This is a genomic window from Xaviernesmea rhizosphaerae (assembly GCF_001938945.1).
GTDB classification, from domain to species: Bacteria; Pseudomonadota; Alphaproteobacteria; order Rhizobiales; family Rhizobiaceae; genus Xaviernesmea; species Xaviernesmea rhizosphaerae.
Map to the genome: position 1 here is coordinate 26,137 of NZ_MKIO01000038.1, position 114,969 is coordinate 141,105.

Here is a 114,969-nt window from a genome sequence, read left to right on the forward strand (position 1 = left end):
GAGGTTCGCAGATCGATGCCACTGCATCGGTCAAGAGCCTCGACAACGCCAGAAGGCCCGGAAAGCCTGCCGAAGGTGGCTCAGCTCTGGTCTCTGGCGTCGTTGCGATGCTTGCTCGATGCGACAGCATCGCGCTGCCCATCGCGCCTAGCCAGAAACCAGAGCTGAGCCATCCTATAGGTTCCTATCATCGACACTTGGTATTAACCACGCGGCGCGACAACGAAAATCAAGTTGGAGGGACTCCCATGCAGCGGTCGTGTTTGGCCATCGTTCTGGCGGCGGGCGAAAGCACGCGCATGCGCTCCTCCGTGTCCAAGGTGCTGCATCCGATCGCCGGCCGGCCGATGATCGCCCATGTGATGGATTCGCTGGCCGCAGCCGGCGTGACCGACGCCGTGCTGGTGGTGGGGCGCGATGGCGCGGCGGTGGCCAAGGCGGCCCAGCGCACGGACATGCGCATCGAGACGGTGGAGCAGACCGAGCGGCTGGGAACGGGACATGCGGTTCTGGCCGCCGCCGATATCATCGCGCGCGGCTATGATGATCTCCTGGTCGTCTTCGGTGACACGCCGCTGGTCACGCCAGCGCCGCTCAAGGAAGCGCTGGCGGCGATCGCCTCCGGCAGCGATGTCGCGACCATCGGCTTCGAATCGGCCAATCCCGGCGGCTATGGCCGGCTGATCGTCGAAGGGGGCGAGCTGATCGCCATTCGCGAGGCCAAGGATGCGAGCGAAGCCGAGCGGGCCATCACCTTCTGCAATGGCGGTCTGATGGCGGTCGACGGGCGCAAGGCGCTCGATCTCCTGCGCCGAATCAGCAACAAGAATGCCAAGGGCGAATATTACCTCACCGATCTGGTCGAGCTTGCCCGCACGGCCGGTGGCCGGGCCGTGGCCGTGCGCGCCACCGAGGAGGAGCTCGGCGGCTGCAACACCCGGGCCGAACTCGCCTTTCTCGAATCGCTCTGGCAGGCGCGCCGGCGTCAGGCGCTGATGCTCTCGGGCGTGTCGATGGTGGCGCCGGAAACGGTGTTCCTCGCTTTCGATACCGAGATCGCGCCGGATGTTCTGATCGAGCCGAACGTCGTCTTCGGCCCGGGGGTGCGGATCGAGCGCGACGCCGTCATTCATGCCTTCAGCCATCTGGAAGGCGCGCATGTGGAAAGCGGCGCCAGCGTCGGCCCCTATACGCGGCTGCGCCCGGGCGCGCATCTGGCGGAGAATGCCAAGGTCGGCAATTTCTGCGAGATCAAGCAGGCCGAGATCGGCGCCGGCGCCAAGGTCAGCCATCTCTCCTATATCGGCGATGCTTTCGTCGGCGCCGAGACCAATATCGGCGCGGGAACGATCACCTGCAATTATGACGGCGTGAACAAGCACGTCACCCGCATCGGCGCTCATGCCTTCATCGGCTCCAACACGGCGCTGGTCGCGCCGGTCGCGGTCGGGGATGGCGCGCTGGTCGCCTCCGGCAGCGTGATTACTGAGGATGTGGCCGCCGATGCCGTGGCCTTCGGCCGCGCGCGCCAGGAGGTCAAGCCCGGCCGCGCGCCGATTCTGCGCGCGCGCTATCAGGCGATGAAGGCCGAGCGGCAGAAGAAGTAGAGGCGACCGACAGCGCCTGTTCCCGCCTTACCCGCTGACACCGAAAGTGAGGATGCGCCAGGTTTCCGCCTCTGGCGTGATCGGCTAGAGCTGACCCGCGCCCGCAGGGCACCAGCCGGGGCATATGCCGCGATGGCCATGCGGCCATGCGCGGGAATGTATGAAAGAGAAATTTCGGCCGGCGGCGGCGCAAGCCCGTCTTCCGGCCCGCTGCCTTCCGGCCTTGAACCCGGCCGTTGGCGCCTTGCAGGAGATGAAGCGACCATGTGCGGAATTGTCGGGATCGTCGGATCGGAGGCGGTGGCGGACCGTCTGGTGGACGCGCTGAAGCGCCTGGAATATCGCGGCTATGATTCCGCCGGTGTCGCCACGCTCGTCAATGGCAAGCTCGGCCGCCGCCGGGCCGAGGGCAAGCTCGTCAATCTGGAGCGGCGGCTCGCCGGCGAGCCCTTGGCCGGCACGATCGGCATCGCGCATACGCGCTGGGCCACCCATGGCGCGCCAACGGAAAACAATGCCCATCCGCATTTCGTCGACGGGATCGCCATCGTCCACAATGGCATCATCGAGAATTTCGCCGAGATCAAGCAGGAGCTGATCGCCGAAGGCGCGACCTTCCAGACGCAGACCGATACGGAAGTGGCCGGGCAATTGCTGGCCAGGCTGATCCGCGACGGCATGACGCCCAAGGAGGCGATGCAGGCCATGCTCAAGCGCGTCACCGGCGCCTATGCGCTGGCCGTGCTGTTCGAGAGCCTGCCGGATACGATCATGGCCGCGCGCAACGGCCCGCCGCTGGCCATCGGTCATGGAAATGGCGAAATGTATCTCGGCTCCGACGCCATCGCGCTCGCCCCCTTCACCAACGAGATCACCTATCTGACCGATGGCGACTGGGCGGTGCTGACGCGCGATGGCGTGGTGATCTTCGATGGCGAGGGACGCGCCGTGTCGCGGCCGCGCACCACCTCCATGGCCGCCGCCTTCCGCGTGGACAAGGGCAATCACCGCCACTTCATGGAGAAGGAGATCTACGAGCAGCCGGAGGTGATCTCGCATGCGCTCTCGGCCTATATCGACTTCATCGGCAACAAGGTCAGCCCGGCCGCCACTGCGATCGATTTTTCCGCCGTGCCGAGCCTTGCCATCTCCGCCTGCGGAACCGCCTATCTCGCCGGCCTGATCGGCAAATACTGGTTCGAGCGCTATGCGCGCCTGCCGGTCGAGGCCGATGTCGCCTCGGAATTCCGCTACCGTAACATTCCGCTGCCGAAGGAGGCCGCCGCCTTCTTCATCTCGCAATCGGGCGAGACGGCCGACACGCTGGCCTCGCTGCGCTATTGCCGGGAGCAGGGGCTGACGATCGGCGCCGTGGTCAACACACGCGAATCGACCATCGCGCGCGAATCCAACGCGATCTTCCCGATCCTCGCCGGCCCGGAAATCGGCGTGGCCTCGACCAAGGCCTTCACCTGCCAGCTGACGGTGCTGGCAGCCATGGCGATCGGCGCGGGGCGCATGCGCGGCGTGCTGTCTGAGGCGGAAGAGCAGGCGCTGGTGCGCCATCTGGCCGAAATGCCGCGGCTGATGGCCTCGGTGCTACGCAGCGTGCAGCCGCAGATGGAGGGGCTCGCCCGCGAGCTGTCGCGCTGCCGCGACGTGCTCTATCTCGGCCGCGGCACGAGCTATCCGCTGGCCATGGAAGGCGCGCTCAAGCTCAAGGAAATCTCCTATATCCATGCCGAAGGCTATGCGGCAGGTGAACTCAAGCACGGGCCGATCGCGTTGATCGACGAGAACATGCCGGTCATCGTCATCGCGCCCTATGACCGCTTCTTCGAGAAGACCGTGTCGAACATGCAGGAAGTCGCCGCGCGCGGCGGCAAGATCGTCTTCATCACCGACGAGAAGGGGGCATCCGCCTGCGATCTGGCGACGCTTGCCACCATCGTGCTGCCCTCGGTCGACGAACTGATCCAGCCGATGATCTTCTCCCTGCCGATCCAGCTTCTGGCCTACCACACAGCCGTCTTCATGGGCACGGATGTGGACCAGCCGCGCAACCTCGCCAAATCGGTCACGGTGGAGTGATAGACAGCCGCGCTGCAGCGTAATCTGGACACTGTCGCGGGTGCGCTGCAATGCTATAGAGGAAGGGCGGCAAGGCGGCCGGTCGGGCCGCGCCGGCGGAGTGAGAGCGAGATGGATCCTGTCGTCAGCGAGAAGCCGCCGCGCATCGCGATCGCCACCCGGCTGAGAAACAATTTTCTCGCCGGGCTGATCATCTGCGCGCCGGTTGCCATCACCATCTGGCTCACCTTCGCCTTCATCGACTGGGCCGACAGCTGGGTGACACCCTATCTGCCGCAGCGCTACAATCCCGAATATTATTTCAACATCGCCATTCCCGGCACCGGGCTGGTGGTGGCGGTGGTCTTGATCACCGTCATCGGCTTCCTCGGCAGGAACCTGATCGGCCGCTCGATCGTCAATCTCGGCGAATCGATCCTCAACCGCACGCCGCTGGTGCGCACGCTCTACAAGAGCATCAAGCAGATCTTCGAGACCGTGCTCAAGGATCAGTCGACCTCGTTCAAGAAGGTCGGGCTGGTCGAGTTTCCGCAAGCCGGAACCTGGGCGCTGGTCTTCGTGGCGGCGGAAGCGCAGGGCGAATTGCGCCAGCGCTTCGACGCGATGGGGCAGGAGATGGTGGCGGTCTTCCTGCCGCCGACGCCGGTGCCCACCGCCGGCTTCCTGCTGTTCGTGCCGAAGGACAAGCTGATCTTGCTCGACATGACGCCGGAGGAGGCGGCGCGCCTGTTGATCTCGGGTGGCCTGATCGTGCCGGAGCACCACATGAAGACCCTGCCGGTGCCGGCCGCCGAAAGGCGCGGCGGGCCTGCCTGATCACGCATCCGTGATGCGGCGTGTGCGTCACCGGACTGTCATCTCGGCATCAAGGTCGGGTCATAAAAGCGTCCTCGCGTGCGCTGGCCTTCGTGAGGGGGGCGGAGCGCTTTCAAGCACAAACAAGGATGGCCCCATTTCATGAACGACAGGTCTTTCTCGCTCGTCCGCCGGCTCGGCGCAGCACTTCTCCTCTCCGCCGCCATCGCCCTGCCGGTCTCAGGCCATGCGGCTGATGAGGTCTCCGTCGGTGGCAAGAACTTCGTCAATCACGGCTTGGTCGCCATCGGCCGCATTCCCGCCAGCCAGCGTGACGCGCTCGGCGAAACCTTCGGCTCGGGATCCGGCATGGCCATCGACCCGTCGAGCTGGACGCGCGACGGCGACAGCTACAAGGGCACCGTCTATCTGCTGCCCGACCGCGGCTACAATGTCGAGGGAACCACGGACTACAAGGCGCGGCTCAACAAGATCGCCATCGAGATGACCCCTGTCGCGCCCGGCGCCAAGCCGGCAGCCGGCCAGGAGCAGACGGGCGTCAAGTCCAAGCTCGAAGGGCTGATCCTGTTCACCGACGAGAAGGGTCAGAACATGACCGGTCTCGATCCGGTCGCCGTGCGTCCGGAGCAGGGCGCCATGCCGATCCTGCCGCAGGCGGAGAACGGCAAGATCTCGCTCGACGCCGAAGCCATCGTCCGCCTGCCCGACGGCTCCATGTTCGTCAGCGACGAATATGGCCCTTACATCTATCGCTTCGATGCCGAGGGCAAGCTTCTCTCGGCCACGCAGCCGCCCAAGGCGATCCTGCCGATGCGAAAGGGTCAGGTGAACTTCTCCTCCAACAATCCCGGCAAGGGCCAGACGGCGCCGGACCCGAAGGATCCCGACACCGGCCGCCAGAACAATCAGGGCCTCGAAGGCCTGTCGCTGACGCCGGATGGCAAGTACCTGATCGCGCTGCTGCAATCGGCCACCCGCCAGGACGGCGGCGATTCGTCCTCCACGCGCTTCACCACCCGCGCGCTGGTCTATGACGCTGCCGACCCGGCCAAGCTGAAGCTGGTGCATGAATATGCCGTGCTGCTGCCGACTTTCCAGAACAAGGACAAGACGGCCGTTGCTGCCCAGAGCGAAATCCTCGCGCTCTCCGACAAGCAGTTCCTGATGCTGGCGCGCGACAGCAACAACGGCCAGGGCGTGAAGGGCGATACCTCCAAATATCGCAAGATCGAGCTGGTCGACCTGAACGGCGCCACCGATATTGCCGGGACGGCTTTCGACGGCGAAAAGCCGCTGGCGCCCAAGGGCGTTCTCGACACCTCGGTGACGCCAGCCAAGTGGGCCGACTTCATCGACATCAACGACAACAGCCAGCTCAACCGCTTCGGCCTGCACAATGGCGCGCCGCAGGACAAGAACGACCTGTCGGAAAAGTGGGAATCGATGGCGGTCACCAGCGTTCTCGACCCCAAGGCGCCGGACGACTACTTCCTCTTCGTCGTCAATGACAACGACTTCCTGACGCAGGACGGTCACCAGGTCGGTGCGGACTACAAGGCCGAGGACGGTGCCGATGTCGACACCATGTTCCAGGTCTATCGCGTGACCCTGCCGGGTGTTCGCCAGAAGTAAACCGAGGTGCGGGCGGCGTTGCAGAGCGCCGCCCGCCGTCACCCGGCGCGCAAGTACCGCACAGCCTCGTCGCGCCGGTGCAGATAGAGCAGAACGCGCAGCGCCTGTCCGCGCTCGGAGGACAGCTCCGGGTCGCGCTCGATCAGATAGGCGGCATCCTTGCGGGCGATCTCAAGCAGATCGGCATGCGCCTCGAGGCTGGCGATGCGGAAGCCCGGCGTGCCGGACTGGCGGGTGCCGAGCAGCTCGCCTTCGCCGCGCAGCTTCAGATCCTCCTCGGCGATGCGGAAACCGTCCTCGGTCTCGCGCAGGATCGACAAGCGGGCATGGCCGTTCTCGCTCAAGGGGCCCTTGTAGAGCAGGATGCAGGTGGAGGCATCCGCCCCGCGCCCCACGCGGCCGCGCAGCTGGTGGAGCTGGGCCAGGCCGAAGCGTTCGGCATGTTCGATGACGATGATCGAGGCGTCGGGCACGTCGACGCCGACTTCCACCACGGTCGTCGCGACAAGCACCTTGATCTCCGACTGCTTGAAGGCCTGCATCACCGCATCCTTCTCCGTGCCGCTCATGCGCCCGTGCACCAGGCCGACATCGGGGCCGAGCACGCTCGTGAGCACCTGGAAGCGCTCCTCGGCCGACATCAGCTCGCTTTCCTCGGTTTCCTCCACCAGCGGGCAGATCCAATAGGCCTTGCGCCCCTCGGCCAGCGCGCGCTTCAGCCGGGCGACGACATCGCCGATCCGCTCCAGCGGGATGGTGGCAGTGGTGATCGGCTTGCGGCCGGCCGGTTTCTCCGTCAGCTTGGACACGTCCATGTCGCCGAAGGCGGCCAGCACCAGCGTGCGCGGGATCGGCGTGGCGGTCATGACAAGCATGTGCGGCGCCATGCCCTTGGCCGTCAGCGCCAGGCGCTGGTGCACGCCGAAGCGGTGCTGCTCGTCGATGACGGCGAGCAGGAGGTTGGCGTATTCGACCCCCTCTTGAAACAGGGCATGGGTGCCGACGACGATCGCGGTCTCGCCCGAAGCGATCCGCGCCAGGATGGCCTCGCGCTCGCGCCCCTTGGTGCGGCCGGTCAGCACATCGACGCGCACACCGGCCGGCTCCGCCATCCGCGCGATGGTGGCGGCATGCTGGCGGGCGAGGATCTCGGTCGGCGCCATCAGCACGCCCTGGCCACCCGCCTCCACCGCCGCCAGCATGGCCATCAGCGCCACCGCCGTCTTGCCCGAACCGACATCGCCCTGCAGCAGCCGGAGCATCCGGTCGGTGCCGCTGATGTCGGCCAGAATATCGGCAACCGCCGCCGTCTGGCTTGCGGTGAGCGAAAAGGGCAGGGCGGCCAGCACCTTCGCGCTCAGGACGCCGGTGGCCTTGACCGGAATACCGGGGACGACCCGCATGCGCCGGCGCACGAGCGACAGGGAGAGCTGGCCGGCCAACAGTTCGTCATAGGCGAGGCGCCGGCGGGCGGGCGCGCGCGGATCGATATCGGCGGCATCGCGCGGGGTATGCAGCGCCTCGAAGGCGGAGCGGGCGGGCAGAAAGCCCTGAGCGCGGATCAGGCTGTCATCGAGCCATTCGGGAAAATCCGGCACGCGCTCCACCGCCGCCTCGATCGCCTTGCGCAGGATGCGCGGCGACAGGCCCGCCGTCAGCGGATAGACCGGCTCGACCAGTGGCAGATTGGCCGCCTCCTCGGCGCGCACCATGTAGTCGGGATGGACCATCGAGGCCCGGCCGTTGAACCATTCCACCTTGCCGCTGACGATCACGGTCTCGCCCACCGGCAGTGCCTTTTCCAGCCAGCCGCCCTTGGCGCGGAAGAAGGTCAGCGCCAGTTCGCCGGTCTCGTCCTGCAGGAAGACGCGAGTCGGCTGGCTGGAGCGGCCGGGCGGCGGCGGCTGGTGGCGGTCGACGCGGGCGGAAATGGTGACGATCACGCCAGGCGGCGCATCCATGATCTTCGGCTGCTGGCGCCGATCGACGATGGAGGAGGGCGCATGGAAGACGAGATCCACCACGCGGCAGGCCTCCACGCTCTCTTCGCCCAAAAGACGGGCATAGAGCGGCCCCACCTTGGGCCCGATGCCGGGCAGGCTGGGAAGCGGCGCAAACAGGGGGTCGAGCAGGCTGGGGCGCATGGCGGCAAGGTGGTCCGTGGATGGCGGCAAGGCAAGGCTGACAAGCGGCAATTCAGCGTTTATAGAGCAGGCGAACCGGGCGGGAGTCCTTTTTGCGCGCGTCCACAAGCGTGAACAAAGATCGAACTTATCCGTTCCGCCCCGGCAGCCCCCTGCCGCGCCTGAAAGCCGGGCGCCGGGGGCGCTGCCAAGGCAAGACCAGACGACAAGGCACAAGCGGCCCGCTCCAGGCCCAGAGGGAAGAGTTCAGTTCATGACAGGCATTACCCAAAGCAGCGCCGATCTCGATGTCCGCCGCCGCAAGATCCTGTTTCGCGCCTGGCATCGCGGCATTCGCGAGATGGACCTGATCTTCGGCCAGTTCGCGGAAGCCGAGCTTGCCGGCCTGCCGGAGGATGTTCTGGACGAGCTGGAGAAGATCATGGCCGAGGAGGACAATGATCTGGTCAAGTGGATCACCGGCGAAAAGCCGATCCCGGCCGAATTCGACACGCCGCTCTTTGCCCGTATCGCCTCCTACAAGCCGGACTTCGAGGGTCCGGGGGCAGGGGCTGGCACTGCGGGTCCGCGCGCATGATTGCCGGCTTCAATGCAGGGCAGCTGGCGCGTGTCGCCACCGAATTGACCATCGGCCCGGTGCCTTCGGGGCTGGAGCCCTTCGCGCTGGCCGAGATTGCCCGGGCGCGCGGGCCGGTCGCCTATCTCCTCTCGGACGGCCAGCGGCTGTCGGATCTCGAGCAGATGCTGGGCTTCGCCGCGCCGGACATTCCCGTGCTCACCCTTCCGGGCTGGGACTGCCTGCCCTATGACCGTGTTTCGCCCTCGGCCGAAGTCTCGGCCCGGCGGCTGGCGGCGCTTTCGAGCCTCGTCACCCATGCGAAGAAGCCGCATCCGGCAATTGTGCTGGTGACCGTCAATGCCAGCCTGCAGAAGATGGCGCCGCGCAGCGTGATCGAAACCATGACCTTCTCCGCCCGGCCGGGCGGCGTGGTGCGCATGGACGACATTGCCCACCGTCTCGAGCGCAATGGCTTCGAGCGGGTGTCCACCGTGCGCGAGGTCGGCGAGTTCGCCGTGCGCGGCGGCATTCTCGATGTCTATGTTCCCGGTGCGGCCGAGCCGCTGCGCCTCGATTTCTTCGGCGATACGCTCGAATCGATCCGTTCCTTCGATCCCGCCAGCCAGCGCACCACCGGACAGGCGAAATCGCTCGACCTCAATCCGATGAGCGAAGTGATGCTGACGCCCGAGACGATCAGCCATTTCCGCAAGGAATATCTTTCCCTCTTCGGCGCGGCTACGCGCGACGATGCGCTCTACCAGGCCGTCTCCGAGGGGCGTCGTTACGCAGGGATGGAGCACTGGCTGCCGCTGTTTTATGACGGGCTGGAAACGGTCTTCGATTATCTCGACGGCTTCACGCTGGTGACCGACCACACCGCCCGCGAGGCGGCGGCCGAGCGCTTCCGCCTGGTGGAAGACTATCACGAGGCCCGCCGCGATGCTGGCGGCGGCAAGGGGCAGATGGCGCAGGCCGCGCCCTACAAGCCCGTGCCGCCGGACAGGCTCTATCTCACCCGCGACCAATTCGTCGCCGCCCTGATCTCGCGCCGCGCCATCCGCCTCTCGCCCTTCCTGGAGCATCAGGGCGAGGCGCGCGCGGTGATGGAGGTCGACGCGCGCATCGGCGTGCGCTGGGCCAAGAATGCCACGGAGGCGCAGGCCGAAGAGCGCGAGGCCGAACGCGTCAACGTCTTCGACCAGGCGGTCAAATATATCGCCGACCGAAGGGCCGCGGGCGCCAAAGTGCTGATCACGGCCTGGTCGGAAGGCTCGCTCGACCGTCTCCTCCAGGTGCTGACCGAGCATGGCCTCGGCAACATCAAGCCGGTGTCGAAGCTCTCCGAGGTCGAGAAGCTCAAGCCCGGTGAGGCGGGGTCCACCGTCCTGTCGCTGGAGGCGGGCTTCGAGACAGGCAAGCTCGTCGTCATCGGCGAGCAGGACATTCTCGGCGACCGCATGGTGCGCCGCAGCCGGCGGCGCAAGCGCTCCTCCGATTTAATCGCCGAGGTCACCGGCCTCGACGAGGGCTCGATCGTGGTGCATGCCGAGCACGGCATCGGCCGCTTCGTCGGCCTGCGCACCATCGAGGCCGCCGGCGCGCCGCATGCCTGTCTGGAGCTGGTCTATGCCGATGAGGCCAAGCTCTATCTGCCGGTCGAAAACATCGAACTGCTCTCGCGCTACGGGGCCGAAGGCTCGGACGCCATTCTCGACAAGCTCGGCGGCGTCGCCTGGCAGGCGCGCAAGGCCAAGCTGAAGAAGCGCCTGCTCGACATGGCCGGCGGCCTGATCCGCATCGCCGCCGAGCGACTGACCCGCCACGCCCCGGTGCTGACCGCGCCGGAGGGGCTCTATGACGAATTTGCCGCCCGCTTCCCCTATGACGAGACCGAGGATCAGCTGACCTCGATCGAATCGGTGCGCGAGGATCTGGGCGCCGGCCGGCCGATGGACCGGCTGGTCTGCGGCGATGTCGGCTTCGGCAAGACGGAAGTTGCGCTGCGCGCGGCCTTCCTCGCGGCGATGAACGGCGTTCAGGTGGCCGTCGTCGTGCCGACGACACTGCTTGCCCGCCAGCATTTCAAATCCTTCGCCGAGCGCTTCCGCGGCCTGCCGATCCGTGTCGCTCAGGCCTCCCGCCTGGTCGGCTCGAAGGAGCTGGCGCTGACCAAGCGCGAGGTGGCGGACGGCAAGGTCGATATCGTCGTCGGCACCCATGCCCTGCTCGGCAGCGGCATCACCTTTGCCAATCTCGGCCTGCTGATCATCGACGAGGAGCAGCATTTCGGCGTCAAGCACAAGGAACGGCTGAAGGAGCTGAAGAGCGACGTGCATGTGCTCACGCTCTCGGCCACGCCGATCCCGCGCACGTTGCAGCTGGCGCTGACCGGGGTGCGCGAGCTGTCGCTGATCACCACGCCACCAGTCGATCGCATGGCCGTGCGCACCTTCATCTCGCCCTTCGACAGCCTCGTGATCCGCGAGACGCTGATGCGCGAGCACTATCGCGGCGGCCAGAGCTTCTATGTCTGTCCGCGCCTGAGCGACCTCGCCGAAATCCACGACTTCCTCCAGGAGAACACGCCGGAGCTGAAGGTCGCCGTCGCCCACGGGCAGATGGCGGCCGGCGAGCTGGAGGACATCATGAACGCCTTCTATGAGGGGCGTTACGATGTGCTGCTTTCCACCACCATCGTCGAATCCGGTCTCGACGTGCCCTCGGCCAATACGCTGATCGTCCATCGTGCCGACATGTTCGGCCTGGCCCAGCTCTACCAGCTGCGCGGCCGTGTCGGCCGCTCCAAGGTGCGCGCCTTTGCGCTCTTCACTTTGCCGGTCAACAAGGTGCTGACGACGACGGCCGAGCGGCGGCTGAAGGTGCTGCAATCGCTCGACACGCTGGGCGCCGGCTTCCAGCTCGCCAGCCACGATCTCGACATTCGCGGCGCCGGCAATCTCTTGGGCGACGAGCAGTCCGGCCATATCAAGGAGGTCGGCTTCGAGCTCTACCAGCAGATGCTGGAGGAAGCCGTGGCGGAGCTCAAGGGTTCGCCGGAGGAGATCATCGACACCGGCTGGTCGCCGCAGATCGCCGTGGGCACGCCCGTGATGATCCCCGACGACTATGTGCCGGACCTTCATCTCCGCCTCAGCCTCTATCGCCGCCTCGGCGAAATCACGGAGCTCCAGGAGATCGACGCCTTCGGCGCCGAGCTGATCGACCGTTTCGGCCCGCTGCCGATCGAGGTGCAGCACCTCCTGAAGATCGTCTATGTCAAATCGCTCTGCCGCACCGCCAATGTCGAGAAGCTCGATGCCGGGCCGAAGGGCGTCGTGGTGCAGTTCCGCAACCGCGAATTCCCCAATCCGGCGGCGCTGGTTGGCTATATCGCCAAGCAGGGCCCCGGCGCCAAGATCCGCGCCGACCACAGCATCTTCTTCCAGCGCGACTTCCCGACACCGGAAAAGCGGCTGGCCGGCGCGGCGCTGCTGATGACGCAGCTGGCGGGGCTGGCGAAGGCGGGATGACGTTCAGAGGCGGCACCATCCGCGCGGGCCGTCATCCTCGGCCTTGTGCCGAGGATCTGCCGAGCGCGATGAAATCATCAGGTTGCAGCTTTCATAGGCAGGCCGGAGTGCGCCGGCCTGCTGCGACTGCGCTGCCATTCGGTAATGGCACGTCAATAAGGCTTCAGGCATATTTCGCCAGATTGCGCCTCACGCGCTCGATCGGCACCTCGGCCGGATCGGGCAGCACGAAGCTTTTGCCGGTGATGATCTCATAGGCGCGGATATAGACGGCGGCCGCCTCCAGCACGACGTCCTGGGGGATTTCCGGGATCGGGTCGCGATAGGGGTCGCAGCGCGCGACCACCCAGTTGCGCACGAAATCCTTGTCGAAGCTCTCGGGCGCCTGGCCGGACTCAAAGCGCTCGGCATAGGTCTCGGCGAACCAGTAGCGGCTGCTGTCGGGCGTGTGGATCTCGTCGGCCAGCACGATGCGTCCCTCGGGATCGAGACCGAATTCATATTTCGTATCCGCCAGGATCAGGCCGCGCTCGGCCGCCAGCGCCTGGCCCCGGGCAAACAGCGCCAGCGCCGTGTCGGAGACCGTCTTCCATTGCTCGGCCGAAAGCAGGCCCTGGTCGAGGATCATCGCCTCGGAGAGCGGCGCGTCATGGCCACCATCCATGGCCTTGGTCGTCGGCGTGATGATGGCTTCGGGCAGGACCTGGTTGGGGCGCATGCCGTCGGGCAGGGAATGGCCATACATCTCGCGCTCGCCGGCGCGATAGCGGGTGAGGATCGAGGTCGAGGTGGTGCCGGCGAGGTAGCCGCGCACGACGATTTCGACGGGCAGGATGTCGAGGCGACGGCCGATCACCACATTCGGATCGGGATAATCGAGCACATGATTGGCCGCGATATCGGCGGTCTGCTCAAACCAGTGACGCGCGATCTGCGTCAGAACCTGTCCTTTGAACGGGATGACGGCCAGCGCCTGATCGAAGGCGCTGATCCTGTCCGTGGTGATCAGGATGCGCCGCCCGTCGGGCAGGTCGTAATTGTCGCGCACCTTGCCGCGATAGCGGTTCGGCAGGCCGGGAACCTCGGCTTCGGGCAGGGTCTGGTGGGCGTGCTGGGCGAGAAGGGCGATATCCATCGAAACGGGGAACTCGTGACGGGGTTGATCGAAGGGCAGGAAATAGGTGGGTTCGGCGAGCGCCTGATCAGTTTGGCCGCTTCATCTGGGCGATGTCGCGCAGCGCCGCCGTCATCGCCTCCACCGTCTGGGCGCCCATGACGGCATATTGATTGTCGATGATGAAGCAGGGCACGCCTGAAACCCCCATCTCGCGGGCAAGCTCTATTTCTTCCATCACGGCCTCGCGGTCGGCGCCGGAATCGAGCAGGGACCGGATCACCGGCCCCTGCATGCCGGCCTCTTCGGCAATGGCCACCAGCTCGCCGCGGTCGCCGAGATTGCGGCCCTGCTCGAAATTCGCCTTGAACAAGGCTGTGACGACCGCATCCTGCATCGCGGCACCTTCCGTTCCAGCCCAGCGCACCAGACGGTGGGCGTCGAGCGTGTTCGGGCTGATGCGCACTGCGTCGAAATCGAAGGCGATGCCGTCGGCCCGGCCGAGATCGGTCAACCGCGCATGCGCCTGATCGACCGCCTCGGCTCCGCCGAGCTTGGCGGAGAGATGGGCCTTGTGATCCACGCCTTCGGCCGGCAAATCCGGGTTGAGCTGGTAGGGCCGCCAGTTGACGGTGAGGAGAACCTCTCCGGCCAGCGCCGAGATCGCCTGGTCCAGCCGGGCCTTGCCGAGATAGCACCAGGGGCAGACCACGTCGGAGACGACGTCGATGGACAGATGCTGCATGGCGGATTTCCTCTGATTTGGCGCGGCGCGGAAGCGACCACGCTGCGCGGTCCGCCTCCGGCCCATTCGATGCGCCGGATATGTCTGAACTGTGACCTGCTGCCGATGAGGCGGCCTATTTCTGCGCGTTTTCGTCCCACCAGGCCGGCAGCTGATAGCCGTAGAGGGGAACGACATCGGGGCGGCCGATATGTTTCTGCCGGGCGATCCACTGCGCATTCACATGGTAGAGCGGCACCAGATAGAAATTCGAGACCAGCAGCCGATCATGGGCACGAACCGCAGCGGTGAAATCCTCCTGCGCGCGGGCCTGCAGGATGTCGTTGACCAGCGTGTCGACATCCTTGTCCGCCACGCCGGCGAAATTGTCGCTGCCCTGACGGTCTCGGGACGCCGAGGTCCATCGGCCGACCTGCTCGATCCCCGGCGAGAGCGAGGAAGGGAAGGACTTGATGATGACGTCGTAATCGAAGGTCTGGCTGCGGGCCTGATATTGCGAATCGTCCACCGTGCGCACGCTGGCCTGGATGCCGAGCGGGGCGAGGAAGCGCTGATAGGCAAGCGCCAGCTTCTCCTGCCCTTCGTTCTGCGTCATGATCTCGAAGCTCAGCGGCACGCCCTGGGCATTGACCATGCGCCCGTCCTTGACGACATAGCCGGCCTCGCGCAGCAGCGTCACCGCTTCGCGCAGCACATTGCGGTCGCGGCCGGAGGCATCGGTGACAGGCAGGCGATAGGAGCCGTCGAGAACGGCGGGGATGATGCGGTTCTTGATGTCGCCAAGCAGCGACAACTCCCGATTGTCGGCCGGATTGCCGAGATAGGACAGGCTGGAATTCTGCCAGAAGCTCTGCGTGCGCGTATAGGCGCTGTCGAACAGGTTCTTGTTCACCCATTCAAAATCGAACACCAGCGCCAGACCCTGCCGGAGTTTGATATCCTGAAATTGCGGCCGGCGGGTGTTGAAGACGAAGCCCAGCATGCCCGAGGGCGTGCGGGGCGTGAAGGTGTCCTTGATCACCTGGCCACTGCTAACGGCGGGGAAACTGTAGCTGCGCGCCCATTTAGTCGGGCTGCCCTCGGGATAGACGTCGATCTCGCCTTTCTTGAAGGCCTCGAACAGCGTGTTGTCCTGCAGGAAATATTCGACCGAGATCTCGTCGTAATTGTCCTGCCCGACCTTCGACGGCAGATCCTTGGCCCAGTAATTCGGATCGCGGCGATAGACGATGCGCTCGCCAGGGCGCACATCCGCCACCTTGTAAGGGCCGGAGCCGATGGGGAATTTGAGCGTCGTCTGGTCGAAACTGTCCACATCGGTGGCATGCTTCGGCAGGATCGGCGTCAGCGCCACCAGGAGCGGAAATTCACGGTCGCTCTGCTCGTTGAAGGTGAAGCGCACGCTGCGCTCGCCGACCTTTTCGAGCTTGGCCACCTTCGCCATGCGGTTGGAGAAGGGCACGCGGCCCTTGTCGCGGAACAGCTCGAAGGTGAAGATCACATCCTCAGGCGTCACCGGCTGGCCATCCGACCAATGCGCTTTCGGGTTGAGATTGAACTGGATGAAGCTGCGGTTGTCGTCCCACTCCACGCTTTCGGCAAGCAGCGGATAAAGCGAGAAGGCCTCGTCGCGCGACCGCTGCATCAGCGAATCATAGACGAGATTGCCGTATTCCGGGTCCAGCATGCCCCGCGCCGTGGTGCGCATGCTCTTCAGGATGAAGGGATTGAGATTGTCGAAGGTGCCGACCACGCCATAGGCGATCCGGCCACCCTTTTTCACGTCCGGATTGACATAAGGAAAGGCCTTGAAATCGTCCGGCAGGGCCGGGGTGCCATGCATGGCGATCGAGCGGACCGGATCGGCCAGGGCAGGACCGGCCACGAACGATGCCAGCACCGCCAGCCCGAGAAAGATAGTCCGCACGCTCGTCTCCATTCCTTGCAAGCACGTTTCGGTCGGCCCGCTTCGCCCAACAATGCGGCAGCTATCCGCCTTGCCGCGCTCCGGGCTGAAGCAGCGGCAGGGTCATCATAATCGGCCTGGCTCGCAGCCGCGGCGAATCCGCCGCCAACCTAGCACGCCGCACGTCATTTCCAACCCGAAACGACAGGCGTCCTGCCGCAGCGGTTCCGTAAAAAGACGGGGAGGAGACTGGATATCGGCGCCTCAGCCATGTAACAGGGTTCGGGACAAGCGGGTCATGCAAATGCCTCATTCTGCCAACAGGAGAGCGGCACTCGACCTTGCCACCGGACAGGACGGCCCTGTTCCGGCCACACCCGATTCTCAGGAGACGGAACCTCGTTATGACCTTCAAGTCGACCCTTACCCAGAAGGCCGCTCTTGCCGCGATCGCCGGCGCCGTCGCGGCCGCGACGATGCCGGCTGCGGCCTTCGCGCAGGACGCCGGCGGACGTCCGCCTCAGGGCTGGTTCAAGGTCTGCACGAAGCAGGAAGACAATGACGTCTGCATCGTACAGAACCTGCTGACCGCCAATAACGGCCAGCTGATCACCGCCGCCGGTCTCATCACCGTCACGGGCAAGGTCAGCCGCAAGATCCTTCAGGTTTCCGTTCCGTCCGCCCGCATGATTCCGCCGGGCATCCAGGTTCAGATCGACGGCGGCAAGCCCGCCAAGCTCGACTATGCGATCTGCATGCCGGACAAGTGCGTAGCCGAAGCCCCGCTGACCGACCAGATGCTCGCCAGCCTGAAGAAGGGCACCGAGGTCGTCTTCACCTCGGTCAACTTCCAGCGCGCGCCGAACCCGATCAAGATGTCGCTTGAAGGCTTCACCGGCGTTTTCGACGGCGAGCCGATCGAACAGTCCAAGCTGCAGGAGCGTCAGCGCCTGCTGCAGGAAGAAATGCAGAAGAAGGCCGAAGACGCCCGCAAGAAGCTGGAAGACGCCCAGAAGGCCGCCAAGCAGAACTGATTTATTGCCATAACAGGCAAAAGGAAAAGCCCGGCATTGCCGGGCTTTTTTGTTGCTGTCCGATTGAATGTCCATCGCCAAGCACTTCAGTGCTGGACCACCGCCTTCGGGCGGTAATGACCGGCCGATTCGGGATCGAAGAACATCTCCACCTGGGAGTGGCGGAGCGGCACTGGATCATTATCCGACATCAGGTTCTGTTCGGACACATAGGCCACATATTCGGCCTCGTCATTTTCGGCAAGCAGATGGTAGAAAGGCTGATCCCGGTCTGGCCGGATTTCGGCGGGAATAGAATTCCACCACTCCTCGGTGTTGGAATATTCCGCATCCACGTCGAAAATCACGCCACGGAACGGGAAAACCTTGTGGCGAACCACCTGCCCGATTGCGAATTTCGCGTCTCTCTGTTTCATCGTACTGGCTTCCTTTCCCCCTTTATTTGGGTGGAGCCTTGCCGCAGATCAAGGGCTGGGAGGGCGGTGCCTGCGTCACGGCGTCTCGACGGGATCGTCGTGGTTAATCAACGCAGAAGCAACCGAAAAGCTCCCTTGCTCCACCGGTTTATGTCGCCTGTGTGACATAGATCGGGCCAGGCCATGCCCTGCCGGATGGACGAGGTTAAAGCACCGTCTGAGAACGAAAAAAAATTTGCTCGAACGAAAAAGGCCGGCTCCCCGTGAAAGCCGGCCCCTGGATCAGGCGATGGACGCGGTCGCGTCTTAGACCGAGTAGTACATGTCGAATTCGACCGGATGCGGCGTCATTTCGAAGCGCATGACTTCCGCCATCTTCAGCTCGATATAGGCGTCGATCTGGTCGTCGTCGAACACGCCGCCGGCGGTGAGGAACTTGCGGTCGCGGTCGAGGCTTTCGAGCGCTTCACGCAGGGATCCGCACACGGTCGGGATCTTCTTCAGTTCCTTCGGCGGCAGGTCGTAAAGATCCTTGTCCATGGCCTTGCCCGGATGGATCTTGTTCTTGATGCCGTCGAGGCCGGCCATCAGCATCGCCGCAAAGCCGAGATAGGGGTTCTGGGCCGGATCGGGGAAGCGGACTTCGACGCGCTTGGACTTCGGCGAGGAGCCGAAGGGAATGCGGCAGGAGGCCGAGCGGTTGCGCGCGGAATAGGCGAGCAGGACCGGGGCTTCATAACCGGGCACCAGACGCTTGTAGGAGTTGGTGGTCGGGTTGGTGAAGGCGTTGATCGCCTTGGCATGCTTGATGACGCCGCCGATGTAGTAGAGGCAGCTTTCCGACAGGCCGGCATATTCGTCGCCGGCAAAAGTCGGCTTGCCGTCCTTCCAGATCGACTGGTGCACATGCATGCCCGAGCCGTTGTCGCCGAAGATCGGCTTGGGCATGAAGGTCGCAGTCTTGCCATAGGCATTGGCGACCTGATGCACGACATATTTGTAGATCTGCATCTTGTCGGCATTGCGGACCAGCGTGTCGAACTTCACGCCAAGCTCGTGCTGGGCGGCCGCCACTTCATGGTGCTGCTTTTCGACGACGACGCCCATTTCGGCCAGCACCGTCAGCATTTCCGAGCGCATGTCCTGCGCGCTGTCGACAGGCGGAACCGGGAAATAGCCGCCCTTGACGCGCGGGCGATGGCCGAGATTGCCGGTCTCGTAATCCGTGTCGTCATTGGAGGGCAGCTCGTTCGAATCGAGCTTGAAGCCGGTGTTGTAGGGATCGGCCCGGTACTTGACGTCGTCGAAGACGAAGAATTCCGGTTCCGGCCCGACGAAGACGCTGTCGCCGATGCCCGAGGACTTCAGATAGGCTTCCGCTTTCTTGGCCGTGCCGCGCGGATCGCGGTTATAGGCTTCGCCGGAGACCGGATCGAGAATGTCGCACACGACGACCATCGTCGACTGGGCGAAGAACGGGTCCATATGCACCGTGGCCGGGTCCGGCATCAGCACCATGTCGGACTCGTTGATCGCCTTCCAGCCGCCGATGGAAGAGCCGTCGAACATCACGCCATCGGCGAACATGTCCTCGTCGACGCAGGAGACGTCCATCGTCACATGGTGCAGCTTGCCCTTAGGATCAGTGAAGCGCAGGTCGACGAATTTGACGTCGTTGTCCTTGATCTGCTTGAGAATGTCGTTGGCTGTCGTCATAGCTCTTGAACCCTCGGTTTCCTCTGTTTTTCTTGGTTGGTCTGTTGTTCTTGGTTGGTCTGTACGCCGGCCAGCGTCTTGTGCGCCGGCGTCAGATGGCGTCGATGCCGGTCTCGCCCGTGCGGATGCGGATCACTTCCTCGACATTGGAGACGAAGATCTTGCCGTCGCCAATGCGCCCGGTCTGCGCGGCATTGCGGATGGCCTCGATGACGGCGTCGGCATGTTCGTCGGCCAGAACGACTTCCACCTTCACCTTCGGCAGGAAATCCACGACATATTCCGCGCCGCGATAAAGCTCGGTATGGCCCTTTTGCCGGCCGAAGCCCTTGGCTTCGGTCACGGTAATGCCTTGCAGGCCGACCTCCTGCAGGGCTTCCTTCACCTCGTCGAGCTTGAAAGGCTTGATGATCGCTTCGATCTTCTTCATGAGAAAAAACTCTCTCCGCTTCTCCCGTTGGTGCGGGCCAGAGGCCCGCGCCGTCGCCCATGCATATCGCATGCCATGTTCAGACTTGCCACCGGAGCGAGCCACGCTCGATCAGGCGTTCACCCTCTGCTTTCGCATGGCCGGAGCGCCGTGGCAATCGACTGTCGGCCAATGGTCACGCCTTTCTGATCCCCTGACCGCCGAATGAACCATACCGGCCCGGATCCCGCCCGTCATGGCCCGGACACGTGCTCTGAGCGCGCCTTCCGCCTCCTGCGGATCCTGGTTTTTTCCATCGCACACCCCCTCGGCGAGCGCCGGGGCAGGGTGCGCCTTTCATGTTATCCAAGCCGCAAACTTATGCAAATGCTTATTTATCAGACATCACGCGGCGAATTGACCGCTTGATTCATCGGCCCGCTCTGGCCATTGTCTGGCTCATGCGCACGCCTCTTTCCACGCTCCTGCTTTCGCCCGAAGCCATGACCGCCGTCGATCGCGAAAGCGCGGAAAGCGGCATCGACAGCTATGGGCTGATGGTGCGCGCCGGCCGGTCCGTGGCCGCGGCGGCGCTGAAATATCATCCCGGCGCGCTGCGTTTCGTCGTGCTGTGCGGTCCCGGCAACAATGGCGGCGATGGTTTCGTGGCGGCGCGGGCTCTGGCCGAAAGCGGGGCAACGGTGGCGGTCCATCTCATGGGAGAGGCGCAGCGCCTGAAGGGCGACGCGGCGCGGGCGCATGCGGACTGGATCCAGACCGCCCTGCAACGGCCGGATGAGCAGATGGTCGCCTTATCGAACTACCGGCCGCAGGCCGGCGATGTGGTGATCGACGCGGTCTTCGGCGCAGGCCTGTCGCGCCCCGTGCCGGACAGCCTGGCGCAGATCATCAAGGCTGTGGAGGAGGCAGGGCTGCCGGTGCTCAGCATCGATCTTCCCTCCGGCATCGACGGACACAGCGGCGCCGTGCTCGGCGCCGCCTTCCAGGCAGAGCGCAGCATCACCTTCATGACCCGCAAGCCCGGCCATCTGCTGGTGCCGGGGCGCGCCCGCACCGGAACGCTCGAGGTGGTCGATATCGGCATTCCCGAGCGGATCGTGCGCGCGGCGGCCGGCCCGGTGCAGGAAAACGGCCCGCTGCTCTGGCACGAACAGGCCGGAGCGCTCGATGCCGCCACCCATAAATACAAGCGCGGCCATCTGATCGTCTTCTCCGGCAACGCCCTGACCACGGGGGCAGCCCGAATGTCAGCGCTGGCCGGCCTGCATTCCGGGGCAGGGCTCGTCACCATCGCCGCGCCTGAGGCGGCGCTGGCGGCCAATGCCGCGCATCTGACGGCGATCATGCTGCGCAAGATCGAGGATGCGGAGGCGCTTGCCGGCTTTCTTGAGGACAGGCGCGCCAACAGCTTCGTTCTCGGGCCCGGCTTCGGCGATCTGTCCAAGGCCCGTGATTACGTGCCCCTTCTGGCGCAGCGAAACCTGGTGCTGGATGCCGATGGCATCACCGCCTTCAAGGATACGCCGCCGCTGCTGTTCAATGCCTTCGCGCAAGGAGAGACGCGGCTGGTGCTGACACCGCATGAGGGCGAATTTGCCCGGCTGTTTCCGGATCTTTCGGCCGATGACTCGCTGTCCAAGGTGGACAAGGCGATCCAGGCGGCGCGCCGCGCCCATGCCTCCATCATCTACAAGGGTCCCGACACGGTGATCGCCGCGCCTGACGGGCGCGCGGCGATCAATGCCCATGCGCCGCCCTGGCTTGCCACGGCCGGTTCCGGCGATGTTCTGGCGGGCATCGTCGGCGCCCATCTCGCCCAGGGCATGCCGGCTTTCGAGGCCGCAGCCGCCGCCGTCTGGCGCCATGGCGATGCCGGTTTTCGCGCCGGCCCCAGTCTCAGCGCCGAAACCCTGACGCATCACATCCACCCGCTGTCGCAGGCCTGATTCTGCCTCAGTCGACCCTGGCCTGCAGCGCCTGCGCGCCCGCCGGCGCGCGCGATTTTCCCTCATGGATGAAAAAGGCGAAAACATCGCGCGGCTGCCCGGCCGCCGGTTGTTCCGCATGGATCAGCGGCAGGCTCGCGCCATCGCGCCCCTGTGCCCAGTCCTTCAGCCGCCCGGCCCATTGGTCGAGGCGCTCCGGCTCATAGCAGGCCTCCTCGGTCTCCTTGCCGGTCTGCAGGCGGGCATAGACGAAATCGGCGGTGACATCGGGGATCAGCGGGTAATCGGCGTGATCGGCGCAGACGACAGCCACGCCATGCGCGCGGGCGAGCGCGATGAATTCCGGTGTCTGGAACGAGGGATGGCGCACCTCCACCGCATGGCGCAGGGTCAGCCCCGCCAGCGACGACGGCAGCAGCGCCAGGAAGGCGCCGAAATCGGCCGCATCGAACTTCTTCGTCGGCATGAACTGCCAGAGGATCGGCCCGAGACGATCGCCCAGCTCGGCGATGCCCTGATTGAGGAAACGCTCGATCGACGGCCCGGCCTCGGCCAGCACCTTCTTGTTGGTGGCGAAGCGGCTGGCCTTCAGCGAGAAGACGAAACCGTCAGGCACCTCCGATGCCCACTTGGCGAAAGTTTCCGGCTTCTGCGAGCTGTAATAGGTGCCGTTGACCTCGATCACCTTCAGCGCGCGGCTGGCATGTTCGAGCTGGCGCTTCTTGGGCAAGCCTGCCGGATAGAAGCTTTCGTCCCACGGATCATAGGTCCAGCCGCCGATGCCGACCCGGATCGTTCCGCTCTTCGTCATGTCCATCCCCTTGGAATTCCCGTTGACGGCGTTGCCCTCGCCGTCGGTCCCATCGTGTCTGCCCTGTCGTCTTGACGACAGCCTATTCGGCTGCCGCCTTGCTGCGCATCGGCCGGCGCTCCAGCAGTTCCTTGAGGAACTGGCCGGTATAGGAGCGCTCCACCTTGACGATGTCCTCGGGCGTGCCCTCGGCGATCACCTGGCCGCCGCCATCGCCACCCTCGGGGCCGAAGTCGATCACCCAGTCGGCCGTCTTGACCACTTCCAGATTGTGCTCGATCACCACCACCGAGTTGCCCTGGTTCACCAGTTCCTGCAGCAGTTCGAGCAGCTTGGCGACATCGTGGAAATGCAGGCCGGTGGTCGGCTCGTCGAGGATATAGAGCGTGCGGCCGGTGGAGCGCTTGGACAGTTCCTTGGCCAGCTTCACGCGCTGCGCCTCGCCGCCCGACAGCGTATTGGCCTGCTGGCCGACCTTGATATAGCCGAGCCCCACCTGGTTCAGCGTCACCAGCTTGTCGCGCACCGCCGGCACGGCGGCGAAGAATTCCACGCCTTCCTCCACGGTCATATCGAGCACGTCGGCGATCGACTTGCCCTTGAAGGTGACATCCAGCGTCTCGCGATTGTAGCGCTTGCCGTGGCAGACGTCGCAGGTGACATAGACGTCGGGCAGGAAGTGCATCTCGATCTTGATGACGCCGTCGCCCTGGCAGGCCTCACAGCGCCCGCCCTTGACGTTGAAGGAGAAGCGGCCCGGGCCATAGCCGCGCGCCTTGGCCTCCGGCAGGCCGGCGAACCAGTCGCGGATCGGGGTGAAGGCGCCGGTATAGGTGGCCGGGTTGGAACGCGGCGTGCGCCCGATCGGCGACTGGTCGATATCGATCACCTTGTCGATATGCTCGAAGCCGTCGATGCGGTCATGCTCGGCCGGGATCTCGCGCGCGCCCATCACCCGGCGTGCCGCCGCCTTGTACAGGGTCTCGATCAGGAAGGTGGACTTTCCGCCGCCCGACACGCCCGTCACCGCGGTGAAGACGCCAAGCGGAATGGAGGCGGTGACGTTCTTCAGATTGTTGGCGCGTGCACCGACGACGGTCAGCGCCTTCTTCTTCTTCGGCACCCGCCGCTCGCTCGGCACCTCGACCGACAGCTGGCCGGACAGATACTTGCCGGTCAGCGACTTCGGATCGGCGATGATGTCGTCAGGCGTACCCTGCGCCACCACGCGCCCACCATGGACACCGGCCGCCGGACCGATATCGACCACATAGTCGCAGGTCAGGATCGCGTCCTCGTCATGCTCGACGACGATCACCGTATTGCCAATGTCGCGCAGATGCCGCAGCGTTTCCAGGAGGCGGGCATTGTCGCGCTGGTGCAGGCCGATCGAGGGCTCGTCCAGCACATAGAGCACGCCGGTCAGGCCGGAGCCGATCTGCGAGGCCAGCCGGATGCGCTGGCTCTCGCCGCCCGACAGCGTGCCGGAATTGCGCGAGAGGCTGAGATAGTCGAGCCCGACATCGTTGAGGAAGCGCAGGCGATCGCGGATTTCCTTGAGGATGCGCGTGGCGATCTCATTCTGTTTGGCAGAGAGCCGCGCCGGCAGGTCCTCGAACCAGTCGCGCGCATGGCGGATCGACATGTTCGAGACCTCGCCGATCTGCAGCCCGTCGATCTTGACGGCCAGCGCCTCCGGCTTCAGGCGGAAGCCCTTGCAGGCCGGGCAGGGGGCGGCCGACATATAGCGCTCGATCTCCTCGCGCGCCCAGGCCGAGTCCGTCTCCTTCCAGCGGCGCTCGAGATTGGGGACGATGCCCTCGAAGGCCTTCACCGTCTTGTAAGAGCGTGCGCCGTCCTGATATTCGAACTCGATCTTCTCCTCGGTGCCGTGCAGGATCGCCTTCTGCGCCTCGGCGCTCAGATCGCTCCAGCGGCTCGTCAGCTTGAAGCTAAAAACCTTGCCCAGCGCTTCGAGCGTCTGATTGTAATAGGGCGAGCTCGACTTGGCCCAGGGCGCGATCGCACCGCTCTTCAGCGTCTTTTCCGGTTCGGGAACGATCAGCGCCTCGTCGATCTTCTGCTGGCTACCGAGGCCGTCGCAGGTCGGGCAGGCACCGAAGGGATTGTTGAAGGAAAACAGCCGCGGCTCGATTTCCGGAATGGTGAAGCCGGAGACCGGGCAGGCGAATTTTTCCGAGAACAGCACGCGCTCATGCGTCTCGTTGAGCGACTTGTTGGCGGCGCCGCCAGCCGAGGTCTCGTTGACGGGCAGCGGCTTGTCGGCGAATTCCGCCACGGCCAGCCCCTCGGCAAGGCTGAGGCAGGTCTCCAGACTGTCGGCCAGGCGCGCGGCAATATCGGCGCGTACCACCACACGATCGACCACGACGTCGATGTCATGCTTGTACTTCTTGTCGAGGGCGGGGGCTTCCGCGATCTCGTAGAACTGGCCGTCGATCTTGACGCGCTGGAAGCCCTTCTTCATCAGCTCCGCCAGTTCCTTCTTGTACTCGCCCTTACGGCCCCGGACCATCGGCGCGAGGATGTAAAGCCGCGTACCCTCGCCGAAGGCAAGAATCCGGTCCACCATCTGGCTCACCGTCTGGCTCTCGATCGGCAGGCCCGTCGCCGGCGAATAGGGGATGCCGACGCGCGCGAACAGAAGGCGCATATAGTCATAGATCTCGGTGACCGTGCCGACGGTCGAGCGCGGATTCTTCGACGTGGTCTTCTGCTCGATCGAAATCGCCGGAGACAGCCCGTCGATCTGGTCGACATCGGGCTTCTGCATCATCTCCAGGAACTGGCGGGCATAGGCCGAGAGGCTCTCGACATAGCGGCGCTGCCCCTCGGCATAGATCGTGTCGAAGGCGAGCGAGGACTTGCCGGAGCCGGACAGGCCGGTCATCACGATCAGCTTGTTGCGCGGCAGATCCAGGTCGATATTCTTCAGATTGTGTTCGCGTGCGCCGCGGATCGAAATCGTCTTCAGTTCGCTCATCTGTCTCTGCCTGTCGTCTCGTCCGCGTCTATGGGAAGGCCCCATGCCCAGAGTATGGGTCTATGTAAGGATTGCGGGCCTTCTGTCGAGGTGGAGGAGCCATCTTCCTGTCGCCGCGCCCGACCCATGAGTTGAGTCGCTTGACTCCGATCATAAGCATTGTTTAGAACAAATAAAGAACGATTTTGATCGGCATCACGGGTGCATGAGGACAGGCGGCCCTAGCCGCAGGCCGACGCTGTGTGGCCAAAGATTTGTGGAAAGCCGCGGCGGTGGGAAGCCAGGCGCGCGCGCAGCGCCTAGACTGCGCGCCTCAAGACGGATTTCGCCGGGAACGGCAGGCCCGCGCGCTCGTTGCGTTGACCGGAACGAGAGCATCGGGATCAAGGAAGGACCAGGACTATGGCAGGCAGCGTCAACAAGGTGATCCTCGTCGGGAATGTGGGTGCGGATCCGGAAATCCGCCGCACGCAGGATGGCAGGCCGATCGCCAATCTGCGCATCGCCACCTCCGAAAGCTGGCGCGACCGCAATTCCGGCGAGCGCCGGGAAAAGACGGAGTGGCATACGGTCGTCGTCTTCAACGAGGGCCTGTGCAAGGTCGTCGAACAATATGTGAAGAAGGGCGCCAAGCTCTATATCGAGGGCGCGCTGCAGACCCGCAAGTGGCAGGACCAGACCGGCAACGACCGCTATTCCACGGAAATCGTGCTGCAGGGCTTCAACTCGACGCTGACCATGCTCGACGGCCGTGGCGAAGGCGGCGGGGGCGGTGGCATGAGCCGTGGTGGCGGCAGTGGCGGGGAGTATGAGAGCGGCTATGGCGGCGGCTATGAAGAGCGTCCGGCATCCGGTGGCGGTCGTTCGGGCGGCGGCGCAGGCGGCGGCCGTTCGGGTGGCGGCGGCAGCGGTGGTGGCTTCTCGCGCGACCTGGACGACGACATCCCCTTCTGAGAACCGGCGTCCACGCCCTCAAGACTGGCCTTCATCAGGCCGACATGGAAAGAAGGCTGCCGCTCATCATCGCCGATGGGCGGCAGTTGTATGATAGGTTGCGTGCAGGGTCGTAAGGCCGCACCTGTTGGCTCGGTGCGCGGCCAAGCCTTTTGCGCAGCACATAGGCGGCGGTTTGTCCAGTGTAGAGCGTGGCATGCCGGGCCGACAGCCGCCGCCCGAGGGGCGGACAATCCGAGCGCATCGGATTTATCCGAAAACCAGCTCCCGCTTTTCGGCCTGTTCCTAATTTGTGTCCGGAGAGGGCGTCACGGATTTCGGCTGATGCAGATCGATGGCACTTTCCTGCGCAGGCAGGAAGGAGGGGCCGACCTGGCGCACCTTGCGGGCTGGGTCATAGGGTCGGGCGGGATCTGACGGCTGGGCCTGTGTCGGCGCGGCAGCCGCCTCGGGCTGTGGCATCGCCGCGTCTTTGGCCGCTATACCTTTGTCGGAAGCGCCGGTAGCGGGCGGCCGGGTGGTGATCGAGACGATCGACGAAGCGCCCGGCTGTCCAGGCTCACCCGACTTGCCAGGGTCGCCCGGCTCGCTCTGCGACGGGACTGAAGCCGCATTCAGCTGGCAGCCGCAGGTGGATTTTTCCGAGGGGTCGCGCAGCTTGTAGGCAAAGGCGGTCGGCAGGTCGCGATAGGGCGCGCCGGTCTCGGCCGACACCATCTCGTCGGCCTCCTGTGTTTCCAGGGAGTGGTAATAGAGCGCCGTGGGGGCGCCGGGGCAGCGCTGGTGGCAGCTTTCGGCGTCGCGGGCGAAATCCTCCGGCGTGGCCTGGGACGAGATCGGGAAGAAGGCGCCGTCGCAGGTGCGCACGCAAAGCGTCCGCACCGTACCCGCCGCATCCGAGCCGGAAAAGCCGGAGCCCGCGCCGCCCCATCCCGGATTGCGCCGATCATGCAGCCGCAGCGGCGGTGTCTCGCCAAACCCGTCGATCGGGCGGGTGCCATCCTGAACGGGCGGATAGAGGGGCTGGCGGAAGGGGCGCTGTTCGTCCTCACCCGCCGAGATCGGCACTGGCTCGGCCTCCATTTTCTCGGCGCAGCGGTTGAGGTCGATGGCGCTGAGAATCCGCTGCCGCTGCCCGGCCTCACCACCTTCCGGCGCCGACAGGCGCTGTACCTTCATCGCGTCGATATCCCGGCCGAGCCCGACGATGCGCTCGTTCAGCGCATCGCAGGCCGCCTCGCTCCCCCCGCCGATCACCGTGATGCTGCCGCCGGTGCAATTGAGGCGGCGCAGATCCGCGCGCGCGGCGCGCAGTTCGAGATTGAGCCGGGTGATGTCGCCGGTAAACCCGCTTGGCTGCAGGGCGTCATGACGCTCCTGCGGCAGCTCGGCCAGCCGCTCATAGAGCCGCTCGCACAGACTCGCTGCCTGCACCGGCGCGCCCAGAAGGAACGCCGCGCATGTCAGGCCGGCAATCCGGCTGATCCTGTCACCGCTTCGCACCATGCTGTCGCCGCTGCCCTCATCCTCATGCATCCGACGGTCGCTCCGCTGGATGGAAGCGGATCATAGTGCAGACCGCCTGCGAGGCAATCCGCGACCGCTCGACAGGCTTAACACGATTTTGCGATTGGCTGGCGACCGTATCTGGTTCGGCGCGCCGTCTCGCTGCCTTGAAACGCAGAAGGGCGGCCGAAGCCGCCCGTCCGATGATCGCGCGCATGTCTGCGCTTAGTGATCCTTGGCGGCGTAGACGGCGCTTAGTGATCCTTGGCGGCGTAGACGGCGCGCTTGGTCAGGTAGATCAGCCCGGTGAAGATCACCAGGAAGATCATGACCATGAAGCCGGTCCGCTTGCGCTCCTCCAGATGCGGCTCTGCCGCCCACATCAGGAAGGCCGCGACATCGCGCGAATATTGATCGACGGTGGCTGGAGCACCGTCATCATAGGTCACCTGGCCGTCATTGAGCGGCTTGGCCATAGCCAGCGCCGCCGCATTGGCGAAATAGGGGTTGTAATGTGTGCCGGGGGCCACTTCCACACCCTTGGGCGGCTCCTGATAGCCGGTCAGCAGCGCGTGGATATAGTCCGGCCCGCCCTCCTGATACTGGGTGAAGATATCGAAGACGAAGGTCGGGAAGCCGCGCTCGATACCGCGTGCCTTGGCCAGCAGCGACATGTCGGGCGGGGCCGCGCCATTGTTGGCGGCGGCCGCTGCTTCCGCATTGGCGAAGGGCGAGGGGAAATGGTCCGAAGGCAGGGCCTTGCGGGTGTACATCTCGCCTTCGGCATTCGGCCCGTCCTGCACCTCGTAATTGGCGGCGAAGGCCTTCACCTGCGCCTCCGAATAGCCGAGGCCGCGCAGGGTGCGGAAGGCCACAAGGTTCATCGAATGGCAGGCCGAACAGACCTCGGTATAGACCTTGAGGCCGCGCTGCAGCTGCGCCTTGTCATAATGGCCGAAGGGGCCGGCGAAGCTCCAGGACATCTGCGCCGGCTTCTTGATCGGGAAGTGGGGCGTGCCGCCATGGGCCTCGCCCTCGGCGCCGGCATGCTCGCCGGCAGGTGCTGCGGCATCATGGCTGGCCGCCGGGGCCGGCGCGTTTTCCTGCGCCAGCACCGTGTCGGTGGCGAGCGTCAGGAAGGCCGCGGACAGGAGGCCGGAAAGGACGTGCTTCATCATCATGTTCCCTTCGCCCCCGATCACAGCGCAGCCGGCGTGCCGCCGGGCCGCTTCTGAAGAACCGCTTCCGTGATCGAATTCGGAATGCGTTTCGGCTTTTCCACGAAACCCAGCACCGGCATCACCACGAGGAAGAAGCCGAAATAATAGAGCGTGCCGAGCTGAGACAGGATGACATAGACGCCCTCCGCCGGACGGGAACCGAGCCAGCCGAGCAGGATGGCATTGGCGACGAACAGCCAGAAGAACAGCTTGTACAGCGGACGATAGACGGCGGAGCGGACCTTGGAGGTATCGAGCCAGGGCAGGAAGAACAGAATGATGATCGCCCCGAACATGACCAGCACGCCGCCGAGCTTGGAGTCGATCGGGCCGACATTGAAGGTGATGGCGCGCAGCATGGCGTAGAAGGGCAGATAGTACCATTCGGGCACGATATGCGCCGGCGTCTTCAGCGAATTGGCCGGGATATAGTTGTCGGGATGGCCGAGATAGTTCGGCATGTAGAAGATGAACCAGGCGAAAACGATCAGGAAGACCGAGACGCCGAGCGCATCCTTGAGCGTGGCATAGGGGGTGAAGGGAACCGTGTCCGTCTTGGTCTTGACCTCGACGCCGGTCGGGTTGGTCTGCCCCGTGACATGCAGCGCCCAGATGTGCAGCACCACGACGCCGGCGATCATGAAGGGCAGGAGATAGTGCAGGGCGAAGAAGCGGTTCAGCGTCGGATTGTCGACGGCGAAGCCGCCCAGCAGGAACTGCTGGATCCACTCGCCCACCAGCGGGAAGGCGGAGAAGAAGCCGGTGATGACGGTGGCGCCCCAGAAGGACATCTGCCCCCAGGGCAGCACATAGCCCATGAAGCCGGTGGCCATCATCAGGAGATAGATCACCACGCCGAGGATCCAGAGAATTTCGCGCGGCGCCTTGTAGGAGCCATAATAAAGCCCGCGGGCGATGTGCAGATAGACGGCGATGAAGAAGAAGGACGCGCCGTTGGCATGCATGTAGCGCAGCAGCCAGCCGTGATTGACGTCGCGCATGATCTTTTCGACCGAATTGAAGGCGACGGTCGTCTCGGCCGCGTAATGCATGGCCAGAACCACGCCGCTGACGATCTGCACCAAGAGCATCACCGAGAGCATGGCGCCGAAGGTATAGGCATAGTTCAGATTGCGCGGCACCGGATAGGCGACGAAGCTGTCATGCAGCAGCCGCGGCAAGGGCAGGCGGGAGTCCACCCAGCGTTCAAGCCCGCTGGTCGGCGTATAGGTCGAATGTTCCCCACTCATGGCGCTCCCCCTCAACCGATTTTGATGACCGTGTCGGACACGAACGAGAAGGTCGGCACCGCGAGATTCTGCGGCGCCGGACCTTTGCGGATGCGGCCCGCCGTATCGTAATGCGAGCCATGGCAGGGACAGAACCAGCCGCCGAAATCGCCGGCCTGACCGAGCGGAACGCAGCCAAGATGGGTGCAGGAGCCGATCATCACGATCCAGTTCTCCTTGCCCTTGCCGGCGGAGCGGTCGATATCGGTCGCCTGGGCATCGGCCGGCAGGTTGGCATTGCGCGCCACCGGATCCTTAAGCTGCGCCAAGGCCACGGCATTGGCTTCCTCGATCTCCTCGGGCGTGCGGTTGCGGATGAAGATCGGCTTGCCGCGCCATTTCGCCGTCAGCGACATGCCGGGCTGCAGGCTGGACACATCGACCTCGATCGAGGCCAGCGCCAGAGTCGAGGCATCCGGCCGCATCTGGTCGATGAAGGGCCAGGCCACGGCGGCCACGCCCACGGCGCCCGCCATGCCGGTGGTCAGAAACAGGAAGTCGCGGCGCGTCGGCTCGCGCTCCCCATCCGGGCCGGCGGCATGCCCGCCCATCTGATGTGCGGAAGTCTTGTGTTCGCTCACGGCTTTCCGTTCCTCTCCATGCCCGGCCATGCGCCATCCTGACACACGGGCACTTGCCCGGGCCTTGAAGGCAGCCACGTCCTCTGCGAGATCATCTGCATTTCCCCTCCCTCTTGCCGCTCCCACGGCAAGGCCCGACGGCGAAGTCCCGACTCCACCACACCATCGGCGCTCACCATACAGTTGAACGAAAGACGCCGGTGAAATCAATAAGCTCCATGCGGTTCGGCCAAGTTTTTGAGGGCTTTGACCTGAGACCGAAGGCCGCAGCTTGGAGAAGTCGCGTTCCTGCTGCATTGCAGCGCGACAAGAGGCGTGCTACCGCACTGCAGAAATCCAGCCAATGCCCGTGATGAGGCGCGCCGCATGCGAAAGACCCTGGTCATCATCATCAACACGCTGGCAGCGCAGGCGATTTTTCTTTGCGCCCTTCGCTATGTCACCGAATTCTTCGTTCTCGCCTTCATCAACAGCCTTGCCACCCATATTCTCATCGCGGTGGCGATCATGCTCGTGGTGGCGCTCCTGATACGGCGCCAGACAGCCAGCGTTTTCCTGTTGGTCATCAGCCTGACGATGGCGGGTCACACGATCCTGGTCAAGCAGGCGCATGCCATCCGCCCAACGGCGCAGGAAGCGCAGGCGCCGCCGGCCCTGCGGGTCATGTCCTTCAATATGCTTGCAGAAAATTTCGGAAACAGCGAGCGGATCGCCCAGATGATCATCCGGTCGGGCGTGGATATCGCTATCGTTCCCGAGGGATCGCCGCTGATCTTCCACCTGCCGGCGCTGCAGAAGACCTATCCCTATCGCTTCGGCTGTGGCGAGGGCACGCCGACCTGCGATCTCCTGGTTTTCTCACGCCTGCCGCTGAAGAACATGACGACCGGCAGCCTTAGCGACCTCAGGCGCGACCGCCTGATGGTAGCCACCGTCGATGTGCAGGGCGTTGCCGTGCGGGTCGTCGCGGTTCATCTGTCGAAGCCCTATTTCGACGATTATCACCGCAACGAACTCTATATGCTCAAGGCCGTGCTCGGAAACGATCCCGGCCCGATGTTCGTGGCAGGCGATTTCAATTCCGGCTCGATCCCGCCAGACATGCAGCGCTTTCTGACGCAGATGAACCTGCGCACAGCGCCTGACGGGGAACCGGGAACCTGGCCGGTGCAGCTTGCGCCCTACGGCCTCGGGATCGCCATCGACCACATCTACAGCCGCCCGCCGCTGGTGCCGCAGCGGGTGCAGCGCCTGCCGGAGGATTTCGGCTCGAATCATTACGGGCTGACCGCCGACTTCATCCTGCGCAAGCCCTGAGATCCGCGTCGTCCGTGAGGCTGCCGGATCACAGCGCCATGGTGACCTGCTTTTGACCTTTGCGACCGCTTGCAAAACTGCGGCGGACAGATGTCAAAATCAATCGACGAGAAAGCCGCCGGACTGGCGGGCCCAGAGCGTAGCATAGAGGCCGCCATTGCGCAGAAGTGCCTCGTGGGTGCCGTCCTCGACGATGCGGCCGTCTTCCATCACGATCAGGCGGTCGAGCGCGGCGATGGTGGACAGGCGGTGGGCGATAGCCAGCACGGTCTTTCCCTGCATCAGCTGGTCGAGATGGGTCTGGATCGCGGCTTCCACTTCCGAATCGAGCGCCGAGGTCGCCTCGTCCAGGACGAGGATCGACGCATCCTTCAGCATGACGCGGGCAATGGCGATGCGCTGGCGCTGGCCGCCGGAGAGCTTGACGCCGCGCTCGCCGACATGGGCGTCGAAGCCGCGCCGGCCGCGCTGGTCCTCCAGCCTGTCGATGAAATCGAGCGCCTCGGCGGCGCGGGCGGCATCGCGCAAGGCCTCTTCCCCCGCATCCGGGCGGCCGAACAGGATGTTGTCGCGGATCGAGCGGTGCAGGAGGGCAGTGTCCTGGCTGACCATGCCGATGGCGGCGCGCAGGCTTTCCTGCGTGACTGTGGAAATATCCTGGCCATCGATGAGGATGCGCCCGCCCTCCAGATCGTAGAAGCGCAAGAGCAGATTGACGAGCGTGGTCTTGCCGGCGCCCGAGCGGCCGACAATGCCGACTTTTTCGCCCGGGCGGATGGTGAGCGAGAGATCCTCGATCACCCCTTTCTCCCGGCCGTAATGGAAACGGATCGCTTCGAAGCGGATCTCGGCCCGCTCGACCTTGAGCGGCACGGCATCCGGCCGGTCGACCAGGCCGATCGGCTGGGAGATCAGGTCGGCGGAATTCTGGATCGTCCCGAGGTTTCGCATCAGCCCGTTGAACTGCACCATCAGCCGCGACAGGAGGAAGTTCAGCCGCAGCACCAGCGCCAGCGTGAAGGCGACCGCGCCGGAGGAGACCGACCCCGCCAGCCAGCGATCGATGCTGATGATGCTCATGGTGACGATCATGATGCCGGAGAGCAGCGCCATGGAGGCGCGCACGCCGGTGATGAACCGGGTGAAGGCCAGCGTGGTCTTCTGGAAGCTGTCGAAACCCTGCCGCATGTAGCGATCATTTTCTTCGTCGCGGCCGAAGAGGCGGAGCGTCTGGATGTTGGAATAGGCATCCACCATGCGCCCGTTGAGCATGGAGGCGGCCTCCGCCGTCTCGCGCGAGTGATGGCGGATGCGCGGCACGAAGAAGCGGGCGAGAAAGCCGAAGGCGATCAGCCAGAACAGCACGACCACCGCCAGCCAGGGATCGAGACCTCCGACCAGCGCCAGTGTCGAGACCGAATAGATTGCGACGAACCAGACGCTTTCCATGAGCGAGGTGACGAGATCGCCCGTTGCCTGGCCCGCGGACCAGACCTTGGTGACGATCCGGCCGGAAAAATCATTCTGGAAGAAGGAGAGCGACTGGCGCGCGACATGCAGATAAGACTGCCAGCGGACCAGATTGTAAAAGCCCGGCGTGATCACCTGCTGGTCGACCAGCGCCATGATCAGGGTGACGACGAAGCGCACCACGCCGATCAGCACCAGCATGCCGAACAGTTCCGCGCCATGGCTGGCAAGCAGGCCCTGCCAGCCGTCCGACGGCTTGATCGTGGCGAGGATATCGACCAGCCGGCCGACGAACCAGAACAAAGCCGCCTCGATGCCGGCCGTGGCGCCGCCGAGCACGAGCATGGCGATGAAGGGCGCCTTGGCCTGGCGGATGTAGAACCAAACGAAGCCGGTCACGCTGTCCGGCGGCTGCAGGACGGCGCGGGGCGCGAAGGGCTTTACCCAGTTCTCGAAGCGGGAGAAGAGACGGTCGAGCAGCATGGATCCGGCATATAGGCGAGGGGCGCCTGCTGGCAAATGAAAGCTTGGACAGAATTCGGCGGCGCCTGCAAGCGGCGAAAGCCTGTCGCGAAATTCTGCACCTCCGCGTGAAAGATCTGTATCGTTGCAGGCCGCAATCCTGTATTCGGGCGCGACCAGAGGTTATCTCCATGTCCGCTTCGTCCCCCGCATCGCCGAGCCTGATCGGCGAGGTGCCGCCGCCGCATTTCGTGCCGCGCATGGCCTTCGTCTTCGCCGCGCCGCTCTTTGCCAACGGTTTCGCGCTTCCTTATTTCCCGATCTGGCTCAAAGAGCTGTCGATGACGGATCCGCAGATCGCGATGGTCCTGGCGGTACCGATGTTCCTGCGCGTCTTCACCGCGCCGGTGGCCGGCGCCCTGGCCGACAGGATGGGCGAGCGCACGCGTCTTCTGTTCGTCTCCGCCGTGCTCACGCTCGTCGCCACGCTGGCGCTGTTCGTCCATCACAGCTTCCTATTCGTGCTGGTTGTCTACACGCTCCAGGGGGCGGTGCTGTCTCCCTACATGCCGATCGTCGAGGCCGTGGCGCTTTCAGGCGTGCGGCGCTGGGGTTTCGACTATGCGCAGATGCGGCTGTGGGGCTCGATCTCCTTCATCGCCGCCACCCTCATCGGCGGCGAGATGGTTGCCCGGCACGGCGGCGCCATGGTGCTGCCGGCCATGGTCACCGGCTTTTGCCTCGTCGTGGCCTGCACCTTCCTGGCGCCGAAGGTCGGCCGGCCGCGCCGCCCCTCCACGCTGACGACGCTGACGACCAGCCCGCCCAAGGCCCTGCGGCGGCGCGGGGTGCAATTGCTGATCGCCGGCATCGGCCTGGTGAACGGCAGCCACGGCATGCTCTATGCCTTTTCGGCGATCTACTGGACCAGCGCCGGCTATAGCGGCGGGCAGGTGGGCCTGCTCTGGAGCGCCGGCGTGGCGGCGGAGGTGGCCATGTTCGTCTTCGCCCGGCGCATCCTGCAGCGCATCAGCCTGTCTGCCGCCATGCTCTCCGGCTGCGTGCTGGCCATCCTGCGCTGGATGCTGTTTCCGCTCGATATCGGCTTCAGCGGCTATTTCCTGCTGCAATGCCTGCATGCCTTCACCTATGCGCTGATGCATACGGGCCTGCAGAACTGGCTGGTCCGGCATGTGGAGGAGGCGCAGGAGACGGCAGCGCAGGGGATGTATTTCTTCTATACCGGCCTGTTCACTGCCATCCTCACCTTCCTCTCCGGCTATTTCTATCGCTGGTATGGCGTCCACGGCTTCGTCGCCATGTCGGTCGCCGCCGCCATCGGCCTGGCGCTCGTCATGCTTGCGCTGAAGGAGGAGGCGCGGCCAAAGGCGGGCGTAGAAAATGCATGAAAAGCGGCGCGCTGCACCTTTATATTCCGCACTGCCGCATTAGCTCTCGTGCGATGAAAAGGGCCGGCCTCATCAGGTAGGACCCGGTCTGACCAGGAATTTCCGCGATTTTCCGTCACAGCCGTGTTGCAGATGCGACACCGGATCGGCCGCTGCCGCGCCGCGGTGTTTCGGTCGATGACAGATGGGGACGAAGCGTTTATGAGTGGCCTCCGAATTGATCGTCCTTAGGAAGAATCGCCTTTCGTGACATCCCAACAGCCCCATCAGCAGGCGGAAATCGCCCCGGACGATGCCGATGGCGTCCACCTGTTCCGTTTTTCCGGCAGCTGGAAGGGCAATGACATCAGCCATGTCGCCGGCCGTCTGGACGAACTGGCCGGTCAGGCGCCGGAAAAGAGCCGGATCGACCTGAGCGACGTGACCGCCATCGACACGCTCGGCGCCTGGACCATCCGGCGCTTCATGGGCCAGCTCGGCGGCGCCGAGAAGGTTGAGCTGGTCAGCAAGAAGCGGCAATATGTCGAACTGATCGAGGCGCTTCCCACCGAGCTGAAGCAGCCGGAGAAGAAGCAGGAAAAGCGCACGCTGTTCGAGCGGATCTTCACGCCCGTCGGCCGCGTGATCCTGTCGGCCTGGGAAGACACCGTCGCCGTCATGTTCATTCTCGGCTCGGCCGTGCGCGGCGCGCATCTCAAGGTGGGTAAGCGCGGCGGCCTGTCGCCGGCGGCGATCATCAACCAGATCGACCGCATGGGCGTTCAAGCCGTGCCGATCATCGTGCTGATGTCCTTCCTGATCGGCGCGATCATCGCGCAGCAGGGGGCCTTCCAGCTCCGTTACTTCGGGGCCGAACTCTTCGTCGTCGATCTCGTCGGCATTCTGCAGTTGCGCGAAATCGGCGTGCTGCTGACTGCCATCATGATCGCCGGCCGCTCGGGTAGCGCGATCACGGCCGAAATCGGCTCGATGAAAATGCGCGAAGAGATCGACGCGCTGAAGGTCATGGGCATGAGCCCGATCGGCATCCTGGTGTTTCCGCGCCTCGTGGCGCTGACGATCTCGCTGCCGCTGCTGACCATCATTGCCAATTTCTCCGCTCTGGCAGGCGCCGCTCTGGTGACGCGCACATATTCCGGCATCACCTTCGTCACCTTCCTCGCGCGCCTGCATGAGGCGGTGGATTTCTCCTCTATTCTCGCCGGCATGATCAAGGCGCCCTTCATGGCGCTGATCATCGGCGTCATGGCGGCGGTGGAAGGGTTGAAGGTCGGCGGCAGCGCGGAATCGCTCGGCAAGCAGGTGACGCAGTCGGTGGTCAAATCGATCTTCGTCGTCATTCTGGTCGATGGCCTTTTTGCCATCTTCTATGCCGCGATCAACTTCTGAAGGAGGGCGTTGCATGGCCGAATCCAACGACACCACCGCCCCTGAAACGACCGCGCGCGGCACAACCGACACCACGCCGGATGCTGGCGGCGCGGCCCCGCGGGACGCAAAGAGAAGCGAGCGCGATGCGATCCTCGCGGTCAAGGATCTGACGGTTGCCTTCGGCAGCAATGTGGTTCTCGACAAGCTCACACTCGATGTCTATCGCGGCGAGATCCTCGGCTTCGTCGGCGCCTCGGGCACCGGCAAGTCGGTGCTGATGCGCACGGTGCTGCGGCTTCTGCCGCGCCAGTCGGGCTCGATCCGCATCCTCGGCGCGGAATATGACAAGGTGAGCGAGGAGGAGCGCGTGGCGCTCGATACCCGGCTCGGGGTTCTCTTCCAGCACGGCGCGCTGTTTTCGGCGCTGACGGTGAAGGAGAACATCCAAGTGCCCATGCGGGAGTATTTGGATCTCTCCCAGGAGATGATGGACGATCTGGCGATGCTGAAGATCGCGCTGGTGGGCCTGAAGCCGGAAGCGGCGGATCGCTATCCCTCCGAACTCTCGGGCGGCATGATCAAGCGCGCGGCGCTGGCGCGCGCGCTGGCGCTCGATCCGGACCTCGTCTTCCTGGATGAGCCGACCTCCGGCCTCGACCCGATCGGCGCCGCCGAATTCGACGATCTCATCGCCAAGCTGCGCGATACGCTGGGCCTGACCGTCTACATGGTCACCCACGATCTCGACAGCCTGTTCTCTGTCTGCGACCGCATCGCCGTGCTCGGCAAGAAGCGGGTGCTGGTCGAAGGCACGATCGATGATATGCTCGCCTTCGACGACCCCTGGGTCCAGTCCTATTTTCGCGGGAAGCGCGCCCGGTCGATCGTTCGCGACGAGACACCCGGCGAGGCACGGCAGTGACCTGCCTCCCGACCTTGCGGCCGGCGTCCGGCGGGCGCCGCGGCACAGCCAATTTACGGGCGGATGCGATCGCCCGGCATACTCGAGCCTGAAGCGGATAAGATGGAAACCAAAGCCAACTACGCCATTGTCGGATTCTTCGCGGTCGCGGTGATCGTCGCGGCCTTCGGCTTCGTCTACTGGATGTCGCAGTTCGGCCGCTCGGGCGAAATGGTCGATCTCGTGGTCAGCATTCCCGGCTCCGCCAACGGCCTGAGCGTGGGCTCGCCCGTGCGCTTCAACGGCATTCCCGTCGGCAGCGTCAAGAGCCTGGCGATCGATTCCAATGATCCGCGCTACTCGGTCGCCGTCACCGAGGTCTCGGTCGATGCGCCGGTGCTGAAATCCACCACGGCGCGGCTGGAAGTGCAGGGCCTGACGGGCGCCGCCTATATCGAGCTTTCGGGCGGCCGCAAGGGTGACGAGAACATCCTGCAGAAGGCGCGCGACGAGGGCAAATCCGCCCAGATCACCGCCGACCAGTCGAGCGTGACCAGCCTTCTGGCCACGGCGGACAAGATCCTCAACCGCGCCAATGACGCGATCGGCGACGTTCAGGGCTTTGTCAGCGACGTTCGCGGGCCGCTCACCAACACCATCTCGAATGCCGACCGCTTCTCGCGCTCGCTCGCCGACAATGCCGAGGGCATCGACGAATTCCTCAAGAGCGTGAGCGCGCTCTCAAATTCGATCAATGCAGCCTCGCAGCGCCTGGATTCGACGCTTGCCTCCGCCGATGCACTGGTCAAGGCGGTCGATCCGAAGTCGGTGAACCGCATCGTCGAAAATGTCGGCAAGATGAGCGACGACCTCTCGGCCGCCTCCGGCAATGTTGCCGAGACGGTTGCTTCCTTCCGCCAGACGGCCGATACTTATAACCGCCTCGGCCAGAACGCGAATGTGGCCATCGACCGCGTCAACACGCTGATCGCCGCCGTGGACCCCAGCAAGGTCGGCACTGCCGTCAACGACATCTCGACCGCCACCGCCGAAGCGCGCAGCGCCATTGCCGGCCTGTCGAGCTTCGCCGACAGCATCTCCACCCGTCAGCGCGACATCGACCAGACGATCACCGACGTGACGCAGATGGCCAACAAGCTGAACGCCGCGTCCAGCCGTGTCGATGGCATCCTGGTCAAGCTCGACGGCTTCCTCGGCTCGGCCGACGGCCCGGGCATTTCGCAGGATGCACGCGCCACACTCGCCTCCTTCCGCGCCGTGGCCGACAATCTCAACGCACAGATCGGCCCGATCGCCAACGACATCCGCCGCTTCTCCGGCTCGGGCCTGCGCAATATCGAAGCCCTGGTGAACGAGACCCGCCGGACAGTCGACACGCTCGACACGACCATCAACAATTTCGACCAGAACCCGCGCCGGCTCCTGTTCGGCGGCGAGACGGTCAAGCAATATGACGGGCGTGCCCGCCGCTGAGGATTTCAGGGTCGAAGGATCGTGCTTGAGGGAAGACGGGGAGCGGCGCGGCGATGATACGCGCCGCACTCCCGTCTTTTCCGAACCCTTGTCCGATCACGGGCAACATTGCAGGCGATGAATTGGACGCGTAATCTTCTCCCGAGATCGGGAATGGGCACATGGCGCAGGCAAAGACGTTTTCCCTCGGTGACAGCTACGATGCGATGCTGGACGACTTCGTGAAAAACGGGCGTTTTGAGACGGAAACCGACGCCGTGCGCGCCGGGCTTCGCATGCTGGCGGACTACGAGTCACGCCTGCAAACATTGCGGCGAACGATCAACGACGCGGATCGGGAAATCGAATCAGGTCTTGGCAAGGAATATTCCAGTGGCGCAGAGCTTCTGCGCGACGTGATGAGCGAAAGTTCTGACCATTAGCCCGAAGCGCCTGATCATGGCGCCGGCTGCCTTGGCGGACTTGCGCGGGATCCGCCGGCACATCGCTCAGACCAGCGCATATCACGCCAAAGCGTTCTTGACGGAACTGACGGCCAAGATTGCCTGGATCGCGGAAGTGGATTTCACAGGCGTGCCCCGTGATCATATTCTGGAAGGGCTGAGAGCTCTCCCGTTCCGGCAGCGCTGTATCTATTATCGATCCTACGCGGATCGCATTGTGGTGCTGCGTGTCCTGCATGGCGCGCAGGACGTGGAAAAACAGCAGTTTGACAGGGGTGATTGACGATCATCCCGAGTCCGTGATCTCCGCCGTGATGCTTTGCAGCGCTTATTTCCTCACGTCGCCAGAAACACCGAGCGGATGCCATCGACCACGAACTGCACGGCGAGTGCGGCGAGCAGCACACCGAGCAGGCGGGTGAGGATGGCCCGGCCGGTGACGCCGAGAAAGCGGTCGATCCGGTCCGCCACGATCAGCGCGCCGTAGAGGATGAGAACGGAAAAGGCCAGCACCAGCAGGAGTTCGAGCCGCTGCCAGCCGGTGGCGAAGCTGCTGGAAAGAAGCACGGTTGCCGAGATGGCGCCTGGGCCGGCGATCAGCGGCAAAGCGAGGGGAAAGACGGCGATGTTCTGGATGTGATCGCGCCTCGTCGCCGTCTCGCCGGTCTTTTCCTTACGCTCGTTGCGCTTCTCGAAAATCATCTCGAAGGCGATCCAGAACAGCAGCAGACCGCCCGCGATGCGGAAGGCGCCGATGGAGATGCCGAGCGCATTGAGAATGCCGTTGCCGAAGATCGCGAAGGTTGCGAGAATGCCAAAGGCGATCAGCGCGCCCTGACGCGCGACATGGCCGCGCTCGGCCCGCGTCAGCCCATTGGTCAGGGTGAGGAAGATCGGTGCGAGGCCGGGAGGATCGATCGTGACCAGGATCGTGGTCAGCGCGTTGATCAGATGGTCGATTTCGATCACGAGGGTCTCCTTCGGCCGGCGCCTGCGTCAGGGGCCTTGCTCTCTCCGCCAGCCATCATGACGCAGTCGCCCACCGATGCAAGCCGCCCTGGCCTTGCCCGACGGATGGGCGACCGTTAAGGGTGGGCGGGACGACGCCCGGTCGGAACGGGATCGACACCGGCGTCCCGTCGATTTCCCCGACCCCGGGCGAAAGCCGCCTTGAAAAGGCCCGATCCCGGCGTTTTTTCCGCTATGCTGTTCATAACCGGCGGGCCAAATTGGCGCTTGCCGGACCCATGGGCTATAACTCGGCCTATGATTCTCAAACGAAGATCGTGATCGATAGTGACTGACCAAAGCACACCCGGCGGCAAGGATACGCCAGGAATCGAGCCCATCTCCATCATGGATGAGATGCAGCGCTCCTATCTCGACTATGCGATGAGCGTCATCGTCAGCCGCGCGCTGCCTGATGTGCGCGATGGCCTGAAACCGGTCCATCGCCGCATTCTCTACGGCATGTCCGAGCTCGGGATCGACTGGAACAAGAAATACGTCAAATGCGCCCGCGTCACCGGCGACGTGATGGGTAAGTACCATCCGCACGGCAACCTGGCGATCTATGATGCACTGGCCCGCATGGCCCAGCCCTGGTCGCTGCGCCTGCCGCTGATCGACGGGCAGGGCAATTTCGGCTCGATCGACGGTGATCCGCCGGCGGCCGAGCGCTACACCGAATGCCGGCTGGAAAAGGCGGCGCATGCGCTGCTGGATGACCTCGACAAGGAAACGGTCGATTTCCGCGACAATTACGACGGCACGCTGTCCGAGCCCGTCGTCGTTCCCGCCAAGTTCCCGAACCTTCTGGTCAACGGCGCGGGCGGCATCGCGGTCGGTATGGCCACCAACATCCCGCCACACAATCTGGGCGAGGTCATCAATGGCTGTATCGCGCTGATCGACGACCCCGCGATCGAGCTGCATCAGCTGATGGAGATCATCCCCGGCCCGGACTTCCCGACGGCCGCCTTCATCATGGGCCGCTCGGGCATCCGCTCGGCCTATGAGACCGGGCGCGGCTCGGTGATCATGCGCGGGCGCGCCACGGTCGAGCCGATGCGCGGCGACCGCGAACAGATCATCATCACCGAGGTTCCCTACCAGGTGAACAAGGCGACGATGATCGAGAAGATGGCCGAGCTGGTGCGCGACAAGCGCATCGAGGGCATTTCCGACATTCGCGACGAATCCGACCGCCAGGGCTACCGCGTGGTGATCGAGCTGAAGCGCGACGCCAATGCCGAGGTGATCCTCAACCAGCTCTATCGCTACACCCCGCTGCAGACCTCCTTCGGCTGCAACATGGTGGCGCTGAACGGCGGCAAGCCGGAGCAGATGACCCTGCTCGACATGCTGCGCGCCTTCGTCGCCTTCCGCGAGGATGTCGTCTCCCGCCGCACCAAGTTCCTCCTGCGCAAGGCGCGCGAGCGGGCCCATGTCCTGGTCGGTCTCGCCATTGCCGTCGCCAATATCGACGAGGTGATCAAGCTGATCCGCGAGGCGCCGGATCCGGCCACCGCGCGCGAGCAGATGATGACGCGCCGCTGGCCGTCCGCCGATGTCGAATCGCTGATCCGCCTGATCGACGATCCGCGCCACCGCATCAACGAGGACGGCACCTACAATCTCTCCGAGGAGCAGGCGCGCGCCATTCTCGAGCTGCGTCTTGCTCGCCTGACCGCGCTCGGCCGTGACGAGATCGGCGACGAGCTGAACACGATCGGCGCGGAGATCCGGGATTATCTCGAAATCCTCGGTTCCCGTCTGCGCATCCTCCAGATCGTCAAGGACGAGCTGATCGCTGTGCGCGAGGAGTTCGGCACGCCGCGCCGCACCGAGATCGTCGAGGGCGGTCCGGATATGGACGACGAGGATCTGATCGCCCGCGAGGACATGGTGGTCACCGTCTCGCATCTCGGCTACATCAAGCGTGTGCCGCTGACGACCTATCGCGCGCAGCGGCGCGGCGGCAAGGGCCGCTCGGGCATGGCCACGCGCGACGAGGATTTCGTCACCCGCCTGTTCGTGGCCAATACGCACACGCCGGTCCTGTTCTTCTCCTCGCGCGGCATCGTCTACAAGGAGAAGGTCTGGCGCCTGCCGATCGGCACGCCCCAGTCCAAGGGCAAGGCCCTGATCAACATGCTGCCGCTGGAGCCGGGCGAGCGCATCACCACCATCATGCCGCTGCCGGAGGATGAGGCGTCCTGGGAAAACCTCGACGTGATGTTCTCCACCACCCGCGGCACTGTGCGGCGCAACAAGCTTTCGGATTTCGTCCAGGTCAACCGCAACGGCAAGATCGCCATGAAGCTCGAGGAGGAGGGCGACGAGATCCTCTCCGTCGAGACCTGCACCGATCGCGACGACGTCCTGCTGACGACGGCTCTGGGGCAATGCATCCGCTTCCCGGTGGATGATGTGCGCGTCTTTGCCGGGCGAAACTCGATCGGCGTGCGTGGCATTTCCATGGGCGAGGGCGACCGGATCATCTCCATGACCATCGTCGGCCATGTGGATGCGGAACCCTGGGAGCGCGCCGCCTATCTCAAGCGCGCCGCTGTCGAGCGCCGCGCCACGACGGGCGAGGAAGAAGAGATCGCGCTGGTGGGTGAGGAAGTGACCGAGGAAGGTCAGCTTTCCGACAGCCGCTATGAAGAGCTGAAGGCGCGCGAGCAATTCGTGCTGACGGTCTCGGAAAAGGGCTTCGGCAAGCGGTCGTCCACCTATGATTTCCGCACCTCGGGCCGCGGCGGCAAGGGCATCCGCGCCACCGATCCCTCGAAGATCGCCGAGATCGGCGCATTGATCGCCGCCTTCCCGGTGGAAGAGGCCGACCAGATCATGCTCGTCTCCGATGGCGGCCAGTTGATCCGCGTGCCGGTCAACGGCATCCGGCTGGCGAGCCGCGCCACCAAGGGCGTGACGATCTTCTCCACCGCCAAGGACGAGAAGGTGGTTTCGGTCGAGCGCATCAGCGAGCCGGAAGAAACCGAGGAGGTCGCCGCGCCGGAAGCCGAGGGCGCGGAGCCGCCCGCCGTTTGACGCAAGCGCAGGGCCGTTTGGCCAGTCACTGATCCATAGGAAAAAGGGCGGCTCCATCGGGCCGCCCTTTTTCATGGACCGGCCACGAGCCGCATGCAGTCCGGCTCGGCCTCAGACAAACGAGCCGCAAACAAAGAAAAAGCCGGACGGCAGGGGACCGTCCGGCTTGAAACGTCTGGATGCTGGAGGTCATCCGACGGTGTAATCTGATTGATAAGTATCCGCTCGACTGTGTCGAACTCATGGCCTTATCGGCGCGTTATCGGCCTGATCTAGCGAGCTTCGCGCTCAGACGTTGAAGCCGCGCGCGCGGGCTTCCTTCAAGGCGAGCCTGTCTTTCTGAAGATCTTGGATCGTTTTGGCAAAATCGACCAGGAACACAAAACAAATCACGGCCGACATGAGCGTCATCGTAATCGCCATGGCGGTTCCTCAAGAAAAGATTGAATGCCGAGCTCAGCCCAGGCGGTGGTTTTGGTCGATGCGATCCATCCGGGCTTCCTGCCGCATGGCATTCAGCGTTGCGAACAGCATCACGAAGAACATCAGGATTGAGAGAAGCAGAAGAGCCATCGTTGTATCCTTTCGCACCTAACAACGACGCGTTCGATCAAAAGGTTCCAGCTCTGTTTCTGTGCATCGACCTGTTGCTTGCGGATGATTCTTGCCGGCTCGCGGCGAGAAAGGGCAGGGCGGGGGTGGCGCCAGCTCTTGCGGCCCGCGCGCGGGCATGACAAAAGGCCCGGCAAAGGGACAGAGAAACCGATGACCAGAGCGTTCTTTCCAGGCTCCTTCGATCCGATGACGAATGGCCATCTCGATGTGTTGGCCCAGGGCCTGGCCGTGGCGCGCACGGTGGTGGTGGGCATCGGCATTCATCCGGGCAAGACGCCGCTGATGACAGCGGAAGCACGCGCCGCCCTGATCAGCGCCGTGGTGGCCGAGGCGCTGCCGGAGCGGGCAGCCGATGTCTCGGTGATCTTCTTCAAGGGGCTCGTGGTCGAGGCAGCGCGCGCCGAAGGCGCCAGCCTGCTCCTGCGCGGCCTGCGCGACGGCACGGATCTGGATTATGAAATGCAGATGGCGGGGATGAACCGGGCCATGGCGCCCGACATCCAGACCGTGTTTCTGCCGGCCGAGGCAGGTTTGAGGCCCATTACCGCCACATTGGTCCGCCAGATCGCGGCCATGGGCGGCGATGTCGCGCCCTTCGTGCCGGCGCCGGTGCTGAAAGCGCTGCAGGCCCTGCGCGCGCCCTCAGCCCCCTGATCGACCGTCGATCATCCTCCGGTCCAACCGAAAAAAGTCTTTGGGAGTTCATCCATGAAAATCCGCCATCTTGCCCTTGCCGGCGCGCTTATGGTCTCGGCCTTCGCTTCCCAGGCCTTCGCCCAGGCCAAGGACTATCTGACGATCCAGCTGAAGGACGGCCCCGTCGTCATCGAGCTGCGTCCCGATATCGCGCCGAAGCATGTGGCGCGGCTGAAGGAGCTGGCGGCCGAAGGCGCCTATAACAATGTAGCCTTCCACCGCGTCATTCCTGGCTTCATGGCCCAGACCGGCGACGTGAAGTATGGCAACATGGAAAAGAACTTCCAGGCCGGCATGGCCGGCATGGGCGGCTCCGACAAGCCGGACCTCAAGGCGGAGTTCTCCAAGGTGCCCTTCGAGCGCGGCACGGTCGGCATGGCCCGCTCGCAAAGCCCGAATTCGGCCAATTCGCAGTTCTTCATCATGTTCGCCCCCGGCTCCTTCCTCAACGGTCAGTATACGGTCGTCGGCAAGGTGGTGAAGGGCATGGAAAACGTGGACAAGATCAAGAAGGGCAGTGAGGCCGATAACGGCAGCGTCAGCGACCCCGACCGCATGATCAGCGTCAAGGTCGGCCAGTAAAGAACCACGGCGGAACAGATAGACAATGGACGGGCGGCAGGTGCTGCCCGCACATGCGATCATCGGACTGGCTGTCATAAACAGTCCGATGCTCCAGATTTTGTTTTTGCATCGGGTCGAAAACCGGTTGCCGCTTTTCGGGCCGATGCTTGATTTCAAAGGAGAGAGACCATGGCCGAGATCAAGGATCCGGAAAACACCCTCATCATGGAAACCACCAAGGGCCGCGTCGTTATCGAGCTGCGCCCGGACCTGGCACCCGGCCATGTCGCGCGGATCAAGGAACTGGTCGGCGAAGGCGCCTATGACGGCGTCGTCTTCCACCGCGTCATCGAGGACTTCATGGCCCAGACGGGCGACGTGCAGTTCGGCAAGCAAGGTGGCGCAAGCTTCAATCCGGCCCGCGCCGGAATGGGCGGCTCCGACAAGCCGGACCTGAAGGCGGAATTCTCGGCGGAATCGCATGTGCGCGGCACCTGCTCCATGGCCCGCTCGCAGAGCCCGAACTCGGCCAATTCGCAGTTCTTCATCTGCTTCACCGACGCTCCCTGGCTGAACCGCCAGTACACGGTCTGGGGCAAGGTGATCGACGGCATGGACAATATCGACAAGATCAAGCGCGGCGAGCCGGTGAAGGATCCCGACTCGATCGTCTCGATCAAGCTCGCTTCTGCGGCCTGATCCGTCGCCTGCGGCGGAGTGCTCCGCCGACCTTGAACGAACAGACCGAAGGGCGGGGCGGCGCGCGAGCAGCGCGGCACCCCGCCCTTCGGGCGTTTGTCACCACGTGCTGGCGCTTGCCGGCCGCTGCGGACCCCTATCCCTTCGACATGAGAGCCTGACATGCGCGTCGATCTCTTCGACTTCGACCTGCCCGAAAGCGCCATTGCGCTCAGACCCGCCGAACCGCGTGACAGCGCGCGCCTGCTTCTGGTGCACCCGCAGGAGACGGAGCGGGAGCTTGCCGATCACGGCGTTCTGGAACTGCCGGATTTCCTGCAGCCCGGCGATGCGCTGGTCTTCAACGACACCAAGGTCATTCCCGCCCAGCTCCAGGGCATCCGACGCCGCGGCCCCGATGTGGCGACCACGGTGGATTTCACTCTGCATATGCGGGTCGCGCCGGATCGCTGGAAGGCCTTCGCGCGGCCGGCCAAGCGGCTGAAATCAGGCGATGCCGTGGAATTCGGCCCCGAACTGGCGGCCGAGATCGTCGAAAAGGGCGATGCGGGCGAGGTGACGCTCGCCTTCGACCGCGCCGGTCCTGCGCTCGATCAGGCGATCATGGCGACAGGCCATATTCCGCTGCCCCCCTATATCGCTGCCAAACGACCCGAAGATGCGCGCGACCGGGCGGACTATCAGACCATCTATGCCCGGGAAGAGGGCGCTGTTGCCGCGCCCACGGCGGGGCTGCATTTCACCGACCGGCTCTTCGCCGCGCTCGACGCGCGCGGGATCGAACGCTATTTCGTCACGCTCCATGTCGGCGCCGGCACCTTTCTGCCGGTCAAGGCGGAGGATACCGATCATCATGTGATGCACCAGGAGATCGGCCAGGTCAGCGCCGAGACGGCCGCGAAGCTCAACGCCGTGAAGGCGAGGGGCGGGCGCATCGTCTGCGTCGGCACCACCTCGCTGCGGCTGATCGAAAGTGCTGCGCGCGAAGACGGGCAGATCGCGCCCTGGTCCGGCGCCACCGGCATCTTCATCACCCCCGGCTATCGCTTTCGCGCGGTGGATGGGCTGATGACCAATTTCCACCTGCCGCGCTCGACGCTGTTCATGCTGGTCTCGGCCTTTTGCGGCCTGGAGACCATGCATCGCGCCTATGCCCATGCCATCGCGTCGGGCTATCGTTTCTACTCCTATGGCGACACCAGCCTGCTTTTCCGGAAGACTTCATGACCGACCGTTTCCAGTTCACCCTGCTCGCCACCGATGGCAAGGCCCGACGCGGCCAGGTCTCCATGCCGCGCGGCATCGTGCGCACGCCGGCCTTCATGCCCGTGGGCACGGTGGGCACGGTGAAGGCCATGTATCTGACGCAGGTGCGCGAACTCGGCGCGGACATCATCCTCGGCAACACCTACCATCTGATGCTGCGCCCCGGTGCGGAGCGGGTGGCAAGGCTCGGCGGCCTGCATGAGCTCATTCGCTGGCCCGAGCCGATCCTGACCGATTCGGGCGGCTTCCAGGTGATGTCGCTCTCCGGCCTGCGGAAACTTGACGAGCAGGGCGTGACTTTCAAGAGCCATGTGGACGGCGCGCTGCATCACATGTCGCCGGAGCGCTCGATCGAGATCCAGGGCCTGCTCGACAGCGACATCCAGATGCAGCTCGACGAATGCGTGGCGCTTCCGGCCGAGCGCAACGAGATCGAGCGGGCGATGGAACTATCGCTGCGCTGGGCCGAGCGCTGCAAGGTCGCCTTTGGCGATCAGCCCGGCAAGGCCATGTTCGGTATCGTCCAGGGCGGCGATAGTCCCGAGCTGCGCGTGCGCTCGGCAGAAGCCCTGGCGGGCCTTGACCTCAAGGGCTATGCCGTCGGCGGTCTGGCGGTCGGTGAGCCGCAGGAAGTGATGCTCGACATGCTCGACATCACCTGCCCGGCGCTGCCCTTCGACAAGCCGCGATACCTCATGGGCGTGGGCACGCCCGACGATATTCTGAAATCGGTGGCGCGCGGGATCGACATGTTCGACTGCGTGATGCCGACCCGCTCCGGCCGCCACGGCCTGGCCTTCACCCGCCATGGCCGCGTCAACCTGCGCAATGCCCGCCACGCCGAAGACCCGCGCCCGCTGGACGAGGCCTCCTCCTGCCCGGCGGCGCGCGACTATTCCCGCGCCTATCTCCATCATCTGGTGCGCAGCAACGAGGCGCTCGGCGGCATGCTGCTGACCTGGAACAATCTTGCCTATTATCAGGACCTGATGGCCGGCATTCGCGCGTCAATCGAGGAAGGCCGTTTCCAGTCCTTCATGGAGGAGACGCAGGAGACCTGGGCGAGGGGCGACATCCCGGCGCGGTAAGGGGCACGGCCGGCCTGTCCACGAGATCAGGCCGGCGGGTCCGCATTGCATCGGGCCGTTCTACAGCAGTGCCGCGCGCTCGGACGCGACGCCATCCTCCGGATGATCGCCCAGTCTCGGCATGTCGCCGCATCGCTGCAGTTGCCGCTCCAGAAGATGGCCATCATAGAGCCTGAAGGCACCCTTTTCGGCGTTCTTGACGGCATAAAGCGCCTGATCGGCCCGGCTCATCAGGCTCTTCAGCGTCGCCGTGCCATCCTCGTCGATCACGGCCCCGACACTGGCGCCGACGCCCGCGACGATCGTCTCGTCGATCGCGAAGGGTGCATCGATCGCCGCGATGATGTCGCGTCCCAGCCCGCAGGCCGCTTCGCCCGTGGTGCGCGGCAAGAGGACGAGAAACTCATCGCCGCCAAGGCGACAGACGGTTGCCCCGATGCCGGCAACCGCGATCAGACGCGCGCCGACATCCTGCAGCAGCCTGTCACCGGCCGCATGCCCGAAGCGATCATTGACCTGCTTGAAACCATCGAGATCGAGATAGAGCAGGGCGCGGCCAGGCGAGGGGACCGGCATCGCGCCAAACACCGTTTCCAGCGCCCGGCGGTTTGAAAGCCCGGTCAGCGGATCCTCAAAGGCCTTGCGGCGGCTGTCGATCTCCCCCTGGATCGCTTCGATGGCCACCTGTCGGTGTTGACGAATAATACCGATGCTGACTAGCATGAAGAGCACGGATTGTCCGGCGATCAGCGGCAGAAACTCGGGATGGAGAAAGCAGAAGGCAATCTTGAAGCTTGCATCGATCATCGCCACCTGCGCGATCGCATAACGCGGCGCGGCGAAATTACGCCCGGTGATGCCGCCGATGGCCGCAAGACCGCTGGCCAGCACGATGATCGACAGCGCGACATCGCCAGAGAGAATGACAAGCCCGAGCGTCGTCGACTGGATCATCGCCCAGAGAAGCCCGGTGGCGAAGATCGGTCCTGATGGCGCCATCCTGCGCTTCACCAGGGCGATCCGCACGAGGAGCAGGACGAAATCACACAGGGCGAGCAGGAGGAAAACGGGACGCTGCGTGGACCCATACACCACTAGGGCGACGAGGATGGAATTGACGGCTCCGAAGATGAGCGGCATTCTTGAGGTGAAGAAGGCAGAGCGCAAACGGCGCTGAACCTCGTCCGGCAGTGTCTCGCCGATCTCCGCGACCCAGCGGAGGGCAGCGTTTCGCGGAGGCGGAAAGGCGCAGGTCTCGGACATCAAGGTCTCGCTATGGGTTCGATTGGAGAGAGCCTAGGCCACGGCCTGTAAACAACCCGCTGAACTCGCCGCTCCTTCGCCCTAGCAAATATCGTTTTGAGCCGTTTGCTTAATATTCACACTATCTTTTCGCCGCAGAGGCAGGAATCGGCTGCGTCGACGCTGTGGACACACCAGAAGGCGTGAGCCTGACGCGGCGATGATCACGACAAAGCGCGTCAGATCCTTGTCGAGTGCGTGGCTGATTACTTTCATCTGTGCGACGGAGCCCATCTGTGCAACCTACGCGAGGAATGTGCCGTCTGGCTGCTAGTGCCAACGATCGCCCACATTCCACGGTCCAGCGCCAAGCCACGATGGAATCTTTCTTATGCCCTGAAGCCCAGCAATGCCCAGCGGATCGCCAATCCGAGCACCAGAAGTATTACTGGAGGAAGGACCGCTCCCCAGAGAGCGCCTTCCAGTACTTCGAGGCGAGCTTCCCTGACTTTCGCATCCTGCAGCGCGGTGGCCTTGGGTATGTAAGCCTCAATGGCCTTCAGATTATCCTCGTGGACAGAGGCGGCAGGGAAGAAAAATGCTGTCTCTCTGAGCGATGGCTTCTCGTAGGCGATTTCGTATTCCACGAGCAGCTTTCTTGACTTCAGTTCGCGAGCGGCCGCGATCTTCTCGCCGTAAGGCTCGAGGTACTCCGGCTCTCCCTGGCCCATCTTGAAGCCGCCCCATAAGATGTAAGGTTTTGCCACGCTCTGCCATGTGAAGAGCGCCACGACGACGATCCAGATAGTCGTCACAACAATCCAGACTCTGAACAGACCTCTTCCCCACGTCACCAATACATCTTCTCCGCGCATTGCGGGGATCATCCTTAAAAAGACGAAAGTCGGCAATAGGCGCTAAAACTCTGGGTTTCGATGATGGCAGCAGCCATCTCTCGGGGAGGTCATTGCATCGGCGAGGTTGCGAGGTTGCTATGCACGGACCCTCCGCGCACGCCTTCGAACCTCTTCTCATGGAAATCCTGGCGCTAGCCCGACGGTGGCATTGCATGAAGAGGCGAGACTGTCGCATCTCCAACTGGCCCAATTATCGCATTACTAAATAGAATGTACCCGCTACAAAACCGGCTCACATAATCTAGGTTATGGAACAAAACTCTTCGCCGAAAGCCTGAATTGCGACCGGGCCATCGGCTTGCAGGCCGCCGCGCCAGGCCCGCACACTATCTCAACCCTCCGCCTTTCTTGGATCCCATAGCAGGATCTCCGCATCGCGGGCGTAGGCCATGCCCTCGGGATAGCTGATGACCTCGAGGTTCAGGCCCCAGGGCGCCTGAAAATAAAGGATCGTCTGCCCGGCGATCGGTCCCTCGGTGATCGGGATCGGACCCAGCCGGGTCGCGACGCCTTGCGCGTCGAGATAGGCTTTCGCCGCCGTGATGTCGCGCACATAGAGGCCGAGATGGAAGGCGCCGATGTCGCTGTTCTTCAGCGCCGGGCGCTGCTGGTCCGGTGCCGAATATTGGAACAGCTCGATATTGGAGCCGCGGCCGGTGCGGATCATCGCCACGCGTTCGATGCGCGCGCGCGGATGCACGCCGAGCGCATCGGCCATGAAGCTGCCTTCGTCATCGGCGATCGGCCCGAAGGTCAGCACGCGAGGACAGCCAAGCACGCCGGCGAAAAAGGCAACGGCCTCATCGAGATCGGGCACGGTCAGGCCGACATGGTCGAGACCGACAAGCCCGGGCAGTTGCATGGCGGTGTCTTTCGCGGTGCATGTCATGGTCGCTCTCCTTGCGGCAATTGGTGGAGTTCTGCGGCACGGTCAGGCAGCCGGCTGCATCGGCCGGTCGCCCAGCCAGTCCGGGTCGATCTCCGGCAGCGGAATGGCGTCGAGAAGCTGCCTTGTATAGTCGGACCGGGGCCGCGCGAAGACCTCGGCACAGGGGCCCTGCTCCACGATCCGGCCGGCCCGCAGCACATAGACACGGTCGCAGACTGCGCGGATGACCGAGAGATCGTGGCTGATGAAGGCCATGGCCAGGCCCATTTCGCGCGAGAGATCCTTCAGCAGGTTCAGCGCCATGGCCTGCGTCGAGACATCGAGGCCGGAGACGATCTCGTCCGCCAGCACGAAATCGGGCTTGAGCAGCGCCGCGCGGGCAATGCCGATGCGCTGGCGCTGGCCGCCAGACAGCTCATGCGGGCTGCGGCCGAGCACGGCGGCGGGCAGGGAGACGTGCTCCAGCATGGCCAGCGCCGCCCGCTCCGCCCCTGCCCGGTCCGCCACCACGCCATGCAGCAGCAAGGGCGCGGTCAGGATCCGTCCGATCGTATGGCGCGGATTGAGCGAGGCCATCGGATCCTGGAAGATCATCTGCAGGCGCCGGCGCAAGGGCCGCATCCGGGCGGCAGACAGGTCCGTGATCGGCTGACCGTCAAAGGCGATGGTTCCGGCAGAGACCGGCACGAGGCGCAGAAGCGCCCGGCCGAGCGTGCTCTTTCCCGAACCGCTCTCGCCGACAATGCCCACGGTTTCGCCACGCCGGATGGCGATGTCGATACCGTGGAGCACCTTGAAGCCGGCCTCGCTGCGGCCGAACAGGCCGCGTCCGCCATAGGTAACCTCGATGCCGCGCGCGTCGATCAGCAACGCCTGGTTTTCTCCGGTCATGTCAGGCACGCTCCGTCTGCTCGATATCCTGGCGCAATTGTCGGAAAATGGCGTCGGGCACCGGCGTCAGACTGGCTTCCGGCCGGTCATAGCGCGGGCCTGCGGCAATCAGCGCCCGTGTATAGGGGTGGGCCGGGCGCTCCAGCATCGCTGCCGTGGTGCCGGCCTCGATTACCTTGCCGGCATAGAGCAGGGTGACGCTGTCACAGATCTTGGCCACCACGCCGAGATCATGGGTGACGAAAATCACCGCCGTGTCATGGGCCCGCTGCATCCGGCGGATCAGCCGAAGAATTTCTTTCTGCACGGTGACGTCGAGCGCGGTCGTCGGCTCGTCGGCCACCACCAGCTTCGGCCCGGGGGCAAAGGCGGCGGCGATCAGGATACGCTGGCGCATGCCGCCGGAAAGCTGATGCGGATAGCTTGCCAGAACCCGCTCGGGATCGCGGATCTGCACCTCCTCCAGGAGTGCTAGCGCCCTCGCCCGCGCCGCCGCCGCGCTCAGCCCGAGCCGCAGCCGCAGCCCGTCCGTCAGCTGCCCCTCGATCCGCCGCGACGGGTTGAGCGCCGTCTGCGGATCCTGCGGAATGAGCGTGATCTCCCGGCCCATGATGTCGCGCAGCGCGCGCGGCGGCAGGGTCAGAAGGTCGCGCTCCTCGAAACGGACGCTGCCGCCGGTAACCTTCACCGTGCGCGGCAGGATGCCGAGAACGGCCTTGGCAATGGTGGACTTGCCGGCGCCGGACTCGCCCACCAGCCCATGCACCTCGCCGGGGCGAAGGTCGAGCGAGACGGCGCGCAGAACCGGCTGATGCGCCTCGCGCGTGGAAACGGCGCTGAGCGCTTTTATCGACAGAAGCGGAGAGGTCATCGGCGCATCACCGGGTCGAGGGCCAGGCGCAGGCCATTGCCCAGCTGGTTGAAGGCAAGCACGGTGGAAAACAGCGCGATCAGCGGAAAGACCAGAACCCACCAGCCCTGATAGACGATCTGGCGCCCCTGGGCGATCATGCCGCCCCAGGTCGGCGTGTCCGAGGACAGCGAGAGGCCGACGAAGGAGAGGATCGCCTCGACCGTGACGGCAATGCCCATTTCCAGGCTGACCAGCGCCAGCAGAATCGGCACCACATTGGGCAGGATCTCCCGCAGGAGAATATGTGGCCTGGAAAAGCCGACGGTCTCGGCGGCCGTAACATAATCGAGCCCGGCCTGGCGGATCGTTTCCGCCCGCACCACGCGGCAGAAGCGGGTCCAGTCGATGATGACGATGGCCGCGATCACCGAATGCAGTCCGGGGCCGAAGACGGCGACCAGCAGCACCGAGAGAAGAACCGGCGGAAAGGACATCCAGATGTCCACCAGCCGGGAGACGATCCGGTCGGTCCAACCGCGATAGAAGCCGGCGGCAAGGCCCAGCGCCGTGCCGATCAGCGCCGACAGGCTGGCGGCGACGAAGGCGACGATCAGCGCGATGCGGGTGCCATGGAGGATGCGCGACAGCACGTCGCGGCCGAGATCGTCGGTTCCCAGGAGATAGCCGGCTTCCGCGCCGTCGAAGCCTGCCGGCGGCAGCGTGCCGAGCATCAGGTCCTGTTCGAGCGGATCCTTCGGTGCGATCACCGGCGCGAGCAAGGCGATGGCGATCATCAGCAGGACGAAGCCGCCGCCGAAGAGGACGCGCGGTTCGCCGAGAAGCGCGCGCAGGGTCTTGCCCCCTGCGCGGGAAAAGGCTGGGGAGAGAGCGGCGTCAGCCATGGGCCTGCCTCGGGTCGAGCAGCACGGCGAGCGCATCCGTGGCGATGTTGATGAGGATGAACAGCGCGCCGAAGATCAGCACGATGCCCTGGATCAGCGGCAGGTCGCGGTTGATCACCGCATCGATCGCCATATTGCCGAGGCCGGGATAGGCGAAGATCCGCTCAATGATGACGGTGCCGCCGATCATGAAGGTGAACTGAACGCCCGTCAGCGTCAGCGTCGGGCCCACCGCATTGCGAAGCGCCTCCTGCAGGACGAGCCGCAGCGGCGACATGCCCTTGAGCCGCGCGAGCAGCACGTAATCCTGCCCCATGGCTTCCAGAAGCGATTCCTTCAGGATGCGGGCGACGATGGCGGCCAGCGGCAGGCCGAGCGCCAGCACCGGCATGACCATATGCGCCACCAGATCGCTAAACGTGGCGAAGTCGAGCCGGACAAGGCTTTCGAGCAGGTAGAAGGGTGTGACGAAGGCCGGCGCACTGGCCGGGTCCAGCCGGCCGGACAAAGGCAGGACCGGAAAGGCCACGCCGAGCACGAGCACCAACGCCAGCGCCCAGACGAAATCGGGGACGGCCAGAAAGAGGCCGTTCAAGAACTCGAAGACAGCCTCCAGCGGCGTGCGGCGCAGGAGCGTGGTGATGACCGCAATCGTCCCTCCAGCCAGAACGCCGAAGACGAGCGCGGCGAAGGCCAGTTCCAGCGTGGCCGGCAGGCGCTCGCCGATCAGTTCCACCACGTCGCGACGCAGCGAGATCGACGCGCCGAAATCGCCTGCCGTCACCGCCTTGAACCAGATCACGAATTGCTGGAACAGGCCGAGATCCAGCCCGTAGCGGGCACGCAGGGCGGCGATATCGGCCGGCGTAGCGCTCGGCGAGATCATCATCGCGACGGGATCGCCCGGCACGATGCGCAGGAGGCAGAAGATCACGATGGCCACGCCGATCAGCGTGACGAACGCGGTCAGCATTCTGCCGAGAAGATGATGAAGCATCAGGGGACACCGGGCGCAGCGCTTGAAGGGGAAAGGACGTCCGAAGCGGCGGGGTCAAAGCCGCGCAGGCGGGCTGCCCGCATGGCAGAGCGAGGCTCCCCTCACCGCTTCGGAAAGACGATGGCCAGAGGCGCGGCCCTTCAAGGCCACGCTTGGCCGGCTCAGACCTTGGCCTTGGAGACCAGGCCCGGCTCCAGCGCGCTGGAGACGTTGGGCGTCACCGACAGGCCGGCCTTGAACACGATCGGCTGCACATATTGCAGGAGCGGGATCACATAGCCCTCCTGGGCAATATACGCGTCAACCGCCTTCCAGCCCGCGATCCGCCTGGCCTCGTCCTTCTCAGTCCAGAGCGGCCCGATCTTCGCGTCGAGATCATCGCTTTTCCAGGCCGAATGCGGCGACTTGGAAAACATGGAGAAGCCGGTGGAGGTGGCGGGATCGCCGATGGCATTGCCCCAATTGTAGAAGGCGGCCGGCGCGAGCTTGTGGCCGGCGCGCAGTTCGTAATGCTTGGCGATCTCGTAGACCTCGATCTCGGCCTCGATCCCGACCTTGCGCCACATGCCGACGATCGCCTGGATCATCTCATAATCCTTCGGCTTCAGTCCGCGCGTGGTCTGGATGGTGAAGCGCGCCGGCTTGTCCTTGGAAAAGCCTGAGGCGGCCAGCAGCGCCGCCGCCTTCTTCGGGTCGTAACCGACCTTGATCGACGGATCATAGGCAATGTATTGCGGCGCCTCCAGCGTGTCGATCGCCTGGCCGTAGCCGCGCAACAGCTTCTTGATGATCCCGTCCTTGTCGATGGCATGATGGGCCGCCAGGCGGACATTCTTGTCCAGCATCACGTCGCGGTTGGTGATGAAGATCATGCCGATGTCGGAGATGGGCGTGGACACGCCCTTGAGCCCGGACTTGCCCTTGAGACGATCGAACTCCTCGAAGGGAATTTCCAGCGTTACATCGGAGGAGCCCGATTCGATCTCGGCCACGCGGCTGGTCGCATCGGTCACGAACTTGAAGATGACGGTCTCGAAGGCCGGCTTCTCGCCCCAATAGTCGGGATTGGCCTTCAGCCGCAGGAAGGCGTTGCCCTCATAGGCATCGACCTTGTAGGGGCCGGTGCCAATCGGCTTCTTCTCGAAACCTTCCGCGCCGACCTTTTCATAATAGGCCTTGGGCATGACATAGCCGGTGAGATAGGCCATCCACTTGAAAATGGTCGGATCGAAGCTCTTTACCTCCCCTTCGATGCGCTGACCATTGACGGTGAAATTGCCGATCGAGGCCCAGACACCGGAGACGGGATTGCCGGTCTCGGGCTTGCCGGCGCGCTCCAGCGACCAGACGACGTCCTCCGGCGTCAAGGGCGTGCCATCATGCCACGTCACGCCGCTGCGCACCTCCATGAAGACCCTGGTCTTGTCCTCGTTCCAGCCCCAGGCCGTCAGAAGGCCGGGCTTGAAGGAGAGGTCCGGCGCCTGGCCGATATATTGGTCGAACACCGCGCGGTAGATCGCCTGGATGGTCGGGTTGACCGCCGAGGGGCCGACCGTGCCGTCGAAGGACGGCAAATTGGAATTGAAGGCGATCGTCAGCGTCGAACTGTCGGCGCCGGCGAGGCGGACATTGCCCACCAGAATCGCGGCCAAAAGACTTCCTGCACCGAGCCCGAGAGCCCGGCGGCGTGTGATGTCGGTCATGGAAAGACTCCGTTGTTCCCCTGGAGATCATCGGCGGCCTTGAGCCGCTCATGCTTTATTTGAAGCCTAAAATGAATCTTGGGATTTCGGCAAGCCTTTTTTTGATGCTTGCTGCAAAAGTCCGGATTTATGCTGCGAATGCGAATTTTATATGCATATGCACAGGATTTGGTGGTCAGAAGCACATAATATATGCAGCTTAAGCCATAAAATGGGCCATAAATCATTTATTTTAGGCTTAAAACGAATCCAATTGACAGAAAGCTCATCTTAGAAATATGCTATTTCATATAAAAGCGTATGCATCATAAGGGGAGCAGCGATGGCCGAACGTTCCTTTGCCCGCGAGGTGGAAGACCTCAAGCTGGGTGCCGGAGAGATCTTCAGCGGCGAGGGCATCCTCGCCATCACCAAGGCCCTGCTTCAGGCGGGCGTTTCCTATGTCGGCGGCTATCAGGGCTCGCCGATCTCGCATCTGATGGACGTTCTCGCCGATGCCAAGGAGGTGATGGAGGAGCTGGGCGTCCACTTCGAATCCTCGGCGTCCGAAGCCGCCGCCGCGGCCATGCTGTCGGCTTCCGTCATGTATCCGGTGCGCGGAGCCGTGACCTGGAAGTCGACCGCCGGCACCAATGTCGCCTCGGATGCGTTGTCGAACCTGGCCTCGGGGGGCGTCACCGGCGGCGCGCTGGTCATCATCGGCGAGGACTACGGCGAAGGCTCCTCGATCATGCAGGAGCGCAGCCATGCCTTTGCGATGAAATCGCAGATGTGGCTGCTGACCCCGCGCCCGAACCTGACGGCGATCGTCGAGGCGGTGGAGAAGGGTTTCGAGCTGTCGGAAGCCTCCAACACGCCGGTCATGCTGCAGGTCGGCATCCGCTCCTGTCACGTGCATGGCCAGTTCGTCGCCAAGGACAACAAGCGCCCTGATTTCACGCTGAAACAGGCGCTGGAAAATCCGGTGCGCGATCTCAGCCGCATCGTCCTGCCGCCGGCCTCCTTCCTGCACGAGAAGGAGAAGCTGGAGAAGCGCTGGCCCGCCGCCGTCCAATACGTCAAGGAGAACAGGCTCAACGAGTATTTCGGCCCGCAGGATGGCGAGGTCGGCCTGATCCTTCAGGGCGGGCTCTACAACAGCACGCTGCGCGCGCTCCAGCATCTCGGCCTGGCCGATGTCTATGGCAACAGCCGCCTGCCCCTTTATGTGATGAATGTCTCCTACCCGCTTATCGATGACGAGATCGTCGCCTTCGCGGCCGACAAGAAGGCAGTGCTGATGATCGAGGAAGGCGCGCCGGAATATATCGAACAGGCGCTGCACACGCTGATGCGCCGTCGCGACCTGCAGACGCGCATTTCCGGAAAAGACGTGCTGCCGCTCGGTGGGGAATATACCACGCCCGTGCTGATCAAGGGCCTGACCGGCTTTCTGGAAGCTCATGCCGCCCATCTGCTCGGCAATCGCCCGCCGGTTCCCGATCCTTCCCCTATTCTGGCGGATCCGAAGGTCAAGGCGCTGGCCGAGGTCGTGCCGGCGCGCCCGGCGGGTTTCTGCACCGGCTGCCCGGAGCGGCCGATCTTCGCGGCGATGAAGCTTGTGGAAAAGGAGCTGGGGCCGCACCACGTCTCTGCCGATATCGGCTGCCACCTCTTCTCGATCCTGCCGCCCTTCAACATTGGCGGCACCACCATGGGCTACGGCCTCGGCCCCGCTTCCGCCTCGGCCTTCAATGTCGAGGCCGAAAAGCGCGCGATCTCGGTGATGGGCGATGGCGGCTTCTGGCACAACGGCCTAACCACCTCCGTGGGCAACGCGGTCTTCAACAAGCAGGACGGCGTCACCATCATCGTCGACAATTTCTACTCCTCAGCGACAGGCGGCCAGGATGTGCTTTCCTCGCGCGCGATCAATCCGCGCCGCAAGACCAACAATTCGATCGTGAATGCCGTCAAGGGCATCGGCGCCACCTGGGTCCGGCAGATCGACCGCACCTATGACGTCGCAAAAATGCGCGACACGCTGAAGGAGGCGCTGACGACAAGCGAGAAGGGTCCGAAGATCATCGTCGCCTCCTCCGAATGCATGCTGAACAAGCAGCGCCGGGTGAAGCCGCAATTCGCCAAGGCGGTCAAGGACGGCAAACGCATGGTCAAGGAGCGCTTCGGCGTGGACGAGGATGTGTGCACGGGCGATCACGCCTGCATCCGCCTTTCCGGCTGCCCCTCGCTCTCGGTCAAGCACACGGATGATCCGCTGAAAGACGATCCGGTCGCGGCGATCGACAATTCCTGCGTCGGCTGCGGCAATTGCGGCGAGGTCTCGGAGGCCGCCGTGCTCTGCCCGTCCTTCTACCGCGCCGATGTCATCCACAATCCCACGGGTCTGGACAGGTTTCTCTACCGCATGCGCAGCGCCGTGATCGGCTGGCTTCAAAAGCGCCGCGCCAGCGCGCGTGTCACCTTCGCCGCGTGAGCCAAAGGAGCAGGACATGAACATGATGCAGACATTCAAGGTGTCGCCGCTCTCGACCGACAAGCCGCTGTCGATCGCCATTCTCGCCATGGGCGGCCAGGGCGGTGGCGTGCTCGCCGACTGGATCGTGGCCCTGGCCGAAGCGCAGGGCTGGGTTGCCCAGACCACCTCGGTACCCGGCGTGGCTCAGCGCACAGGTGCCACCATCTATTATCTCGAGCTGATCAAGGGCCGGCCGGGTGTTGCGCCGGTGCTCTCGCTGATGCCCACCCCCGGCGACGTCGATATCGTCATTGCCGCCGAGCTGATGGAGGCCGGGCGCTCGGTGATCCGCGGACTGGTGACGCCGGACAAGACCTTGCTGATCGCCTCCACCCACCGCTCCTTCGCTGTCGGGGAAAAGGAGAAGCCGGGCGATGGCATCGGCAATCCGGAAGTGGTGGTGGACGCCACCGATTTCGCCGCCAAGAAGACGATCGCCTTCGACATGGACAGGCTCGCGAGCCGCAATGGCAGCGTCGTCTCCTCGGCCCTGTTCGGCGCGCTGGCCGCCTCCCGCGCCCTGCCCTTTACCCGCGAGCAGTTCGAGGCCACGATCAAGGCGGGCGGCAAGGGCATCGAGGCGAGCCTCAAGGCCTTCGGCGCGGCTTACGAGCGCGCCGGCACGGGCGAAAACGACCGGCTGAGCGCCACGCCGAAGAAGCGGCTGGACGCCCTGCCCGTCTCCGCCGGCCATCCGCAGCTCGATCGCCTGCTCGCCCGCATCCGCGGCGAGTTTCCCGAGAGCGCTCATTCCATGCTCTTTGCTGGCGTCAAAAAGCTCACCGAGTTCCAAGACCCGGACTATGCCGACGACTATCTGAGCCGGATCAAGGCGCTGTTCGATGCCGACCGCGCGGCCGGCGGTGAGGCGAAGGACTTCGCCTTCACACTCCACGCGGCGAAATATGTCGCCATTGCCATGGCCTATGACGACGTGATCCGCGTGGCCGACCTGAAGACCCGCGCCACCCGCTTCGAGCGGGTGCGCAAGGAGGTCGGTGTCAAGGCCGATCAGCTGCTCTACACCACCGAATATATGCATCCGCGCATGGAAGAGGTCTGCGGCACCCTGCCGCGCGGCCTCGGCCGGTGGATCGAAAACAGCCCGCGCCTCTTCGGCTTCCTCAACCGGCGCATCGAAAAGGGTCGGCGGGTGAAGACCGGCACGATGGGCTGGTTCCTCGGCCTCTATCTCGTCTCCGCACTGCGCCGGTTCCGCCGCGGCTCGCTGCGCCATCATGTCGAGATGCGCCATGTGGAAGACTGGCTGGCGAGCGCGCGCTCTGTCCTGCCTGAGAATTATGATCTGGCGGTGGAGATCCTCGGCAACCGGCGACTGGTCAAGGGCTATTCCGACACCCATGTGCGCGGCTTGTCGAAGTTCGACCGGGTGATGTCGGCGCTGCCGCTCCTGCGCGAGCGTGAGGATGGCGCGGCCTGGATGCGTCGCCTGCGCCAGGCGGCCCTTCTGGACGAACAGGGCATCGCGCTCGATGGCGCGCTGAAGACCGTCGCCACGCTCTGAACGGGCCGGCTTGAACGTCTCGCCCGGGTGGCGCAGACCTTGCACGAGCAACAAGGACAGGGCGGACAGGAGAACCGCCCCGCCCTTTTCCAACACCGCAACCAGAAACAACGCGCCGGCTTCAGGCCGAGCGTGAAGGGGAACGCATGTCATGACGGCAATGATCACGCAGATGGGAAAGGCCGGGATTGTCCCGGCGGAAATCTCCAGGGGCAAGAGCCTTCTGGTCGTCGCGCTCTGCTGGCTGGCGATCTTTGCCGAAGGCTATGATGTCGGTGTGCTGGGCGCTATCCTGCCGGCGCTTTCCACCGACCCGATCTGGCAGCTGACGCCCTTGGAGCTCGGCGCCATGGGCAGCTACACCGTGATCGGCATGCTGATCGGCGGCATCGTCGTCGGCACGCTGAGCGAGATTTACGGCCGCAAGCCGCTGTTCATCGCCTGCCTCAGCCTGTTTGCCGCCTGCATGGTGGGAAGCGCGCTGGCGCCCACGCCGCTCCTGTTCGGCATCAGCCGCTTCGTCGCGGGCCTCGGCCTCGGCGGCATCATCCCCGTGGCGGCGGCACTCACCGTCGAATATTCGCCCAAAAGCCGCAAGAGCTTCAATTACGGGCTGATGTATTCGGGCTATTCGATCGGCATTCTCACCGCCGCGCTCTGCTCCAAGGCGCTGCTGGCCGATCACGGCTGGCGCGCCGTCGTCGTGCTCGGCGCGCTGCCGCTGCTGGTGGTCCCGGTTTTCATGGCCCTGCTGCCGGAATCGGTGGAATTTCTTGTCCTGCGCGGCCGGAAGGATGCGGCGACGAGGACGGCAGCTCGCATGGGCATCGCCGTGCCGGCTGCCGTTCTGAAGGACCGCACCAGCCCGAACCTTGCTTCGGTTCTGCGCGCCATCTTCAGCCCGCAAAAGGCCTTTGAGACGATCTGCTTCTGGGTCGCCCTCTTCATGGGCCTGCTTCTGGTCTATGGCCTGGCGCAGTGGCTGCCACAGATCATGCGCAAGAACGGCTACGACCTCGGCAACAGCCTGATGTTCCTCGCGGTGTTCAGCTTCTCCTCGGCCATTGGCGGCATCCTGCTCGGCTCCTGGGCCGACCGCTTCGGCGTCAAGAAGACGATCGCGGCCTCCTATCTCGTCGGCGCCGCCGGCATCGCACTGCTGGCGCTCGGAGGGCCGCTCATCGTCAACTATCTCTTCGTTGCCGTTGCCGGCTTCGGCACGGTCTCGGCCTCGCTGATCCTGACGGGCTATCTCGCGCAGAAGCTCGATCCGTCGATCCGCTCGGCCGGCACCGGTTTCGCGCTCAGCTTCTCGCGCCTCGGCGCGCTCACCGGCCCGCTGGTTGGCGGCTATATCGCCAGCATCAATGCCGCACCGCAGTGGAACTTCTATGTCTTCGCGGGCATCGCGCTGCTGGCGGCCCTGGCAACGATCCTGATCCCCGCAGCACGCGCTGAGCGCGCCTGAACGATCGCACCAAAAGAGAAAGGGCGACGCTGCCATGTCGGCAGCTTCGCCCTGTCGTCAAGGCCGCGCAAAGCGGGCGCAAGCCAGGTTCCCGCATGTCGGTCCGATGCTCCAGGCAAGTCGCCCGAAGCGATCCGCGCCCTGTTCCTCAGGCAGCTCGCCGGCGCGACGGGCGCTCGACACCTTCGGTGCGGAAGCCCTGCAGCTTGCGGGCGATCTCGTGCATCTCGTCCGTCATCGCATTGGACGCCGCTGCCGTTTCCTCGACCATCGCGGCGTTCTTCTGCGTGACCTGATCGACCTGACCGATCACCGCCTCGATCTCGCGCATCGCGGCTTCCTGATCGCTGGCGGAGCGCTCGATGGTCGTCACGGAGCCGCCGACACCGGCAATATGAGCGGCGATCCGGCTGATGGCCGATCCAGTCTGGTTGACGAGGCCGACGCCATTTTCGACCAGCTTGCTGGAGGTCGTGATCAGCGCGCGGATCTCCTTGGCCGCGGCAGCGGAGCGCTGGGCGAGTTCGCGCACTTCCTGGGCGACGACGGCAAAGCCCTTGCCCGCCTCGCCGGCACGCGCCGCCTCAACGCCGGCATTGAGCGCCAGAAGATTGGTCTGGAAGGCGATCTCGTCGATGACGCCGATGATCTTGGCGATCTCGCTCGACGAGCGGTCGATGGCCTCCATGGCGTTGATCGCCTTTTCGACGATCGCAGAGCCGTCGCCGCTGTCGGTGTTGGCAAGCTCGATCATGCGTTTGGCCGAGCGGGCGGCGGCGCTCGTCTCCGTCAGCGTCTTGACGATATGCGATAGCGCGCCGGAAGCCTCCTCGATGCTGGCGGCCTGGCGCTCGGTCCGGCTGGAGAGATCGGAAGAGGCGGCACTGATTTCGCGGCAGCGATCCAGCACGGAGGCGGCAGCGGCAGAAACGTCACTGACCAGGGCGCGCAGCTGTTGGGTCGCGACATTGAAGTTCTGCCGGAGACTATCCGACTTTGCCGAAAAGGCGCTGTCGATCTGCTGCGTCAGATCCCCCTCGGCCAGCTGACGCAGGCCCGAGGCAAGCTTTTCGATGGCCTGCCGGTCTTCTTCGGCCACCCGCGCCGCCTCGGCCTGCCGCAACTCTTCCGCCTTGCGCAGTCGAATCATTTCTTCGATGTCCTGCCAGACGACGATCAGCAAGGTCTCTTTTTCACGGACCCAGCGGATGAGCGTCACCTGAATCTGGAAGCGGCTGTCGTCACGCCGACGGCCTTCCCATTCAAACCGGGAAAACCCCTCCTTCATCGCCAGACCGATCTTGGCCATGGCCTTGTTGTCGGAACGCTCGCCATCCGGCTGGAACTCCGGCGAAAAATCTGCCGGCGTGAGGCCCATGATCGTATCCGCAGGCTGGCTTAAAACCTTCTGGAACGCGTCATTGAAAGCGATCACGTGGCCGTCACGGATGACACAATAGGCATCCGGCGCACTCTCAAACAGGAAGGACGCCAGTTCGCGGCGGAAATCTTCTTTCGGGCGGTGAAATCCGAACATAACCAGGCCTCCACATCAAGGATGCCTATGATTATATTTAATTATTTAAGCAGTACTTAATAGAGAGCCGCCGCCCGTCAGTTATTTTCCCGTCAGAAAACAGAACGATACCACAAATCTAGGATAGAATATCCTGACGATTTTGCTCGTTTTCGGATTATGCGGCCAGATTTCCGGTTCGATGCGCCAGTGCAAGCCCGCACCTTCCCATGCTATCGGCTTCGGCGGTCCTTACTTGAGCGACGATCCCAGGAGATAGCCCGATCCGCCGGCAAGTCCCGGCCCGGGATGGGTCGAGGCGCCGATATGGTAGAGGCCGGGGACATGCGTCTTGTGGTTGACGCTGGTCTTGAAGGGCCGCCAGAGGAAGAACTGGTCGAGACCGCAGAACCCGCCATAGGGATCGCCGCCGACCAGATTGATGTTCGTGGCTTCAAGATCGGCGGGAGAATAGGCGCGGCGCGCCAGCACGATCTCGTCGAAATTCTCGATATGGTGGCGCAGCATGGCTTCGACCCGATCGGCGAAGGCCTCGCGCAGCGCCTCGGTCCAGCGGCCATCCTCCGGCCGGTCCAACTGTCCGGCGGCGTCGCCTTTGATCCGGCGCGGCGTGTCCGGCAGCTGCAGCCATAAAATGGCGCCGCCTTCAGGCGCGCGGCTGGGATCGAGCGCGGTCGGCTGCCCGACGCAAACGGTCGGCTCCGCCGGCAAAAGGCCACGCTCCGCCTCATTGGCCGAGCGCGAGACGCCGTCGAGCCCGGGCGTCAGATGCAGGAGCGCCACCTTGGCCAGATCCTCACCGTCGCGCCAGCGCGGCGGCGCCTTCAGCGCATAATGGATCTGCATATTGCCCTTGCCATAGCGATAGGCGGCAAGCCCTTCAGACACGGCCGGCGGACGCGCGGCATCGGCAAGCAGGCGGTCATAGAGCTGATGCGGCGTGACCGAGGCGATCACCCCGCGCGTGGCGCGCAGCTGCCGGCCATTGCCGAGGCGGACACCGCTGGCCCGGCCCGAGGCATCGAGGTCGATCCGCTCGACATCGGCGTCGCGCAGGATCTCGCCGCCCTGGTCTCTGATCAGACGCTCGAAGGCGCGCAGCAGATTGGCCGCGCCTCCCTTGACGATCGGGCAGCCGGCCGCCTCGATGGCAAAGCCGATCACCCGCGTCATTTCGGCGGAATAGCTGCTTTCGGGCCCAAGGCCGCAATGCAGCGCCCAGGGCGCCCAAAGCGCCTTTAGCTCCTCGGCGCGATAGGTGGTCTCAAGATAGCCGCGCGCCGGCGCCAGCGCGTCGCCGAAGAAGGCCAGCAGGCCGCGCAGGCCCCTCTTCCAGGCTTCGCGCGCCAGCAGCCTGGCGGTGCCGGAGGACCAGAGATTGCCGCCCAGCAGGCCGAAGACGAAGCCGGCATTGCCGGCGAAGCGACCCATCTCCCGGTCGAAGGCCGCACCGTCGCCCGGCGCCAGTGCGTCGAAATGGGCGATGTTCCGGCTGCGGTCCATCGACAGAATGGCATGGGAGCCATCCGGCCGCAGCACGCCGGTGGGCGTGGGCGAATGGCAGAATTCCAGCCCCCACGCCTCCAAATCTTTGCCCAGGACGGCAAAGGCGGGCGAGGTCAGAAACAGCACCATGGTCGTCGCCATCACATCATGGCGATAGCCGGGCACCGTGATCTCCTCCGTGCGCAGGCAACCGCCGATCTCGGCATTGCGCTCGATAAGGGTGACCTTCCGGCCCTTCTTTCCCAGAAGCGCGGCAGCCACCAATGCATTGATGCCGCTGCCGATGATGATGAAATCAGCCTCTGCCATGATGATCTCCCGCAGGGTGGAGGAAGCCGTTCTCAGCCGAAAACGGACGCTGCATGTTCAGCGCGCGGGGATGCCGGAAACGCATGATCCGCCGGCGCGCCGGTTCCTGTCGTCATGAGTGGCTGCTGCCACGGGCGACCGCTGAAGAGTGAAGAAACGACCAAACGCTTTATCGGCTTCGCACACCTTGGTGCGTTGACCTCTGCCATGGGGCATAAAGTCCCTGGCCGTCATCCGCGGACTTCTTGCCCCCGGGGATGACGACGCAGAGGGTTTCGCGCTGTGTCAGAGGTCTGAAAGCCGCGTTCGGCCGCGCCGCGCTCAGCCGATCAGCGCCAGCGCGCGCACGGGCGACCCCGTGCCCTTGACCAGCTTGAGCGGCGCGGCGATCAGGATTGCACCTTTCGGCGGAAGCTGGTCGAGATGGCAGAGGCTGGCCAGACCGTAGCGGTTGGCCTTGTGCATCAGATTGTGCGCGGGAAAGGGCGGCTCCATGCCGCCGGCAGCGCCCGCATCCGTGCCGATCGTCTCCTGCCCCCAGCCGATGATGCCCTTCGACAGGAGATATTCGATCGCATCCACGGTCGGCCCCGGCGAATGCGGGCCGGTCTCGTCGGCATTGAGGAAGGTCTCGGTCGCGCCGTTGCGCTTGTACCAGTCGGTGCGCAGCAGCACCCAGCTCCCGGCCTCGATCTCGCCATGCTCGGCCTCCCAGGCGCGGATGCTGTCGGCCGTCAGCAGATAGTCGGGATTCTCGGCCGCCTCCTTCGAGCGGTCGATAACATTGACGGGGGCGACGAAGTTCTGCGGCGGGATGGTGTCGGTGGTGTTTTCGGGATGATCCTTGCCGGTGATCCAGTGGCAGGGCGCGTCGAAATGGGTGCCGGTGTGCTCGCCCAGCTCTAGCCAGTTCCAGGCCCAGAAGGGGCCGTCCTGGTCATAGGTCGAGATGGTGTGGACCTTCACCTTCGGCGTATTTTTCCCGAACTGCGGCGGCAGGTAGAGAACGGGCGTTTCCGGCCCAAGCGGCGCGCTGAGATCGACGACCTTGACGGCGCCGGTGAGAAGGCCCTGGGCCAGGCTTGCAAGATGTGCGGTCATATGCGGCTCCCCTTTTGTCCATCCGCCTCGGCGCCTTCACGGCATGCAGGGCCTAAACCGGTGGCGATTGATGACGGGAGCCTAGAAGCAAAAATATCTTCGCGCAAGAATTTTGTTTAAGCTTAAATCATCTTGGCGAAAGAGGCGCTGACGGGCCATCCTCTCCGGAAAACGGGGCTTTCCGGGGAGGGGCAAAAGCTCGTGCCGCGGCAGGCTTCGCCGGATGGTTTCTTGAACGTTCAAACATGGTGCAGTAAGAGCGAGGCAGCCGCCGATGCCCCTGGTGATGGACGGTCACGCGACCTGTGCCATCTGTGGAGCATCGACGGGAGGCTCGGGCCGATAGGCAGGCGGGCCGGGCCGGGCGACAGGACCTCATCCGAGGAATGCAATATCCGGCAAATGCAATGCAGTGCTTCAGAAGGGACAGGACGTGGCGGAATATGATCTCGAGGCCGTGGTTCACGATACCCAGGAGGGCAAGAAGCAGGAGCTTCGCCTCTGGCTGCGGCTCCTGTCCACCACCAAGCTGATCTCCCAGGAAATCCGCCGCCGGCTTCGCCGCGAATTCGGCGCGACGCTGCCGCAGTTCGATATCCTGTCGCAGCTCTATCGTGAAAATGACGGCCTGCGGCTTGGCGAGCTGTCGAAGCGCACCATGGTGACCAATGGCAATATTACCGGGCTGGTCGAGCGGCTGGAAACCGAAGGACTGCTGGTGCGCGAGCGCCTGCCGGACGACCGCCGCGTGATCGTCGCCTGCCTGACCGACAAGGGCCGCACCACGTTTCAGGCCATGGCCGAGGCGCATGAGAACTGGCTGAAGGACATGATGGCCGATGTCGATCCGATCGTCATATCAGGCCTTCTGACCCATGTCGGCCAGGTCAAGCAATCCACGAGCAATCATCTCTCGGGCGACGGCGATGAGGACTGACAGGAAGGACTAACCGGTGGCTCAGGCCTCGTCGAACAGGCCGGTCGGCAGGCCGTCCATGCTGCGCTGGTTCTTCTCGCGCCAATAGGCGTCGATCCCGTCCTCGCCCTTGGCCGTCGCCCAAGCGTCCATCTGCGGGCGCTCGCCTTCGTACGTGAACAGGGGAACGCCATAGCCGCAGGAGCTCTGAACCATGTCGATGTCGAGCTCCACCATCTGCCGCGCGCCGAGCGGGGCCTTGTTGTCGAACAGCGTGGCCAGACGCTCGGCATAGGCTGTGCTGTTCCGGTGCAGCACGCGGCCCCTGCCATAGAGCCGCAGGATCAGCGGCGGCCCGTCGACGGCGCAGAACATGATGGTGAGCCGGCCATCGGCCATCAGATGGGCCGCCGTCTCGTTGCTGCTGCCGGTCCGGTCGAGATAGAGCACATGCGTATCGTCGATCACCCGGAACATGTCGGTGCCGCGCGGCGAGACATTGACCCGGCCCGTTTCCGCCGCGGAAGCGGTGAAGAACATCCGCTGGGCCGCAATGAACCGGTGCAGATGCGGCTCGATCTTCTGAAACTGCTTTGCCATGTCCCTTCCCTCCCCGGAACGTCCCGTGGCGCCCGACGCTCCCATCAGGCAGCGTCACGACGTCGTTTGCCGGCTATTTCAACCCTGAGCGAGGATCTCCGTCAGCGCGCCGACCAGACGGTCACATTCCGCCTGGGTGCCGATGCTGACGCGCAGATAGTCGGCAATGCGCGGCTTGGCGAAATGCCGGACCAGGATCGCACGCGCCCGCAGGGCCGCCGCCAGATCCGCGCCCGTGCGCGCGCTGTGCCGGGCGAAGACGAAATTGGCGCTGGAAGGCAGCACCTCGAAGCCGAGCGTTTCAAGCGCTTCCGTCAGCCGCGCGCGGCTGGCGACGATCAGGTCGCGATGCGTCTCGAACCAGTGGCGGTCCTTCCATGCGGCCGTGGCGCCGGCAAGCGCCAGCCGGTCGAGCGGATAGGAATTGAAGCTGTCCTTCACCCGCTCCAGGGCCTCGATCAGATGCGGCTGGCCGACGGCGAAGCCGACGCGCAGGCCGGCCAGCGCGCGCGACTTGGAGAAGGTCTGGATGACAAGCAGGTTCGGGTGCTCGGCGATCAGCGCGGTCGCGCTCTCAGCGCCGAAATCGACATAGGCCTCATCGATGATGACGGGCTTGTCGGCATGGCGCAGCAGAAGCTGCCTGATCGCGTCGAGCGGCAGCGCGATGCCGGTGGGCGCGTTCGGGTTCGGAAGGATGATCGCGCCGCAGGGCCGATCATAGTCCTCCACGCGGATGCGCATGGCCTCGTCCAGCGGCACGGTCTCGGCGCCGATCTCGAACAGGCGGCAATAGGTCGGATAGAAGCTATAGCTGATATCGGGATAAAGAAGCGGCGCCTCCTGCTTGAGCAGCGCCACGAAGGCATGGGCCAGCACCTCGTCCGACCCATTGCCGACGAAGACGGCCTCCGCCGTCAGGCCCAGATCGGCGGCGATCGCCTGGCGCAGCTCCAGCGCGGTCGGATCGGGATAGAGCCGCAGCGCATCCGATGCCGCTTCCCGGATCGCCGCGAGCGCGGCGGGAGACGGCGGATAGGGGCACTCATTGGTGTTGAGCTTGACGAGATTGTCGATGCGCGGCTGCTCGCCCGCGACATACGGGCTGAGCGCGTGGACGATCGGGCTCCAGAAGCGGCTCACAGGGTCACCTCATAGGTTACGGTCATGCCGTCGAAGGCCGGCTCGACATGACGGGGCGTCTCGGCCATCACGGTGGCGTAGTCGAGCGGAATATGCATGTGCGTGAGGATCGCGCGCCGGGGCGCGAGCCGCTCGATCCAGCCGAGCGACTGCTGCAGCGACAGATGGCTGGGATGCGGCTTGTATTGCAGTGTGTCGATGACGAGCGTGTCGAGGCAGGCAAGCCGCGCCTGCGTCTCTTCGGGAAAATCGCTGACATCGGAGCAATAGGCGAAATCGCCGATGCGGAAGCCCAGCGAATGGATTGCCCCATGCTCCTGGCGCATCGGCAGAAACGGGATGGCCCCGCCCGCGCCTTCGATGACGAAGGGTGCGAGATCCTCGCCGATCAGCCGCGCCTCGATGATCGGCGGATAGTGGCCGCCCGGCGGAGTGGTCAGGCAATAGCTGAACCCTTCCGCGATCCGCGTCAGCGTCGCCTGGTCGGTATAGATCGGCACGCGCGTGCCGCGTCCCAAGACGTACCCGCGCAGATCGTCGATGCCGTGGAGATGGTCGGCATGGGAATGGGTGTAGACGGCGGCATCGAGATGGGTCACCCCGGCCCGCACCATCTGCGTGCGAAAATCCGGCCCGGTATCGATGACGACGCTGGTGCGCCCGCCATCCTCGGCGACCTGCTCCACCAGAAGGGCCGCGCGCAGGCGGCGGTTCTTCGGCTCGGCCGGGTCGCAGGCGCCCCAGTCGCCGGTGATCCGCGGCACGCCGGGAGACGAGCCACAGCCGAGAATGGTGAAGATGCGCCTGAAGATCACGGTCTAGAGCCTCGGCATTTTCGAGAAGCAGCGCAGCGCGTTTTCGGTGGTGAGCTGGCCTGCCTCCTCCACCGTCATGCCCAGCGTTTCCGCCAACACTTCGGCCGTCTGGGCGACATAAGCGGGCTCGTTGCGTTTTCCCCGGAAGGGCTTGGGCGCCAGATAGGGCGCATCTGTCTCCACCAGGAGACGGTCATGCGGCACGGTCTTGGCGATCGCCCGCAGCTCCTCTGACTTCGGGAAGGTGAGGATGCCGGAAAAGGAGATATAGCCCCCGAGCTCGACGCCGACGCGCGCCAGCTCCGGTCCGGCGGTGAAACAGTGGAGGATGAAGGGGAAGGCGCCCTTCCCCGTCTCCTCCGTCAGGATCGCCGCCATGTCCTCATCCGCCGAGCGGCTGTGGATGACGAGCGGCAGGCCGGTCTGGCGTGCGGCCGCGATATGGCGCAGAAGCCCCGTGCGCTGCGCTTCCGGCGATGCGGTGTCGTAGAAATAGTCGAGCCCGGCCTCGCCGATCGCCACCACCTTGGGATGGGCGGAGAGCCGCACGAGATCATCCGTCTCGATATCCAGCTCCTCATGGGCGCTGTTGGGATGCGTGCCGACCGAGCAGAAGACGTTGTCATAGGCTTCGGCGACCGCGAGGATCCGGTCGAATTTCTTCACCTTCGTGCAGATGGTCACCATCTGGCGCACGCCGGCCTCGCCGGCGCGGGCGATGACCTGATCGCGCTCGGCGGCGAAGTCGTCGAAATCGAGATGGCAATGGCTGTCGATCAGCGTAACCAAGGCTCAGGCCTCCGCCGGCGGCTGGTAGCGCGGGAAGACCGGGGTCGGCGCCGAGAGCGGCGTGCCGGCCACCAGGCGGCCTGCCTGCCCGAGGAAGGCGAAGCTGCGCTTTTCTTCCGGCACGGCCACGAGATCGAGCAGCTTGGCCGAGGAGCCCGGCATGAAGGGCTGGAGCAGAAGGGCGATCTGGCGCACCACCTCGGCGGTGACATAGAGCACGGTCGCCATGCGGGCCGGATCGGTCTTCTTCAGCGCCCAGGGCTCCTGCCCCGCGAAATAGCGGTCGCCTTCCGACACGAGCGCGATGATCGCGGCCAGCGCCTTGTGGATCGCCAGCGCATTCATCTCGGCGCGCACGGTTTCGACCAGCGCATCGGCGGTGGCGAGAATCGCCGCATCCGCCTCGCTCAAATCGCCGCAGACGGGCACCGCGCCCTCGCAGTTCTTGACGATCATCGACAGCGAGCGGCTGGCCAGATTGCCGATGCCATTGGCGAGATCGGCATTGATGCGGGTGGCGATCCCCTCTTCCGAATAGGAGCCGTCCTGGCCGAAGGAGACCTCGCGCAGGAAGAAATAGCGGATCTGGTCGAGGCCGAAATGCTCGACCAGATTGACCGGATCGACCACATTGCCGAGCGACTTCGACATCTTCTCGCCCTTGTTGAGCAGGAAGCCATGGGCGAAAACGCGCTTGGGCAGCGGCAGGCCTGCAGACATCAGGAAGGCGGGCCAATAGACCGTGTGGAAGCGGATGATGTCCTTGCCGATCATGTGCAGGTCGGCCGGCCAGAATTTGGCGCGCGGTCCGGTCTCGTCGGTGAGATAGCCGGTTGCCGTCACGTAATTGGTCAGCGCATCGACCCAGACATACATGACATGGTCGGGATCATCGGGCACGGGAATGCCCCAGTCGAAGGTGGTGCGCGAGACCGAAAGGTCCTTCAGCCCCGACTTGACGAAGGAGATCACCTCATTGCGGCGCTCGGCCGGGCCGATGAAATCGGGCTGCTCCTCGTAGAGCTTCAGGAGGCGGTCCTGATAGTCGGACAGGCGGAAGAAGTAGCTCGCCTCCTCCACCCATTCCACGGGCGTGCCCTGCGGCCCGTAGCGCACGCCATCGGCGCGCAGCTCGGTTTCGTCTTCCTGGTAGTAAGCCTCGTCGCGCACCGAGTACCAGCCGGAATAGCTGTCCTTGTAGATGTCGCCATTGGCGGCCATGCGCTTCCAGATCGCCGTCACCGCCTCGTGATGGCGCGGCTCGGTGGTGCGGATGAAATCGTCATTGGAGGCGTTGAGCAGCTGGCCCATCTTGCGGAACTCGGCCGAATTGCGGTCCGCCAGCTCCTTCGCCGTCATGTTCTCGCGCTTGGCCGTCTGCTGCATCTTCTGCCCGTGCTCGTCCGTGCCGGTCAGGAAGAAGACGTCGCGGCCATCCAGCCGCTGGAAGCGGGCGATCGCGTCGGTGGCGATCAGCTCATAGGCATGGCCGATATGCGGGCGGCCATTGGGATAGGAAATTGCGGTCGTGATGTAATACGGGGTCTTCGTCGTCATGGCGGCGTCGGTCTGCTTTCTCTGGGCCGGTTCCGGCAAGACGATGCCGGAGCCTCCGAGCGCGGGAGGCGGCCGAGGATCAAAAGGTCGGCCTCCAGAAAAAGCCTGGGCCGGATGGCGCGATGCGAGCGAGAAGGCCGGGTTCAGCTCTGCCGCGCGCGCCGGGCGGGGCTCTTCGGAAGGTGTCGGGATAGGCTCTTAAACCATTGCCGAGGCCGAGGAAACCGGGAAGGCAAAAAAGCGCCGGGACGCGACGGCCACCGCTTGACGCAGAGGCTAAAACTCGAACAAATAAAGAACGAACTCCGCGCGCCGTCCCTCGCTTCTTCCGCCCCTTCTCCCTTCTTTTCGAGACCCGCCGATGCTGACCGACTTGATGCAGCGCTTCGAAACCGCCTCCTCCCTCTATGCCGAGGCCAACGGGCTGACGCGCGACGACGACTGGTTCATGCTGAAGCTGCAGGAGGAGATGGGCGAACTCACCCAGGCATGGAACCGCGTGAGCGGCCGCTCCCGGGCCAAGGGCCGCGACGCGCAGACCATGGCGCGCGACCTCGCCGACGAGACGGCCGACGTGCTCGGCCATGTCCTCCTCTTGGCCCACCGCCATGGGCTCGACCTCGAAGCGGCCATCGCCCGAAAATGGCTTTTTGACCCGAGCGCAAACACGGCGCCGGACGCGTCCGCCACGAGCTGAGCGCGCGCGGGCGCTTCCTTCACCGCTCGGCGCGGATGGCGTCGATCAGCGACAGCACGGTCTGCTTGCGGTCGAGGTTATAGGCGGCGGCGGTGGCGAGCTTCTCGGTCAGCGTACCGCTCAACTGCGCCAGCCGGTCGGCCCGGCCGAGATCGCCTGCCATTGCGGCCTGGCGGGCGGCGTCACGCACATGGGTTTCGATCAGCGCGGTGAAGAAGTCGAAGATGGTTTCGCTGTCCCTGCCCGAGAGCACGTCGGCCAGGCGGTGCATGTCCTTGCGCGCGGCCGCATCCTCCTTGGCGAGAAGGGCGGCAAAGGCTTCGAGAATATCGAGACCGCCGTGATTGACGAGCTTCAGCGCCTCGGCGACGCTGCCATCGGCGGCGTCGATCACCTGCTCCGCTCGCCCCTGCGGCAGGGCCACGCCCAGCGCCGACAGCGCCGCGGCGATATCCTCAGGGGAAAGCGGCCGCAGCGCCAGCGGCAGGCAGCGCGAGCGGATGGTGGGCAGAAGCTTGCCCGGCGCATGGGTCAGCACCAGGAACAGCGCCCGGCGCGGCGGCTCCTCCAGGATTTTCAAAAGCGCATTGGCAGCATTGCGGTTGAGATCGTCGGCCGGATCGACGATGACGATGCGCCAATTGCCGGTGCCGGATGTCTGGGAGAAGAAGCGGCCGGCTCGGCGCACCTCCTCCACCGTGATCGCGCTCTTCTCCCGCCCGGTCTTCTCGTCGACGGGGCGCGTCAGATGCAGGAGATTGTGCGAGGCGCCGGAGACGATCTGGCGGAAGACCGGCGACTGCGGATCGGGATCGGCGAGCATCGCCGGGGCCAGCGCCGGATCGGGATGGCTCAGCACATGATAGGCGAAGCGGAAGGCGAGCGTCGCCTTGCCGATACCCTCTGGCCCTTCGATCAGGATCGCATGGTGGCCCTTGCCCGACCGATAGCTCTCGGCGAGGAACTGCTCGGCCGAGCGGTGGCCGAACAGGCGCGGATTTTGCGCCGGCGGCAGGGCGCCGTCGAGAAGCGCGCTCATGCCCCGCCCCGCCCGGCCTTGAGCGCCGGATCGGGCAGGCGCGGCTCGACGATCGACAGCACCATGGCGGCAACCGCCGCCGGCGCCGGACGGGCATCGACCACATGGCAGCGCTCAGGATCGGCTGCGGCGATATCGAGGAAGCCATCGCGGCGCTTGCGGTGGAGTTCGATGTCCTCGCGCTCGAAACGGTCCAGCTCGCCGCTGGCGCCGGCGGGAATGCCGGCACGCGCCCGCGCGCGCTCAAGACCTTCCTCGGCAGGCATGTCGAAGATGATGGTGCAGTCGGGCCTCAGGCCGTTGATCGCCACGCGCTCCAGCGCGGCGATGAAATCCGGGTCGAGATCGCCGGTCATGCCCTGATAGACGCGCGAGGAATCCATGAAGCGATCGCACAGCACCACGCGGCCGGCGTCCAGCGCGGGGCGGATCACCTCCTCGACATGGTCGCTGCGCGCAGCGGCAAACAGGATCGCCTCGAAGCGCGGACCGCCGGCCTGGGCCGCGCCCGACAGCAGCACATGGCGCACGGCCTCCGCCCCGGGCGAGCCGCCGGGCTCGCGGGTGATCATGACGTCATGGCCGCGCCGGGTCAGCGCTTCGGCCAGCCGGCGAATCTGGGTCGATTTCCCCACCCCTTCACCGCCCTCGAAGGTTACGAAGACACCGCCGTCCCTCGTCACTGGTTCGTCCCATTCTGTTCGATGAATCGGCAGGCCCGGATGGACCACCGAAGAATAGGCCGGTGTTAGCCTGTTGTGGCCGCAGGGTCAAAATGACCATGGTCAAAAACGCCCCGGGCTCAAGTCGCTCGGGCCCCGGGCGGTCGTCGCGCGGATCAAAGCCAGAAGAACAGAAGTTCCTGCAGCGCATCCGCCGCCCGCCGGGTCAGCGGGCCTTGATCCACGGCCTGCGCCGCAGCCAGCGGCACCTCCCGGATGGTCTTGCCCCCGCGCGTGACCACCAGACGACCCACCTCCGCCCCTTTGGCGAGAGGGCTTTTCAGCGGCCAGCGATAGACGACCTCTGCCACGACCTTTTCCTGAGACGAGGTCTGCAGCAGGATATCGACGGGCGCGACGGGCACCAGCGCCACATGCGGCACGGCCCCGCCATAGACGGCCGCCTCGGCCACGGTCTCGCCGGCCTCGAACAGGCGCTTGCGGACAAAGTCGGTCATGGCCCAGTCGAGCAGCTTGCGGCTTTCCTCGGTGCGCTCCTTGTCGCTGGCAAAACCGCCGGCGGCGAGAAAGACGCGCCGACCCTCACGCGCCATGGAGGCGACGATGGAAAAGCCCTGCCCCTCGGCAAAACCGGTCACCAGCCCATCGACGCCGATATTGGCGTGAACCAGCGGATTGCGGTTGCGCTGGCGGATCTTGTTCCACTCGAAATCCGGCAGGGCATAATTGGCATAGGCGTCCGGGTAGGTTTCCTGCAGATGCCGGGCCAGCGTCACCAGATCGCGCATGCTCGTCTGGTTGCGCGGATCCGGCAGACCGGTGGCATTGGCAAAGCGGGAGGCGGACAGACCAAGCGCCGCCGCGCGGGCATTCATTCTGTCGACAAAGCCCTGCTCGCTGCCCGCAAGCCCCTCCGCCAGGATCAGGCAGGCATCATTGGCGAATTGCACGGCAATCGCCGTCAGGAGCGCCGGCACGGGCACGCGCGACTTGATCGCGGCGAACATGGTGGAGGTGCCGGAGGGCGCGCCGCCGGTGCGCCATGCGAATTCGGAGACCGGAAAATCGCTTGTCAGCGCCAGGCTTCCGCTCCTGATGGCCTCGAGCGCCACTTCCATGGTCATCAGCTTGGCGTTGGAGGCAGGCGCCACGACTGTATCGGCCTCGCGCGACAGGAGGACGGTGCCCGTCTCCTGCTCGATCATATAGACCTGCTTGGCCTTGGTCTCGACCCCCTGGCCAAACGCGGCGGAGGCCGCCAGGAGGCAGGCCACCATCGAAGACAGAGCGATTGCCCGCATCCCACTCTCCTTCTTCCTGCTGCTGCTTCCCCGCGCCGGGCCGCGACGCGAGGATGCCGTGGATCACAGCTGTAGCACGGACAGGAACATGGCGCGGGCGGGTGTGAGAACGATCCCCAATTTCAGCGATGGTTGAAGCATTCCGCCTCATGGATCTGCGGCTTGGCAACAGGCCCTCATCTTCCAGACAGGCGACCGGCTGCCTGACCTAAAACGGCGAAGGGGCGGAGCCAAGCCCCGCCTCTGCCGATTAACGCGCGGTGCCGCTCAGCGATGCGCCGCGGCGTTATCCGCGTGGAGAATGATCTTTTCGGCGGTCAGTTCGCCGCCATCGGCCAGGATGGCCTCGAAGGCGGCTTCGCTCGGATGCGGGCGCGGTGCTTCGGCGTAAGCTGCCGTAAAGGAGGAACGGGAGGCCAGGCGCGGCGCGCCGCCCGGACGCGGCGTCGGCATGGGGCCGATCTGCGGCAGCGAGAAGAAGGCGTCGAAGGAGGCGGGCGCGGCGTGCTGGGCCGGCGCATCCTCTTCCGCAAGGGCGCTGAGCGGGATGCCGGCGCCCAGCATGGAGGGCGGTGCATCCGGCGCATGCGCCGGCATTCTTGCCGGCATGCGCGGCTGCGGGCGGGGATCGGCCATGCGGGCCGAGACGCTCACGGGCGCCGGCGCCGGAACGGCGGCGGCCATGACGGGCGCAGCCACAGTTTTGGCGGGCGCGGCAACGGGCTTTGCCGCCTTGTGCTCCGCGACGGCGGGCGCTGCCGCGCGCGGCGTTTCGCGCACGGTCGGCCCGGTCACCACGCGCGGCTCGGGGCTGGTATGGCGGAAGAGCGAGCCGCCGAAGGAGCCGACCTCCTCGCGCATCGAAGCGCTGGAAGCCACCATCACGCCGCTGGCGATCTGGCCGCCGCCCGGAAGCGAGTGCGGCGTGCGATCGCCCTTGGGCACATAGGAGGCCATCAGGAAGGGCATGTCATTGCCTTCCAGCGGCGCTTTGCCGACATATTGCACCCGCACCTTGGCGCTGCCCTTGCGCTTCACATCGAGGAGATCCGCCGCCTTGGAGGAAAGGTCGATCAGGCGGTTATATTCGTAAGGGCCGCGATCATTGACCCGCACGACGACGGAGGAGCCGTTTTCCAGATTGGTTACGCGGGCATAGCTGGGAAGCGGGAAAGTGGGATGGGCGGCCGACAGGTGGTAGGTGTCGTAAACCTCGCCATTGGCGGTCAGACGGCCATGGAATGCCGAACCGTACCAAGACGTCATGCCGACCTTGTCGTAACCCGGCTCTTCCTTGGGCTGATACCACTTGCCCTTGACCTGATAGGCATCGCCGACCTGATAGCGGCCGCCGCCCTTGGGCACGTTCTTGCCCGTGGCCACGCGCGGGCTGGCTTTCACGCCATAGACCGACTCGGGGAAATATTCCTTGCTGCGCTTCTGCTTCGGCGGCGCTTCGGCCACCTTCTGCGTGGTGCCGCAGGAGGCGAGGCCGATGCACAGAAGCGGGATTGCCGCCGCCCGTCCGCCCTTGATGACGGCCGCCGTCACCCGCCCGGTTCCCAGTCGAAATCTTGTCAATGTCTTGCCGCCATCCGTCAGGTCAGCCGTCTTGCGGATCCGCTTTCCGCATCACGACCGCCAAGGTCCTCGTCCCGGCCAGTCCTGAACCCTAAGGACAGGCGCCGCATGCGCCCCGATGTCCCCTGTTTCAATTCCGGCCACGTTCAGCCGTGCCCCGCCAGAGCGCGGACACATATGTCACAAAACGTGACGCTTCCGAATCATGACAGGAAGGAGGCGGAATTGCGAACCGATGATGCAATGCAGCGGCGAAATTGTTTCTTATGGTTAACAAACGGTAAATGACTGAAAAGATATGGTTTAGGATCCATCCTGCTCATCTGCCTGAGTCTCGATGATCCGGACACCCAAAGCGCGGTAAGGCGCCAGCCGGTCGGACGCCAGGCCACTTTGCACGAAAATTCCTGAAATATCGGAAACCGGCATAATCGTGCACGGCGAGACATGATCGAGCTTATTTTCCGTTGCCAGCAGGAAGGTTTCAGCCGCCCGGGACGCGATCAGGCGCTTGATCGCCGCCTCCTCCAGATCGCCGGTCGAGAGCCCATGGATGGGATGCAGCGCCGTGGCCCCGAGAAAGAATAGATCCGGGCGAATGAGCAGGATCTGGCTGCTGGCTGCGGCGCCAACGGCCACCATGGAATGCTTGTAAAGCCGCCCGCCAATCAGAATCACCTCCGCTGTGGGATGTGCTTCCAGCTCGGCCGCGATCGTCGGGCTATGGGTCGCGATGGTGAAGCCGAAATCGCGTGGCAGCGCTTTGGCGATCTCGGCTGTGGAGGTTCCGCCATCGAGAAAAATCAGTTGGCCGGGACGCACCAGGGCTGCGGCGGCGCGACCCAGCGCCCGCTTGACCGAAGGCGAAACGGTGCGGCGGGCAGCAAAATCCGGCAGTTCCGGCGCGAGCGGCATCGCGCCACCATGCACGCGGCGCAATTGCCCCTCCGCCGCCAGCTCGCGCAGATCCCGGCGGATCGTATCCTCGGACAGGCCAAGCTCTTCGGCCACGGCCTTGGCCACGACCTGCCCGTCCCGACGCAGCCGGTCCATGATCAGGCTTTTGCGCTGCTCAGCCAGCATTTTCTTGACTCTACACGAATTTGCATGAATTTACGTCTTTGCCGAAGCTGTCGATCCTGAACTTAGCGCCAGGGTCCGCGGTCGTGCAACCTCGTAAATTTTCTGGAGAAGACCATGCTGATCCTGATTGCCGGACCCTATCGCTCCGGAACCAATGACGACCCTGCGCTGATGGCGCAAAATCTCAAGAAACTGGAAGCCCCCTCCTATGCCCTGTTTCAGGCTGGCCATGTGCCGATGATCGGCGAATGGGTGGCGCTGCCGGTCTGGCACGCGGCCGGCGGAGCGGCTGTGGGTGACGCGCTCTATGAGGAAATCTTCCACCCGGTGGCCGGGCGGCTTCTGGCGCTGTGCGACGGGGTGCTGAGACTGCCAGGCGCCTCGAAGGGCGCCGACAATGATGTTCGCATCGCCCGGGAGCGCGGCATTCCGGTCTGGACCCGTCTCGAAGATGTGCCCGGCGTGACGGCTTCTATTGCAGCAAAGATCGCGCTATAGGCTGCTCAAGGCAGCAGGGAAGCAACGCGTCGCCCCTGGTCACGAAGATCGCGGGCGCCATCGCTTGGCGTCAGCACTGGTACTGAATGATCGTATAGCTGACGCCGACGATATCGCCATTCGGCGCGCGGATGAAGTTCGGGACATATTGCGGATCGGGCGGCACACAAACCTGACCCGACGCATCAGCCGTGTCGTAGGCTGTCACGGTGGTTGCCTGCTCGCGCGCATAGTCCGCTGGCGGCTGGAGCGCGGCAAAAGCGGGCGCGGACGCGGATGTGAGCGCCAGGACAAAAGCGGAAAGACGCAATGCTGTGCACATGGGACAACCTCGCTGAGCGTGTAGGCGGATTGACCAGACAACCCGATTTTCCGGCTTTTTGTTCCGCCGCACATTAACCTTTTCTCAAGCTTTCGGCCGGGCACGCCGGCGCGTCTGTGCCCGATCGTGCGGCATGGTCATGTCGAAAAGTGGCTTGACGACGCGCGGCTGCGGCAGGAACAAGCGGATCATCGGCAGCCGGTATGTCGCGTCTGGCTTCGGAATCGGCTTACAAGGCCTTACTCGCTGCAAAGGAAGGCATTCGCATCATGGACATGCTGGTCAAACTCTATGAGCTCACACCCGATCCGGCGCTCGATCGGCGCATGGCGGACGAGGGCATCATCATCCGCCGCGCACTGGCGCCGGAGTTGAAGCCCCTGACCGACTGGATCCTGCCGCGCTTCGGCGCGGGCTGGGTTGGCGAGGCGACGATCGCGCTGGCCCGCCAGCCGGTCAGCTGCTTCATCGCGATAAAGGATGGCGCGCTTGTCGGCTTCGCCTGCCACGAGGCCACGGCCAAGGGCTTCTTCGGACCGACCGGGGTCGATGAGAGTTGCCGTGGCAAGGGCGTGGGACAAGCGCTGCTCCTGCGCACCCTTCTCGACATGCGCGACCAGGGCTATGCCTATGGCGTGATCGGCGGCGCCGGCCCCACCGGCTTTTACCAGCGCACCGTGGGCGCGGTGGCGATCGAAGGCTCCGTTCCCGGTATCTATCGCGGCATGCTGCAGACGGCCGCTCCAAGCGGCGTGGCCGGCAACACCAAGTAGATCGAAGGCTTTGGCGCCGCATCCTCTTTCATGAAGCCTGCGGCGCCGTTGCGCAGGGAATTCTCGCGCGCGAGCAAAGAAATTCCGGCGTCGCACCGCGCGCCTGATCCGCCCGTCATCACTCCGCGTAAAGGAGTTGATGAACAAGAACAGCCATCATAGCTCCGGCAGCGCCGGCCCATCGCCCGTGATCCTGTGGCTGCGCAAGGATCTTCGGCTTCAGGACAATCACGCGCTGAAGGCGGCTGCGGACTGCGGCGCGCCGGTCATCTGCCTGTATATACGCGAACCGCAGGACGGGCTGGGGCCGCTGGGTGCGGCGCAGGCCTGGTGGCTGCACCATTCGCTGGAACGTTTCGCCGAGGCGATCGAAGGTCTCGGCAACCGGCTGATCCTGCGCTCGGGTGAAGCCGGCGCGGTTCTCGGCGCGCTTATCGCCGAGACAGGCGCGCGCACCATCTTCTGGAACCGCCGCTACGACCCCGAGGCGGCCGCTGTCGACAAGGCGCTGAAGGCGCATTTCGAAGGCGAGGGTCTGCAGGTTAAGAGCTTTGCCGGCCAGCTTCTGCATGAGCCGACCCGGCTGAAGACCAAGAGCGGCGGGCCTTTCCGTGTCTATTCGCCTTTCTGGCGCGCCTTCGAGGCCTCGGGCGAACCGGATGCGCCGCTGGAGGCGCCAGCCGCCCTGCCCGCGCCAGACCGCTTTCCGAAGAGCGAGACGCTTGCCGATTGGGCGCTGCTGCCGGTCAAACCCAATTGGGCGGAGGAATTCGATGGGATCTGGACGCCGGGCGAGGCCGGCGCGCTTACGCGGCTCGATCGTTTCGTGGCGGAGCGGCTGAAGACCTATCGCGCGGGCCGTGAACGGCCGGCGCTGGATGGCTCCTCCGGCCTGTCGCCGCATCTGGCCATGGGCGAGATCTCGCCCGCCACCATCTGGCAGGCCACCATGGGACTGTCGGACAGGATTCCGGTCGAGGAGATCATCGCGTTTCGGCGCGAGATCGTCTGGCGGGAATATTCCTATCATCTCCTGTTTCATCACCCGGATCTGCCGCGCGAAAATCTGAACCGCCGCTTTGACCGGCTCGGCTGGCAAGGCAGCGAGGAGGACTTCGCGCGCTGGTGCCGGGGCGAGACCGGCTATCCCATCGTCGATGCCGGCATGCGCCAGCTCTGGCGGCACGGGGCCATGCACAATCGCGTGCGCATGATCGCCGCCTCCTTCCTGGTCAAGGACCTCTTGATCGACTGGCGGCGCGGCGAGGCCTGGTTCCGCGACACGCTGGTCGATGCCGACCCGGCCAGCAATGGCGTGAACTGGCAATGGGTGGCAGGATGCGGCGCCGATGCCGCGCCGTTCTTCCGCGTGTTCAATCCCATTCTGCAGGGGGAGAAATTCGATCCGAAGGGCGACTATGTCCGCCGCTTCGTTCCCGAGCTTGCCCGCCTGCCCGACCGCTATCTCCACCGCCCCTTCGAGGCGCCTTCGAGCGTGCTGGCCGAGGCCGGCATCACGCTCGGCAAGACCTATCCGCTGCCGCAGGTCGATCACGCCCGTGCCCGCGACCGCGCTCTGACCGCCTATCGTTCCGTCAAGGATGCTTCATGACCAAGATCGTCTCCCTCAATGCCCATCGCCCCGCACATGGCGCAGGCCACCAGCCGCGCCTGAAGGTGGCTGTGATCGGCTCCGGTATTTCTGGCAGCTCCGCCGCCTGGGCGCTGAACGACGTGCACGATGTGACGCTGTTTGAGAAGGATGCCCGGCCCGGCGGTCATACGGCCACGGTGGATGTCGATTATAACGGCCGGATGATCGCGGTCGATACCGGCTTCATCGTCTATAACGAGGCCAATTATCCCAATCTCACCGCGCTCTTCGACCTCCTGAAGGTCAAGACCCATCCGACCAGCATGAGCTTTTCCCTGTCGCTGGACGAGGGTGCGCTGGAGTGGAAGGGCGGGCCCTTTTCCAGCCTCTTCGCGCAGAAGCGCAATCTGGTGCGCCCCTCCTTCCTGCTGATGCTCAAGGAAATCCTGCGGTTCAACCGCGTCTGCCTGGCCGACCGCAGCGCCGGCCGGCTGGAGGCCATGTCGATCGGTGAATATCTCGACTGGCGCGGCTTCTCTCCCGGTTTTACCAACAACTATCTGATCCCGATGGCAGCCGCGATCTGGTCGGCGCCGCCGAACCGGATGATGGAATTCCCCGCCTGGCATTTCGTCCGCTTCTTCGACAATCACCGGCTGATCTATTCCAGGCCGCATCCCTGGCGCACGGTGGTGGGCGGCAGCCGCACCTATCTCAACCGGCTCCTGACACCGCTCGCCGGCCGCATCCGCCTGTCCGCCGGCCTGCGCGCCATCCAGCGCGACGCCACCGGCGTGACGCTGATCGACGCGGCCGGCCACGCGGAACGCTTCGACAAAGTCGTCATTGCCACCCATAGCGACCAGGCGCGCGCGCTGCTGGCCGATGCCACGCCGGTGGAGGAGGAGATTCTCTCCGCCGTGCCCTACCAGGCCAATCGCGTGGTGCTGCACCGCGACCGGACGCTGATGCCACGGCGCGAGAAGGTGTGGGCCTCCTGGAACTATCTGCGCTCCAGCAGCGCGGAAGGCGCCCATCGCGTCGCCGTCAGTTACTGGATGAACAATCTCCAGCCGATCGATGCGGCCTGCCCGCTTTTCGTCACGCTCAACCCCGAGCGCGAGCCGGACCCGAAGCTGGTCTTCGGCGAATATAGCTATGACCACCCGCAGTTCAGCGGTCGCTCCATGCAGGCCCAGGAACGGCTCGCGACCATTCAGGGCGACAACCACACCTATTTCGCCGGCGCCTGGACCGGCTACGGTTTCCATGAGGACGGTCTTTCCTCCGGTCTTGCGGCGGCCGAAGCGCTCGGCGCCACTGTTCCCTGGCGCAGCCGCGCCGGCTTCGTGCAGGCGGCGGAATGACCGTGACCCACTACCCGCCGCCGGTGCAAGGCGCTGCGCCAGCGGCGGCGCTCTATGTCGGCGAGGTCATGCACCAGCGCATGCGCACGGTGGTCAGGCGCTTCTCCTACAGCGTCTTCTCGCTTGTCATCGATCTCGACCGGCTCGATGAGGCGGACCGTCAGGCGCGGCTGTTCTCGGTCAACCGGTTCAATCTCCTAGCCTTTCACGAGGCGGACCATCTGCCCGGGGACGACGCGGGCCTGCGGGCGCGGTTCGACGGCCTGCTGGCCCAGGCGGGCTTGAGCGAACGGGCGGCGCGCGTCGATCTTGTCTGTTATCCGCGCATGCTCGGCTGGGTCTTTAATCCGATCGCGGTCTATTACGCCTATCGGGCGAGCGGCGATCTCCTGGCGATCGTCTATGAGGTGCGCAACACCTTCGGCGACCGCCACAGCTATGTCTGCCCTGTTATGCCCGGACAGGTTTCTCCGGCCGGCATTCGTCAGGAGGCCGCCAAGCGCATGCATGTCTCGCCCTTTCTGGGGCTCGAAGGCACCTATCATTTCCGCATGACCGCGCCGGGCGAAAGCCTGCGCTGGCGCATTCTGGAGACGGACGCGCAAGGGCCGATCCTGGCGGCGACCTTTTCCGGCAGGCGGCAGGAACTTTCCAGCCGCGCCATTGTCTCTCAACTGGCGCGAATTCCGCATCTGACACTCAAGGTTCTCGGCGCAATCCATTGGCAGGCCTTGAAGATCTGGATGTCGGGCGTGCGCTTCCACTCGCGGCCGCCGCCGCGCGAAGGCGTTAGCCTCTGGCCGCGCGACGCAGCGGCACGGGGTCAGATTTCTCCTCATCCGCCCGTTGGCGGGTCGGCGGATTACGGTTAATTTATGATGGCAGGCAATGATGGCTGAAGGGTGCTCGTCCATGACAATGACAGACGCGTATCACGACCCGCGCGACAAGACGGTGCGTCTTTCGGCGGAAAACATCGCCCGGTTCGTCCGGGATCTCCCGGCCCGCGCGCAGATGGTTCTGCGCGGGCTTATTCACATGCAGACCGGTTCGCTGATGCTGACCCTTCCGGACGGCCGGACCGTGATGATAAACGGGCGCACGCCGGGGCCGGCCGCGGAGGTGACCCTGCACAACTGGAACCTGCCGCAGCGGGCGCTGACCGGCGGCACCATCGCTGTGGCCGAGACCTATATGGACGGAGACTGGGAAAGCCCCGATGTCGGCGCCTTTCTCGAACTGTTTCTCGTCAATGCCGAGGTCGGCCGTCATTTTCCCAATGGCGCGCGCGGGCTGCTGCTGATGATCGAGAAGCTGCGCCACTGGATGAACCGCAACACCAAGTCCGGCTCCCGGCGCAACATCGCGGCGCATTACGATCTCGGCAACAGCTTCTACAGCCTGTGGCTCGATCCTTCCATGACCTATTCCTCCGCCCTTTATGCCGATGGCATCGAGGACCTGGAACAGGCGCAGCGGGCCAAATATCGGGCGCTGGCCGAGGCCGCCGGCATCGGGCCTGACGATCATGTTCTCGAGGTCGGCTGCGGCTGGGGCGGCTTTGCCGAATATGCGGCCGGCGAGATCGGCTGCCGCGTGACCGGGCTGACCATCAGCCGGGAGCAGCTGAGTTTCGCCCAGGCGCGGATGGAGAAGGCCGGCCTGTCAGACAAGGTGACGCTGAAATTCCAGGACTACCGGGACGAAACGGGCGTCTATGACAAGATCGTCTCGATCGAGATGTTCGAAGCCGTCGGCGAGAAATATTGGTCGACCTATTTCAGCCAGCTGCGCAAATGCCTGAAGCCGGGCGGCAGAGCGGGGATCCAGGTGATCACCATCAAGCCGGAAAGCTACCGCGAGTACCGCGCCAATCCGGATTTCATCCAGAAATATGTCTTCCCCGGCGGCATGCTGCCGACGCGCGAGCATCTGGTCGACGTGGCCGCCGCCGCTGGCCTGTCGATGGTCGGCGACATGGGCTTTGGCCGGGACTATGCGCGCACGCTCGCCGCATGGCGCGACCGCTTCCATGCCGTCTGGGACCGGATCGAGCCGATGGGCTTCGACCTGCGCTTCAAGCGCCTGTGGGAATTCTATCTCTATTATTGCGAGGCGGGATTCCGGGCGCGCAACATCGATGTACGCCAAGTGATTTACGAATGATTTCAGATCACTGATCTGATTTTCTCATCTATCGATTGATGACAAGAAGGCCCCGTGGACATGATCTGCGGGGCCTTTTGCGTCGTAAAGGTCGCCGACATGCTCAACCGGAAGGCCGGCCTTTGCTCCCCCGCAGAACCCTTCTCGCCTATGCGCTGCCTGCGGCCCCGCTCGCCGCGCTCGGCCTGCCGCTCTATGCGCTCGTTCCGACCTATTATGTCGAGACGGTCGGTCTGCCGGTCGCCGCGGTCGGCTGGGTGGTGCTGATGATCCGGCTGGTCGATGCCGTCAGCGATCCCGCCGTCGGCCTGTTTGCCGATCGGATCCGCCCGCGCTTCGGACGGCGGCGCAGCCTGTTCCTGAGCGGGCTTCCGGTCACGGCGCTGGCGGCGATCATGCTCTATCGGCCGCCAGACGGGGCGGGGCTCGTCTGGCTCGGCCTCTGGGGCGCGCTGGTGTCGATCGGCTTTACCCTGGTGCAGGTGCCCTATTCCGCCTGGGGCGCGGAACTCGTGCGCGACTATCACGGCCGCACGCGCCTTGCCGCCTGGCGCGAAAGCGTGACGGTCGTCGGCACGCTGATCGCCATCGCCCTGCCCTTTTCCATCGGGTTTGCGCCAGGCCAGTCCGGGCTCGCCCTGCTCGGCTTCGTCACCGGCGGCCTGCTGATTCTGACCGGCCTTCTGGCGGTCGCAAGCGTGCCCGAACCCGAAGCTGTCGGCACGGCCGGTATGCGTCCGCAAGAGGGCCTGCGGCTTCTGGCCGAGAACAGGCCGTTCCGGCGGCTGATCCTTGCCTATTTCGTCAATGGTCTGGCCAATGGCATCCCGGCGACACTGTTCCTCATCTTCGTGTCGGCGCGGCTGGATCTGGAAAGCCTGCGTGGCCCGCTTCTGTTTCTCTATTTCCTCTCGGCCATCGCCGGGGTGCCGCTGGCCAGTGCTGCCGCCCGCCGCTTCGGCAAGCACCGCGCCTGGTGCGCAGGCATGGTGCTTGCCTGCCTGATCTTCGCGCTGACGCCCTTGCTGCCGGCCGGCGCGGCGCTCGCCTTCGGGCTGATCTGCTTTTCCACCGGCCTGCTGCTCGGCTTCGATCTGGCGCTGCCGCCGGCGATCCAGGCCGATGTGATCGATGCGGACGGCGCCGGCCCGGGCCGGGCCGGATTCTACTTCGCCGCATGGGGACTGGCCACCAAACTGTCGCTGGCAGCCGGGGCGGCCCTCACCTTTCCGCTGCTCGGCCTGTTCGGCTTCGATCCGGCCAGAGGCAGCGCCAATGATGCGACGGCGCTGATGGCGCTCGCGATGCTCTATGCCTGGCTGCCGGTTGTGCTGAAGTTTATCGCCATCGCGCTGATGTGGCGCTTTCCGCTCGACGAAACCGCCCATCGCAATCTCCAGGGATAACCAGGGCGCCGCAGCCCCAAGAGGTCACTCCCGCCTCGTCTGCGCCGCTTCGGTGGCCAAGGGCCGGGTCTTCCAGCCGGTGGTGCGGTTGATCAGCGCGAAATAGAGCCCATAGGGCAGAAGGCGGGCGAGCTTGAGCCCGTAGGTGAAGCGCTTGGGAAAGGTGATCTCGAAGCCTTTGGCCGCCAACCCTTTGACGATCTCCGTCGCCGCCACGTCCGGCGTGACCAGCGCGGGCATCGGAAATTCGTTCTGTTCGGTTGCCGGCGTATCGACGAAACCGGGATTGATCACCTGGATGCGAATGCCGAGCTTGTCGAGATCGAAGCGCAGGCTCTCGGCCATGTTGATCAAGGCGGCCTTGGTCGCGCCATAGGCCGCGCTGGTCGGCAGTCCGCCATAGCCAGTCACCGAGGAGACGATGGCGATCTGGCCGCGGCCGGCCCGCTTCATCGCTTCCACCGTCGGCAGCAGGCAATGTACCGTGCCATTGAGATTGACCGCAAAGGTCTTGTCGAAATCCGCCTGCTTCATCGCCTCGCCATGCACGGGCAGGAACACGCCGGCATTGAGAACGGCGAGCGCCAGAGGGCCGCACTGCGCCTCGATTTCGGCGACACTTTCAAGAACTGCCTCGGCATTCGTGACATCGGCAGGAAAAGCATGGATTCGCCCAGCGCCTTCCGCCACGAGTGCGGCGAGCTTCGCCTGATCGCGCGCCGTTGCAGCAACGGTGAAACCTGCAGCGGCGAGCTTCAGCGCGACAGCGCGGCCAATGCCGGAACTGGCGCCCGTCACCCAGGCGCAACCATGCTCTGGTCTGGCGGTAAAATCGGTCATCGCGCGCGCTCCTGGCCTGTCTTCGTTACACAGGCATACGCAGCGCCAACCCTATCCGATCAGATCGCCGAGGAATTGGCGTATCGAACCGGTGAAGCGCAGCGGCGCATCGACGATCGACAGGCCGATACAGGGCGCCTCGTCTTCCGCCACCGGACGATGCTCGACGCTGTCATCGGCGATCGAAATATCGCCCCGCGCGAAGCGGCCACGCCCATCGCGAAAGGCGCCGCAGAGCACGAGCGAAATCTCCATCCCCTCATGCGTGTGCGCGGGGATCTTTCTGCCGGGACGGATCCAGAAGAGGCTGACCTCGCAATCGTCGATCTTTCCGATCATATGCTCCTTAAAGCCCGGCAGCTTGCGCCGCCAGGGCACCTCGCCGGAGCCGAAGCCGATGAATTCGCGCAAGGCCGCTGGAAACAGCGGATCCTCAAGCAAAGGCCGAGCCTGCGCCGAGGGCGCCTCGGCGGCGAAGATCCGTGCGAGTGCGGCATCCGCATCGTCCAGAGCCACGGGCGGCGCCGACAAGAGCATATCGCCCACCAGCGCCTCATAAGCCGCGACCTTGCCGCGCTGCTGCGGCTGCAGTTCCAGATGCGACGAGACCAGAACCCGCATCGGCTCCGGCAGCATGCCGGCGGCGTATTGCGCCATCAAGGCATCGACCGTGTCCAGTTGAGCGCCCTTCATATATCCTAAACCTGCTATAAGCCCCTTGACGAAAATTACCTGCCTCCTACGCGCCGGGTCAACCTTTGGATCACCCGGCTTTTTCGCCTGTTTGATGGGGCGATTTTTACCGTTTGCGCCGCCCTGGTGGCAGAAATTTCCTTGAAAGCCGGTGAGCGTGAGAGGAGAAGAAGACGGCTGCCTGCAACGCGCCCCGCATCCCGCCTTCCAAGGAGCGTGCAAGGGCGCTTGCAAGGCGCGTCCCACGGCCTATCTTCGACGTCTCCCCGCGCGGTTCTGCATTTTCGCGAAAGGTTCACCACCATGCCCGCTCTCGCCTCCGTTCTCGACGCCATCGGCAACACGCCCCTGATCCGGCTGAAGGGCGCATCGGAAGCCACGGGCTGCACCATTCTCGGCAAGGCCGAATTCCTCAATCCGGGGCAATCGGTCAAGGACCGTGCCGCCCTGTCGATCATCCGCGCCGCAGAGCGCGCCGGCGCGCTCAAGCCGGGCGGGGTGATCGTCGAGGGCACGGCCGGCAATACCGGGATCGGCCTCGCGCTTGTCGCCCAGGCGCTCGGCTATCGCACCGTCATCGTCATTCCCGAGACCCAGAGCCAGGAGAAGAAAGACGCCCTGAAACTTCTGGGCGCCGAACTGGTCGAGGTGCCGGCGGTTCCCTACCGCAACCCCAACAACTACGTGAAGCTCTCGGGCCGGCTGGCGGCCGAACTGGCGAGGACCGAGCCCAATGGCGCGATCTGGGCCAACCAGTTCGACAATGTCGCCAACCGCGAGGCCCATGTCGAAACGACCGCGCCGGAAATCTGGCGCGACACGGACGGCAAGGTCGATGGCTTCATCTGCGCCGTCGGCTCCGGCGGCACGCTGGCGGGCGTGGCCGAAGGCCTGCGCGGCTTCAACCCCGACATCAAGATCGGCCTTGCCGATCCGGAAGGCGCGGCCCTGTTCGATTATTATACCAAGGGCGAGCTCGCATCCGCCGGCTCCTCGATCACCGAGGGCATCGGCCAGGGCCGGATCACCGCCAATCTCGAAGGCTTCACGCCCGATTTCTCCTATCAGATTCCCGATGCCGAGGCCCTGCCGCTGGTGTTCAAGCTGGTGGAAGAGGAAGGCCTCTGCCTCGGCGGCTCCTCCGGCATCAACATTGCCGGCGCCATCCGCCTGGCGCGCGATCTCGGCCCCGGCCACACGATCGTGACGATCCTGTGCGACTACGGCAATCGCTACCAGTCGAAGCTGTTCAACCCCGCCTTCCTGAAAAGCAAGGGACTTCCGGTGCCGGCCTGGTTGACGAAGACGACGGAAGTCTCCATTCCTTACGAGAATGCCGGATAAGCGACAGATCGACCTGCCCATGACTCTTGCCCTCTACCGCGACGACTTCTACCTCTCGACCGTGGAGGCCACCGTTGTGGATGTGGGCGAGGACGGCGCGATCACGCTCGACCAGACCTGCTTCTATGCCACCTCCGGCGGCCAGCCGGGGGATGTCGGCTTTCTGGAGCGGACCGATGGCAGCCGCATTGACATTGTCGAGACGCGGCATGGCGAAACCAAGGCCATCATTCTCCACCGCCCCGCCGAGGGCGCGCCGCGACCCGCCATCGGCGAGGTGGTCGTCGCCCATATCGACTGGCCGCGCCGCTACCGGCTGATGCGCATGCACACGGCCTGTCATCTTCTCTCTGTCGTCTGCCCTTATCCGATCACGGGCGCCGCTGTCGGCGAGGAGGAAAGCCGGGTGGATTTCGACATGAGCGAGACGATCGACCGGGATGCGGTGACCAGCGACCTCATGCGCCTCGTCAACGAGAACCATCCGGTCACGCTGCGCTGGATCACCGACGCGCAGCTGGCCGCCAATCCCGACATCGTCAAAAGCAAGAATGTCCGCCCGCCCATGGGCCTTGGACGTGTGAGCCTCGTCGTGATCGGCGAGGATGCGGCGGTGGACAGCCAGCCCTGCGGCGGCACGCATGTGTCCGAAACCCAGGAAGTCGGCGCGATCCATATCGCCCGAATCGAAAAGAAGGGTAAGGAGAACAGGCGCTTCCGCCTGCGCTTCGGCGTGCCTGATACGGCCGGCTGAGCCGGTCCTTCGATCATCCTCGAGATTTCCGCCCCCTCAACACCAGACCGGAGACGCGCCCATGTCCGCGAGTTCCAGCCCCTCCTCATCGCTTTCGCCGGTCGTCTCCTTCGACTGGCTGGAAGAACGTCTCGGCACGGCAGGCGTCAAGGTGGTCGATGCTTCCTGGTATCTGCCGGCGCACAAGCGTGATCCCAAGGCCGAATACGCCGCCGCCCATATTCCCGGCGCCGTCTTCTTCGATCAGGACGCGATCAGCGACCCGACGAGCGGCCTGCCGCATACCCTGCCCGCACCGGAGGCCTTCGCGGCGGCCGTCGGCGCGCTCGGCCTGTCCGACAGCGACACGATCGTGGTTTATGACGGCCCGGGCTATTTCAGCGCGCCGCGTGCCTGGTGGATGCTGCGCGTGATGGGTGCCGCGAATGTCTTCGTTCTGGATGGCGGCTTCGACGCGTGGAAGGCTGAAGGCCGGCCGGTAAGCGATGCCGAGACGACGATCGAGCCTGCCGTCTTCTCCGCCCGCTTCGACGAGAAGGCGGTGACCAGCTTCCAGGACATGAAGAGCATCGTCGCTTCCGGTTCGCGCCAGATCGCCGATGCCCGTAGCGCCGGGCGGTTCAGTGGCGAGGAGCCGGAACCGCGCGCCGGCATGCGCTCCGGCCATATGCCGGGTGCCCGCAACCTGCCGATCGGCCAGCTGACCGAAGGCGGCAAGCTCAAATCGCCCGAGGCGCTGCGCGAAACCTTTACTGCCGCCGGCATCGACCTGGACGCGCCGGTCGTCACCTCCTGCGGCTCGGGCGTGACGGCGGCGGTGATCTCGCTGGCGCTGAACAGCCTTGGCCATGAGAATCACACGCTCTATGACGGCTCCTGGGCCGAATGGGGCAGCCGCGCCGATACGGACGTGGTGACCGGAAAGGAATGAGAGAGCCGATGACGACGATGACGAGCCCGCAGCCGGCCGAAGGGCCCGTCCGCATTCAGGTCACAACCCTGACCATGTCGGCGCCGCCGAAGCAGAGCCTGCCGATGCCGGTCAATATCCAGACCGCGATCATGCGCGTGCCGGAAATCCCGCTCGCCTATTACCGCTTCCTCTATCTGCAGGTCGGCCGCCGCTGGCAATGGGTCGATCGCCTGCGCCTGAGCGACGAGGAGCTGACCGCCGTCCTGCATGACGAGCGCAACTGCGTCTGCGTGCTCTATGTTAACGGCGCGCCGGCCGGCTTCTTCGAGACGCGCACGCTGGACGACGAGACGGTGGAGCTCTCGCATTTCGGCCTGTTCGAGCGCGCGCTCGGCCTCGGGCTTGGCAAGTGGTTCCTGCTGCAGGCGCTCTATGCCTGCTGGTCCACCAATCCCAGGCTTGTGACGGTGGAAACCAACAATCTCGACCATCCCCGCGCGCTGCAGCTCTACCAGCAGTTCGGCTTCTCGCCGGTCGCCACGCGCGAAGCCGAGCAGTGTCCCTTGAGCGAGGCGGATCTGCTGGCGCTGCTGAACAGCTTCTAACCGGAAACCGCCAGCCTCTCGACCATTGACGGCCGGCCTCCGGAAACGGGTGGCCGGCCGTTTTCGTGCATGTCATCCCTGCCTGGCACCGAACCAGTCAGGAGAGGATCATGATCCGTTTCATCCCCATGCCGACGCAGCTTGCCCGCGCCTATCAGGATGGCGCTGCCGATGCCTATGGCTGTGCGCCGGAAAGGCGGGAAGCCGCGGAAAGCGGCCTGCCCTGCCGCCATTGCCTGAGACCGATTGAGGCCGGCACGCGCTATCTGACGCTCGCCTATCGCCCGTTCTACGGGTTGCATCCCTATGCGGAAACCGGCCCGGTCTTTCTCCATGCCGAGCCTTGCGCGCCCTATGACGACGGCGCGACACTGCCGCCGGTTCTCTCGAGCAGCCCGGATTATCTCGTGAAAGCCTATGGGGAAGACGAGCGCATCGTCTACGGGACGGGCCGCATCACCGCGTCGGCGGACATTGCCGATCACGCAGACACGCTGTTACAACGGCCGGATATCGCTTTTGTCGATATTCGCTCCGCGCGCAACAATTGCCTTCTCTGCCGTGTGGTGCGGGCGGAGTGATGCTTCCTTGAACAGCCCTAAGGTCAGACGGCCCTGCTGTCCTCGGCATCGGCGAAGAGCAGGCGACCCTGTTCCTTGATGATCTGCTGGCCCTTGCGAAGAGCGGCATCGGCGGCGTCCGTCTCAGAGGTAAAGACATCGGCGCGGATGAAGCTGCGGGTGCGCAGCGTCCCGTCCACCGTCTTCTCGATCACGCCGGCCAGGCGGAACTGGCCGCCTTCCTTCATCGGCCGGGCGCGGATCGTCATGTCCTGCTCCTGCAGGCTGGCGCTGTCGGCCGGAGCCGCGTCGGGTTCCTGACGGCTGCCGCCGCCGAACAATCGGGAAAAGAAGGATGCCATGAGGCTTGTTTAGCCGCGTGGGGGTAAGTTGTCAAAGGCCGTCAGCGCCGCCTTTTTCCGGTCACATTTTGCCAACGTTTTTGTGTGTCAGGCTGTCGCATAACCGTAATCTGCCATGCATAACTAGAAGATGCAAGCGAAGCGACAACCAAGAAAGGCAGAAGGAACAGGTCTGAAAACGTCCATGAGACAGGGCGGCAGGAGCAGACATTAAAGCCCGGATTGCGTCCTTGTTCAGCGAGCAAGCGGAAGACCGGGCCGAGATGGCGAACCCTTGAACTTTCAAAAAGGACCTTTCAGGATGGATACGACATCGCAAAACGTGTTTCCGACCACCCGCCTCGAGGATGCCGAGGGCGAGGCCCACAACATCTCGACCACGCCGACCATGGGCGAAATCATCGCCAAGCGATTCTCCCGCCGCGATCTTCTGAAAGGCTGTCTCGCCGTATCGGCCATTTCGGCCACGGTCAGCCCGCTGGCGCTGGCCACGGCGGATGAGGCGCGCGCCGCCTCCGCGGGCTCGGCCTTCTCCTTCAAGGAGGTTGAAGCCGGGGTGGACGAGCGCCATCACATCGCCGAGGGCTACAAGGCCGATATCCTCTTGCGCTGGGGCGACCCTCTCTTCGCCGATTCCCCCGCCTTCGATCCGGCCAAGCAGACGGCCGAGGCCCAGAGCCGCCAGTTCGGCTACAACAATGACTATGTCGGCTTCATCCCGCTCAATGGCTCGTCCGAACACGGGCTGCTGGTGGTGAACCACGAATATACCAACGAACATCTGATGTTCCCAGGCATCGTCCAGGTGGTCGAGAAGGCGGACAAGAAGGATCCCGCCAAGATGGTCAAGGAGCTGGCGATCCTGCCGGCCGACCAGAAGCGCGTGGACATCGAAATGGCCGCCCATGGCGGCACGATCGTCGAAATCCGCAAGGTGGACGGCGCCTGGCAGGTGGTGCGCGACGGCAAGATGAACCGCCGCATCACCGCCAATACGGAAATGGCGATCCACGGCCCCGCAGCCGGCAGCGACCGCCTGAAGACCAAGGCCGACCCGGCCGGCACCAAGGTGTTCGGCACGATCAACAATTGCGCTGGTGGCGTCACCCCCTGGGGCACCTACATCATGGCCGAGGAAAACATCCACGGCTATTTCACCGGCAAGCTGCCGGAGGGCCATGCCGAGGCGGCCAACTACAAGCGCATGGGCATTCCGGAAGGCACCTATCACTGGGGCGCCTTCCACGAGCGCTTCGATGTCTCGCGCGAGCCGAACGAGCCCAACCGTTTCGGCTGGATCGTCGAGGTCGACGCCATGGACCCGACGTCGACGCCGAAGAAGCGCACCGCGCTCGGCCGCTTCCGCCATGAGGGCGCCGAATCGATTGTGGCCAAAGACGGCCGTGTCGTCTTTTATCTCGGCGATGACGAGCGCTTCGACTATGTCTACAAGTTCGTCACCCAGAACGCCTTCAACCCGAATGACCGCGCCGCCAACATGGACCTGCTCGACGAGGGCACGCTTTATGTCGCCCGCTTCGATGCCGATGGCAGCATGACCTGGCTGCCGCTGGTGCATGGCGAAGGCCCGCTGACGGCCGAAAACGGCTTCCACAGCCAGGGCGACGTGGTGATCGAGGCGCGGCGCGCCGGCGACCTCTTGAAGGCCACGCCGATGGACCGTCCGGAGGACGTGCAGCCGAACGGCAGCAATGGCCGCGTCTATGTGATGCTGACCAACAACACCCGGCGCAAGCCGGAGCAGGTCGATGCCGCCAATCCGCGCGCCAAGAACGCCTTCGGCCACATCATCGAAATCGCCGAGACGGATGGCGATTTCACCGCGACCAAGGGCCGCTGGGAAATCCTGCTGAAATGCGGCGATCCCTCCGTCGCCGAAGTGGGCGCCACCTTCTCCACGGAAACCACGCGCAATGGCTGGTTCGGCATGCCCGACAATTGCCATGTGGATGCCGAAGGCCGCCTCTGGGTCTCGACCGATGGCAATTCTCCGTCCGACACCGGGCGCACCGACGGGCTCTGGGCCGTGGACATCGACGGGCCGGCACGTGGCACCTCGAAGCTGTTCTTCCGCGTGCCTGTAGGGGCCGAGATGTGCGGCCCGCTGCTGCTGCCGGACATGCAGACGGCCTTCGTCGCCGTCCAGCATCCCGGCGATGGCGGCGATGACTGGGAAGGCTTCGGCCGTCTCTCCTATTACGAGGATCTTTCCACCCGCTGGCCTGACTTCCGCGACGACATGCCGGTTCGTCCGTCCGTCGTCGCCATCACCCGGATCGGCGGCGGCAAGATCGGCGTCTGACCGCCGACGCTGCCGGTGCGCGCCGCCCGCGGGTTCATGAAGAGCTGCGGGCGGCGCAATCGTCCCCCGACAAATCCGTCCGGCCGCAGGCGCTGCGGCCGGATTTTCGCTGGTCCGGCTGGCTCAGATGATCAGGCTCGAGAGAATATCGTTCTCGGTAATGTCCTGATAGCTCATGCCGGCCTCGTCGAAGGACCGCTTGAGCGTGGCGAAGTTCTCCGGGCGCTGGGTTTCGATGCCGATCAGGATCGAGCCGAAATTGCGGGCCGACTTCTTCAGATATTCGAAGCGGGCGATATCGTCTTCCGGGCCGAGCAGGCTGAGGAAGTCCTTCAGCGCGCCCGGGCGCTGGGCCAGACGCAGAATGAAGTATTTCTTCAGGCCCTTCTGGCGCATGGCGCGCTCTTTGACATCGGGCAGACGCTCGAAGTCAAAATTGCCGCCGGACACCACGGCCACCACCGTCTTTCCCTGAAGCTGCTCCGGCGGCAGGGCATCGAGCGCCGCGATCGACAAGGCGCCCGCCGGCTCCAGCACCACGCCCTCGACATTCAGCATGTCGATGATCGTTACGCAGATGGCATTTTCCGGCAACAACAGCACCTGCCCAGCGGAGAAATGCCGGAGGCGCTCGAAATTCAGCGCGCCGATCCGCCCGACGGCGGCACCATCGACGAAATTGTCCACCTGGTCGAGCGTGACGAGCGCGCCGGTTTCAAGGCTGCGCTTCAGGCTGGGCGCCCCTTCGGGCTCGCAGAACAGGAAGGCCTCCGGCGGCAGATCGCCGGCGAAATAGCCGGTCACGCCGGCCGAAAGCCCGCCGCCGCCGACCGGCATCACCATGAGATCCGGCGTCACCCCTTCGGGCAGTTGCGCGGCGATCTCGGCGGCGATGGTCGCCTGCCCCTCAATGATGTCGGCATGGTCGAAGGGCGGCACCATCACCGCGCCGGTTTCCACCGTGAAGGCCTGCGCGGCCTTGTAGCACTGGTCGAAAATATCGCCGAACAGCCTGATGGTGATGAAGGGCCCGCCGAACATGCGGGTCTTGTCGATCTTCTGCTGCGGCGTCGTCACCGGCATGAACACCGTGCCTTCCACGCCGAAATGGCGGCAGATGAAGGCAAAGCCCTGGGCGTGATTGCCGGCGGAGGCGCAGACGAAGCGGCGCGCGGCCGCGCCCTCTTCTGCCAGCTGCTTGCGGAAGAAATTGAACGCGCCCCTGATCTTGTAGGAGCGGACCGGCGAGAGATCCTCCCGCTTGAGATAGACGGTCGCGCCCGTCCGGGCGCTCAGATGCTCGTTGAGCTGCAGCGGGGTGGGCGCAAACAGGCTGCGCACCGCCTGCTCCGCCGCGTGCACGCCGTCTTTCCCGGTCATGTCGGGCTCGGTCATGTCAGGCCATCCTTCTTCTCTGAGCGGCCGGTTTAGAACCTTTCCCGACACATGAAAAGCCGGCGCTCCGCAAGAGCGCAGGCCGCTTATACCCAGTCTTTGAGCGCGCGCCGGGCAAAAGCGGGCGAGCCTTGCTTGACAAGGCGCGTGCGAGCCCGAAAACTCATGTGAAAAGAGGCCTTTGGCCCGAAAGAGGATGCGGAGGAGCTCATCGATGGCAAACGGTTTGCAGGCAGGGGCGCGCCAGTTCCGAAAAGCGGCCCGCTCCCTCCTCTTCGCCGCCAGCCTTGCCGGCATGGTCGGCATGGGAGAAAGCGCCATGGCCGGCCCGCTGGCCGATGCCGCCGCGCAGGCCGAAGCCCAGGCCGCCGCCGGCGATGCGGCCGGCGCCCGCGTGACGATGGAGACGGCCTTTGGCGCCTTCTCGGCCGGCCTGCCGATGTCGATTTCCCGCGCCACCTTCGTCCGGGCCGAGCCGAGCGGCTATGCCATGTACGAGCCGCGCGGCGATTCCGCCTTCAAGCCCGGCGAGAGCCTGATCTCCTATATCGAGCCCGTGGGCCTCTCCTGGGCGCCTGCCCCCGAAGCCGGCAAGCTCGAAACCCGATTCACTGTCGATTTCGACATTCTCGACCCCAAGGGAACGGTGCTGGCCGGCCAGAAGGCTTTCGGCGATTTCCGCTTCGTCAGCTACCAGCGCAACCAGGAAATCTATGCGACGCTGACGATCGACGTGACAGGCGCGCCGCCCGGCGCCTATGTGCTGCGCTTCCGGTTCAACGATGCCAAGAGTGACAAGACGGCCAGCGTCGAGCAGCCCTTCACCATCGTCGCGCCGCCGGAAACCCCGCCGGCCGAACCACCGGCGGCGGCCCCGGCAGAGCCGGCTGCCCAGCCACCGGTTCAGGCAAGCCCGCCTGCAACGCCATGAGAGTCTGAGCCAGAACGCAAAAGGTCATTCCGGTTGAATAGATGATGCCAGATGGCGGCCTGCTTCAGGCTTTCCGCGCTGGATACCCCGATTTTTCGGATTTTCATATTGATCTTATTCGAAGACGAGCGGAATCCAGTCCATCCAATCCGTTAAGCCGTCCAGTGCAAGCAGCGCGACGGCAGTCTGTGCTGCATATTGAACATAAACCCCCGACTTCGTCTTCACCGCCTTCTGAAGCCAGCTTTTCGCCCTTCGGTGAAGCTGAGCCTGCCTAAGCTGCTGCTCACGACGCTCGCTCAGCACCTTCTCGCGTTCGACACGCCGCGCCTCGATGCGCGCATTGATCTTGGCCTGCTTCGTAATGGCGCGGCGCTCTTCGTAGGAAACAACATCGTGCTGCCGCTGGTTTTCCGCACGGTTGTGATCAAGCTCCCATGCGTGATCATAGGCCGCCCTCACCTCATCGGCGCCAATACCCGGCGAACAATAATAATGCTCGAACAGCTTCATGTTGAAATCCAAGACGTCGCGGCGCACATGGCGACGATCCTCGCCCCATTGATAATGAAAAATGCGCTTCACGGCCTCATAGCTGGGAAAATAATAGACGCCATCGGCCTCTCCATGCGCCTGAAGAAATTCATCCAGCGCGCTCCGAAGTGTTGCCTTGGACACGGCATCGGCGGTGATGCAGGAAATCGGACGGAAGGTCGCGGTCAATGGGATCGGCGAGACGCTGAATAGAATGCGCGCGGCCGGCCTGTAGCGCCGGATGAGTTCGTAAATCCGATGAAGATTGTGAAGGGTCTCGGCATGGCTTGCCGTGCGAAAACAATGGCGTTGCGAATCGTAGACATCGGCAGGCACCGCGCGCCAGAAAACTTCGCCCGTCGGCTTATCGTACCAGAGTTCTGACAGGCCCAAAGTTATGATGAAGAGGTCGGCATTGTCGAAAAGTTCTTTGGTCTCGAGCCGAACCAATTCGTCATGCGCGAAATCCTCGGCTTTTTTTCCATGCCAGACGTCAGCCTGCGGCGCCACACCCTCCCATGCCCAGGAAAACTGCTGGAGGATTGCATAGGTATTGACCATCCCGTCACCGAGTTTGGTAACGTAGGCATCGTTATTGCCACGATTTAGCACATTATAGTTGCGCTCGTGCAAATAGTTGCTGATGTTGGATGCAAAGCATGAACCAAACGCAACAATCGCCGTTTCCGGGGTCACGAAGCGTTCTCTAGGGATCCAACCCTGCATCACATAGCTCGATATCGCCTGATCACCCTGGAAGGACGCGTTTGTCGGGTGAAAATTCGTATTCTCGCCCCGATAGAAGCTTCTCGAAGTGCGGCGCACTTCACCATCCTGAGAAAACGCGAACGTCGCCATTCTTCGCCCCCGCAAAACAACGCCTAGTGGGCACAATCTAGCGAAAACCATGCGGCTGTCCACTTTTGCAAGCGTCACGTGCGCAAAATTTAAACGAACACGCTGCTTTCTCTCAGATCGAGGGTACGACGCGACCCTGGTCGTGATTGCAGGGCTTCGGGCTAAGGTCGAGCATCTGGCGAATGCTCTGACTTCACGCGCCTTCTAAAGATGAAATTTCAGGGTCGTCGCCGCGTGCCGCCAAGCAGAGTCGATCGTGGATTGTCTTAAGCGTCAGCGCTGCCGGATGACCGCGCCGCCGTGATCGTGGCCAGCATGGCCAGGATATCGGCCTCGGCCGCATCGAGCGCCTCCTCCGCGCGCGCGCGGATCACGAGTTCCGTCGAAAAGGACTGGCCGTCGAACTTCGGATAGGAGCCGATGCTGGTCTCGGGGTGGCGCTTCTGCACCTCGCCCAGCGGGCCGCCGATATCGCCCTCGCCAAAGGGGGAGCGCACCGAGCGCGAGATGACCTTGGCGCCGGTTTCAAGCTGCGGCAGCACGGCATTGAGCATTGCCTGGAACACCTGCGGCACCCCGGCCATGACATAGACATTGCCGATGATAAAACCGGGCGCGGTGGAAACGGCATTGGGAATATGCCGGGCGCCGATCGGCATGCGCGCCATGCGGCGGCGGGCCTCGGTAAATTCCATCTCGCGGCGCTTGTACATGTCGCCAAGCAGGGTCATCGCATCGGGATCATGCACGCATTCCACCCCGAACGCGCGCGACACGGCATCGGCGGTGATGTCGTCATGGGTCGGCCCGATGCCGCCCGAGGTGAAGACATAGGTGTAGGCGCCGCGCAGCGCATTCAGCGCCGCCACGATCGCCGCCTCGTCGTCGGCAACGATCCGCACCTCCTTGAGATCGATGCCGGACAAGGTGAGAACCTCAGCGAGATGGCCGATGTTCTTGTCCTTGGTGCGGCCGGACAGAAGCTCGTCGCCAATGGCAAGCATGGCGGCAGTGACGATGGCGGAAGCGGTCATGGAGCAAGCCTTGAGCAGGATGGAAATTGTTCAGTCGAACGGCGATCATTGTCAATGGATTGTGAACAGTCTGTTTCCTTAACGGGCATGGTCGCCACGTGGCCAGCCGTTATCTTTGGCGCGGCAAAGCGAGGAAAGGCCGGCGTCGCAGGCCGGTGACAACAAGGAGATGACGATGGCAAAGGTCTTGGTACTCTATTATTCGTCTTACGGACATATCGAGGCGATGGCAAAGGCCGTTGCTGAGGGTGTCATCTCGGCCGGCGCGGAAGTGGACGTCAAGCGCGTTCCCGAGCTGGTGCCAGAAGATGTTGCAAAAGCCAGCCATTTCAAGCTGGATCAGGAAGCGCCGATCGCCACCCCGGCTGAACTCGCCAATTACGACGCCATCATCTTCGGCTGCGGCACGCGCTACGGCACCATGGCCTCGCAGATGCGCAACTTCATCGACCAGACCGGTGGCCTCTGGGCATCTGGCGCGCTGGTCGGCAAGGTCGGCTCGGCCTTCACCTCCACCGCCACCCAGCATGGCGGCCAGGAAACCACGATTCTTGGCTTCATCCCCACGCTGATGCATCACGGCATGGTCGTGGTCGGCCTGCCCTATTCCTTCCAGGGCCAGATGGGCCTCGAGGAAATCAAGGGCGGCTCGCCCTATGGCGCCTCCACCATCACCGGCGGCGACGGCGCGCGCATGCCCTCGCAGATCGAACTGGACGCCGCCCGCTTCCAGGGCGCCCATGTCGCCAAGATCGCGGCCAAGCTCTCGGCCTGATCGATCCCTTTCGGGTCTGGTGCCATTCCGGTACCATGCTGCTACGAGGCGGGCGCGATCCCGCCTCTCTTTCATCCTCCGCTTCATGACCTGCCGGAACGATCCCGCCATCCTGCGCGTTTTCAATCCGGCATGGGGGCGCATGTTTGGGCATGCACCCGCCGAGATCGCCATTGGCCGATGGTCGGAGGAGAAGGTTGATGACCCGGATCGTTTATGAAATCGTCGAGCATGATGATGGCTGGGCTTACAAGCTCGGCGATGTCTTCTCCGAATCCTTCCCCTCTCATGATGCGGCACTGAAAGCCGCACGCCAGGCGGCCTCCGAACAGCAGGTCGGCGGCGAGGATGAGGAAATCAGCTTTCAGGATGCGCGCGGGCGCTGGCACCAGGAACATGCCGATGGCGGCGACCGGCCGGAAGTGGTCGTTGATGATCGTTCAGGGGCGTGATCCGCTTCAAGCTTGATCGCCGGAGGCTTACGTCGCTCCCGCTTGATCTTCAGCGTGAAAAAGTGGCTTTCGCATCCTGATGACACTGATGACAGCGAGCGTCAGCCCTCGCACAGGAGCCCGGCATCGCGGAACCATGTCTCGATGCCGGCCTGGACGCTGCGCTTGGCTTCCTCAAGACCGCTGGACGACTGGAAGTCGCTCTGGCCTTCGCCATTGCAATTGGTGATGCGCCAGCGCCAGCCATCTCCGTCCGACATGGGCAAAACCTGCGCCATCAGATGCGCCCCGAGCATGGCCAAATAGGTGCCGTCTTCCGCGATAGCCCATGTCAGCGGCACGTGCGTCAGGGCCTGCGCCGCCTCTCCCTCTTCTGAAAGCATGGGTTCTACATCTCGCACGTGCCGTGATCGACAAACAACATGGCCGAACTCGTCTTCTCAAAACAGGCGCACGGCATATGACGGCCAACGCTGCGTTACGCCCGTATCCCGCGTCCGACTGCCCTCATGCACCAGCTGGGCCTCCCGTTCCTGCCGCACACCCAGCCAGCCGGACGCCGGGCGAGACTGGCGCTTTCGGCGTCTTAGGTAAAGCTGTTCGAGGGAAGAGGGTTAATCAATCTTAACCTGCTGCTCCCCTGCCCAGCCGGCCATGGTGCACCGCTTTTCCCGCATCGGCTCTTTTCAGCGGCGTCTTGCTCGGCTAAGGCCATAGGCGTCAGCGGACGTGGCGAAACTGGTAGACGCAAGGGACTTAAAATCCCTCACCTCCGGGTATACGGGTTCGATCCCCGTCGTCCGCACCAGTCCCGGCTCCCGGCCCGTCTCCTAGCCCAGCTGCTGTGATCGTCCCGCCCTTTCCCTGGCAGACAGAGCCGGGAAAACCCTGAACAAGCGACGCCGCCTTGCGCAGGCCTGCTTGAAAAGCCCCTGCGATTGCCGCAAAACCGGGGCTCCGCGCGACACCCTGTCTCTTGAACGATGGACGGCCTCGCGCCCTTCCTTCGCCGACCTTGAGGATTTGCGCCATGTCCCTGCCCGAAAAAGCCTTTCCCGTCTCCTGGGACCAGTTTCACCGCGATGCGCGTGCGCTCGCCTGGCGCCTTGCCGGCCTGCAGCGCGATTTCCGCGCGATCGTCTGCATCACCCGTGGCGGCCTGGTGCCGGCGGCCATCATCTCGCGCGAACTCAACATCCGCCTGATCGAGACCGTCTGCATCGCCTCCTATCACGACTACGTCAACCAGGGCGACATGGTGATGCTGAAGGGTATCGCCGAGCCGCTGATGGCCGATGGCGGCGAAGGCGTTCTGGTGGTCGACGATCTGACCGACACCGGCAAGACCGCCAAGGAAGTGCGCGCGCTTCTGCCCAAGGCGCATTTCGCCTGTGTCTATGCCAAGCCGCAGGGCGTGCCTGTGATCGACACCTTCGTTACCGAGGTCAGCCAGGATACCTGGATCTACTTCCCCTGGGATATGGGCTTCACCTATCAGGAGCCGATCGCCAAGGGCCATATGGGCTGAGGCCTATCGCCGGAATCGGACTGAAGAAGAGGGAGCCGGTGTTCGGTCCGATCTGCAGACCATGGACCGAGGCATCGGGCTCAGCATGGCGTCCGGTCCGGCTCTGGCCGACCGGCGCAGCGGCGGCGCGAGTCGCGACATCAGGCGACCGGCTGCCGGGTGGACGGCCGGCCCACACCACGCCCTGCCGTTGAACGGCACGCGCCCCTAAACCATCGACCTGTGGACCGCTGGCGCCCCGTCCTACAACATCTTGTCCACAAGATTTGAGGGAACAAATGGGCCAAAAGCGGTTCAGCACTCCCAAGTCCCTGATTTTCTTGAGTCTGCCGTGAGCCGGCTTATCCACAACATCTAGATGGGCAGTGGACGGAGACACGCAAGCCCTTGACGCTGCGCCCGCATTCACAGTTAATCCTTTGCATGCAGGCATGACGCCCGCACGCTTGGAATGACGGGCTCGTGCTTTCTGCCGGCCGGTCGATCCCCACCCCGCTGACGAACCGGAGAGCCTGCCGTTGGACGGCAGGGGAAACGCTATGACCATGCCCGAACTTTCCCCTCCTCCGGAACCTGCCAGCCCCTTGGCGAGTTACTATATCTAGTAGCCAAGCGCGCAAAGAACCACTATATAAGAGACGACACACCGTCTCACGACGATGACGGCCGGCCGCGTGCGCGCGACCGGGAAGACCATTCGCGCGTTGGAGCATGGTGGATTGGACGGGCCTGCGCGGCCGGCCGTCATCATGCGCTGATCGAAAGATTTTGAGCGGGATTGCCAGACTTTTTGGTCGCGGCCGGCGGTTTTTCCGCAGCGCTCACGGGACACGAGGACTTGAGACAATGAAGATCGAACGCCGTTTCACCCGGGCCGGACAGTCGGCCTATGCGGACATCGCCTTCCGCAAGGCCATCAGCGAGATCCGCAATCCGGATGGCTCCATCGTGTTCCGTCTGGCAGATATCGACGTGCCCGAGCAGTTCAGCCAGGTGGCGGCCGATATTCTGGCGCAGAAATATTTCCGCAAGGCCGGCGTGCCCGCGCGGCTGAGGAAGGTCGAGGAAAATGACGTACCCTCCTTCCTCTGGCGCTCCGTGGCCGATGAAAAGGCGCTGAAGGAACTGCCGGAAGAGGCCCGCTACGGCTCGGAAACCGATGCGCGCCAGGTCTTCGATCGCCTGGCCGGCACCTGGACATATTGGGGCTGGAAGGGCGGCTACTTCGCCACGGAAGAGGATGCGAGCGCGTTCCGCGACGAGCTTGCCTATATGCTCGCCACCCAGCGCGTTGCGCCGAATTCGCCGCAATGGTTCAACACGGGTCTCAACTGGGCCTATGGCATTGACGGCCCCGGCCAGGGTCATTTCTATGTCGATCCCTTCACCGGCAAGCTGACGCGCTCCAAGTCCGCCTATGAGCATCCGCAGCCGCATGCCTGCTTCATCCAGTCGGTTCAGGACGATCTCGTCAACGAGGGCGGCATCATGGATCTGTGGGTGCGCGAGGCGCGCCTGTTCAAATATGGCTCGGGCACGGGATCCAACTTCAGCCATCTGCGCGGCGAAGGAGAGAAGCTGTCGGGCGGCGGCAAGTCATCCGGCCTGATGAGCTTCCTCAAGATCGGCGACCGCGCCGCCGGCGCGATCAAGTCGGGCGGCACCACGCGCCGCGCGGCCAAGATGGTGGTCGTCGATATCGATCATCCCGATATCGAGGCCTACATCAACTGGAAGGTCAAGGAAGAGCAGAAGGTCGCCAGCCTCGTCACCGGCTCCAAGATCGTCGCCAAGCATCTGAAGGCAATCATGAAGGCCTGCCTGAACTGCGAGGGCGACGGCGACGATTGCTTCGATCCGGCCAAGAACCCCGCGCTGAAGCGCGAGATCCGCGCCGCCAAGAAGAATTCGGTGCCGGAAAACTACGTCAAGCGCGTGATCCAGTTCGCCCAGCAGGGCTACAAGGATCTCGAGTTCAAGACCTATGACACGGACTGGGATTCGGAAGCCTATCTGACGGTTTCGGGCCAGAACTCCAACAACTCCGTCTCGCTCAAGGACGATTTCCTGCGCGCGGTGGAAAAGGATGGCGACTGGAACCTGACGGCGCGCAAGGACGGCCGCACGGTGAAGACGCTGAAGGCGCGTGACCTCTGGGAGCAGATCTCCTATGCCGCCTGGGCCTCGGCCGATCCGGGCCTGCACTTCAACACCACCATGAACGACTGGCACACCTGCCCGGCCGCCGGCCCGATCCGCGCGTCCAATCCGTGCTCGGAATATATGTTCCTGGACGACACCGCCTGCAATCTGGCCTCGCTGAACCTGATCCAGTTCAAGGATGCGGCGACCAAGCGCATCAACATTGCCGATTACGAGCATGCGGTGCGCCTGTGGACCGTGGTGCTCGAAATCTCCGTCATGATGGCGCAGTTCCCCTCCCGGGAAATCGCCCAGCTCTCCTATGAATACCGCACGCTGGGCCTCGGCTATGCCAATATTGGCGGCCTGCTCATGTCCTCGGGCATTCCCTATGACTCGACCGAGGGCCGGGCGATCGCCGGGGCGCTGACCGCGATCATGACCGGCGTGGCCTATGCAACGTCGGCGGAAATGGCTGGCGAGCTCGGCCCCTTCCCCGGCTTTGCACCCAACCGCGAGAACATGCTGCGCGTGATGCGCAACCATGCCCGCGCCGCACGCGGCGAGACCCTGGGCTATGAAGGCCTGAGCGTCGATCCCGTGGCGCTGATCCATGGCGATTGCCCTGATCAGGACCTGATCGCCCATGCGGTTGCCGCCTGGGACAAGGCCGTTTCGCTCGGCGAGCAGCATGGCTATCGCAATGCCCAGACGACCGTGATCGCGCCCACCGGCACGATCGGCCTCGTCATGGATTGCGACACCACCGGCATCGAGCCCGACTTCGCGCTGGTAAAGTTCAAGAAGCTCGCCGGCGGCGGCTATTTCAAGATCATCAACCGCGCCGTGCCGGAGGCGCTGCGCACGCTCGGCTATTCGGAAAGCCAGATCGCCGAGATCGAGGCCTATGCCGTCGGCCATGGCAACATCAACCAAGCGCCGGCGGTCAACCCCTCGACGCTGCGGGCCAAGGGCTTCACCGACGAGAAGATCGAGGCGATCAACGCCGCCACCAAGGCCGCCTTCGACATCAAGTTCGTCTTCAACCAGTGGACTCTCGGCGCCGACTTCCTGAAGACCGCGCTGAAGGTCTCGGACGAGCAGCTGGCCGATGTCAGCTTTAACCTGCTCGACCATATCGGCTTCTCGAAGAAGGACATCGAAGCCGCCAACATCCATGTCTGCGGCGCGATGACGCTGGAAGGCGCCCCCTTCCTCAAGGCCGAGCACCTCGCCGTGTTCGACTGCGCCAATCCCTGCGGCAAGATCGGCAAGCGCTACCTTTCGGTGGAAAGCCATATCCGCATGATGGCGGCCGCCCAGCCCTTCATCTCCGGCGCGATCTCCAAGACGATCAACATGCCGAACGAGGCGACCGTCGAGGATTGCGGCAAGGCCTATCTGCTCTCCTGGAAGCTGGCGCTGAAGGCCAACGCGCTTTACCGCGATGGTTCCAAGCTTTCCCAGCCGCTCAATGCCTCGCTGATCGAGGATGAGGACGACGAGGACGCGATCGAGGAACTGCTGCAGATGCCGGCAGCGGCCCAGGCCGTGACCGTCACCGAGAAGATCATCGAGCGCGTGGTGGAACGCGTGGTGCGCAGCCAGGAAAAGCTGCCTTCGCGCCGCAAGGGCTACACCCAGAAGGCCAAGATCGGCGGGCACACCATCTTCCTGCGCACCGGCGAATATGATGACGGCCGCCTCGGCGAGATCTTCCTCGACATGAACAAGGAAGGCTCGGCGCTGCGCGCCTTCATCAACAACTTCGCCATCTCCGTCTCGCTCGGCCTGCAATATGGCGTGCCGCTGGAAGAATATGTCGACGCCTTCACCTTCACCAAGTTCGAGCCGGCGGGCATGGTAACGGGCAATGACGCGATCAAGAACGCCACCTCGATCCTGGACTATGTCTTCCGCGAGCTGGCGATCTCCTATCTCGGCCGCCATGACCTCGCCCATGTCGACACCTCGGACTTCTCGGCCACCGCGCTCGGCCGCGGCGTCTCGGAAGGCAAGGCCGACGTGGTCTCCAAGGGCCTGACGCGCGGCTACAAGCCGACGCTGGTCTCCAGCGCCGCAAGCTCCGCCGCCGAACCCCGAGGCGCCGCCAATTCCGCCGGCTCGGCCAAGGCCACCGGTGGCGCGACGGTCACCGCGATCTCGGGCAACACCGTGCGCAAGCTCGAAACGGTCGTCGCCACCTCCGAAGTCGTCGCCTTCAAGCGCGACTATGAGGAGCGCGCCCGGGAGCTGGCGGAGGAGATTGCCGAGGAAGAAACGGGCGCCATGACCGCCCTCTTCACCGAACAGGCCGCTGCCGATGCGGCCAATGCCAAGGTGGACGCCAAGAAGGTGGAGAACGAACGCCGCATGCGCTCGATCGCCCAGGGCTATACTGGCAACATGTGCTCGGAGTGCCAGAACTTCACCATGGTGCGCAACGGCACCTGCGAGAAGTGCGACACCTGCGGCGCCACCAGCGGCTGCAGCTGATCGGGGCGGGCATTCCGCTCCTGAGAACGTCGGGGATCGGCTGAGGCCGATCCCGCCGAGGGACTTCGATCATCGCACATCCGGGCGCCTGCGCGTCCGGATGTTTTCGTTTCCAGCACGAGGCCTTCCAGCCTGATCTCTTGATCATCGCACTGAAAAGTGGTGTCAGCTCTTCTGGCAAATCCGCCATGCAAATCAGACGTGCACATCCAGCGAGACCGCCGTTTCATGATCACCATCGCCCCGGCCGGAGACCCCGACCAGTTCGCTGCAGCCGCCGCGCTGCTCTCGGCCTTCGCCGCCTGGGACGCCGCGCAAGCGGCGCAGGTGGGGCTGGAGCCGCAATTGGTTCTGGACCTGTTTCATGCCGATGAAGACCAGGTCTCGCTCATGCAGAAATTCGCCGCGCAAGACGCAGCGCTGCTCTTGGCCTACCAGGACGGGGATTGCCTGGGCACGCTCGGGATCGCGCCCTTTGATACGGGACGCATGGAACTGCACAGCTTCTATATCGATCCCGCCGCGCGCGGCCAGGGCATCGGCCGGCGTCTGATAGAGGCGGCGGTCGACTTTGCTGTCAGCCAGGGGCAACAGACGCTGCTGGTGCAGACGACGGTCTATATGCAGGCCGCGCTGTCGCTCTATCACGCCACCGGCTTTGCGCCTGCGCCGCCCTTTCGCCAGATCCCCGATGCGGTGACCGCGACGGAACGCTTCTTCAGCCGGCCGCTGCCGGGTGCTGCGTCCTGACGCAGAAAGACCGATCTGCTTTTGATTTACAGGCGTGACCGCCTTTGACCGACCATGGCTTGCGGGATTATCCGTCCTTGGAACTGGTTGTTTCCGAAGACTGAAAGAAAACAGGCTGCGCCACCAAAGCGGCAGAAGCCAAATACGGTCTCACCACAGAAGTTTTCGGAAAATTGTCGAGATCATAATGGTGAGCGCGCTGGGATTCGAACCCAGGACCTACTGATTAAAAGTCAGTTGCTCTACCGACTGAGCTACGCGCTCCCATGGAAAGGATGCCCTTTGGGCACCTCGGGAATGGGCGGTTCATAAGGCGGGAGGGCCGTGACGGTCAAGCCCGCGGCGATGCATTTTTGTCGATAAGCTGTCAAAGACGGTCCGGGCCTTGCAAAGCACAGCGGGCAGGACGGCATGAAGCCGTCTTGCGCGGGGGCAGCGGCTGTGCGGGGGAGAGGGCGTCGCTCGCCCGCGCTCATGTCCGAGTGCGCAGGGGGCGATGGCGCGAGGAGGCTGTTTGCGTGTGCAGGCCCTCTGGCCTGCTTTCGCCCTCGCGCTAATTGACGTTCCACGCCTGTCGCTTTCACCCTGCTTCCGGAGAGATCCATGTCCCTGTTGCGTGCCACGCTTCTTGCCGCCACCGCCGTCATCACCCTGCTGCCCGCGATCGCCCAGGCGGCGGATCCCGTCGGTTGCGCTTATCCGGACACCTATCGGAAGCATGCGGCCTATCATGCCCACCGGCATCACCATCGCCATCACATCCACCGCCATCATGGTCAGCGCCACCATGCGCGTCGGGTAGTCGTGGCGAGCTGGGCGCCGCTTGAATGTGGCCTGCTGCGGGTGACGGACGCCCAGGGCAGCCGCCTTGTCAAGGTTTGCCATCCGCCGGTGTTCTAAGAAAGGCGGTCGGCGCCAGAGACCCAGGCCGCATCGGGCGGGTCGGGCAATCGCGTGACCCCGTTCCATCCAGCCTGCGGCCGCCTGCCCGCTGCTTTCCTTCGGACAGAAGACGGGTCCGCCACCGATGGTCTTGCGCATCGTGTTGGCGCGGCCTACTGCTTTTTTCGAGACCGGCGTGCGGGACGACGGCAGGGGAGAAGGACAGGTGCCATGGCCAATGACAATGAGCCCGATCTCGAATATTCGGAACTCTCGGGCGAAGTGACGGAAGACGGCCTGACCGTCCTGGTCGATATTTCCCGCCCCGCCGGCACCCAGCTCGACTGGCACCTTGCGGTGATCACGCCCGAAGACGATGTGACGGAATGGGAAGAGCCCTTCGCCACAGACCGCGAAGCCTATGAGGAATTCCTGGCAACGCTCCAGCGCGATGGCATCCGCTCCTTCTTCCTCGGTGACGAGGCGCCCCGGCTGCAATAGGCGCCTCGGCGGCGTGAGCCTGCCGGCTTCACCCGGATGAGCGGCAGGCGAAAAGCATCCCGCGCCGCGCTGACAATTCGGATGAAATCATCCGGATTTCAAAGAAGCGGACACCGCTGGACCACTGCGGTCAAGCTCTGCCAGAACCTTCGCGCTTCCTGTGCGTCGTCCCTCAAAATCGTCGCGAGCGTCAGCGTCGCGTGCACCTGTCCCTGTGGTGCAGACCCTCACGGGACGGACGCTCGCTGGAAGCGTGTGATGAAGAAGCCAGGCGGTTTTCCGCCAGCTCCTCACGCTCAACTGTCTCAGCGCGCCGGCATTATGAGCGGCTGATCCGGCAGTCGCGCCGTTACGAGCGGGCGATGCGGCACGATGGCAAGCGTGCAAATAACCGCGATCAGGCAGCCGAGAAAAATCATGCCAACCGGCATCGATGTCTGCTTCATGTTTCCCTCAATCCCGCCTGGCGCAGCCGGGTGCATGCTCTTCATCTGTTCAGTGATTGAACCAGACCTCCTCATGGGCATGGAACAATCTGCCTCATAGGCTTGGGACACGCTGCCTCATAGGCAGGAACACTCTGCGCGAAAACCGGCGTCCGCTTTCGGTCCGGTGCGCAAGCCCGGCGCCCTTCTCCGGCGCTTTTCATTCACCGGTCGGATTCTAGCAGAGCCGAGCTGTCTCTTTGATGTCAGCGCGACAACTTGCCCGCAATCAAACACGCGTGACAGGCATGAAACCACTTGTCGCGTCGCGCATTTATCATCACATGACGAAATAACGGGCCGGTGAAGAAAGACGGCGAAAGGATGCCAGGATGTACAGTTTCATGATGAAAGAGCTGATCGTCATTATGATCGCGCTGACAGCTGTCTCGGGCGCTACCTTTGCAGTTTTGGCGGTTTTCGCCTGACGCCGATTGCGTGAGATGATCACGCCATCGAAGACCGATTTCAGCAGACTGTCTGGAAAGACCAGGAGGGGAAAGGGCTAAGCCGATCACTGGGTCATGCTTTTCGTTGCCGCCTGTAAATGAGCGTTTTAGCGGGTAGCCTCTTCAGTCGAGACATCCGATAGCCGACGAGGCGCAGGCGAAACGCCGCCAGTGCCCTTCGATTTGCCGGATGTACGCCGAGCGACTTCAAATGCGCGAGGTATGACGAGGAGAAGAGCACCGCTTTCACGAGCCCAGCAAGAGGGGAGCGGCGACGCGAAGTGCGCGCGGTGTATTTCGGAACTCACGACGCACTTAAGATTCCTGCACGGCTTTGGTGACAATACCGACCGGCGACGTCACAGCACGAGATAGCCGATGACGGCGGCAATCGGGACAGGAACGCCCACCAGCCAGATCAACAGCTCGCGGATCATGAAGGATAGGTATTGCGTATCGGGGCGCGCAGTGTCGCGCGGGGTCGGAATGGGCATGGAAGGCTCCGATCGTATGGTTGCGTATCGAGGGCGTCATTCTTCCTGAAATAGGCCTGCAGCGGTGCAGGGCTGGCGAGGGAACGTGTCCATCTTCCTTTCGTTCCGCCGCAGGCGGACGCAAAAACCCGCGAAATCCTGCCATTCCCCGACAAAAGCGCCCCAAGAAAGCGACGCCGTTGCGCCAGCGCAGCGGAGGAGATCGATTCGCCGGGCGGTGGCGCAACTTTGCGTGTTCGGCGCGGTTTACCGCAGGATGAACGCTATTTTGAACGATCTCTTTCCGCCGATACACCTTGCCTATAGCGTGCTGATTGCCCGATTCTGCGGCGCGGCCATTGCCGGAGCGATGATCGGCTATGAGCGACAGGCGCGAAACAAGACCGCGGGGCTGCGCACGCATATTCTTGTCGCGCTGTCCGCCTGCGTCTTCGCGATCCTGGCGCTGGAAATCATTGCCCTTGCCGAAAGCCGCGCCGATCCGGTGCGCATCGACCCCTTGCGCGTGATCGAGGCGGTCACCGCCGGCGTTGGCTTTCTCGCCGCCGGCACCATCGTCATGGCGCGCGGGCGGATCACAGGCGTCACCACCGGCGCCGGAATGTGGCTTTCAGGCGCAATCGGCCTGTGCATCGGCTTCGGCTACTGGCCAATCGCCGGTCTCGCCATGCTGGCCGGCCTGGTCACGCTCGCGGTCCTCTATCATGTCGAGCGCTTCGGGCAGATGAGGAGGTCCGGCAGCGCCACTTCGTCTGGACAGGAAACACCAGAAGCCAGGCCTGGACGGCGCAGCGGCCTGTGAGAGCCTCGGAATGAGACACGCGGGAGGTCAGAGGCTTTCTATCCCGTGTATGCAGCGGATGTTTCAGGAAACGGGCCATCATTTCTCAGACTGACAGTCCAGGCGCGCCGGAAGAGCACAGCACCGCCAAAACAAAACGGCGCGCCAGAGCAGCACGCCGTTTTGCAGATCATCGCTGGTTGAGCGGAATCAGTGCCGCATTTCGCCCTTATCGGTGCGGCCCGTCGGCGTGGTGGTGTTGGTCACCGAGACAGGATCGCTGGCAGGAAACGTATCCTCCAGGCCCTTTTCCAGTTCATCGCCCTTGCTCTCGGCCCTCATCTGCTCCTTGCGCAGCGATTCGACCGCAGGCGAGCGGGCTTCGTTCTTCTGAGTCAGGTCCGTCATGATCATTCTCCCGAGGTTTTGGCACTCGACGATATAACCGCGAGCGATCGGCTTTGTTCCGCAAGGAGACGGCGTGAGCGCGCCCTTGGGGCACGTATCAGGACTTTAGTCCTATAGGATTAAGGTCCTGCAACCTCGTTTGACAAAGAATGAAAATCAGGTTGCATCCCTTTCATGCCTTGCAGACAGGCCGTGCGGATCGAGACGCGCAGGCCCGCACGAGCCGCGGGTGGAACTCTGGCGGCGGCGCCCTGTTGTGAGACGCATGCCGCTGCCCGGCCATCGAGGCCCTGCGGCATCCGCCCCACCCCGCAAGGAGATGATCATGGTCGAAAAAGACCCTGCGCAGGCCAATTCCCATTCACCCGACGAGGCGCGCAAGCAGAAGGCCAGCGGGCGCATGCTGGCCCTGTTCTTCGGCGGCGTGCTCGCCATGGCGCTGCTCTTGTATCTCGCCATCGTTGCCTTCGGCCTCAGCCACGCCTGAGGCGGGCGGGCGAATCCCACGTCGCCAGCCTGCGGATTGAAGACCCCTGCCCGGTGAAAAATTGGAGCTGAACGCGGGAACAGGCCTTCAGCGCCCCGCCTGCGCGGGCATCAACCGCATTCGGCGCCATGTGCGGTTTCCTTCCGCCAGCTAATCCTCTATGGAGAAGGCGAATTCTTGCCTTGACCGGATCTGCCGCTCCATGACCCTTCCCAACGACATCGCCATCACGCCCGAACTGATCGCCTCGCACGGCCTGAAGCCGGACGAGTATCAGCGCATTCTCGACCTGATCGGGCGCGAGCCGACCTTCACCGAACTCGGCATCTTCTCGGCCATGTGGAACGAGCATTGCTCCTACAAGTCCTCGAAGAAGTGGTTGCGCACCCTGCCGACCAAGGGTCCGCGCGTGATCCAGGGCCCGGGCGAAAATGCCGGCGTGGTGGATATCGATGATGGTGACTGCGTGGTCTTCAAGATGGAGAGCCACAACCACCCCTCCTTCATCGAGCCCTATCAGGGCGCGGCGACCGGGGTCGGCGGCATCCTGCGCGATGTCTTCACCATGGGCGCGCGGCCGGTGGCGGCGATGAACGCCCTGCGCTTCGGCGCGCCCGATCATGCCAAGACCCGCCATCTCGTCTCCGGCGTGGTGGCAGGCGTGGGCGGCTATGGCAATTCCTTCGGCGTGCCGACCGTCGGCGGCGAAGTGGAATTCGACGCCCGCTATAATGGCAATATCCTGGTCAACGCCTTTGCCGCCGGCCTCGCCAAGTCCGACGCCATCTTCTATTCCAAGGCGGAAGGCGTGGGCCTGCCGGTGGTCTATCTCGGCGCCAAGACCGGGCGCGACGGGGTGGGCGGCGCCACCATGGCCTCGGCCGAATTCGACGAGCAGATCGAGGAGAAGCGCCCGACCGTGCAGGTAGGCGACCCTTTCACCGAAAAGTGCCTGCTGGAGGCCTGCCTGGAGCTGATGGCAACCGGCGCCGTCATCGCCATTCAGGATATGGGCGCGGCCGGCCTCACCTGCTCGGCTGTCGAAATGGGCGCCAAGGGCGATCTCGGCATCGAGCTCGATCTCGACAAGGTGCCCGTGCGCGAGGAGCGCATGACGGCCTATGAGATGATGCTGTCGGAAAGCCAGGAGCGCATGCTCATGGTGCTGAAGCCGGAGAAAGAAGAGGAAGCCAAGGCGATCTTCGTCAAATGGGGCCTCGACTTCGCCATCGTCGGCAAGACCACGGACGACCTGCGCTTCCGCATCCTGCACCAAGGCGAAGAAGTCGCCAACCTGCCGATCAAGGAACTGGGCGACGAAGCGCCCGAATATGACCGCCCCTGGACGCCGGCCAAGGTCGCAGCCCCGCTGGCGGATGACGCCGTGCCCCAGGCCGACATCGCCGACGCCCTGCTGAAGCTGGTCGGCTCCGCCAACAATTCCTCGCGCCGCTGGGTGTGGGAGCAATATGACACGCTGATCCAGGGCAATTCGCTGCAGGTGCCGGGCGGCGATGCCGGCGTGGTGCGTGTGGATGGCCATGCCGCCAAGGCGCTGGCCTTCTCCTCCGATGTCACGCCGCGTTATGTCGAGGCCGAT

At 64.3% G+C, this 114,969-nt stretch carries 99 protein-coding genes and 2 tRNA genes (1 of these 101 only partly in view); 52 read left to right on the forward strand and 49 right to left on the reverse strand.

The window, feature by feature from the left end; all coding sequences use genetic code 11:
* Positions 1–248: 248 nt before the first annotated feature.
* The 4 genes from glmU to BJF92_RS17510 all read left to right on the forward strand — a co-directional run bounded on the left by glmU (position 249) and on the right by BJF92_RS17510 (position 6,146).
* Entirely contained in the window at positions 249–1,607 is a 1,359-nt protein-coding gene (gene glmU / locus BJF92_RS17495) for a bifunctional UDP-N-acetylglucosamine diphosphorylase/glucosamine-1-phosphate N-acetyltransferase GlmU (RefSeq protein WP_075636048.1), read from the forward strand.
* Positions 1,608–1,871: 264 nt separating this feature from the next.
* Entirely contained in the window at positions 1,872–3,698 is a 1,827-nt protein-coding gene (glmS, locus tag BJF92_RS17500) for a glutamine--fructose-6-phosphate transaminase (isomerizing) (RefSeq protein WP_075636049.1), read from the forward strand.
* A 111-nt stretch (positions 3,699–3,809) separates the two neighbouring features.
* On the forward strand, positions 3,810–4,514 hold the full coding sequence (locus BJF92_RS17505; protein ID WP_075636050.1) for a DUF502 domain-containing protein: 705 nt from the start codon (positions 3,810–3,812) through the stop codon (positions 4,512–4,514).
* 141 nt (positions 4,515–4,655) lie between these two features.
* Positions 4,656–6,146 carry an esterase-like activity of phytase family protein gene (locus BJF92_RS17510; RefSeq protein ID WP_075636051.1) on the forward strand — a complete coding sequence of 497 codons (1,491 nt, stop codon included), beginning with the start codon at positions 4,656–4,658 and terminating at the stop codon, positions 6,144–6,146.
* Between the two features lie 38 nt (positions 6,147–6,184).
* On the opposite strand, the gene recG is transcribed toward BJF92_RS17510, so the two are convergent.
* Positions 6,185–8,290, reverse strand: a complete 2,106-nt coding sequence (recG, locus tag BJF92_RS17515) for an ATP-dependent DNA helicase RecG (RefSeq protein WP_075636052.1) — start codon at positions 8,288–8,290, stop codon at positions 6,185–6,187.
* A gap of 253 nt (positions 8,291–8,543) precedes the next feature.
* On the opposite strand from recG, the gene BJF92_RS17520 reads away from it, so the two are divergent.
* Entirely contained in the window at positions 8,544–8,867 is a 324-nt protein-coding gene (locus tag BJF92_RS17520) for an FAD assembly factor SdhE (protein WP_075636053.1), read from the forward strand.
* Positions 8,864–12,382 carry a transcription-repair coupling factor gene (gene mfd / locus BJF92_RS17525; protein WP_075636054.1) on the forward strand — a complete coding sequence of 1,173 codons (3,519 nt, stop codon included), beginning with the start codon at positions 8,864–8,866 and terminating at the stop codon, positions 12,380–12,382. The genes BJF92_RS17520 and mfd overlap by 4 nt, the downstream gene beginning before the upstream one ends.
* A gap of 163 nt (positions 12,383–12,545) precedes the next feature.
* Here mfd and BJF92_RS17530 read toward each other — a convergent pair whose 3' ends face one another.
* From BJF92_RS17530 to BJF92_RS17540, 3 genes are all read right to left on the reverse strand, one after another.
* A complete protein-coding gene (locus BJF92_RS17530) occupies positions 12,546–13,517 on the reverse strand; it encodes a phosphoribosylaminoimidazolesuccinocarboxamide synthase (protein ID WP_075636055.1) in 972 nt (323 codons plus the stop codon).
* Positions 13,518–13,584: 67 nt separating this feature from the next.
* Positions 13,585–14,241 carry a DsbA family oxidoreductase gene (locus BJF92_RS17535; protein ID WP_075636056.1) on the reverse strand — a complete coding sequence of 219 codons (657 nt, stop codon included), beginning with the start codon at positions 14,239–14,241 and terminating at the stop codon, positions 13,585–13,587.
* A gap of 115 nt (positions 14,242–14,356) precedes the next feature.
* Positions 14,357–16,168, reverse strand: a complete 1,812-nt coding sequence (locus BJF92_RS17540) for an extracellular solute-binding protein (RefSeq protein WP_143524078.1) — start codon at positions 16,166–16,168, stop codon at positions 14,357–14,359.
* 383 nt (positions 16,169–16,551) lie between these two features.
* On the opposite strand from BJF92_RS17540, the gene BJF92_RS17545 reads away from it, so the two are divergent.
* On the forward strand, positions 16,552–17,181 hold the full coding sequence (locus BJF92_RS17545; RefSeq protein WP_075636058.1) for an invasion associated locus B family protein: 630 nt from the start codon (positions 16,552–16,554) through the stop codon (positions 17,179–17,181).
* Between the two features lie 86 nt (positions 17,182–17,267).
* Here the strand turns inward: BJF92_RS17545 and hspQ are convergent, their stop codons facing one another.
* From hspQ to BJF92_RS17560, 3 genes are all read right to left on the reverse strand, one after another.
* Positions 17,268–17,597 carry a heat shock protein HspQ gene (hspQ, locus tag BJF92_RS17550; RefSeq protein ID WP_075636059.1) on the reverse strand — a complete coding sequence of 110 codons (330 nt, stop codon included), beginning with the start codon at positions 17,595–17,597 and terminating at the stop codon, positions 17,268–17,270.
* A gap of 306 nt (positions 17,598–17,903) precedes the next feature.
* Positions 17,904–19,313: a type I glutamate--ammonia ligase gene (gene glnA, locus BJF92_RS17555; protein ID WP_075636060.1), complete on the reverse strand. Its 1,410-nt coding sequence runs from the start codon at positions 19,311–19,313 to the stop codon at positions 17,904–17,906.
* 91 nt (positions 19,314–19,404) lie between these two features.
* Positions 19,405–19,743 carry a P-II family nitrogen regulator gene (locus BJF92_RS17560; protein WP_075636061.1) on the reverse strand — a complete coding sequence of 113 codons (339 nt, stop codon included), beginning with the start codon at positions 19,741–19,743 and terminating at the stop codon, positions 19,405–19,407.
* Between the two features lie 440 nt (positions 19,744–20,183).
* Between BJF92_RS17560 and BJF92_RS17565 the strand changes: the two genes are divergently transcribed.
* Complete coding sequence (locus BJF92_RS17565; RefSeq protein ID WP_075636162.1) at positions 20,184–21,689, forward strand: bifunctional ADP-dependent NAD(P)H-hydrate dehydratase/NAD(P)H-hydrate epimerase; 1,506 nt, start codon at positions 20,184–20,186, stop codon at positions 21,687–21,689.
* A gap of 7 nt (positions 21,690–21,696) precedes the next feature.
* Here the strand turns inward: BJF92_RS17565 and BJF92_RS17570 are convergent, their stop codons facing one another.
* Entirely contained in the window at positions 21,697–22,500 is an 804-nt protein-coding gene (locus BJF92_RS17570) for a DUF72 domain-containing protein (protein WP_075636163.1), read from the reverse strand.
* 82 nt (positions 22,501–22,582) lie between these two features.
* Positions 22,583–25,504 carry an excinuclease ABC subunit UvrA gene (uvrA, locus tag BJF92_RS17575; RefSeq protein WP_075636062.1) on the reverse strand — a complete coding sequence of 974 codons (2,922 nt, stop codon included), beginning with the start codon at positions 25,502–25,504 and terminating at the stop codon, positions 22,583–22,585.
* A 402-nt stretch (positions 25,505–25,906) separates the two neighbouring features.
* On the opposite strand from uvrA, the gene BJF92_RS17580 reads away from it, so the two are divergent.
* Entirely contained in the window at positions 25,907–26,458 is a 552-nt protein-coding gene (locus BJF92_RS17580; protein ID WP_075636063.1) for a single-stranded DNA-binding protein, read from the forward strand.
* Between the two features lie 285 nt (positions 26,459–26,743).
* On the opposite strand, the gene BJF92_RS17585 is transcribed toward BJF92_RS17580, so the two are convergent.
* From BJF92_RS17585 to petA, 4 genes are all read right to left on the reverse strand, one after another.
* Complete coding sequence (locus BJF92_RS17585) at positions 26,744–27,994, reverse strand: DUF2865 domain-containing protein (RefSeq protein WP_078058214.1); 1,251 nt, start codon at positions 27,992–27,994, stop codon at positions 26,744–26,746.
* A gap of 224 nt (positions 27,995–28,218) precedes the next feature.
* The gene (locus tag BJF92_RS17590; RefSeq protein ID WP_075636165.1) at positions 28,219–29,139 is read right to left on the reverse strand and encodes a cytochrome c1; all 921 of its coding nucleotides are present in this window, start codon (positions 29,137–29,139) and stop codon (positions 28,219–28,221) included.
* A gap of 23 nt (positions 29,140–29,162) precedes the next feature.
* The gene (locus BJF92_RS17595; protein WP_075636064.1) at positions 29,163–30,434 is read right to left on the reverse strand and encodes a cytochrome b; all 1,272 of its coding nucleotides are present in this window, start codon (positions 30,432–30,434) and stop codon (positions 29,163–29,165) included.
* A gap of 11 nt (positions 30,435–30,445) precedes the next feature.
* Positions 30,446–31,024 (reverse strand): ubiquinol-cytochrome c reductase iron-sulfur subunit, encoded by a 579-nt coding sequence (gene petA / locus BJF92_RS17600; protein WP_075636166.1) that lies wholly within the window; start codon positions 31,022–31,024, stop codon positions 30,446–30,448.
* A 396-nt stretch (positions 31,025–31,420) separates the two neighbouring features.
* Between petA and BJF92_RS17605 the strand changes: the two genes are divergently transcribed.
* Complete coding sequence (locus BJF92_RS17605) at positions 31,421–32,371, forward strand: endonuclease/exonuclease/phosphatase family protein (protein ID WP_075636065.1); 951 nt, start codon at positions 31,421–31,423, stop codon at positions 32,369–32,371.
* A gap of 99 nt (positions 32,372–32,470) precedes the next feature.
* Here the strand turns inward: BJF92_RS17605 and BJF92_RS17610 are convergent, their stop codons facing one another.
* Positions 32,471–34,324 carry an ABC transporter ATP-binding protein gene (locus tag BJF92_RS17610; protein WP_075636066.1) on the reverse strand — a complete coding sequence of 618 codons (1,854 nt, stop codon included), beginning with the start codon at positions 34,322–34,324 and terminating at the stop codon, positions 32,471–32,473.
* Between the two features lie 170 nt (positions 34,325–34,494).
* Here BJF92_RS17610 and BJF92_RS17615 point away from each other — a divergent pair, with 170 nt between their 5' ends.
* The 6 genes from BJF92_RS17615 (at position 34,495) to BJF92_RS17640 (ending at position 40,204) form a co-directional block, all read left to right on the forward strand.
* Positions 34,495–35,712 (forward strand): MFS transporter, encoded by a 1,218-nt coding sequence (locus tag BJF92_RS17615; protein WP_075636067.1) that lies wholly within the window; start codon positions 34,495–34,497, stop codon positions 35,710–35,712.
* Between the two features lie 246 nt (positions 35,713–35,958).
* Positions 35,959–37,101, forward strand: a complete 1,143-nt coding sequence (locus BJF92_RS17620) for an MlaE family ABC transporter permease (protein ID WP_075636068.1) — start codon at positions 35,959–35,961, stop codon at positions 37,099–37,101.
* Positions 37,102–37,114: 13 nt separating this feature from the next.
* Entirely contained in the window at positions 37,115–38,005 is an 891-nt protein-coding gene (locus BJF92_RS17625) for an ABC transporter ATP-binding protein (RefSeq protein WP_078058215.1), read from the forward strand.
* A 102-nt stretch (positions 38,006–38,107) separates the two neighbouring features.
* Entirely contained in the window at positions 38,108–39,478 is a 1,371-nt protein-coding gene (locus BJF92_RS17630; protein ID WP_075636069.1) for an MlaD family protein, read from the forward strand.
* 161 nt (positions 39,479–39,639) lie between these two features.
* Positions 39,640–39,900, forward strand: a complete 261-nt coding sequence (locus BJF92_RS17635) for a type II toxin-antitoxin system ParD family antitoxin (protein ID WP_075636070.1) — start codon at positions 39,640–39,642, stop codon at positions 39,898–39,900.
* Positions 39,901–39,916: 16 nt separating this feature from the next.
* A complete protein-coding gene (locus tag BJF92_RS17640; RefSeq protein WP_075636071.1) occupies positions 39,917–40,204 on the forward strand; it encodes a type II toxin-antitoxin system RelE/ParE family toxin in 288 nt (95 codons plus the stop codon).
* 53 nt (positions 40,205–40,257) lie between these two features.
* On the opposite strand, the gene BJF92_RS17645 is transcribed toward BJF92_RS17640, so the two are convergent.
* Positions 40,258–40,890 (reverse strand): MarC family protein, encoded by a 633-nt coding sequence (locus BJF92_RS17645; protein ID WP_075636072.1) that lies wholly within the window; start codon positions 40,888–40,890, stop codon positions 40,258–40,260.
* 327 nt (positions 40,891–41,217) lie between these two features.
* On the opposite strand from BJF92_RS17645, the gene gyrA reads away from it, so the two are divergent.
* Entirely contained in the window at positions 41,218–43,977 is a 2,760-nt protein-coding gene (gyrA, locus tag BJF92_RS17650) for a DNA gyrase subunit A (RefSeq protein ID WP_075636073.1), read from the forward strand.
* A gap of 288 nt (positions 43,978–44,265) precedes the next feature.
* On the opposite strand, the gene BJF92_RS26265 is transcribed toward gyrA, so the two are convergent.
* The gene (locus tag BJF92_RS26265; RefSeq protein WP_280938389.1) at positions 44,266–44,400 is read right to left on the reverse strand and encodes a hypothetical protein; all 135 of its coding nucleotides are present in this window, start codon (positions 44,398–44,400) and stop codon (positions 44,266–44,268) included.
* A gap of 342 nt (positions 44,401–44,742) precedes the next feature.
* Here BJF92_RS26265 and coaD point away from each other — a divergent pair, with 342 nt between their 5' ends.
* The 5 genes from coaD to tgt all read left to right on the forward strand — a co-directional run bounded on the left by coaD (position 44,743) and on the right by tgt (position 48,905).
* On the forward strand, positions 44,743–45,246 hold the full coding sequence (gene coaD, locus BJF92_RS17655) for a pantetheine-phosphate adenylyltransferase (protein ID WP_075636074.1): 504 nt from the start codon (positions 44,743–44,745) through the stop codon (positions 45,244–45,246).
* A 54-nt stretch (positions 45,247–45,300) separates the two neighbouring features.
* Entirely contained in the window at positions 45,301–45,870 is a 570-nt protein-coding gene (locus tag BJF92_RS17660; protein WP_075636075.1) for a peptidylprolyl isomerase, read from the forward strand.
* A gap of 171 nt (positions 45,871–46,041) precedes the next feature.
* The gene (locus tag BJF92_RS17665) at positions 46,042–46,551 is read left to right on the forward strand and encodes a peptidylprolyl isomerase (RefSeq protein WP_075636076.1); all 510 of its coding nucleotides are present in this window, start codon (positions 46,042–46,044) and stop codon (positions 46,549–46,551) included.
* A 162-nt stretch (positions 46,552–46,713) separates the two neighbouring features.
* Positions 46,714–47,778 (forward strand): tRNA preQ1(34) S-adenosylmethionine ribosyltransferase-isomerase QueA, encoded by a 1,065-nt coding sequence (gene queA / locus BJF92_RS17670; protein ID WP_075636077.1) that lies wholly within the window; start codon positions 46,714–46,716, stop codon positions 47,776–47,778.
* Positions 47,775–48,905 (forward strand): tRNA guanosine(34) transglycosylase Tgt, encoded by a 1,131-nt coding sequence (tgt, locus tag BJF92_RS17675; protein ID WP_075636078.1) that lies wholly within the window; start codon positions 47,775–47,777, stop codon positions 48,903–48,905. Before queA ends, tgt begins: the two co-directional genes overlap by 4 nt.
* 60 nt (positions 48,906–48,965) lie before the next feature.
* On the opposite strand, the gene BJF92_RS17680 is transcribed toward tgt, so the two are convergent.
* The 8 genes from BJF92_RS17680 to BJF92_RS17715 form a co-directional block, all read right to left on the reverse strand.
* Complete coding sequence (locus BJF92_RS17680) at positions 48,966–50,168, reverse strand: GGDEF domain-containing protein (protein ID WP_075636079.1); 1,203 nt, start codon at positions 50,166–50,168, stop codon at positions 48,966–48,968.
* Between the two features lie 368 nt (positions 50,169–50,536).
* Positions 50,537–51,022, reverse strand: coding sequence for a hypothetical protein (locus BJF92_RS17685; RefSeq protein WP_075636080.1), 486 nt, complete (start codon positions 51,020–51,022; stop codon positions 50,537–50,539).
* A gap of 373 nt (positions 51,023–51,395) precedes the next feature.
* Positions 51,396–51,953, reverse strand: coding sequence for a VOC family protein (locus BJF92_RS25275; protein WP_075636081.1), 558 nt, complete (start codon positions 51,951–51,953; stop codon positions 51,396–51,398).
* Positions 51,954–51,995: 42 nt separating this feature from the next.
* Complete coding sequence (locus tag BJF92_RS25280) at positions 51,996–52,844, reverse strand: ATP-binding cassette domain-containing protein (RefSeq protein WP_075636082.1); 849 nt, start codon at positions 52,842–52,844, stop codon at positions 51,996–51,998.
* A gap of 1 nt (position 52,845) precedes the next feature.
* On the reverse strand, positions 52,846–53,715 hold the full coding sequence (locus tag BJF92_RS17700) for an ABC transporter ATP-binding protein (protein ID WP_075636083.1): 870 nt from the start codon (positions 53,713–53,715) through the stop codon (positions 52,846–52,848).
* Positions 53,712–54,599, reverse strand: a complete 888-nt coding sequence (locus BJF92_RS17705; protein WP_075636084.1) for an ABC transporter permease — start codon at positions 54,597–54,599, stop codon at positions 53,712–53,714. The genes BJF92_RS17700 and BJF92_RS17705 overlap by 4 nt, the downstream gene beginning before the upstream one ends.
* Positions 54,592–55,599 carry an ABC transporter permease gene (locus tag BJF92_RS17710; RefSeq protein ID WP_075636085.1) on the reverse strand — a complete coding sequence of 336 codons (1,008 nt, stop codon included), beginning with the start codon at positions 55,597–55,599 and terminating at the stop codon, positions 54,592–54,594. The genes BJF92_RS17705 and BJF92_RS17710 overlap by 8 nt, the downstream gene beginning before the upstream one ends.
* Positions 55,600–55,757: 158 nt before the next feature.
* Positions 55,758–57,299, reverse strand: coding sequence for an ABC transporter substrate-binding protein (locus BJF92_RS17715; protein WP_075636086.1), 1,542 nt, complete (start codon positions 57,297–57,299; stop codon positions 55,758–55,760).
* Positions 57,300–57,621: 322 nt separating this feature from the next.
* Between BJF92_RS17715 and BJF92_RS17720 the strand changes: the two genes are divergently transcribed.
* The 3 genes from BJF92_RS17720 (at position 57,622) to BJF92_RS17730 (ending at position 62,810) form a co-directional block, all read left to right on the forward strand.
* A complete protein-coding gene (locus BJF92_RS17720) occupies positions 57,622–59,775 on the forward strand; it encodes a ferredoxin family protein (RefSeq protein ID WP_075636087.1) in 2,154 nt (717 codons plus the stop codon).
* Positions 59,776–59,791: 16 nt separating this feature from the next.
* A complete protein-coding gene (locus BJF92_RS17725; RefSeq protein ID WP_075636088.1) occupies positions 59,792–61,342 on the forward strand; it encodes an indolepyruvate oxidoreductase subunit beta family protein in 1,551 nt (516 codons plus the stop codon).
* A gap of 151 nt (positions 61,343–61,493) precedes the next feature.
* Positions 61,494–62,810 carry an MFS transporter gene (locus tag BJF92_RS17730; protein ID WP_245294813.1) on the forward strand — a complete coding sequence of 439 codons (1,317 nt, stop codon included), beginning with the start codon at positions 61,494–61,496 and terminating at the stop codon, positions 62,808–62,810.
* A 148-nt stretch (positions 62,811–62,958) separates the two neighbouring features.
* Here BJF92_RS17730 and BJF92_RS17735 read toward each other — a convergent pair whose 3' ends face one another.
* From BJF92_RS17735 to BJF92_RS17745, 3 genes are all read right to left on the reverse strand, one after another.
* Entirely contained in the window at positions 62,959–64,347 is a 1,389-nt protein-coding gene (locus BJF92_RS17735; RefSeq protein ID WP_075636089.1) for a methyl-accepting chemotaxis protein, read from the reverse strand.
* A gap of 231 nt (positions 64,348–64,578) precedes the next feature.
* A complete protein-coding gene (locus BJF92_RS17740) occupies positions 64,579–66,162 on the reverse strand; it encodes a phytoene desaturase family protein (protein WP_075636090.1) in 1,584 nt (527 codons plus the stop codon).
* A gap of 321 nt (positions 66,163–66,483) precedes the next feature.
* A complete protein-coding gene (locus BJF92_RS17745; RefSeq protein WP_075636091.1) occupies positions 66,484–67,263 on the reverse strand; it encodes a cyclase family protein in 780 nt (259 codons plus the stop codon).
* A 433-nt stretch (positions 67,264–67,696) separates the two neighbouring features.
* Between BJF92_RS17745 and BJF92_RS17750 the strand changes: the two genes are divergently transcribed.
* Positions 67,697–68,200, forward strand: coding sequence for a MarR family winged helix-turn-helix transcriptional regulator (locus BJF92_RS17750; protein WP_139790381.1), 504 nt, complete (start codon positions 67,697–67,699; stop codon positions 68,198–68,200).
* A gap of 21 nt (positions 68,201–68,221) precedes the next feature.
* Here BJF92_RS17750 and BJF92_RS17755 read toward each other — a convergent pair whose 3' ends face one another.
* The 5 genes from BJF92_RS17755 to metG all read right to left on the reverse strand — a co-directional run bounded on the left by BJF92_RS17755 (position 68,222) and on the right by metG (position 73,083).
* Positions 68,222–68,779, reverse strand: coding sequence for a pyridoxamine 5'-phosphate oxidase family protein (locus BJF92_RS17755; RefSeq protein WP_075636093.1), 558 nt, complete (start codon positions 68,777–68,779; stop codon positions 68,222–68,224).
* A 78-nt stretch (positions 68,780–68,857) separates the two neighbouring features.
* Positions 68,858–69,922 (reverse strand): pyridoxal phosphate-dependent aminotransferase, encoded by a 1,065-nt coding sequence (locus BJF92_RS17760; RefSeq protein WP_075636094.1) that lies wholly within the window; start codon positions 69,920–69,922, stop codon positions 68,858–68,860.
* Positions 69,919–70,737, reverse strand: coding sequence for an MBL fold metallo-hydrolase (locus BJF92_RS17765; protein ID WP_075636095.1), 819 nt, complete (start codon positions 70,735–70,737; stop codon positions 69,919–69,921). The genes BJF92_RS17760 and BJF92_RS17765 overlap by 4 nt, the downstream gene beginning before the upstream one ends.
* Positions 70,738–70,740: 3 nt before the next feature.
* Positions 70,741–71,517, reverse strand: a complete 777-nt coding sequence (locus BJF92_RS17770) for a TatD family hydrolase (RefSeq protein WP_075636169.1) — start codon at positions 71,515–71,517, stop codon at positions 70,741–70,743.
* Positions 71,518–71,529: 12 nt separating this feature from the next.
* Positions 71,530–73,083 carry a methionine--tRNA ligase gene (gene metG, locus BJF92_RS17775; RefSeq protein ID WP_075636170.1) on the reverse strand — a complete coding sequence of 518 codons (1,554 nt, stop codon included), beginning with the start codon at positions 73,081–73,083 and terminating at the stop codon, positions 71,530–71,532.
* 361 nt (positions 73,084–73,444) lie between these two features.
* On the opposite strand from metG, the gene BJF92_RS17780 reads away from it, so the two are divergent.
* Positions 73,445–73,780, forward strand: coding sequence for a pyrophosphohydrolase domain-containing protein (locus tag BJF92_RS17780; RefSeq protein WP_075636096.1), 336 nt, complete (start codon positions 73,445–73,447; stop codon positions 73,778–73,780).
* Between the two features lie 19 nt (positions 73,781–73,799).
* Here the strand turns inward: BJF92_RS17780 and BJF92_RS17785 are convergent, their stop codons facing one another.
* From BJF92_RS17785 to BJF92_RS17805, 5 genes are all read right to left on the reverse strand, one after another.
* Complete coding sequence (locus BJF92_RS17785) at positions 73,800–74,819, reverse strand: DNA polymerase III subunit delta' (protein WP_075636097.1); 1,020 nt, start codon at positions 74,817–74,819, stop codon at positions 73,800–73,802.
* On the reverse strand, positions 74,816–75,502 hold the full coding sequence (gene tmk / locus BJF92_RS17790) for a dTMP kinase (RefSeq protein WP_075636098.1): 687 nt from the start codon (positions 75,500–75,502) through the stop codon (positions 74,816–74,818). Before tmk ends, BJF92_RS17785 begins: the two co-directional genes overlap by 4 nt.
* A 155-nt stretch (positions 75,503–75,657) precedes the next feature.
* A complete protein-coding gene (locus BJF92_RS17795) occupies positions 75,658–76,803 on the reverse strand; it encodes a D-alanyl-D-alanine carboxypeptidase family protein (protein WP_075636099.1) in 1,146 nt (381 codons plus the stop codon).
* A gap of 267 nt (positions 76,804–77,070) precedes the next feature.
* Complete coding sequence (locus BJF92_RS26140) at positions 77,071–78,369, reverse strand: septal ring lytic transglycosylase RlpA family protein (RefSeq protein ID WP_078058220.1); 1,299 nt, start codon at positions 78,367–78,369, stop codon at positions 77,071–77,073.
* Positions 78,370–78,687: 318 nt separating this feature from the next.
* Positions 78,688–79,467, reverse strand: a complete 780-nt coding sequence (locus BJF92_RS17805) for a DeoR/GlpR family DNA-binding transcription regulator (RefSeq protein WP_075636100.1) — start codon at positions 79,465–79,467, stop codon at positions 78,688–78,690.
* A gap of 114 nt (positions 79,468–79,581) precedes the next feature.
* Between BJF92_RS17805 and BJF92_RS17810 the strand changes: the two genes are divergently transcribed.
* Complete coding sequence (locus tag BJF92_RS17810; RefSeq protein ID WP_075636101.1) at positions 79,582–79,965, forward strand: DUF4406 domain-containing protein; 384 nt, start codon at positions 79,582–79,584, stop codon at positions 79,963–79,965.
* A 70-nt stretch (positions 79,966–80,035) separates the two neighbouring features.
* Here BJF92_RS17810 and BJF92_RS17815 read toward each other — a convergent pair whose 3' ends face one another.
* Positions 80,036–80,287: a hypothetical protein gene (locus BJF92_RS17815; protein WP_143524080.1), complete on the reverse strand. Its 252-nt coding sequence runs from the start codon at positions 80,285–80,287 to the stop codon at positions 80,036–80,038.
* Between the two features lie 269 nt (positions 80,288–80,556).
* Between BJF92_RS17815 and BJF92_RS17820 the strand changes: the two genes are divergently transcribed.
* The 6 genes from BJF92_RS17820 to BJF92_RS17845 all read left to right on the forward strand — a co-directional run bounded on the left by BJF92_RS17820 (position 80,557) and on the right by BJF92_RS17845 (position 87,593).
* Positions 80,557–81,060 carry a GNAT family N-acetyltransferase gene (locus BJF92_RS17820; RefSeq protein WP_075636171.1) on the forward strand — a complete coding sequence of 168 codons (504 nt, stop codon included), beginning with the start codon at positions 80,557–80,559 and terminating at the stop codon, positions 81,058–81,060.
* A 139-nt stretch (positions 81,061–81,199) separates the two neighbouring features.
* Complete coding sequence (locus BJF92_RS17825) at positions 81,200–82,672, forward strand: cryptochrome/photolyase family protein (RefSeq protein WP_075636103.1); 1,473 nt, start codon at positions 81,200–81,202, stop codon at positions 82,670–82,672.
* On the forward strand, positions 82,669–84,021 hold the full coding sequence (locus BJF92_RS17830; protein ID WP_075636104.1) for an NAD(P)/FAD-dependent oxidoreductase: 1,353 nt from the start codon (positions 82,669–82,671) through the stop codon (positions 84,019–84,021). Before BJF92_RS17825 ends, BJF92_RS17830 begins: the two co-directional genes overlap by 4 nt.
* Positions 84,018–84,893: a DUF1365 domain-containing protein gene (locus BJF92_RS17835; RefSeq protein WP_075636105.1), complete on the forward strand. Its 876-nt coding sequence runs from the start codon at positions 84,018–84,020 to the stop codon at positions 84,891–84,893. The genes BJF92_RS17830 and BJF92_RS17835 overlap by 4 nt, the downstream gene beginning before the upstream one ends.
* Before the next feature lie 40 nt (positions 84,894–84,933).
* Positions 84,934–86,187, forward strand: coding sequence for an SAM-dependent methyltransferase (locus BJF92_RS17840; RefSeq protein ID WP_075636106.1), 1,254 nt, complete (start codon positions 84,934–84,936; stop codon positions 86,185–86,187).
* A gap of 122 nt (positions 86,188–86,309) precedes the next feature.
* Positions 86,310–87,593, forward strand: a complete 1,284-nt coding sequence (locus BJF92_RS17845) for an MFS transporter (protein ID WP_245294814.1) — start codon at positions 86,310–86,312, stop codon at positions 87,591–87,593.
* Between the two features lie 24 nt (positions 87,594–87,617).
* On the opposite strand, the gene BJF92_RS17850 is transcribed toward BJF92_RS17845, so the two are convergent.
* Both BJF92_RS17850 and BJF92_RS17855 read right to left on the reverse strand, forming a co-directional pair.
* The gene (locus BJF92_RS17850; RefSeq protein WP_075636108.1) at positions 87,618–88,433 is read right to left on the reverse strand and encodes an SDR family NAD(P)-dependent oxidoreductase; all 816 of its coding nucleotides are present in this window, start codon (positions 88,431–88,433) and stop codon (positions 87,618–87,620) included.
* Positions 88,434–88,484: 51 nt separating this feature from the next.
* A complete protein-coding gene (locus BJF92_RS17855; RefSeq protein WP_075636109.1) occupies positions 88,485–89,126 on the reverse strand; it encodes a ChrR family anti-sigma-E factor in 642 nt (213 codons plus the stop codon).
* A 303-nt stretch (positions 89,127–89,429) separates the two neighbouring features.
* Between BJF92_RS17855 and BJF92_RS17860 the strand changes: the two genes are divergently transcribed.
* From BJF92_RS17860 to BJF92_RS17875, 5 genes are all read left to right on the forward strand, one after another.
* Positions 89,430–90,470, forward strand: coding sequence for a cysteine synthase A (locus BJF92_RS17860; protein WP_075636110.1), 1,041 nt, complete (start codon positions 89,430–89,432; stop codon positions 90,468–90,470).
* A gap of 19 nt (positions 90,471–90,489) precedes the next feature.
* Positions 90,490–91,224: an alanyl-tRNA editing protein gene (locus tag BJF92_RS17865; protein ID WP_143524081.1), complete on the forward strand. Its 735-nt coding sequence runs from the start codon at positions 90,490–90,492 to the stop codon at positions 91,222–91,224.
* Between the two features lie 61 nt (positions 91,225–91,285).
* Positions 91,286–92,155, forward strand: a complete 870-nt coding sequence (sseA, locus tag BJF92_RS26145) for a 3-mercaptopyruvate sulfurtransferase (protein ID WP_245294815.1) — start codon at positions 91,286–91,288, stop codon at positions 92,153–92,155.
* Between the two features lie 8 nt (positions 92,156–92,163).
* Positions 92,164–92,742: a GNAT family N-acetyltransferase gene (locus BJF92_RS26150; RefSeq protein ID WP_425356478.1), complete on the forward strand. Its 579-nt coding sequence runs from the start codon at positions 92,164–92,166 to the stop codon at positions 92,740–92,742.
* A gap of 110 nt (positions 92,743–92,852) precedes the next feature.
* The gene (locus tag BJF92_RS17875) at positions 92,853–93,323 is read left to right on the forward strand and encodes a DUF1203 domain-containing protein (RefSeq protein ID WP_075636111.1); all 471 of its coding nucleotides are present in this window, start codon (positions 92,853–92,855) and stop codon (positions 93,321–93,323) included.
* A 23-nt stretch (positions 93,324–93,346) separates the two neighbouring features.
* Here BJF92_RS17875 and BJF92_RS17880 read toward each other — a convergent pair whose 3' ends face one another.
* Positions 93,347–93,664 (reverse strand): HlyU family transcriptional regulator, encoded by a 318-nt coding sequence (locus tag BJF92_RS17880; protein ID WP_075636112.1) that lies wholly within the window; start codon positions 93,662–93,664, stop codon positions 93,347–93,349.
* A gap of 301 nt (positions 93,665–93,965) precedes the next feature.
* Between BJF92_RS17880 and BJF92_RS17885 the strand changes: the two genes are divergently transcribed.
* Positions 93,966–95,987 carry a PhoX family protein gene (locus BJF92_RS17885; protein WP_075636113.1) on the forward strand — a complete coding sequence of 674 codons (2,022 nt, stop codon included), beginning with the start codon at positions 93,966–93,968 and terminating at the stop codon, positions 95,985–95,987.
* A gap of 123 nt (positions 95,988–96,110) precedes the next feature.
* On the opposite strand, the gene ilvA is transcribed toward BJF92_RS17885, so the two are convergent.
* On the reverse strand, positions 96,111–97,367 hold the full coding sequence (ilvA, locus tag BJF92_RS17890; protein WP_075636173.1) for a threonine ammonia-lyase: 1,257 nt from the start codon (positions 97,365–97,367) through the stop codon (positions 96,111–96,113).
* Between the two features lie 229 nt (positions 97,368–97,596).
* On the opposite strand from ilvA, the gene BJF92_RS17895 reads away from it, so the two are divergent.
* On the forward strand, positions 97,597–98,313 hold the full coding sequence (locus BJF92_RS17895; RefSeq protein ID WP_075636114.1) for a hypothetical protein: 717 nt from the start codon (positions 97,597–97,599) through the stop codon (positions 98,311–98,313).
* 114 nt (positions 98,314–98,427) lie between these two features.
* Here BJF92_RS17895 and BJF92_RS17900 read toward each other — a convergent pair whose 3' ends face one another.
* Positions 98,428–99,705 (reverse strand): GSCFA domain-containing protein, encoded by a 1,278-nt coding sequence (locus BJF92_RS17900; RefSeq protein WP_078058218.1) that lies wholly within the window; start codon positions 99,703–99,705, stop codon positions 98,428–98,430.
* Between the two features lie 266 nt (positions 99,706–99,971).
* A complete protein-coding gene (locus BJF92_RS17905; RefSeq protein WP_075636116.1) occupies positions 99,972–100,739 on the reverse strand; it encodes a competence/damage-inducible protein A in 768 nt (255 codons plus the stop codon).
* Between the two features lie 175 nt (positions 100,740–100,914).
* Between BJF92_RS17905 and wrbA the strand changes: the two genes are divergently transcribed.
* Together wrbA and BJF92_RS17915 are read left to right on the forward strand one after the other, a co-directional pair.
* Positions 100,915–101,514, forward strand: coding sequence for an NAD(P)H:quinone oxidoreductase (gene wrbA, locus BJF92_RS17910; RefSeq protein ID WP_075636174.1), 600 nt, complete (start codon positions 100,915–100,917; stop codon positions 101,512–101,514).
* A 200-nt stretch (positions 101,515–101,714) separates the two neighbouring features.
* Complete coding sequence (locus BJF92_RS17915) at positions 101,715–101,966, forward strand: DUF2188 domain-containing protein (RefSeq protein WP_075636117.1); 252 nt, start codon at positions 101,715–101,717, stop codon at positions 101,964–101,966.
* A 101-nt stretch (positions 101,967–102,067) separates the two neighbouring features.
* On the opposite strand, the gene BJF92_RS17920 is transcribed toward BJF92_RS17915, so the two are convergent.
* Positions 102,068–102,349: a hypothetical protein gene (locus BJF92_RS17920; protein WP_075636118.1), complete on the reverse strand. Its 282-nt coding sequence runs from the start codon at positions 102,347–102,349 to the stop codon at positions 102,068–102,070.
* A gap of 340 nt (positions 102,350–102,689) precedes the next feature.
* Between BJF92_RS17920 and BJF92_RS17925 the strand changes: the two genes are divergently transcribed.
* From BJF92_RS17925 to BJF92_RS17940, 4 genes are all read left to right on the forward strand, one after another.
* Positions 102,690–102,774: transfer RNA gene (locus BJF92_RS17925), tRNA-Leu, on the forward strand.
* Positions 102,775–102,996: 222 nt separating this feature from the next.
* Entirely contained in the window at positions 102,997–103,494 is a 498-nt protein-coding gene (gene gpt, locus BJF92_RS17930) for a xanthine phosphoribosyltransferase (RefSeq protein ID WP_075636119.1), read from the forward strand.
* A gap of 846 nt (positions 103,495–104,340) precedes the next feature.
* Positions 104,341–108,132, forward strand: a complete 3,792-nt coding sequence (locus BJF92_RS17935) for a vitamin B12-dependent ribonucleotide reductase (RefSeq protein ID WP_075636120.1) — start codon at positions 104,341–104,343, stop codon at positions 108,130–108,132.
* A 228-nt stretch (positions 108,133–108,360) separates the two neighbouring features.
* Positions 108,361–108,882, forward strand: coding sequence for a GNAT family N-acetyltransferase (locus tag BJF92_RS17940; RefSeq protein ID WP_075636121.1), 522 nt, complete (start codon positions 108,361–108,363; stop codon positions 108,880–108,882).
* A 188-nt stretch (positions 108,883–109,070) separates the two neighbouring features.
* Here BJF92_RS17940 and BJF92_RS17945 read toward each other — a convergent pair.
* Positions 109,071–109,146: transfer RNA gene (locus tag BJF92_RS17945), tRNA-Lys, on the reverse strand.
* A gap of 339 nt (positions 109,147–109,485) precedes the next feature.
* Here BJF92_RS17945 and BJF92_RS17950 point away from each other — a divergent pair.
* Together BJF92_RS17950 and BJF92_RS17955 are read left to right on the forward strand one after the other, a co-directional pair.
* Positions 109,486–109,782, forward strand: coding sequence for a hypothetical protein (locus BJF92_RS17950; protein ID WP_075636122.1), 297 nt, complete (start codon positions 109,486–109,488; stop codon positions 109,780–109,782).
* Between the two features lie 213 nt (positions 109,783–109,995).
* Positions 109,996–110,265 (forward strand): hypothetical protein, encoded by a 270-nt coding sequence (locus tag BJF92_RS17955; RefSeq protein ID WP_075636123.1) that lies wholly within the window; start codon positions 109,996–109,998, stop codon positions 110,263–110,265.
* 305 nt (positions 110,266–110,570) lie between these two features.
* Here BJF92_RS17955 and BJF92_RS25630 read toward each other — a convergent pair whose 3' ends face one another.
* Positions 110,571–110,711: a hypothetical protein gene (locus tag BJF92_RS25630; protein ID WP_158032245.1), complete on the reverse strand. Its 141-nt coding sequence runs from the start codon at positions 110,709–110,711 to the stop codon at positions 110,571–110,573.
* Between the two features lie 847 nt (positions 110,712–111,558).
* Positions 111,559–111,693 carry a hypothetical protein gene (locus tag BJF92_RS26270; protein WP_280938390.1) on the reverse strand — a complete coding sequence of 45 codons (135 nt, stop codon included), beginning with the start codon at positions 111,691–111,693 and terminating at the stop codon, positions 111,559–111,561.
* 268 nt (positions 111,694–111,961) lie between these two features.
* Here BJF92_RS26270 and BJF92_RS17960 point away from each other — a divergent pair, with 268 nt between their 5' ends.
* Entirely contained in the window at positions 111,962–112,495 is a 534-nt protein-coding gene (locus BJF92_RS17960) for an MgtC/SapB family protein (RefSeq protein WP_245294816.1), read from the forward strand.
* Between the two features lie 189 nt (positions 112,496–112,684).
* Here the strand turns inward: BJF92_RS17960 and BJF92_RS17965 are convergent, their stop codons facing one another.
* Positions 112,685–112,882 carry a hypothetical protein gene (locus BJF92_RS17965; RefSeq protein ID WP_139790376.1) on the reverse strand — a complete coding sequence of 66 codons (198 nt, stop codon included), beginning with the start codon at positions 112,880–112,882 and terminating at the stop codon, positions 112,685–112,687.
* 325 nt (positions 112,883–113,207) lie between these two features.
* Between BJF92_RS17965 and BJF92_RS25635 the strand changes: the two genes are divergently transcribed.
* Both BJF92_RS25635 and purL read left to right on the forward strand, forming a co-directional pair.
* Positions 113,208–113,369 carry a hypothetical protein gene (locus BJF92_RS25635; protein ID WP_158032246.1) on the forward strand — a complete coding sequence of 54 codons (162 nt, stop codon included), beginning with the start codon at positions 113,208–113,210 and terminating at the stop codon, positions 113,367–113,369.
* Between the two features lie 202 nt (positions 113,370–113,571).
* On the forward strand, positions 113,572–114,969 hold the 5' portion of the coding sequence (gene purL / locus BJF92_RS17970; RefSeq protein ID WP_075636125.1) for a phosphoribosylformylglycinamidine synthase subunit PurL. It continues 825 nt past the right edge of the window; only the first 1,398 of its 2,223 coding nucleotides appear in the window; its start codon is at positions 113,572–113,574; its stop codon lies off the right edge, out of view.

Bases quoted from the DNA above. Each gene is read 5' to 3' on its own strand.
- glmU (WP_075636048.1), top strand. From the start codon at position 249: ATGCAGCGGTCGTGTTTGGCCATCGTTCTGGCGGCGGGCGAAAGCACG.
- glmS (WP_075636049.1), top strand. From the start codon at position 1,872: ATGTGCGGAATTGTCGGGATCGTCGGATCGGAGGCGGTGGCGGACCGT.
- BJF92_RS17505 (WP_075636050.1), top strand. From the start codon at position 3,810: ATGGATCCTGTCGTCAGCGAGAAGCCGCCGCGCATCGCGATCGCCACC.
- BJF92_RS17510 (WP_075636051.1), top strand. From the start codon at position 4,656: ATGAACGACAGGTCTTTCTCGCTCGTCCGCCGGCTCGGCGCAGCACTT.
- recG (WP_075636052.1), bottom strand. From the start codon at position 8,290: ATGCGCCCCAGCCTGCTCGACCCCCTGTTTGCGCCGCTTCCCAGCCTG.
- BJF92_RS17520 (WP_075636053.1), top strand. From the start codon at position 8,544: ATGACAGGCATTACCCAAAGCAGCGCCGATCTCGATGTCCGCCGCCGC.
- mfd (WP_075636054.1), top strand. From the start codon at position 8,864: ATGATTGCCGGCTTCAATGCAGGGCAGCTGGCGCGTGTCGCCACCGAA.
- BJF92_RS17530 (WP_075636055.1), bottom strand. From the start codon at position 13,517: ATGGATATCGCCCTTCTCGCCCAGCACGCCCACCAGACCCTGCCCGAA.
- BJF92_RS17535 (WP_075636056.1), bottom strand. From the start codon at position 14,241: ATGCAGCATCTGTCCATCGACGTCGTCTCCGACGTGGTCTGCCCCTGG.
- BJF92_RS17545 (WP_075636058.1), top strand. From the start codon at position 16,552: ATGACCTTCAAGTCGACCCTTACCCAGAAGGCCGCTCTTGCCGCGATC.
- hspQ (WP_075636059.1), bottom strand. From the start codon at position 17,597: ATGAAACAGAGAGACGCGAAATTCGCAATCGGGCAGGTGGTTCGCCAC.
- glnA (WP_075636060.1), bottom strand. From the start codon at position 19,313: ATGACGACAGCCAACGACATTCTCAAGCAGATCAAGGACAACGACGTC.
- BJF92_RS17560 (WP_075636061.1), bottom strand. From the start codon at position 19,743: ATGAAGAAGATCGAAGCGATCATCAAGCCTTTCAAGCTCGACGAGGTG.
- BJF92_RS17565 (WP_075636162.1), top strand. From the start codon at position 20,184: ATGCGCACGCCTCTTTCCACGCTCCTGCTTTCGCCCGAAGCCATGACC.
- BJF92_RS17570 (WP_075636163.1), bottom strand. From the start codon at position 22,500: ATGACGAAGAGCGGAACGATCCGGGTCGGCATCGGCGGCTGGACCTAT.
- uvrA (WP_075636062.1), bottom strand. From the start codon at position 25,504: ATGAGCGAACTGAAGACGATTTCGATCCGCGGCGCACGCGAACACAAT.
- BJF92_RS17580 (WP_075636063.1), top strand. From the start codon at position 25,907: ATGGCAGGCAGCGTCAACAAGGTGATCCTCGTCGGGAATGTGGGTGCG.
- BJF92_RS17585 (WP_078058214.1), bottom strand. From the start codon at position 27,994: ATGCATGAGGATGAGGGCAGCGGCGACAGCATGGTGCGAAGCGGTGAC.
- BJF92_RS17590 (WP_075636165.1), bottom strand. From the start codon at position 29,139: ATGAAGCACGTCCTTTCCGGCCTCCTGTCCGCGGCCTTCCTGACGCTC.
- BJF92_RS17595 (WP_075636064.1), bottom strand. From the start codon at position 30,434: ATGAGTGGGGAACATTCGACCTATACGCCGACCAGCGGGCTTGAACGC.
- petA (WP_075636166.1), bottom strand. From the start codon at position 31,024: ATGGGCGGGCATGCCGCCGGCCCGGATGGGGAGCGCGAGCCGACGCGC.
- BJF92_RS17605 (WP_075636065.1), top strand. From the start codon at position 31,421: ATGCGAAAGACCCTGGTCATCATCATCAACACGCTGGCAGCGCAGGCG.
- BJF92_RS17610 (WP_075636066.1), bottom strand. From the start codon at position 34,324: ATGCTGCTCGACCGTCTCTTCTCCCGCTTCGAGAACTGGGTAAAGCCC.
- BJF92_RS17615 (WP_075636067.1), top strand. From the start codon at position 34,495: ATGTCCGCTTCGTCCCCCGCATCGCCGAGCCTGATCGGCGAGGTGCCG.
- BJF92_RS17625 (WP_078058215.1), top strand. From the start codon at position 37,115: ATGGCCGAATCCAACGACACCACCGCCCCTGAAACGACCGCGCGCGGC.
- BJF92_RS17630 (WP_075636069.1), top strand. From the start codon at position 38,108: ATGGAAACCAAAGCCAACTACGCCATTGTCGGATTCTTCGCGGTCGCG.
- BJF92_RS17635 (WP_075636070.1), top strand. From the start codon at position 39,640: ATGGCGCAGGCAAAGACGTTTTCCCTCGGTGACAGCTACGATGCGATG.
- BJF92_RS17640 (WP_075636071.1), top strand. From the start codon at position 39,917: ATGGCGCCGGCTGCCTTGGCGGACTTGCGCGGGATCCGCCGGCACATC.
- BJF92_RS26265 (WP_280938389.1), bottom strand. From the start codon at position 44,400: ATGGCGATTACGATGACGCTCATGTCGGCCGTGATTTGTTTTGTGTTC.
- coaD (WP_075636074.1), top strand. From the start codon at position 44,743: ATGACCAGAGCGTTCTTTCCAGGCTCCTTCGATCCGATGACGAATGGC.
- BJF92_RS17660 (WP_075636075.1), top strand. From the start codon at position 45,301: ATGAAAATCCGCCATCTTGCCCTTGCCGGCGCGCTTATGGTCTCGGCC.
- BJF92_RS17665 (WP_075636076.1), top strand. From the start codon at position 46,042: ATGGCCGAGATCAAGGATCCGGAAAACACCCTCATCATGGAAACCACC.
- queA (WP_075636077.1), top strand. From the start codon at position 46,714: ATGCGCGTCGATCTCTTCGACTTCGACCTGCCCGAAAGCGCCATTGCG.
- tgt (WP_075636078.1), top strand. From the start codon at position 47,775: ATGACCGACCGTTTCCAGTTCACCCTGCTCGCCACCGATGGCAAGGCC.
- BJF92_RS17680 (WP_075636079.1), bottom strand. From the start codon at position 50,168: ATGTCCGAGACCTGCGCCTTTCCGCCTCCGCGAAACGCTGCCCTCCGC.
- BJF92_RS17685 (WP_075636080.1), bottom strand. From the start codon at position 51,022: ATGCGCGGAGAAGATGTATTGGTGACGTGGGGAAGAGGTCTGTTCAGA.
- BJF92_RS25275 (WP_075636081.1), bottom strand. From the start codon at position 51,953: ATGACATGCACCGCGAAAGACACCGCCATGCAACTGCCCGGGCTTGTC.
- BJF92_RS25280 (WP_075636082.1), bottom strand. From the start codon at position 52,844: ATGACCGGAGAAAACCAGGCGTTGCTGATCGACGCGCGCGGCATCGAG.
- BJF92_RS17700 (WP_075636083.1), bottom strand. From the start codon at position 53,715: ATGACCTCTCCGCTTCTGTCGATAAAAGCGCTCAGCGCCGTTTCCACG.
- BJF92_RS17705 (WP_075636084.1), bottom strand. From the start codon at position 54,599: ATGGCTGACGCCGCTCTCTCCCCAGCCTTTTCCCGCGCAGGGGGCAAG.
- BJF92_RS17715 (WP_075636086.1), bottom strand. From the start codon at position 57,299: ATGACCGACATCACACGCCGCCGGGCTCTCGGGCTCGGTGCAGGAAGT.
- BJF92_RS17720 (WP_075636087.1), top strand. From the start codon at position 57,622: ATGGCCGAACGTTCCTTTGCCCGCGAGGTGGAAGACCTCAAGCTGGGT.
- BJF92_RS17725 (WP_075636088.1), top strand. From the start codon at position 59,792: ATGAACATGATGCAGACATTCAAGGTGTCGCCGCTCTCGACCGACAAG.
- BJF92_RS17730 (WP_245294813.1), top strand. From the start codon at position 61,494: ATGACGGCAATGATCACGCAGATGGGAAAGGCCGGGATTGTCCCGGCG.
- BJF92_RS17735 (WP_075636089.1), bottom strand. From the start codon at position 64,347: ATGTTCGGATTTCACCGCCCGAAAGAAGATTTCCGCCGCGAACTGGCG.
- BJF92_RS17740 (WP_075636090.1), bottom strand. From the start codon at position 66,162: ATGGCAGAGGCTGATTTCATCATCATCGGCAGCGGCATCAATGCATTG.
- BJF92_RS17745 (WP_075636091.1), bottom strand. From the start codon at position 67,263: ATGACCGCACATCTTGCAAGCCTGGCCCAGGGCCTTCTCACCGGCGCC.
- BJF92_RS17755 (WP_075636093.1), bottom strand. From the start codon at position 68,779: ATGGCAAAGCAGTTTCAGAAGATCGAGCCGCATCTGCACCGGTTCATT.
- metG (WP_075636170.1), bottom strand. From the start codon at position 73,083: ATGACGACGAAGACCCCGTATTACATCACGACCGCAATTTCCTATCCC.
- BJF92_RS17780 (WP_075636096.1), top strand. From the start codon at position 73,445: ATGCTGACCGACTTGATGCAGCGCTTCGAAACCGCCTCCTCCCTCTAT.
- BJF92_RS17785 (WP_075636097.1), bottom strand. From the start codon at position 74,819: ATGAGCGCGCTTCTCGACGGCGCCCTGCCGCCGGCGCAAAATCCGCGC.
- BJF92_RS17795 (WP_075636099.1), bottom strand. From the start codon at position 76,803: ATGCGGGCAATCGCTCTGTCTTCGATGGTGGCCTGCCTCCTGGCGGCC.
- BJF92_RS17805 (WP_075636100.1), bottom strand. From the start codon at position 79,467: ATGCTGGCTGAGCAGCGCAAAAGCCTGATCATGGACCGGCTGCGTCGG.
- BJF92_RS17810 (WP_075636101.1), top strand. From the start codon at position 79,582: ATGCTGATCCTGATTGCCGGACCCTATCGCTCCGGAACCAATGACGAC.
- BJF92_RS17815 (WP_143524080.1), bottom strand. From the start codon at position 80,287: ATGTGCACAGCATTGCGTCTTTCCGCTTTTGTCCTGGCGCTCACATCC.
- BJF92_RS17820 (WP_075636171.1), top strand. From the start codon at position 80,557: ATGGACATGCTGGTCAAACTCTATGAGCTCACACCCGATCCGGCGCTC.
- BJF92_RS17825 (WP_075636103.1), top strand. From the start codon at position 81,200: ATGAACAAGAACAGCCATCATAGCTCCGGCAGCGCCGGCCCATCGCCC.
- BJF92_RS17830 (WP_075636104.1), top strand. From the start codon at position 82,669: ATGACCAAGATCGTCTCCCTCAATGCCCATCGCCCCGCACATGGCGCA.
- BJF92_RS17835 (WP_075636105.1), top strand. From the start codon at position 84,018: ATGACCGTGACCCACTACCCGCCGCCGGTGCAAGGCGCTGCGCCAGCG.
- BJF92_RS17840 (WP_075636106.1), top strand. From the start codon at position 84,934: ATGACAATGACAGACGCGTATCACGACCCGCGCGACAAGACGGTGCGT.
- BJF92_RS17850 (WP_075636108.1), bottom strand. From the start codon at position 88,433: ATGACCGATTTTACCGCCAGACCAGAGCATGGTTGCGCCTGGGTGACG.
- BJF92_RS17855 (WP_075636109.1), bottom strand. From the start codon at position 89,126: ATGAAGGGCGCTCAACTGGACACGGTCGATGCCTTGATGGCGCAATAC.
- BJF92_RS17860 (WP_075636110.1), top strand. From the start codon at position 89,430: ATGCCCGCTCTCGCCTCCGTTCTCGACGCCATCGGCAACACGCCCCTG.
- BJF92_RS17865 (WP_143524081.1), top strand. From the start codon at position 90,490: ATGACTCTTGCCCTCTACCGCGACGACTTCTACCTCTCGACCGTGGAG.
- sseA (WP_245294815.1), top strand. From the start codon at position 91,286: ATGTCCGCGAGTTCCAGCCCCTCCTCATCGCTTTCGCCGGTCGTCTCC.
- BJF92_RS26150 (WP_425356478.1), top strand. From the start codon at position 92,164: ATGACGACGATGACGAGCCCGCAGCCGGCCGAAGGGCCCGTCCGCATT.
- BJF92_RS17875 (WP_075636111.1), top strand. From the start codon at position 92,853: ATGATCCGTTTCATCCCCATGCCGACGCAGCTTGCCCGCGCCTATCAG.
- BJF92_RS17880 (WP_075636112.1), bottom strand. From the start codon at position 93,664: ATGGCATCCTTCTTTTCCCGATTGTTCGGCGGCGGCAGCCGTCAGGAA.
- BJF92_RS17885 (WP_075636113.1), top strand. From the start codon at position 93,966: ATGGATACGACATCGCAAAACGTGTTTCCGACCACCCGCCTCGAGGAT.
- ilvA (WP_075636173.1), bottom strand. From the start codon at position 97,367: ATGACCGGGAAAGACGGCGTGCACGCGGCGGAGCAGGCGGTGCGCAGC.
- BJF92_RS17895 (WP_075636114.1), top strand. From the start codon at position 97,597: ATGGCAAACGGTTTGCAGGCAGGGGCGCGCCAGTTCCGAAAAGCGGCC.
- BJF92_RS17900 (WP_078058218.1), bottom strand. From the start codon at position 99,705: ATGGCGACGTTCGCGTTTTCTCAGGATGGTGAAGTGCGCCGCACTTCG.
- BJF92_RS17905 (WP_075636116.1), bottom strand. From the start codon at position 100,739: ATGACCGCTTCCGCCATCGTCACTGCCGCCATGCTTGCCATTGGCGAC.
- wrbA (WP_075636174.1), top strand. From the start codon at position 100,915: ATGGCAAAGGTCTTGGTACTCTATTATTCGTCTTACGGACATATCGAG.
- BJF92_RS17915 (WP_075636117.1), top strand. From the start codon at position 101,715: ATGACCCGGATCGTTTATGAAATCGTCGAGCATGATGATGGCTGGGCT.
- BJF92_RS17920 (WP_075636118.1), bottom strand. From the start codon at position 102,349: ATGCTTTCAGAAGAGGGAGAGGCGGCGCAGGCCCTGACGCACGTGCCG.
- gpt (WP_075636119.1), top strand. From the start codon at position 102,997: ATGTCCCTGCCCGAAAAAGCCTTTCCCGTCTCCTGGGACCAGTTTCAC.
- BJF92_RS17935 (WP_075636120.1), top strand. From the start codon at position 104,341: ATGAAGATCGAACGCCGTTTCACCCGGGCCGGACAGTCGGCCTATGCG.
- BJF92_RS17940 (WP_075636121.1), top strand. From the start codon at position 108,361: ATGATCACCATCGCCCCGGCCGGAGACCCCGACCAGTTCGCTGCAGCC.
- BJF92_RS17950 (WP_075636122.1), top strand. From the start codon at position 109,486: ATGTCCCTGTTGCGTGCCACGCTTCTTGCCGCCACCGCCGTCATCACC.
- BJF92_RS17955 (WP_075636123.1), top strand. From the start codon at position 109,996: ATGGCCAATGACAATGAGCCCGATCTCGAATATTCGGAACTCTCGGGC.
- BJF92_RS25630 (WP_158032245.1), bottom strand. From the start codon at position 110,711: ATGAAGCAGACATCGATGCCGGTTGGCATGATTTTTCTCGGCTGCCTG.
- BJF92_RS26270 (WP_280938390.1), bottom strand. From the start codon at position 111,693: ATGCCCATTCCGACCCCGCGCGACACTGCGCGCCCCGATACGCAATAC.
- BJF92_RS17965 (WP_139790376.1), bottom strand. From the start codon at position 112,882: ATGACGGACCTGACTCAGAAGAACGAAGCCCGCTCGCCTGCGGTCGAA.
- BJF92_RS25635 (WP_158032246.1), top strand. From the start codon at position 113,208: ATGGTCGAAAAAGACCCTGCGCAGGCCAATTCCCATTCACCCGACGAG.